We start from the raw sequence: 111723 nt of genomic DNA on the forward strand, positions 1-111723 counted from the left end.
CGCTGGCCGTCGCGGACGCCGGATACGGCGACGCCGCCGCGTTCCGGCACGGACTGCAGGAGCGCGGCCTGAATTACGTGGTGGGAATCTCCACCACGCTCTCCGCCCAGAGCGCCGACGCGGTGCCGGTGGCCGAGCCGTACTCCGGGATGGGACGCCCGCCGGTGGCGAAGTATCCCGACCAGCCGCGATCGGTGAAGGAGCTGGTCATCGCGGCCGGGCGGAAGGCTGCCCGGCCGGTGCAGTGGCGGGAGGGCTCCCGGCCCGGCACCGGCCGCTCGGGCCGCAAACGGATGTACTCCCGCTTCGTGGCCCTGCGGATCCGGCCCGCCGGACGCGAGATCCGCCAGCACGCCGACGGCCCGGAACTGCCCGTGTGCTGGCTGCTGGCCGAATGGCCCGCCGACGCGAGCGAACCGGTGCAGTACTGGCTGTCCGACCTGCCCTCCGGCATGCCCCTGACCACACTGGTCCGCCTCGCCAAACTCCGCTGGCGCATCGAGCACGACTACCGCGAGATGAAACAGGCCCTGGGACTTGCCCACTTCGAGGGCCGCACCTGGAACGGCTGGCACCACCACGTCACCCTCGTCTCCGCCGCACACGCCTTTTGCACCCTGCAACGACTGGCCCGGGCCCCAAAAGACGCGGCGCCGGCCTGAGCCTCTACCAAGTCGTCCGCGAGCTGCAGACACTCCTCGCCCTCTGGACCGGCGCCTGCCCCACCTGCCACCGCGACATACCCACACCCATATCGACCTGACCAAGCCCTACTAGGCCCTGTCGTCGCGGGGCGGGCGGGAAGGCGGCGACAGGACCTAGCACAATGGCGGCCATGAGCACGCGTGACTGCCCCTGCGGGCTGCCCGGGACCTATGCGGAGTGCTGCGGCCGGTATCACGCCGGGGCCGTCGCCGCGCCGACCGCCGAGGCGTTGATGCGGTCGCGGTACAGCGCCTTCGTGCGGGGCGACGCGGGGTACCTGCTGCGGACCTGGCATCCGCGGACCCGGCCGGGGCGGCTGGACCTCGATCCGGGGATGCGGTGGACGGGGCTGGAGATCCTCGACACGGTCGACGGGACCGCGTTCCACGCCACGGGGGTCGTGGAGTTCCGGGCCTCCTACCGGGGCGGCGCGCTGCGGGAGCGGAGCCGCTTCGAGCGGGTGGCGGGGGCCTGGGTGTACGTGGACGGGGAGTTCCCGGAGCGGTAGGGCCCGCCACCCGGAGCGCCGGGGCGCTACGGCGCCAGGATGTCGAGTTCCTGGAGCGCGCCGACCGTGATCTCGCGCGTCAGCTTCTCCGCGCGGTCCGCGTCGCGCTCGCGGACCGCCTCCGCGACCCGTACGTGCAGGGTGACGGCGGCCGGGTCGGGGTCCTCGAACATGATCTCGTGGTGGGTGCGGCCCGAGAGGACCTCCGCGACGACGTCCCCGAGGCGGGCGAACATCTCGTTGCCGGAGGCCGTGAGGATCACGCGGTGGAAGGCCACGTCGTGGAAGAGGTAGCCCTTCAGCTGGTGGCCGCGTGAGGTGGCCACCATGCCGAGCGCGCACTCGGTCAGTTCGGCGCACTGCTCCGCCGTGGCGTTGCGCGCCGCCAGGCCCGCCGCGACCGGTTCGATCGCCGACCGCAGGACGGTGAGCGAGCGCAGCTGGTGGGGGCGGTCGGCGCCGGCCAGCCGCCAGCGGATGACCTGCGGGTCGTAGACGTTCCACTCGGCCTTGGGGCGTACGGTCACGCCCACCCGGCGGCGGGACTCGACCAGGTGCATCGATTCCAGGACGCGGACCGCCTCGCGCATCACGGAGCGTGAGACGTCGAAACGCTGGGCCAGCTCGTCGGTGCGCAGGACGCTGCCCGGAGGGTACTCACCCGCGGTGATGGCGGGACCGAGGGTGTCGAGTACATGGCCGTGCAGACCCCGGCCCGGAGTGGTCATGCACTCAGCGTACGTGCCGCGTCACGGACTCAAAAAGTCAGACTTATTTATCACAGGCTCTTGAATTCGTCGTACCTAATGAGTTTCAGTGTCGTCGACATCAGGTGTCGAGGAAGACAGCGAGGCAGAGATGCTTACCCCCCCACGTCGTCGTGGTGATGGGCGTCGCCGGCACGGGCAAGACCACCATCGGTCCCCTGCTCGCCGCCCGGCTGGGCGTTCCCTACGCCGAGGGCGACGACTTCCACCCGCAGGCCAACATCGCCAAGATGTCGGCCGGCACCCCGCTCGACGACGACGACAGGTGGCCGTGGCTCGACGCCATCGGTGACTGGGCGCACGGGCGGGCCGGGCTGGGCGGGGTCGTCAGCTGCTCGGCGCTGAAGCGGTCGTACCGCGACCGGCTCAGGGCCGCCGCCCCCGGGATCGTGTTCGTGCACCTCGCGGGTGACCGGGTGCTGATCGCGGACCGGATGGCGCACCGGCAGGGTCACTTCATGCCGACCGCGCTGCTGGACTCCCAGTTCGCCACGCTCCAGCCGCTCGCAGCGGACGAGACGGGGGTCGCGGTCGATGTGACCGGGACGCCCGAGGAGATCACCGAACGCGCCGCGCGGGCTCTCGACGGGCTTCCCGGCCCCCGGCGGTAGCCGCCCCGCCCTGCCGGGCGGCGCCGCAGCAACACCCGTAGTACCCCCCTCTCCCCCATCCCCCCGTAATGCGTAAGGGACCCCCGTGACCAGACTCAGCGTCGAGATGCTGGCGGCGGACAGTGTCGAGCCGATCACCTCGGCCGGCCATGCCCAGCTGGGCATCGCCGTGCTGGCGGGTATCGCCGTCATCGTCCTGCTCATCACCCAGTTCAAACTGCACGCCTTCCTGGCGCTGACCATCGGCTCGCTCGCGCTCGGCGCGTTCGCCGGGGCGCCGCTCGACAAGGCGATCGCCAGTTTCACCACCGGCCTCGGCGCCACGGTCGCCGGTGTGGGCGTGCTCATCGCGCTCGGCGCGATCCTCGGCAGGCTGCTCGCCGACTCCGGCGGCGCCGACCAGATCGTCGACACGATCCTCGCCAGGGCGGGCGGCCGGTCGATGCCGTGGGCGATGGTGCTGATCGCCTCGGTGATCGGTCTGCCCCTGTTCTTCGAGGTCGGCGTCGTCCTGCTGATCCCCGTCGTGCTGATGGTCGCCAAGCGCGGCAACTACTCGCTGATGCGCATCGGCATCCCGGCGCTGGCCGGTCTGTCCGTGATGCACGGCCTGGTCCCGCCGCACCCCGGTCCGCTGGTCGCGATCGACGCCGTGGACGCCAACCTGGGCGTGACGCTCGCGCTGGGCGTGCTGGTCGCCGTCCCGACCGTTATCATCGCCGGTCCGGTGTTCTCCCGGTTCGCCGCCCGCTGGGTGGACGTCCCGGCCCCGGACCGGATGATCCCGCAGCGGCCCTCGGAGGACCTGGAGAGGCGTCCGGGCTTCGGGATCACCCTGGTGACGATCCTGCTGCCCGTGGTGATGATGCTGGCCAAGGCGCTCGTCGACATCGTCGTGGACGACCCCGAGGACACCGTGCAGCGCGTGTTCGACGTGGTCGGCTCCCCGCTGATCGCCCTGCTCACCGCCGTCGTCGTCGGCATGTTCACCCTCGGCCGGGCGGCCGGCTTCACCAAGGACCGCCTCTCCTCCACGGTCGAGAAGTCCCTCGCCCCCATCGCCGGCATCCTGCTGATCGTCGGCGCGGGCGGCGGCTTCAAGCAGACGCTGATCGACTCCGGGGTGGGCCGGATGATCCTGGAGATATCCGAGGACTGGTCGATCCCGGCCCTGCTGCTGGCCTGGCTGATCGCGGTGGCGATCCGGCTGGCGACCGGCTCGGCGACCGTGGCGACGATCTCGGCGGCCGGCCTGGTCGCCCCGCTCGCCGCCGACATGTCGACCACCCACACCGCCCTGCTGGTCCTGGCGATCGGCGCCGGCTCCCTGTTCTTCAGCCATGTCAACGACGCCGGCTTCTGGCTGGTGAAGGAGTACTTCGGCCTGAGCGTCGGCCAGAACATCAAGACCTGGTCGGTCATGGAGACCATCATCTCGGTGGTCGCCGGCGGCCTGGTCCTGCTGCTCTCCCTGGTCCTGTAGGCCCACGGAGGTCGTACAGGGCCACAGGGGTCGTACCGGCCCACGGGCCCGGTTCACCCGCTGTTCGGCATCAGCGGCCGTGGTTCGCCGGCGGTCAGCGGTGCCACAGCGGGTGCTCCCGCTCCGCCCAGTCCGGGCTCACCGACCCGGTGCGCATGCCGCGGCGGGCCTCCGGGTCGCCGAGGGCCATGCCGATGTGGCCGGCCAGGACGATGCCGACGGCCAGGGCCAGCCAGTCGTGCACGAAGGTCGCGCTGGTCCGCCACATGATCGGTGTCAGGCGGGTGAACCACATGAGCAGCCCGGTGCCGAGCATCACCACCGTGGCCCCGGCGATCCACGCGGCGTAGACCTTCTGGCCCGCGTTGAACTTGCCCGCCGGCCTGGACTCCCGTCGCCGGTCGCGGCGCAGGGCCGCGCGCAGCCAGCGGCGGTCGTGCGGGCCGAAGCGGTTGAGGCGGCCGAGGTCGGCGCGGAACGCGCGGGAGACGAGTCCGGCCAGGACGGGGACGGGCAGGAGCAGGCCGGACCACTCGTGGACGCGCACGACCAGTTCGCGGCGGCCGACGAGCTGCGCGAGCTGGGGGACGTAGAGGAAGGCCGCCGTCAGCACGCACACGCCCATGAGCAGGGCGGTCGCGCGGTGCACGAGGCGTTCGGCCGGGCTGAAGCGGCGGATGCGGGTGGGGGCGGGCGGCGCGTCAGCTCGTGGGCTCATCGTCCCGCCCGTTCGAACGGCCCACCCAGGCGTCGACGTCGTAGCCGCGCCTCTCCCAGTAGCCGGTCTCCACCTTCTCGGTGACGGTGATCCCCGAGAGCCACTTGGCGGACTTGTAGAAGTACATGGGTGCCACGTACAGGCGGACCGGGCCGCCGTGCTCGTGGCCGAGGTCCTCGTCCTGCATCCGCAGGGCGACCAGGACGTCGGGACGGCGGGCCTGGGCGAGGGTGAGGCTCTCGGTGTAGGTGCCGTCGAAGCAGGTGAAGCGGACGGCGCCGGCGCGTGCGCGCACTCCGGCCGCGTCGAGCAGGACGGACAGCCGTACGCCTTCGAAGGGCGTCCCGGGCACCCGCCAGCCGGTGACGCACTGGACGTCCTTGACCATGCGGGTCTGCGGCAGTGCCCTCAGGTCGGCCAGGGTGTGGGCGGCGGGGCGGTCGACCAGGCCGTCGACGGTCAGGCGGTAGGTCCCGGCGTCCTTGTGCGGTACGGAGGAGGCCACCGAGTAGTAGCGGAAGCCGCCCCCGTTGGGGAGCAGGCCGGTGAGGCCGGTGGGGTCCTTGTCGGCGGCGCGGCCCAGGAAGTCCTCCAGGCCGCGCTGGAGGACGGGGGCGGCGACGACGCCGAGGGCGCCCAGGCCGAGCGTGCCGAGGAAGACGCGGCGGCCGACGGGGGTGCCGCGTTCCTCGGGCGTTTCGGAGGTCACGCCTCCATTCGAGCACCCGGGGCCCGGGCGGGGCCAGGGAGGCGGGGCGGCCGTCAGAATTCCGTCATTCCTTCCCGGCTTCCGCCGGCCGGCACCGCGGGCGGCCTCCCCTCTCCTCGCCCCAGGTCACCTCCCCGGCCGCTCCTGACCCAGCGCCGCCGTCCGGGCCGCGCGGAAGGCGGCGTACGGATCGCGGTCGGGGTAGGACCAGGGGGCCGGGGTGACGTGGTCGCCGATGCGGCGGAAGAGGGCGGCGGCCTCGGCGGGCAGGCCCTCGCAGAACTTGGCGTGGGCGAGGAAGTTCAGGTCGACCAGGCGGCGGGGGTGATCGTCGTGCTCCCACTCCAGCCACCAGTCGAAGGCCGCCTTCATCACGTCGGCGGCCCGGTCGTCGCGCCAGTGCAGGGCGGTCGTCGGGTCGGCGGGGGCGTGGCCGCGGAGGGCCAGGGCACGGTAGCGCTCGGCGTGCGCGACGATCGGGAGGATGGCCAGCGGGGAGTCGGCGGGCGCCTGCTCGGCCGCCCAGACGGCGAACTCGTACACCTCGTGCAGCGGGTCCGGGCCGGCGTCGGCGCGGCGCTCGGCGAGCAGGGCGACCATCCGGTGGTGGGCGTGGTGGTGGTCGCGGTGGCGGGCCCTGATCTCCTCGAAGATCCGGACGGCGTCGGCGGTGCCCTCGCGCTCCAGCATCAGCAGGCCGAGCCAGGGGGTGGGGTCGGCGGGTGCCGCCGCGGCGGCGGCCCGGCAGGCCGTGCGGGCGGTGGCCGGGGTCTCCCTGCCGCGCAGGGCGCGCCTGACCTGGGCCAGGGCGAGCAGGACCGCGGCGTCGGCGGAGTCGGGCTCGGCGACCAGCCACGCCTGGGCCCAGGCGGCGGCGTACGGTTCGAGGGCGAGGACGGTGATCCGGTGTCCGCGCCGGTCCCAGTCGTCGCCGGTGCGGGCGAGCAGCGAACGGGCCGCCTGCCGACGGCCCTGGGCCAGCGCGGCGCGGGCGGAGGACAGCTCGGTGTCGTCGAGCGCCGCGCGAGCGAACGCGGCGGGATCGGACGCGGCGTCGTCGAGCGCCGCGTCGGCGGTCGCGGCGGGACGCTCCTGGCGCCGGGCCGGGAACAACGGGGGTCGGGGCACCGCGGGACTTCCTCATCCTCCTCGGTGACGGGCCGGGCAGGCGGCCGCGCACGTCCGGGGCGGCGGGCCCGTCATCGGCCCGCAATCGACCGATCACCCACAGCAAACCCCCAGCCGACGCCCAGCGTCAAGCGCCGGGGTCACATGACAAGCGTCAACTCCTACCGACGGAAAGGCACTTGACCGGTCCCGCGGCTGGTCGCGGCGGGGCCGCGGCGGCGAATGTGGCGTACGCCATGGCGCGGCGCGCTCCGGTCCCGCAGCATGGCGGTACGGTCGCTCCGCGCCGCCCCCGGTGCCGCGACCGCGTGGGCCCCGTGAGCGGGCACTCGCCGAGGTACACATTTCCCGGGCACTCCGGGGCGCCGAGCGCGCCAGGAGGCTACCGTCGGCCACTACCCACCCCGTGGCCCGACCCGATGATCGAGGTACGCAGCGTGTCGGTTCTGGTTCTGGTTCTCGCCGTGAGCGCCGCCTGCTGCCTGGGTCTCGGATTCGTCCTCCAGCAGAACGCGGCCCAGAAGGCGCCCCTCGGCGACTTCCTCTCGCCCCGGCTGCTGATCGACCTGATGCGCGTGCCGCGCTGGCTCGGCGGCATCGGGCTGATGGTGGCCGGCATGGCGCTCGGCGCCGTCGCCCTGAGCCAGGGCGAGCTGTCCCTGGTCGAGCCGCTCCTCGCGACGAACCTGCTGTTCGCCCTGGCCCTCTCCCGCCGCCAGACCAGACAGCCGCTGGGCCGGCAGGGCTGGGCGGGCCTGCTGCTGCTCGCGGGCGGGGTGAGCGCGTTCATCGTGGCGGGCGAACCGCGCGGCGGCACGGCGCTCTCCGATCCGCTGCGGCAGTGGCTGATCATCGGCGTGATGGTCGGACTGGCCCTGCTGCTCACCGCCTACGCCAGACGTTCCCGGCTGTCCGCGGCCCCGGTGCTGCTGGCCCTCGCGGCCGGGCTGCTCTACGGCGTCCAGGACGCCCTGACCCGGACCAGCGGGGAACGCTTCTCCGAGGGCGGTCTCGTCGAACTGCTCACCGGCTGGCAGCCGTACGCCGTGCTGGCGCTCGGGGTGACCGGTCTGGTGCTGGTGCAGAGCGCGTTCGAGACGGCGCCGCTGCGGATGTCGCTGCCCGCGCTGACCGCCGCCCAGCCGCTGGCCGGGATCATCTGCGGGGTGGGCTTCCTCGGGGACCGGCTGCGCACCGACACGGGCGCGCTGGCCTGGGAGGCGGCGGGGCTCGCGGCGGTCGTCGGCGGCATCATGCTGCTCGGGATGCATCCGGCGATGCCGCAGGGCGGGGCCCGGCGCGAACGGGTGCCCGACCTCCAGCCGCTCTGACCCCCCGGCAGCTCCGCCTCCCCGGCAGCTCCGCCTCCCCGGCCGCCGGGCCTTCCGGCCCTGCTTTGATGGGCGCATGAGCGCTGCTGACGAGATCCTCGACGTCGTCGACGAACACGACCGGGTGGTGGGCCGCCTGCCGCGCGGGCAGGTGTACGCCCAGGGCCTGCGCCACCGCTGCGTCTTCGTCCGGGCCAGGGATGCCGAGGGCCGCCTCTTCGTCCACCGCCGCACCTCCACCAAGCTGGTCTTCCCCTCGCTCCACGACATGTTCGTCGGCGGGGTGGTCGGCGCGGGCGAGAGCTACGACGACGCGGCCCTGCGCGAGGCCGAGGAGGAACTCGGCGTGCGCGGCCTGCCGCGTCCGGAGTTCCTCCTCAAGTTCCTCTACGACGGCGGCGCCCGCGGGAGCTGGTGGTCGGCCGTGTACGAGGTGCGCTGCGAGCTGCCGGTGAGCCCCCAGGTGGAGGAGGTCGCCTGGCACGCCTTCCTCACCGAGGAGGAGGTCGAGAACCGCCTGCGCGACTGGGAGTGGGTGCCGGACGGCCTCGCGGCGTACGAACGGCTCAGGGCGCTGCGGGCTGCGGACTGAGGCGCGGCGGGCACGCGGACGGGCGCCGGGTGCGGGCGGCGGACCGAGCGGGGCACGCGGACGGGCGCCGGGTAGTGTCCGACACGTGAGCGAGTTCGTGCGGAACGTCCGGCTGTGGTTCGCGCCCGAAGGGGTCCGGCGGGAAGGGGTGACGCCCGACTACCGGTTCTCGCTGGCCAACGAGCGCACCTTCCTGGCCTGGCTGCGGACCGCGCTGGCGCTGATCGGCGGTGGGTTCGCGGTGGACCAGTTCCTGCCGGACCTGCGCTGGGGCTGGCGGGTGGGGCTGGCACTCGCGCTGCTGGCGGCGGGCGTGCTGTGCGCCCTGCGGGCGGTGAACCACTGGGTGCTCTGCGAGCGGGCCATGCGGCGGGGGGAGGACCTGCCGGTGTCACGCTTCCCCGCGCTGCTGGGCGTCGTCGTCGCCGTGGTGGCCGTCGCGATGGTCGCCGCCGTGCTGCTCGGGTGGGAGGGGTGAGCGGCGACCGCGATCCGGGGCTCCAGCCGGAGCGGACCCGGCTCGCCTGGCGGCGCACGACGCTGTCGGGCACCGTGGCCGCCGTGCTCGGGGCGAAGGCGGCACTGCAGGACGGCGCGTCGGCGTCCGCGGTCACCGCGTGCGTGGCGTGCTGCCTGCTCTGGCTGGCTCTCCTCTTCCTGGCGCACCACCGGATCCGCGTGCTCGCGTCGACGACGACGCCCCCGGCCCTGCAGCCCCGTCGCGCCACCGCGGCGGTCCTGTGCACGGTGGCGCTGGCGGTGTGCGCGGCGGCATTGGTGGTGTGAGGGGCGGCGCCGTCGGTGCGCGCGGCGGCCCCGGCAGCGGGTGCGGCGGCGTCGGTGGTGTGAGGGGCGGCGCCGGACGTGGTCGCGCAGCAGAGGTGCGCGCCCGGGGGCTCAGTCCTCCGTCTCGTCCGGCCAGTCCACCGTCACCACGATCTTTCCGCGGGTGCGGCCCTCCTCGTTGCGGCGGTAGGCGTCCGCCGCCCGTTCCAGGGGGAACGTCTCCGACACGTGGACCGACACCACGCCTTGTTCGGCCAGTTCCGCCAGGCGGGTGAGGTCCTCGGCGTCGGGACGCACGAAGGAGTAGCGGCCGCCGTAGTCGACGACGTCGCCGTCGGCGATCGACACCAGGCGGCCCTCGGGGGCCAGCAGGTTCGCGGAGGTCTTCAGGGTCTCCCCGCCGACCGTGTCGAAGGCCGCGTCCACGCCCTCCGGGGCGAGCCCCCGCACCCGTTCCGCCAGGCCTTCGCCGTAGGTCACGGGCTCGCCGCCCAGGGACCGTACGAAGTCGTGGTTCGCCTCGCTCGCCGTGCCGATCGCGCGGGCGCCCAGATGGCGGGCGAGCTGTACGGCGATGGAGCCGACGCCGCCGGCGGCCGCGTGGATCAGGACGGTCTCGCCGCGCCTGACCCGGAGGGCCTTGTACAGGACCTGGTAGGCGGTGAGGCCGGTCAGCGGCAGGCCGGCGGCCTCCTCCCAGGTGAGGTTGCGCGGCTTGCGGGCGAGGGTGCGCACCGGGGCGGCGACGTACTCGGCGAAGGTGCCGCGGGAGAGGAAGTCCTCGCGGACGTAGCCGATCACCTCGTCGCCGACCGAGAACTCGGTGACCGCCGCGCCCGGGCGGACGACGACGCCGGAGACGTCCCATCCGGGGATCACGGGGAAGACGGCGTCGAGGACCCCGTCGAGGTGGCCCGCCCGGCACTTCCAGTCGACGGGGTTGACGGCGGCCGCCCGTACCTTGACCAGCACGGCGTCGGGGCCGACCTTGGGGTCGCGGAGCTCGCCGTACTCGAGAACCTCGGGACCGCCGTACCGGCTGTAGCTGATGCCCTTCATGTCACCGACCCTCCGGGGTACTCGCACGCCGCGCAAGCCGGATGCCCGGACCTGCGCCGTTCGCGCGGCGGCCGGTCCGGCGGACCCGGTACGCCGCGCACGAGGGCCACCGGGACGACCACCGGGGCGGCCCCGCGCCCGTCCGGAAGACCCGCTTCGAGCGTTCCGCGACGGCTCCCCGGCTCCTGGGCGGGGAGCCGTCGTCCTATCGTGGCCCCGATCACTTTGGGTACCCCCTCTGGACGTACATACCGACCGGTCGGCATCATGGGGCGGGTTCCCGTCCACCTGTCCGTAGGAGCGATGTATGACCCCCGACCACCCGCCCGGACTCGACCTCGGCCGGCTGCGCGCCCTGCTCGACCGCGAGCGCCCCGGTCTGGTCGACGGACCCCTCACCGGCCGGCTGATCGAGGGCGGACGGTCGAACCTGACCTACGCGGTCACCGACGGCGGTTCCCGGTGGGTCGTCCGGCGGCCCCCGCTCGGCCACGTCCTGGCCACCGCGCACGACATGCGGCGCGAGCACCGGGTGATCGCGGCCCTGCACCCGACCAGCGTGCCGGTGCCGCGTCCGGTGCTGCTGTGCGAGGACGAGGAGGTGCTGGGAGCGCCCTTCTACGTCATGGAGTTCGTCGAGGGCACCCCGTACCGCACGGCCGACCAGCTCCTCCCGCTCGGCCCGGAGCGCACCCGCGGCGCGGTGCTGTCGCTCGTGGACACCCTGGTGGAACTGCACGCGGTGGACCCGGCCGAGGTGGGCCTCGCCGACTTCGGCCGCCCCGAGGGCTTCCTCGACCGGCAGCTGCGCCGCTGGGGCAAGCAGCTGGACGCCTCCCGCAGCCGCGACCTGGCCGGCATCGACGAGCTGCACGCCGCGCTCGGCCGGTCGCTGCCCTCCTCCCCCGCCCCCGCGGTCGTGCACGGCGACTACCGGCTCGACAACGTCCTGATCGGCGAGGACGACACGATCCGGGCGATCCTCGACTGGGAGATGTCGACGCTCGGCGACCCGCTGACCGACCTGGGCCTGCTGGTGATGTACAGCGTGCCGCTGGAGGTCCCGCGGTCCCCCGTCTCCACCACCGCCTCGGCCCCCGGTCACCCGGCCCCGGCCGAGCTGATCGAGCGGTACGCCGCGCGCTCGGGGCGCGACGTGTCGGCCGTCTCCTGGTACACGGCGTTCGCCTGGTTCAAGCTCGCCGTGATCCTGGAGGGCATCCACTACCGCTACATGCTGGGCCAGACGGTGGGCCGCGGCTTCGACCGCATCGGCGAGCTGGTCCCCGTCTTCATCCGCCACGGACTGACCACTCTCCAGGAAGGCTGACGCCATGGACTTCGCGTTCGACGCGCGCACCGAGGAACTGCGCGCCAAACTGCTCGCCTTCATGGACGAGTACGTGTACCCGGCCGAGGCGGTCGCCGAGGAGCAGCGGGCCCGGCTCGCCTCGCCGTGGGACACCCCGGCCGTGGTGGAGGAGCTGAAGGCCGAGGCCCGCCGCCAGGGGCTGTGGAACCTCTTCCTGCCCGACGCCGAGTACGGCGCCGGCCTCACGAACCTCCAGTACGCGCCGCTGGCCGAGATCACCGGCCGCTCCCCGCAGCTGGCGCCGACCGCGCTGAACTGCGCCGCGCCGGACACCGGCAACATGGAGGTGCTCTCGCAGTTCGGCGACGAGCGGCAGCGCAAGCAGTGGCTGGAGCCGCTGCTGGCGGGTGAGATCCGCTCGGCGTTCGCGATGACCGAGCCGGAGGTGGCCTCCTCCGACGCCACGAACATCACCACGCTCATCGAGCGGGACGGCGACGAATACGTCCTCACCGGCCGCAAGTGGTACATCTCCGGGGCGATGAACCCGGACTGCGCGATCTTCATCGTGATGGGCAAGACGGACCCCGACGGTCCCGACATCCGCCGTCAGCAGTCCATGGTGCTGGTGCCCCGCGACACCCCGGGGGTGACCGTCGAGCGGGCGATGAAGGTCTTCGGCTACGAGGACCACTACCACGGCGGCCACGCCGAGGTGGTCTTCGACCACGCGCGCGTGCCGGTCACCCACCTGATCGGCGAGGAAGGCGGCGGTTTCGCCATCGCCCAGGCCCGGCTCGGTCCGGGTCGGATCCACCACTGCATGCGGCTGATCGGCATGGCCGAGCGGGCGATCGAGCTGATGTGCCGCCGGGCCGTCTCGCGCGAGGCGTTCGGCAAGGCGCTGGGGCAGCAGGGTGTGGTGCACAACTGGATCGCCGACGCGCGCGTGACGGTCGAGCAGTTGCGGCTGCTGGTCCTCAAGACGGCCTGGCTGATGGACACGGTGGGCAACCGGGGGGCGCACACGGAGATCCAGTCGATCAAGATCGCGACGCCGCGGGCGGTCGTGGACATCATCGACCGGGCGATCCAGCTGCACGGCGCGGGCGGCGTCAGCCAGGACTTCCCGCTGGCCGAGCTGTACGCCGGGGCGCGGACCCTGATGATCGCCGACGGCCCGGACGAGGTGCACCAGCGTTCGCTGGCACGGCGGGAGCTGAAGAAGTACCTGTGAGGCGACGGGTGAGGGGCGGCCGCCTGAGCAGCCGCCCCTCACCCGTGCGCGCCGCGGCCGGCCCTCGCCCGCGCTACGGGCGCAGCGCCCGCAGCAGCAGGTCGGCCAGGTGGTCGGCGACCTCCTGGGGGCTCAGGGGACCGTCCGGCCGGTACCAGGTCGACAGGTGGTGCACGGACCCGAAGTGGTAGTCCACGATCAGGTCGGCCGGGGTAGCCCGCGAGAAGACACCGCTCTGCTGGCCCTCCTCGATGAGGGCGCGGAACCGCTCGTGGTAGCGGCGGCGCTCGGCACGGACCTGCTTGTTCTTCTCGGGGCTGAGGTGGTGCATCGAGCGGAAGAAGATCGACGCGTCGTCGAGGTTCTCGATCGTCGTGACGACCACGTCGGCCGCGGCGCCTCTGAGCCGCTTCTCGATCGGCTCGTCGGCGTTCGCGAAGGCGTCCAGGCGCTCCTGCTGGACGCGCAGCACGCGCGCGTACACCTCGTGCAGGAGGTCGTCCTTGGAGCCGAAGTAGTGGTACAGCGCTCCCTTGGTGACGCCCGCCGCCTCGACGATCTCCTGGACCGAGGTGCGGTCGTAGCCCCGCTCCGCGAAGAGCCGGGTGGCGGCGGCGAGGAGCCGCTGCGGAACAGGAGCCTCTGCACCGTCCGTCGTCCTGGGCACTGCCGCCACCTGCCTTCCGTTCGCCTTACCGACTGCTCTGCGTGCGGGAACGCAGTTCCCGCCGGAGGATCTTCCCACTCGCCGTCTTCGGCAGGTCGGGCAGGATCTCCACCTGCCGCGGATACTTGTAGGCGGCCAGTCTCTCCTTGCAGTACGCGGCGAGTTCGCCGGGGTCCGTGCCGGCGCCGGGGCGCAGGCTGATGTACGCCTTCACGGTCTCCCCGCGGTACCCGTCGGGCACCCCGACGACGGCCGCCTCGCGCACCGCCGGATGGGTGTACAGCACGTCCTCGACCTCGCGCGGCCAGACCTTGAAGCCGGACGCGTTGATCATGTCCTTCTTGCGGTCGACGACGTACAGCCAGCCCTGTTCGTCCATGAAGCCGATGTCGCCGGTGCGCAGCTCGCCGCCGGGGAAGGTCTCGGCGGTGGCGTCGGGGCGGCGCCAGTAGCCGGGGACCACCTGGGGACCGCGTACGACGATCTCGCCCTGCTCGCCGAAGGGCACCTCCTCGCCCCGGTCGTCGACGATCCGGACGACCGTGTCGGGGCCCGGCACGCCGACCGCGAGGGTCCCGGAGGCCGGGTCGACGGGCGCCTCCCGGTGGGGCGGGACGGAGGCGCAGGGGGCGGTGCACTCGGTGAGACCGTAGCCGTTGCGGATGTACGGCCCGAAGCCCGCCCGGAACTTCTCCACCAGGGCCGGCGGCAGCGGGGCGCCGCCGGAGGAGATGTTCACGAAGGAGGAGAAGTGCTCGCGCGTGACGGCCGGGTGGGCGGCCAGCGCCATGAAGGCGGTGGACGGGCCGACCGTGTAGTGCGGGCGGTGCTCGGCGAACGCCTCCAGGACGACGCCCGCCTCGAACCGGTACGTCAGGACGAGCGTGCCGGCGCTGTCGAGGCAGGCGCCGAGCTGGCAGACCATGCCGGTGATGTGGAACAGCGGCGCGAGCGCGTAGTAGACGGGCGCCTCGGGCAGGTGCAGGCCGGTGCGCTGCCGTTCGGCGTTGTACATGATGTTGGCGTGCGTGTTGGTGGCGCCCTTCGGTGTGCCGCTGGTGCCCGAGGTGTAGCTGATCAGGGCGGTGTCGGCGGCGGCCGGGTCGCGGTCGGCGGGCGCCGGGTGCCCGGCGCGGGCGACGGCGGTGAGGTCGTCGGCGTCCCGGGCCTGCGGCAGCCGTTCGAAGCCGAGCACGCGCGTGTCGCCGCGGGTCTGGAAGTCCAGCTCGCACGCCGTCAGCACGATCCGCACCGGCGAGTCGGCAGCGGTCCCGCGCAGGTACGACTCCCAGGCGCGGTCGGCGCAGATCAGCGCGGCCACCTCGCCGTCCCGCAGGACGTGGGCGACCTCGCCCGACTTGTACATGGGGTTGACGGGGACGACGGTCGCGCCCGCCTTCCACGCGCCCAGCACGGCGAGCACGAAGTGCGGGGAGTTCTGGAGCAGGACGGCGACCCGGTCGCCCCGCTGCAGGCCACGGGCCGCCAGGTGCCCGGCGACGGAGTCGCTCAGCTCGTCCGCCTCGCGGTAGGTGAGGCGGCCGTCGAAGTAGGCGAGGAAGGCGCGGTCCGGGGCCTCGGCGGCGGACCGGCGCAGGGCGTGCACCAGGGAGTCGGCCGGGTCGACTGGGCCGCGCTGGGCCGCGTCGAGGAGATCCAGCCAGGGCTTGGCGGCGTAGCGGGAGGCGGTCACCCGGCGGCCTCCCACTTCTGCTGGATGTGGTTCATGGTGGTCAGCCAGCGGTCGGGGTCACCGGCCCGCGCCCGGTAGTACCCGGCGACCTCGGGGTGCGGCAGGATCAGGAAGCGGTCCTCGGCCATCCCCGCGAAGAGGGCGTCCGCCACGTCCCGCGGCTCGATCGCGGTGGGCTTGAGCACGAGGTCGCCCGCGCTGCCGGTGGCGTCGAGCATGTCGGTGCGCACGCCCTGGGGGCAGATGGCGTGGACCTTGATGCCGCGGTGGCGGTAGGTCAGCGACAGCCACTCGGCGAAGGCGTACGCGCCGTGCTTGGTCACGCTGTAGGGCGCGGCGCCGATCATGGTGAGCAGTCCGGCGGCGGAGACGGTGGAGACGAACCGGCCCGAGCCGCGCTCCAGCCAGTCGGGGATCAGGGCGTGCGCCGCGCGGACATGGGCCATCACGTTGACGTCCCAGGCCAGCGCCCACACCGACTCGTCGGCCGCTTCGGAGCCGCCCGAGCCGACCCCGGCGTTGGCGCAGTAGACGTCGACGGTGCCGCCGAGTGCCTCGCGGGCGTCCGTGATGATCGCGGAGGCGTCGCCCGGCACGGCGGTCCCGCCGATCTCCTCGGCGACGGCCTTCGCCCGGTCCGCGTCGAGGTCGTTGACGACGACCCGCGCTCCCTCGGCGGCGAAACGGCGGGCGAGCGCGGCCCCGATACCGCCTCCCGCCCCGGTGACGACGACTCCAGCACCTCGAACGGCTTCCACCATCGATCTCCTTCGACCCGGCTCCGGCCTGACTTCCGGCCGTCAGACTAACCGGTCGGTATGTTTCGGGAAAGGGTCGGCGCAGCATGGTTGAGGGGCGTGGAGCCGTTTCACCGACCGGCTCCGCCGCGGGGCGCCGGCCGCCCCGCCCCTCGCGCCCGACCCTGCCCGCGGGAGCCCGCATGCATCCGTCCAGACGAACCCTGCTCGCGGCGGCGACGACGACGGCCGCCGCCCTTCCGGCGACGGCGTCCCCCGCCCGGGCGGCCCGCCGCACGCAGACCGGCTTCGAGCGCCTCCGGGCCGCCGGCTACGACCGGCTCGACGGCCGGCGGGTCGGCATCGTCACCAACCCGACCGGGGTCACCCGCGACGTACGCCACGTCGTCGACGTCATGCACGCGGACGACCGGGTGGACCTGGTCGCCGTCTTCGGCCCCGAGCACGGCTTCCGGGGCACCGCGCAGGCGGGCGGCTCCGAGGGCCGTCACGACGACCCGGCGACCGGTCTGCCCGTCCACGACACCTACCTCAAGAGCGGGCAGCCGCTCGCGGACGTGTTCACCGCCTCCGGCGTCGACACGGTCGTCTTCGACGTCCAGGACGTCGGCGCCCGCTTCTACACCTATATCTGGACGCTGTACGACTGCATGGAGGCGGCGCGGCTGGCCGGGAAACGGTTCCTCGTGCTGGACCGGCCCAACCCGGTGACCGGGCGGGCGGCCCTGGGGCCCGTGCTGCACCCGGAGTTCGCCGGCTTCGTGGGACGCGAGCCGATCGCCCAGGCGCACGGGATGACGGTCGCGGAGCTGGCCCGGCTGTTCAACGGGGAGTTCCTGGCGTCCCCGGTGGAGCTGGACACCGTCCCGATGACCGGATGGCGGCGGTCGGACTGGTACGACGACTGCGGGCTGCCGTGGGTGCCGGCCAGCCCGAACATGCCGACGCCGGAGACGGCCCTGGTGTACGCGGGGACGTGCCTGTTCGAGGGGACGAACCTGTCGGAGGGCCGGGGCACGACCCGGCCGTTCGAACTCCTCGGCGCCGAGGGCGTGGACGGGAGCTGGGCGGCGGCCGTGAACGGACTCGGGCTGCCCGGCGCGCACTTCCGGGAGGCCTACTTCGCGCCCGCCTTCTCCAAGTTCCAGGGCAGGACGGTCGGCGGGGTGCAGGTCCACGTGCACGACCGGGACGCCTTCGACCCGGTCCGCACCGGCATCGCCCTCCTCGTGACCGCGAGGAGGGTCTGGAGCGGCTTCGCCTGGCGTGCCGACGGCTGGATCGACAAGCTCACCGGCTCGGCGTGGGTGCGTACGGCGATCGACGCGGGTGCCGGGGTCGACGAGGTGGTGGCGGGCTGGCAGGAGGAGCTGGCCGCCTTCCGGCGGGTGCGCCGGGAGTACCTGCTGTACCGGTGAGCGGGGCGCACGGCGACGCCGTGCGCCCCGGACCGGCACAGGTGGTCACCGGTGGGAGGTGAACTCCACGACCTGCTGGTAGGTGGGCCGGTTCTGCCAGCTGATGTTGCCGTGCTTGATGCCGCCGAGGGTGCGCTGGACGATCGAGTCGGCGCACCACTGGTTGCCCGCCGCGCACAGCGTGTCGCCGGGGTAGACCTGGGCCGCGGTGCGGCCGGCCGCCTGCTTCAGGGTGGACAGAAGGACGTCGCGGCAGGCGCCGAGGTCGCCGCCGCCGCAGTACGTGCGGCTCAGCGCGCCCCGCACCGGCTCACCGAGCACCGCCCGGATGTCCTTGTCGACATAGCTCCACCAGCCGTACTGGAAGGCGCTGCCGGCGTGCGCGCCGGTCGGGCCGTGTGCGGCCGAAGGGGTCTCGTCGACGGGCAGGTTGTTCGTCATGGCGGTGTAGAGCGCGGTGCCGAGACCGGGTTCGAACTCCGCCTTCACCAGCAGCGGCCACCAGGCGTCGAGGATGCGGACGGCATCCGCGTCGGCGTACGTCTTCGAGCCGGCCGCGGTCTCCGTGCGCCGGCCGCCCGCCGCCAGCCAGGTACGGAGCTTGGCGACCGCGGCCGAGGCCGTGGTGTCGGTGACCGGGGAACTGTCGATCACCTTCAGCAGGTCGGGCAGTACGTCCTGGGCGCGCAGATCGGCGAGTGCCGCGTCCGCCATCGCCTTCGTCAGCGAGGCCCGCGTGACGCCACCGGCCCGGACCAGCTTCTTCACCCGGTCCTCCAGCAGGTTGCCGCGGTGCACCGAGCCGTTGCCCCAGGGCGCGGTCGCGTAGTCCTCGGCCTGCTTGTTGTTCCAGGAGATGTAGTAGTCCTGGTCGACGGAGTTGGGGTGCGCCGAGGCGGGGGTGTACGCCGCGGTGTTGGTCGTCGGCTCCCAGTCGCGCCACTCGTACGCCGGCCGCGCCCAGACCGGGAACTCGGCGTCGACGCCGCTCGCCCGGACCGGGTTGTCGCCGCTGTTGTAGTAGGCGGTGTGCTCGGAGTCGGCGTAGAACCAGTTGAAGGTGAAGTTGATGTGCTGCACCGCGCTCTGGAAGGACTGCGGTCCGGTGACGTAGGACGGGTCGTTCAGCATCTGGAAGCCGATGATGGAGTCGGCCTCGTGCAGGAACGACGAGCGCAGGGTGGTGTAGGCGACCTTCTTGCCGCCGACGGTCGCGCGGTACTCGACGGGCCCGTACGCGGTGCGCCAGACGCGCATCGTGTACGAACCGGCCGCGGTGCCGTCGGCGGTGGTCGGCTTCCAGGCGTTCTTCTGCTCGATCTTCTCCATCGCCGTGCAGGTGCCGCGGTACAGGTAGTGGTGGTCGTCCTGGCACAGCTCGACGGCGTAGGTGTCGATGATGTCCTGGCCGGAGGTGGTGGCGCTCCACGCGTAGTCCTGGCCGCGGCCCAGCTCGACGTACATGCTGAGGCCCGCGAAGGAGGCGCCGCGGGCGCTGATGCCCGGGCCCTGGATCTCCTGGAGCAGCAGGAGTTGCGGGGCGAAGTAGCCGGTCTGCGGGCCGAAGACGGCGACCGGGTGGCCGCTCGCCGTGTGATCGCCGCTGACCACGAGGGCGTTGGACATGCCGCGCCGGGCGGAGGTGGTGGCGGCCGCGGCCGCCGTGCCGGAGGCTTCCGCGGCGGCGGCGCCGGCCGCGCTGCCCGTCCGGTCGTGGACCAGCGGTTCCTCGACCACCGAGCCGGGGTCGGGCAGGGCCTCGCCCTGCGGGTCCTCGGGCCGGACGGCGTAGGGGAAGCTCTTGCCGTCGTGGAGGGTCATGACGGCCTCGGGGTCGTTGCGCTCGCGGAAGGACTCCCAGACCGCGGTGCCCTGTTCGACGCCGTACTTCTCCTGGGCGGCGAGCAGCGATATCGCGTTGTTCACCTCGCCGCCGCCCCCGGACCCGAAGAGGGAGCCGATGACCGAGGCGAGCGCCACCAGATCGGTGATCTTGAAGTGGTCGATGGTGCCGGCGTTGGTGATTGAGTCCTTGTGGCCCGTCAGGACGTATTCACCGGGGAAGTAACGGCCGCTGTCGGAGGCGTCGATGTAGGCGTTGATGCCGGCGAGGTAGGCGTCGGCGTCCTCCAGGGCCTGCCGGCCGCGGGCGCCGTTGGTGGCGACCGCGTTGTCGATCTGGGCCTGGAGGTCCGCTTCGGAATAGGGGGCATGCCGCCAGAACTGCTGTTCCAGGCCCTGGTTGGAGGGATCGCCGCCCGCGAAGGAGGTGAGCTGGCCCCGGCCGACGTGCCGGAAGACGTCCATGAGCCACAGCCGGTCCTCGGCGGCCGCGTAGCCGGCGCCGAACTCGGTGCCGTATCTGGTGGTACCGGTGATGTGCGGTACGCCCGTCTTCTTGTCGCGGACGATCGTCACGTCGCCGCGGCCCGCGGGCTTGACGGTGGAGGCGACTTGATCGGCGGGGACCCCGAAGGACGCGTCGTTGAAGAACGTGTTGATCGTGGAGTTGGTGAGCGTCGCGTGGCCCTTGGCCAGGTTGGCGTAGGGGCCGAGCTGGTCCTCGGCGTGCGCGGGCTGGGTGCCGAAGGCCTGGTTGAGCAGGATCTGGGCCAGCGTGGCGTTGCCGTTCTGGCCGGGCGGCAGGATGTCGGAACACTGGTTGCCGCAGTGGTCGTTCGCCGCCGCGACCTCGGCCGCTTCCGCCGTCCGGGAAAGAGGCGACAAAAGTCCGGCGATCAGGGCGCATACGGATGCGGTCTTCAGGAACCCGGGGATTCTGCCGGGAGTTCTCAGTCTGTCGGGTGCGGTGCGGGAAGTTCGCCGTGACATCGGCAACTCCTAGCGACGGGGGTGGCGGAGAAGTTACCGCCGGTATCCCCGGAGTTGAAGATGAACATGCGTCACTTTTCGAAGTCGCCTCATCCGGCTTGTGGAGGGCATCGGGAAAAGGATGGACAGGAAGGGAGCCGAATCGCGTGTCGATACGTCTATTCGGCGACGTCCGTACGACGACGCCGAAGTGACCGAAGTGCAGGTGCGAATGTGACGGAGGTGCAAGGCGATGGCCGGTTTCCGGAGTCTGGCGAGACAGGTGCGCGACCCGCGGTGCGATCTGGCACTGCGGCGCTACTCGCTCCGCAAGTGCCTTGAGCGGTTCGCCCCCTACGGGCACAGGGCGACCTGGGACCATCTGTGCTCGCGTGCCGGGTTCGGTCCCGAGGACCGCTCCCCCGATCCGGCGCGGCTCGTGGCCGCACTGGACGAGCTGGAGGAGGCACGTGCGGTGTGGCTGGCCTACGAGGTCGAGTTCGCCGAACGCCGCAGGAAGGAGAAGCACGACGGGCTGCGCCGGCCGGGCAGCGTGGACGACTGGCACCGGATGACCTGGGGCGGCTTCGGTGTGGCCTGGTGCGACGACCCGCGGGTCCACCCCCGTGAACCGCTGGCGGAGGTGCTGCGCCGGCTGATCGCCGCGCTGGAGCGCGAGCCGGGCTCCGACTGCCCGGTGTGCGGCGGCGAACGGCTCGTGTGGAGGTACGACCTGGACCACGAACCGTCGTCCGGCCCCGTCTGCACGGACTGCGGGATACTCGTCCCGCGCCCCGTGCTCACGCCCGAGGCCCTGGCGTACGCCAGACGCGGACGGCGGCTGCTCATGTCGGCCTGATCCCGCTCGGGGACGGGAGATCCCGAGTGGACGGCGGGGGTGCGCCGGGGATGCCGCACCCCCTGTTTCCCGCCCGCTTTTCCGCTGCCGTGGAACAGGGCCATGTCAGGGGCGGGTGACACCATCGAGGCATGGTGCAGGTCTGTCTGAACGGAGCGCGGGGTGCCGCCGACGGCGCGGCGGTGCCGCTGTCCCCCGAGGCGCTGGCCTGGGCCGCCGCGGAAGCGGTCGCGGCCGGGGCCACGGAGATCCATGTGCATCCGAAGACGCCGTGCGGGCGGGACAGCCTGTCCCCGCGGGTGGTGGCGGCGACGCTCGACGCGATACGGCGACGGGTTACCGTGCCGGTCGGGGTGACGACGGGCGCCTGGGCGGAACCCGACCCGGCGGCGAGACTCGCCCGGGTGCGCGACTGGACGGTGCGCCCCGACCACGCCTCGGTCAACTGGCACGAGCCCGGGGCGGAGGAGCTGGCCGCCCGGCTGATGGCGCTGGGCATCGGGGTGGAGGCCGGGGTCTGGTCCGGGACCGACGGGGCGGCGCGATTCGCCGAATCGCCGCTCGGGCCCAAGGTGCTGCGGGTGCTCGCGGAGGTGACGGACTCCGAGCCGGACACCGCCGAGGCCGAGGCGCGTCGGCTGCTGTCCGGCCTCGGTTCCGCGCACGGCCGTCCCGTACTGCTGCACGGCCAGGACGGCGGGGCGTGGCCCGTACTGCGGCTGGCGGGTCGGCTGGGGCTCGCCACCCGGATCGGCCTCGAGGACACCCTGACCCTGCCGGACGGACGACGGGCCCTGTCCAACGCCCAGTTGGTGGCCGAGGGGCTGGACCGGTACGGGCGCGCCCGGCGGGAACGGTCGGACACGCCCTGGGGAAGCGCGGGGAGCGCGGCGGCGGACACCGCGTCGACGCCGGGCGGGGAGGGTGACGGTACCAGCGGCTAATCGGGTCGCTCCACCTCTTTGCCGTGGGGAGAGTTGGGGGCGATGAGACACCCCTGAGATGCCGAAGGAGCCCCGCATGTCGACGCTGCGCGTCACCGCCGAAGTCCTGACCGTCCACGAGCACCCGAACGCCGACGCCCTCGAACTGGCCCAGGTCGGCCTGTACCGGGCCGTCGTCGCCAAGGGCGCCTACCGGACGGGGGACGCGGCCGTGTACATCCCCGAGCAGTCGGTGCTGCCGGCCGACCTGATCGAGGAGCTGGGGCTGACCGGGCGGCTGGCGGGCAGCAAGACGGACCGGGTCAGGGCGGTACGGCTGCGGGGCGAGCTGTCCCAGGGGATCGTGTGCCGACCGAGCGCGCTGGCGGACGTCGACCTCGCGCGGGCGGCCGAGGAGGGCACCGACTTCGCGGAACGGCTCGGCATCGTCAAGTGGGTGCCGCCGATCCCTCCCACGATGGACGGGGAGGTGGAGCCGGCGCCGGATCTGCTGCCCTGGGTCGACATCGAGAACGTCCAGCGGTATCCGGACATCTTCACGGCCGGCGAGCAGGTGGTCCTCACCGAGAAGCTGCACGGGTCGGCGTGCCTGCTGACGTACGTCGCCGACGAGGAGCGGGTGTACGTCTCCTCGAAGGGCTTCGGCGCGAAGTCGCTGGCGCTGCGGGAGGATCCGCGGAACCTGTACTGGCGGGCCGTCCGCGGCCACGGTGTCGCCGAGGCCGCGGCCCGGCTCGCCGGGCGGCTGGGCGCGCGCCGGGTCGGCATCTTCGGCGAGGTGTACGGCGCGGGCGTGCAGGACCTGACGTACGGCGCCGACGGGCGGCGGGACACGCTCGGGTACGCGGTGTTCGACGTGTCCGCGGAGATCGGCGGCACGGTGCGGTGGCTGGACGCGGCGGCCCTCCTGGAGGGTGAACTGCCCTTGGTCCCGAGGCTGTTCGAGGGGCCCTACGACAGTGCGCGGGTGCTGGAGCTGGCCGACGGGCGGGAGACGGTGTCGGGGCGGGAACTGCACCTGCGGGAGGGGGTGGTGATACGGCCGGCCGTGGAGCGGTACAGCCCGGTGACCGGGGGGCGGGCCGTCGCCAAGGCGGTGGGCGCGGCGTATCTGACGCGGAAGGGAGGGACGGAGTACGAGTGAGCGGCCGATGACCGCGGGCCCGCACGCGGCGGCCGGCCGGCGGTGGAAGGTCGCGGGCCGGACGGCCCGGTGCGGGCCCGCACGCGGTGGCGGACCGGCGGCCGGTGGGCCGTCAGGCGCAGCAGTCCTCGCCCCGGGGCGGGGCGGCCTCCGGGCCGCCGGGAGCGGGGGCCTTGCGTTCGGGGAGGAGGCGCGAGCCCGCGCTGCGGTCGCCGAAGGCGTCGTCGGGGTTGGACAGGACGCAGGAGTCGAGCGAGAGGCAGCCGCAGCCGATGCAGTCGGTGAGGTGGTCGCGCAGGCGGTTGAGCTGCCTGATGCGCTCGTCGAGTTCGGCCCGCCAGGCCTGCGAGAGGCGGGCCCAGTCCTCGCGGGTCGGGGTGCGTTCCTCGGGGAGTTCGGCGAGTGCGTCCCGGATCGTGGCGAGCGGGATGCCGACGCGCTGCGCGGCGCGGACGAAGGCGACCCGGCGGAGCGTGTCACGGGTGTAGCGGCGCTGGTTGCCCGGGGTACGCCGGCTGCTGATCAGGCCCTTGGACTCGTAGAAGTGCAGGGCGGAGACGGCGGCACCGCTGCGGGCGGCGACCTGGCCGACCGTGAGTTCGTGGATCGTCTCTGGAATCTTCGGCACCCCTCGGAGCCTACCCATCCCGCCGGGCGCCCGGTCCGTTGACATGACCCCCCGCGGCCACCATGCTAAGCAGTTGCTTAGACATTCCGTGAGTGCGAGAGAGGCCGCAGACATGGCAGAGCCGAGGATCTTCACGTCCCCCGAGGAGCTGAGGGCGGCGGTGGGCGAGCAGCTGGGGTACACCGACTGGCTGGAGGTCGATCAGAAGCGGATCGACCTGTTCGCGGAGGCCACCGGCGACCACCAGTGGATCCATGTCGACCCCGAGCGTGCGGCCTCGGGCCCGTTCGGGACCACCATCGCGCACGGCTATCTGACCCTGTCCCTGCTGCCGCTGTTCGGTCCCCAGCTGATCGCGGTCGAGGGCGTGAAGATGGGTGTCAACTACGGGACGAACAAGGTCCGCTTCCCCGCACCCGTCCCGGTCGGCTCGCGGCTGCGCGCCACCGCGGCCATCTCCGCCGTCGACGACGTCGCCGGCGGCGTCCAGGTCACCGTCGCCTTCACGGTGGAGCGCGAGGGCGGCGACAAGCCGGTGTGCGTGGCCGAGTCGGTCTCCCGCTACTACCTCTGACCCGCCGTCGCGTGAGCGGCGGGCCGCGCGCCCCCGAGCGGCAGGCCGCCGCGCGGCACTCCCGCCCCCACGGCTACTTCGCCGCCCCCACCATCCGCAGCACGAGGTCGGCGTACAGCGCGCCGACCTCGTCGGGGGTGCGCGGGCCGTCCACGTTGAACCAGCGGGCCACGTCGATGCACAGGGACAGCACCGCGAGGGTCGTCCCGTGCACGTCGATGACGTCGAACTCGCCGCTCGCCACGCCCTCCTCGATGATCCCGCGCACCTCGCCGTCGACCTGCCGGCGCAGCGCGAGGATCTCGGCGCGGGCGTCGGGGCCGAGGGCGTCCAGTTCGTACTGGACGACCCGTGCGGTGGTGCGCCGGCCCGCGTGCCAGCGGACGAAGGAGCTGACGGCCTCCGCGAGCCGGTCCGTCGCACTGCCCCCGCCGCGTGCGGCCGTGCGCAGGATGCCCAGCGCGCGGTCGTGGCCGATCCGGCTGATGCGGTGGAGCAGCTCTTCCTTGGTCTTGTAGTGGATGTAGAGCGCCGCCGGGCTCATCCCCGCGCGGCCCGCGATGTCGCGGGTCGTCGTCGCGTGGTAGCCGCGCTCGGCGAAGGCCTCCACGGCGGCGACGAGCAGTCGCCGGGCCGCGTCAGGGGTGACCTCTTCCCACGGCTCGACCTCGCCGCCGGCCGTCTCCTCCGCCGTACTCATCGCTCGTTCGCCCCTCTCGGTACCGGAGCTCCACCATACCGCCGAAGGTGAGCGCCCGCTTAGCGTGGCTGCCGGCGGCCACCGGTGCGGGTGGCGGGCTCAGATCTTCTCGAAGGGGTCGTGCTCGGCGAGCAGCTTCTCCAGACGGGCCTGGTCGACCCGGCTGACGATCTGCCCGGCCTCCTGGCGGTCCCGGATCACCTTGGCGAGCGTGAAGGCGGACGTGACCAGGTAGAGGACGGCGATGCCGAGGAAACCGCGGACCCAGGCGTCGGCGTTCAGCCGGAGGATGCCGATGGCGGTGGCCGCCATGGCGACCGCGAACGACGCCACGGCCTGGCCGTAGAAGGCGGCCGTGCTCTGCTGTTTGACGGGTGTGTCACTCATGGGACGAGCATCGGCGGACGCGGCCCGCACCGCATCGGTCGGGATACTCAGACGGGTACTCAGAACGCCGAAACTCCCGTCAGCGCCCGCCCGATGACCAGCTTCTGGATCTGGCTCGTGCCCTCGTAGAGGGTCATCACGCGGGCGTCGCGCAGCAGCTTGCCCGCCGGGTACTCGTCTATGTAGCCGTAGCCGCCGTAGACCTGGAGGGCGTTGTTGGCGGCGCGGACGGCCGCCTCCGAGGCGAAGAGCTTGGCCTTGGAGGACTCCACGGCGAAGGGCAGCCCGCGGTCGACGAGGTCCGCGACCCGCCAGGTCAGCAGGCGGGCGGCGTCCACGTCGACCGCGATGTCGCTGATCAGTTCCTGGACGAGCTGGTGGTGGGCGATGGTCTTCCCGAACTGCTCGCGCTCCCCCGCGTACCGCACGGCGGCGTCCAGCGCGGCCTGGGCGATGCCGACGCAGCCCGCCGCGACCGACATCCGGCCCTTGGCCAGGGCCGACATCGCGACGGAGAAGCCCTTGCCCTCCGCGCCGAGCAGCGCCGACGCGGGCACCCGCACGTTCTGAAGGACCAGTTCGGCGGTGGCCTGGCCGCGCAGGCCGAGTTTGCCGTGGAGGGTGCGGCGGGCCAGCCCCGGGGTGTCCGTGGGGACCAGGAAGGCGGAGACGCCCTTGTGGCCGGGGGCGTCCGTGGAGCGGGCGAAGAGCAGCACGACGTCGGCCCAGGTGCCGTTGGTGATGAACATCTTGGTGCCGCTGATGACGTAGTCCTCGCCGTCGCGGACCGCGCGGGTGGTGAGGTTCCCGGCGTCGGAGCCGGTGCCGGGCTCGGTGAGGCCGAAGCAGCCGACGTACGCGCCGGAGGTCAGCCCCGGCAGCCAGCGCCGCTTCTGCTCCTCGTCCCCCCAGGCCGCGACGGTCTTGGCGACCAGGCCGAGGGAGACGGAGACGATGCCGCGCACGGAGGAGTCGCCGCGGCCCAGCTCCTCCGTGACCAGGCAGTACGCGAGGTGGTCGCCGCCGGAGCCGCCGTACTCCTCGTCGATCGTCAGGCCCAGGAAGCCGACCTCGCCGAGCTTCTTCACGAGGGACCGGTCGATTTCCTCGGCGCGGTCCCAGGCCACGGCGTGCGGGGTGATCTCACGGTCCACGAAGTCCCGGGCGAGCCGCCGTACGGCCTCCTGCTCCTCGCTGAGCCCCAGATGCATGACGCGTCACCCCACAGAGAACCGACGGACGGTGGAACGGGCGATCCGAGGACCCGTCCCCGGACCCCGCCCTGCCCGATCATTAAATTAGCACTGCTAGTTTCCAGGTCGCAGCCCTACTATGTGCGCCATGGCCCGACCGCGCAAGCCCTTGCTGAGCACCGACCGCATCGTCGAGACGGCCCGCGCGCTCGTGGACGCGGAGGGCCTCGCGGCGCTCTCGACCCGCCGGCTCGCCGCCGAGCTCGGGGTGAGCGGGCCCTCGCTCTACAACCACTTCCGGACGAAGGACGAGATCCTCGAAGCGGTCGCCGACTCGGTGAGCGCCCAGGTCGACCTGTCGATGTTCGAGGACGGCCGGCAGTGGCGGACCGCGCTGCACGACTGGGCGGTCTCCTACCGGACCGCCCTGCGCGACCATCCGAACATCGTCCCGGTCCTCGCCCGCGGCCCCGGCCGCCGGCCGGCCGGACTGCGGCTCGCGGACGCCGTCTACGGCGCGATGGTCGAGGCGGGCTGGCCGCCCGCGCAGGCCACCTCGATCGGCGCGCTGATGCGGTACTTCATCATGGGTTCCGCGCTCGGCTCCTTCGCCGGCGGCTTCGTGGACGACGCCAGCGCCTACGACCCGGCCGACTACCCGCACCTCGGACAGGCCCACCTGCTGGCCGAGCAGCAGGAGAAGGTCGACGAGCGGGCCTTCGAGACGGGCCTCGCGGCCCTGCTGGACGGGCTGGCGCAGCAGTACGAGCAGCTGCGGCGCACGGCGTGATCCCGGGCGCCGGCACTTCGGCGCCCGCCGAACCGTCCGTGTCCCATCCTGGAGCCATGACCACCAGGGATCCCCGCGCGCCGCTGCTGGCCGGGCTGGCCCGCCTGATCGCCGACGAGACGCGTGCCGCGTGTCTGCTGGCGCTGCTCGACGGCCGGGCGTGGACCGCGGGCGAGCTGGCCCGGCACGCGGGCGTCGCCGCCTCGACCCTGAGCGAGCACCTCGGCAAGCTCGTCGCCGGCGGGATGCTCACCGAGGAACGGCAGGGCCGCCACCGGTACGTGCGGCTCGCCGACGCGCGCGTCGCCCAGCTCGTGGAGGACCTGGCCGCCCAGGTCGCCCCCGCCGACGCCGCGGGGCCCCGGACCCTGCGCGAGTCGAGCGCCGGTGCGGCCATGGCACGCGGCCGGACCTGCTACGACCATCTCGCCGGGCGGCTCGGCATCGCCGTCACCGACGCCCTGACCGCGCGCGGGCTCCTCGTCCAGGACACCGGCTTCGCGCTGACGGACGCCGGGCTCGGGTGGTTCGCGGACACCGGCATCGCCCTGGACCGCGGGAGCCGCCGTCCGCTGGCCCGCGCCTGCCTCGACTGGACCGAACGCCGGCCGCACCTCGCCGGGGTCGCGGGCGCGGCCCTGTGCCGACACGCCCTCGGCACGGGCTGGTGCGAGCGCGTCGGCTCCGGGCGGGCGGTGCGCGTGACCGCCGCCGGCCGGCGGGCGCTGGGCGAGCTGCTCGGCATCGACGGGGCGGCGCTGCGGTGACCGGGGCCCCGGCGAGACGCGGCCGGCGTCCGGTTCCCGCGAGCCCGTCCACCCCCCGACCCCCTATTTTCAGGAGCATGATGAACACCGCCGGCCGCCCGGAACGTCGTACCCGACTGCTCGCCGCCGGTGCGGCCTCGGTCACCGTCGTGCTGTGGGCCTCCGCCTTCGTGTCGATCCGCAGCGCCGGCGCCGCGTACTCCCCCGGCGCGCTGGCCCTCGGCCGCCTGCTGGCCGGTGCCCTGACCCTGGGCGCGATCTGTCTCGTACGGCGGGAGGGGCTGCCGCCGCGCTCCGCCTGGCGCGGGATCGCGGTGTCGGGGGTGCTGTGGTTCGGCTTCTACATGGTGGCGCTGAACTGGGGCGAGCAGGAGGTCGACGCGGGGACGGCGGCGCTGGTCGTGAACATCGGCCCGCTGCTCATCGCCCTGCTCGGCGCGCGGTTCCTCGGCGACCGGCTGCCGCCGCGGCTGCTGGCCGGGATGGCGGTGTCGTTCGCGGGCGCGGTGACGGTCGGGCTGTCGATGTCGGGCGGGGGCGGTTCCTCGCTGTTCGGGGTGGTGCTGTGCCTGCTGGCCGCCGTCGCGTACGCGGGTGGGGTCGTGGCGCAGAAGCCGGCGCTGGGGCGGGCCGGCGCCCTGCAGGTGACGACGTTCGGGTGCCTGGTGGGTGCGGTGACCTGCCTGCCCTTCGCCGGGCAGCTGGTCGGCGACGCCGCCGCCGCGCCGCTGTCCGCCACCCTCAACATGGTCTACCTGGGCGTGTTCCCGACCGCGCTCGCCTTCACCACCTGGGCGTACGCGCTGGCCAGGACCACGGCCGGACGGATGGGCGCGACGACGTACGCCGTGCCCTCGCTGGTGGTGCTGATGTCGTGGCTGGCCCTGGGCGAGGTGCCGGGGGTCCTCACCCTGGCGGGCGGGGCGCTGTGCCTGGCGGGGGTGGCGGTGTCCCGGTCGGGGGGAGCGGCCGGACGGCCCGCGGCACCCCGGCCCCGGCCCGAACCGCAGCCCCGGGCCCAGGCCCAGCAGCAGGCGCAGGCGCGGTCCGACGAGGCCGAGGCGCCGAACTGACGGCGCAGGGCCCGGGAGGCCGGCGCCGGGGTCCGAGCTGACGGCGCAGGGCCCGGCGAGGCCCGTGTGCGCCCCGCCGCCGGTGACGGTGCCGTCGGGGTGCCGTCCGGGTCCCAGGGTTCCGGGAGCCCGTGCCGGGTGTCAGAAGACGATCAGGGCCCTGCCCCCCTTGCCCGCGAGCATGTTCTCGAAGGCCGCCGGGATGCCCTCCAGGGCGATGCGTTCGGTGATGAGGGAGCCCAGGTCCAGGCGGCCGGCGCGGACGTGTCCGGCCAGGATCGGGAGGTCGCGGGCCGGGTCGGAGTTGCCGTAGACGCAGCCGGTGAGGGTGCGGCCCCAGTGGAAGAGTTCCAGGGCGTTGAAGGTGACCTGCTGGTCCTTGCCGCCGATGCCGACGACCGCGGTGCGGCCGCCGCGCCGGGTGGACTCCCAGGCCGTGCGGATGGTGACCGCGCGGCCGACGCACTCCACGGCGACGTCGACGCCCTGCTTCCCGGTGAGGGCGCGGATCTCCCGGGCGGTGTCGTCGGAGGCCACGAGGTACTCGGTGGCGCCCGCCGCGCGGGCCAGTTCCCCCTTCTCCGGGGAGACGTCGACGGCGACGATCGTCGAGGCGCCCGCGATCCGGGCCGCCTGGAGGGCCGCGAGGCCGACCCCGCCGACGCCGAACACGGCCACCGTCTCGCCGGGGCGGACCTGGGCGCAGTGGTGGACGGCGCCGTAGCCGGTGAGGACCGCGCAGCCGAGGAGGGCGGCGTCGGTGAGCGGGATGCTGTCGGGCAGGGGCAGGGTGCAGGAGACGGGGACGACGGTCTCCTCGGCGAACGCGGCGACGTTCAGGCCGGGGTGGAGGTCGGTGCCGCCGGCGGTCGTGGCGTACACGTCGGCGGAGCCGCGGAGCGCGTTGGCGCACAGCCAGACCTCGCCGAGCGAACAGGCGTGACAGTTTCCGCAGGACGGGGCCCAGTTGAGGACCACGCCGTCGCCGGGGGCGAGGCCGGTGACGCCCTCGCCGACGGAGACGACCGTGCCCGCGCCCTCGTGGCCGAGTACGGCCGGGACCGGCACCCGCATGGTGCCGTCGGACAGGGACAGGTCGGAGTGGCAGACGCCGGCGGCGGCGAGCCGGACTCGGACCTGCCCCGGTCCGGGCTCGGGCAGCTCGATCTCGGTGATCTCCAGCGGGGCGCCCACGGCGGGAAGGACGGCGGCACGAACCACGGGGAACTCCTCAGAACTGGAGGGACTTGGTCTGGAGGTACTCGGTGAGACCGTGCGCGCCGAGTTCCCGGCCGACGCCCGACTGCTTGTAGCCGCCGAAGGGGGCGAGCGGGTTGAAGCGGCCGCCGTTGATGTCGACCTGCCCGGTGTCCATCCGGCGGGCGAAGGCGACCGCCTCCGCCTCCTCGCCGGCCCAGACGGCGCCGGCCAGGCCGTAGACCGTGCCGTTGGCGATGCGCAGGGCGTCCGCCTCGTCCTCGTAGCGCAGGATCGACAGGACGGGGCCGAAGATCTCCTCCTGGGCGATCGTCATCTCGGGGGTGACGTCGGCGAACACGGTGGGGCTGACGAACCAGCCCCGCTCGTGGGGGGTCTCGGTGCCTCCCGCGACCAGGCGCGCGCCCTCGGCGACGCCCTTGTCGATGTACCCGCGCACCCGTGCCTGCTGCGCGGCGTTGACGAGGGGGCCGATGCGGTCGCCGTACTTCGCGGCGGCGGTGGCGGCCAGCTCGACGGCCTCGTCGTAGCGGTCGCGGTGGACCAGCATCCGGGTCCAGGCGCTGCACGTCTGACCGGAGTTGGACATCACGTTGGCGACGCCGACGTTGACGGCGCGGGCGAGGTCGGCGCTCGGCAGGATGACGTTGGCGGACTTGCCGCCGAGTTCGAGGGCCACCTTCTTGATCGCGGCACCGGCCGTCGCGGCGATCCGCTTGCCCACCGCGGTGGAACCGGTGAAGGAGACGAGGTCGACGCCGGGGTGTTCGGCGAGGGCCCGCCCGGCGACCGGGCCGAGGCCGGTGACGAGGTTGAGGACACCGGCCGGGACGCCGGCCTCGTGGACCGCCTCGGCGAAGAGCTGCGCGACGAGCGGCGTGTCCTCGGCGGGCTTCAGGACGACCGTGCAGCCGGCGGCGAGGGCCGGGGCGGCCTTGGCGACGATCTGGTGGAGCGGGTAGTTCCAGGGCGTGATGGCGCCGACGACGCCGACCGGCTCCTGGTACACGGTCGAGTTGCCGACCTTCTCCTCGAAGGAGTGGGTGGCGGCCAGTTCGGCGTAGGAGCCGGCGACCGCGATCGGGACGGCCGCGTGGACCGCCTGGGAGAAGGGCAGCGGGGAGCCGAGTTCGGCGGTGACCGTCTCGGCGATCTCGTCCTTGCGGGCCGCCAGCACGTCCCGGAGGGTGCTCAGGCGCGCGGCCCGCTCGGCGGGTGCCGTCGCCGCCCAGGCGGGCAGGGCGGTACGGGCCGCCCGTACGGCCGCGTCGACGTCCTCGGGCCCGGCGGCCGGGACCCGGCCGATGACCTGCTCGTCCGCCGGGTTGACGACCTCGATCACGTCCTGTCCGGCGGCGGGGCGCCAGGCGCCGTCGAGGTAGATGCCGTCGTGTGCCTTCATCGCGTTCCCTCCGGGCGGTCGTCGTCGTCCGCGCCCTAAACTAGCGCCGATAGTTTTCCGGCACCAGGGGCGTTCGCCGTGCGGCGTCCCACACGGGCGCGGCGGCCGCCGCGGGCGTCACTCGTCGAGGTCCGGCAGCCGGTCCGGGGCCGGGCAGATCCGCTCGCCGTGCTGGTCGAAGACGAACAGGTGGGCGAGGTCGACGAGGAGCGGGACCTGCATGCCGTACCGCAGGTCGAAGTCGGGCGTGGTCCGCACGACCAGGTCGCCGGGCCGGCGGCCGTCCGGGGAGGCCACCGCGAGAGGCTGCTCCGCCGGCTCGTCCAGCACCACGACCGGCCCGGCCCGCCGGCCGCCGGCCCGCCCCCGCAGCCGGTCCAGCACCCTGGTCTCCCGCCGTCGCCGCCGGGACGGCCGGGCCTGCGGGCGCGGCGCCTCCAGGTCGGGTACGACGGCGGGGCGCGAGCCGGTGTCGAAGTGCACGAGCACCTCGTGGCCCTGGAACTCCACGTGCTCCACCAGGCCGGTGATGTGCGTCTCGCCGGGACGCGCCTCGGCGAGGCGGCCGATGCGGACGGCCTCCGAGCGCAGACCGACGATCACCTCGCGGCCCTGCTGCACCCGCAGCAACTTGTGGTCCAGGGACAGCGGTTCGGGCAGCCGCAGGGCCTGCTTGCCGAGGCTGACCGTCATCGCCCCGTCGAGCGGGGCCCGGACCACGCCGCGCAGGAGGTTGATGCGCGGGGTGCCGATGAAGGCGGCCACGAAGACGTTGCGGGGCAGGGCGTAGACCGAGCGGGGGGTGTCGACCTGCTGGAGGACACCGCCGCGCAGGACCGCCACCCGGTCGCCGAGGGACATGGCCTCGGCCTGGTCGTGCGTGACGTACACCGTCGTCACGCCCAGCTCGCGCGTCAGGGAGGCTATCTCGGCCCGCAACCGGTTGCGGAGCTTGGCGTCCAGGTTGGACAGCGGTTCGTCCATCAGGAAGGCGGACGGGTGGCGGGCGATGGCCCGGCCCATGGCGACCCGCTGGCGTTCCCCTCCGGAGAGCTGGCCGGGGTGGCGGTCGAGGAGGTCCTCGATGCCGAGCATCCGTGCGGTGGCGTCGACGCGGGGGCCCGGATCGGCGCCCGGGGCCTCGATGCGCAGCGGGAAACCGATGTTGTCGCGGCCGGTCATGGTCGGGTAGAGGGCGAAGTTCTGGAACACCATCGCGATGTCCCGGCCGGACGGCGGCAGGTCGTTCGCGTACGCGCCGTCGAGCAGCAACCGCCCTTCCGTGATCTGCTCCAGTCCGGCGATCATCCGCAGCACCGTGGACTTCCCGCAGCCGGAGGGCCCGAGCAGCACGAGGAACTCGCCGGGCGCGATGTCCAGCGACAGCCGGTCCACCACGCGGGAACCTTCGGCGCGGTAGACCTTGCTCACGTCGTGCAGCGAGATGGCGCGTGTCATGACAGGAGTCCCCGGGGCTCACGGACCCGCCGGCGCCCGCCCCGTCCGGATCGGGGACGGGGCGGGCGCCGGGCGGGCCCTGGGCGCGTGTGCTCGACAGCCTCCGAAGGGCCGAACGAGGCTGTGAGTCACGGAAGTTAACGGACTGTGCGCGCCCGGGGAAGAGAACCGGCCAGATCCGTGGCCGCGAAGTGCCGGCAACCCGCTCGCCGGAGCAGCCGCCCGGCTCAGCCCGCCGGGCCGGCCCGGTCCCGGACCTGGGTCAGGTGGGCGAAGACCACGAGGTTGCCGGAGTAGCCGGACCTGCGGTCGAAGGTGCCGCCGCAGGTGATGAGCCGCAGTTCGGGGCGGCCCCGGTCGCCGTACACCTCCCGGTCGGGGAAGTGGGCCTTCTCGTAGTTCTCGATCCGGTCGACGCGGTAGACGGCGGTGCGCCCGTCGGCCCGGCGGACCTCGATGCGGCGGCCGCGCGAGAGTTCGGACAGGCCCGCGAAGACGGCCGGCCCGCTGTCGGTGTCGAGGTGTCCGACGGCGACGGCGGTGCCCGGTCCGCCCGGGGAGGGACCGTCCGCGTACCAGCCCACCAGCTCGGGGTCGTCCTCCGGGGGCGCGGGCAGCCTGCGCCTGCTGTCCAGGCGGAGGTCCATGACCGGCGCGTCGAGGCTGAGGTACGGGATCGCCAGCCGGGTCGCGCGGGAGCGCGGGAGGACGTGGGGCGTCTTGGGGGCGGTCCGGGGGCGTGGTGTCGCCGCCCGGGGGACGCCCGCTGTGCCGGGGCGCGGCGCGGCGGGGCGCGTGGTCCCCGTGCGGACGGTCCCCGGCGCGGGCGCGGTTCCCGTCGTCGACGGCGGCCGCCGGGGACCCGGCGGCGACGACACCGGGCGGGGCGGCCGCGGCCGCGAGGACGCCGCCCGCTGCGCGGAGCGCCGGGCGGCCCCTGCCGACGGTGCTCCCGGCGGGGACTGCCGGGCCCGTGCCGACGCCGCCCCCGCCCCGTGGGTCGCCGGGGGCGGCGCGCCCTCCGGGGGCCGCGCCGGGCCCGACAACCCCGTCCCGTGCCGGGCGTGCTCCGGACGTGCGCCCGACGTGCCCCCGCCGGCGTCCCGCGAGGGCGCGGGTCCGGACCGCGGACGCGTCTGCCGGTCGGGGCCCCGCACGTCCCCGGCCACGACGGCGGATCCGGCGGGGCCGACCGCCGAGACCGCCGTGTCGGCGGGTTCCCCGGCGTGGGCCCACCAGACGGCGCCCGTCACCAGCGTGACGGCCAGGGCGGCCGTCCTCGTCAGGCGGTAGGCGCGCGTCCGGTGCCAGGGCCTGCGGATCCGCCTACGCGGCGCCATGCGAGCGGCGGCGCAGCCGGAACCACGCCGCTCCACCGACCGCGGCCAGACCGACCGCCGCCGCACCGGCGACCGGGGTGAACGCGGCGTCGCGGGCCAGGCCGCCGCCGCCCGCAGGCGGGCCGCCGTTGGGGCCGCCGGGGTGGTGCGGCCGGTTCGGGCAGTCGAGCCTGAAGGCCTTCGGGCTGGCGGTGCTGACGCCGCCGCCGACGACGGTCCAGGCCAGTCGGTACGGCCCGGCGGGCAGCACCAGGTTCTCGGTGACCCCGGCGCCGTTGGCGAGGGTGACGGCACCGGAGAGGGTGGCGCCGGTGCCGGCCTGCGGCGTGATGGTCCAGTTGATGCCCGGTGCGGTGTCGAAGTTGAAGGCGTCGAGGTAGAACTTGCAGATCTTGGGCTGGTTGCCCTGGGCGCGGACGGCGGTGCCCACCGTGTGCACCTTGACGTCTCCGTTCTCCCCGACGGCCGCGGCGTTCGGCGCTCCGAGGAGAAGGGCTCCACCGGCGGCGAGGGCCGTCAGCGTGGCGGCCCTGCGTGGACGGGACGAGGTCGGCATCAGAGAACCTCCGAGTCAGATGATTTTCATACAAGTTGGCTTGCATCTGACTAGATGTCACATACCGGTCGGCCGATCACGGAAGCACCGCGCGCCGCGCCTCAGATATCGCTCTTACGGCCCAACGAGGAACCGGTGCGCCGCACTCCGCCCCGGCCCCCGGCACCGGCTTCACCTCCAGCCCCGCCTCCGCCTCCGGCTTCACCTCCAGCCCCGCCTCCGCCTCCGGCACCGGCAATGTCCTCACCGTCCGCCGCCCGCGCCCCGCCCCGCTCCTGCGAGCGCAGCGCCACCCCCGACGAGAGCAGCAACAGCCCGCCCAGCATCACGAACGGCGCCGCCGCACCCGCCACCCCGGCGATCAGACCCGCGGCGGCCGGCGCGGCGACCTGGCCGAGGCGGTTGCCGGTCAACCGGAGCGCGAGGGCGGTGGAGCGGGCGCCGTCGGGCGCGGCCTGGACGACGGTCGTCATGGACAGGGGCTGCCCGACCCCGAGGCAGAAGCCGAGCGCCGCGAGCATCACGGCCAGCGCCCACACCGGCACCGGCAGCGCGACCCCGGCGCACAGCAGGGCCGCCAGCAGGCAGGTCACCGTGAGCAGCACGGTCCGCCCGAGCAGTCGCAACAGGGGCGTGAGGACCAGGCGGCAGGCGATGGTGGCGGCGGCCCGCAGGCTGAGCAGCAGGCCGATCACCGACGGTGCGATGCCCCGGTGCTCGCCGACCACCGGCAGGTAGGCGGTGAGGATGTCGGTCGCGGACAGCACCGAGAGGCTGACGAGGATGCCCGCGGGCACGCCGCGGGTGCGCAGGATGCGGACCACGGGGACGCGGTCGCCCTTCGGCGTACGCGACGTGTCGGAGGTGCCCGGGTGCTCGATGCGCCACAGCGAGGTGAACGCGACCGCGGCACCGGCTCCGGCGACGAGGAGGGCCAGCGCGCTGGTGCCGGCCATGTCGGAGCCGCCGATCAGGGCGCCCGCGGCGATCGGGCCGACCAGCTGGCCGAGCGAGGCGCCGATCGTGAAGTGGCCGAAGTTGCGGTCCTGTTCGTGCGGTGCCGACTGGCGGGCGACGAGCGACTGGGCGCCGATGACGAAGCAGAGGTGGCCGAGTCCCATGACGCCGCTCCACAGGGCCATCGCCCACAGGGAGCCGGCGATGCCGCTCAGCGCGCAGCCGCCGGCTGTCAGGACCACGCCGAGGGGCAGCAGGGGCGCACACCGGCCGTGGTCGGTACGGCGCCCCAGCGGGACGGCGGCGAAGAGCGGAAGGAGGGCATACACACCGGCGATGACGCCGACCGCCCGTTCGTCCGCGCCCAGCGCGAGGGCCCGGTAGGAGACGGCGGGCCGGGCCATCGACACCGCCCCCTGCGCGAAGCCGAAGGCGATGACGAGGCGGAGCAGCCAGCCGCGGTTCCCACCGGGCCCCATGAGTGTTTCCTCCCTGGCGGTCGGGGTCGGAGTCGGAGTCGGAATCGGAACGAGCGTGAGACGGATCGGGTCGGTGGGGCCCGAAGGGATCACCTCAGGTCGGTGGGACCTGAGGTGATCGGATCGGGCCGTACGGGCCGGGAGCGCGGGTCAGATGATCCCGAACAGCATTCCCGCCGCGAGGATCACCAGGCTGGTCAGGGCCGCCCACTTCACGACGAACCGCGTGTGGTCGCCGAACTCGACCTTGGCCATGCCGACGAGGACGTAGACGGCCGGGACGAGCGGGCTCGACATGTGCAGGGGCTGGCCCACCAGGGAGGCGCGGGCGATCTCCAGCGAGGAGACCCCGTGGGCCTGGCCGGCCTCGGCGAGGACGGGCAGGACGCCGAAGTAGAAGCCGTCGTTCGACATGAAGTAGGTGAGCGGGATGCTCAGGACGCCGGTGACGAAGGCCATGTGCGGGCCCATGCCGTCGGGGATGTTGTCCACCAGCCAGGTGGCCATGTGGTCGACCATGCCGGTGCCGGTGAGGACGCCGGTGAAGACGGCGGCGGCGAAGACCATGCCGGCGACGTTGAGGACGTTCTCGGCGTGCGCGCCGAGGCGGGCCTTCTGGTCGGGCATGTGCGGGAAGTTGACGGTGAGCGCGAGCGCGGCGCCGAGCAGGAACAGCACCGGGATCGGCAGCCACTCCATGATCATGGCGGTGAGCAGCGTGACCGTGAGGAGCGCGTTGAACCAGTACAGCTTGGGACGCAGGGTGGCGCGGTTCGGGTCGAGTCCGGCGAGGCGTTCGTCCTCCTCGGGCTCGTCGGCGTCGGCACCCGCGTCGGCGTCGGTGTCGGTGCCGGAACCCGAACCGCCCACGGGGGCGGCCTTCCGGCCGGTACCGGTACCGGCGCCCACGAGCACCGTCTCGGTCTCCGTCTCGGTCTCCTCCACCAGGACCTCGTCCAGCGTCAGCACGCCGAGCCGCTTGCGCTCGCGGCGGCCGAGGACGTAGGAGAGGGCGAAGACGCCCAGGAGACCGACGGCCAGGGCCGGGATCATCGGGACGAAGATGTCGCCGGCGTCGAGCTTCAGGGCGGTGGCGGCGCGGGCGGTCGGGCCGCCCCAGGGCAGCGTGTTCATCACGCCGTTGGCCATCGCGGCGACACCGGTCATCACGACCAGGCTCATCTTCAGGCGCTTGTACAGCGGGTACATCGCCGAGACGGTGATCATGAAGGTGGTGGAGCCGTCGCCGTCGAGCGAGACGATCGCGGCGAGGAGCGCCGTGCCGACGACGATGCGCAGCGGGTCGGCCTTGCAGAACTTCAGGATGGCCCGCACGATCGGGTCGAACAGACCGACGTCGATCATCACACCGAAGTAGACGATCGCGAACATGAGCATCGCCGCGGTGGGGGCGAGGCTGGAGACGCCGTCGAGGACGTAGTCCCCGAGCTTGGCGCCCTTCCCGACGAAGACACAGAACAGTGCCGGGATCAGGACGAGCGCCGCGATCGGCGACATCTTCTTCAGCATGATCAGGACCAGGAAGGTCGCGATCATGGCGAAGCCGAGGATGGTCAGCATGAATGGATACCTAACGTTCGCCCTTGAACATCCCACCTGGGGGTCGGCGGTGCGTTGACGTTAGGACCGTTCAAACGGTGTTAACAAGACGTTGACGTGCGAGCAATAAGCGCAAAACTCCAGGTCAGCCGGTGGGGGTGAGTTCGACGGGCACGCCGTTGAGGACGGCGTTGCCGGACAGCGGGTCGAGCAGGCTGCCGTCGAGGAGCTGGTTGACGTTGACTCCGGGGTCGGCGGAGGCGTGGCCGAGCCGGGTGCCCGGGCGGTCGTGGCCCCAGCCGTGCGGGATGCTGACGACGCCCCGGCGCACCCCGTCGGTCACCTCGGCGGGCACGGTCACCTCTCCCCCGGCGCCCTTGACCCGCACCGGCTCCCCGTCGCGCAGCCCGAGCCGCTCGGCGTCCTCGGGGTGGACCTGGACGGTGCAGCGGTTGCTGCCGCCGGTGAGGGCGGGGACGTTGTGCATCCAGCTGTTGTTGGACCTCAGGTGCCGGCGTCCGACGAGGACGAGCCCGGCGGGGGGCTCGTCCGCCGCCCGCCGCAGCCGCGGGAGATCGTCGGCGATCGGCCGGGGCAGCAGCTCGATCTTCCCGCTGCGGGTCTTCAGCGGCTGCGGCAGGCGCGGCCGCAGCGGCCCGAGGTCGATGCCGTGCGGACGGTCGAGGAGCCGCTCCAGGCACAGCCCGTCGGGCCGGGCGCCGAAGCCGTCGCCGTAGGGGCCGAGGCGCAGCATCATGTCGAGCCGGCGTTCGGGGCCGCTGTCGCCGGCGAGCCGTGCCGCGAGGTCCTCGGGGTCGCGGCCGTGCACGGGTGAGTGCGGGTCCTCGACCGCCTTGCCGAGGGTCTGGCCGATGACCAGGTCGTCGACGGCGCGGGGGTCGGCGCCGTGCATCCCGGTGACGGCCAGGGTCAGCCGGGCCAGGATCTCGGTCTCGGCCATCCGGCCCGGCTCCAGCGGGACGGCGGGGCGGGTGTAGCGGACCTGGTTGCGGACGGCGAGGGTGTTGAAGGCGAAGTCGTGGTGGGGGCTCTGGGACGGCGGGGGCGGCGGCAGGACGACGTCGGCGTGGCGCGAGGTCTCGTTGAGGTACGGGTCCACGCTGACCATGAAGTCGAGCGAGTCGAGCGCCTTGTCCAGCCGGTCGCCGTCGGGTGCGGAGAGCACCGGGTTGGCGGCCACGGCGATCAGCGCCCGGACCGGGGCGCCCTCGTCCGTCGCGGTGTCGATCTCCTCGGCGAGCGCGGAGAGCGGCAGTTCGCCCTTGGCCTCGGGGTGCCGGCTCACGCGGGAGTGCCAGCGCCCGAGCGCGAAGCCCCGGCCGGGACCGGCGGGCCGGGGCGTCCGGTCCGTGGCGGCCTGCGGGAAGAGGGCACCGCCGGGCCGGTCGAGGTTGCCGGTGAGGATGTTGAGGACGTCGACGAGCCAGCTCGCGAGGGTGCCGTACGGGACGGTGCAGCTGCCGATGCGGCCGTAGACGGCGGCGGTGGGGGCGGCGGCGAGTTCCCGGGCGAGGGTGCGCACGAGCGCGGCGTCCACGTCGCAGGCGGCCGCGACCGCCTCCGGGGTGAAGTCGCCGACGGCGTCGCGGAGTTCGTCGAGTCCCTGCACCTGGGCGCTCAACTCGCCGAGCCGCACGAGCCCTTCCTCGAACAGCACGTGCGCCATCGCCGCGAGCAGCAGGGCGTCGGCGCCGGGCCGGATCGCGACGTGCCGGTCGGCGAGCCGCGCGGTGCGGGTGCGGCGGGGGTCGATGACGGTGAGGGTGCCGCCGCGGGCCCTGAGCGCCTTGAGCCTGCCGGGGAAGTCGGGGGCGGTGCACAGACTCCCGTTGGACTCCAGAGGGTTGGCCCCGATCAGGAGCAGGTGGTCGGTGTGGTCCAGGTCGGGCACCGGGATGGCGTTGGCGTCGCCGAAGAGGAGTCCGCTGGAGACGTGCTTGGGCATCTGGTCGACCGTGGAGGCGGTGAAGAGGCTGCGGGTGCCGAGCCCGGCGAGCAGCACCGGGGGGTAGAGCGCGCCGGCCACGGTGTGCACGTTGGGGTTGCCGAGGACGACGGCGACCGCGTGCGGGCCGTGGCGCTCGACGAGCGGGCGGATCCCGGCGGCGACGGTGTCGAAGGCCTCCGCCCAGGTGGCCTCGCGCAGCTCGCCGTCCCGGCGGACGAGGGGGGTGCGCAGCCGGTCGGGGTCGCCGTCGACGGCGCCGAAGGAGGCGCCCTTGGGGCAGATGAACCCGTTGCTGAAGACGTCTTCGCGGTCGCCGCGGGCACCGGTGACCCGGGTTCCCTCGATGGTCAGGGTCAGCCCGCAGGTGGCCTCGCACAGGGGACAGATTCGCAGGGCGGTGCGGGACACGGGTCCTCCTGGGAAGGCGGCGGCTGTGGCGCTCTCGTCCGTCGAGCATACCGACCGGTATGCATGCTGGGGAGGCCCTGGCCCGCGGGATCCGGCGGACGCGTCAGTCCAGCACGCGCCCCAGGTACGCCCGCAGCAGCTCCCGCGTCTCCTCGATGACCTTCGGGTCGCCTTCGGGCGCCACCCGGAAGGCCAGGTGGACGAGGGTGTCGGCGGTCTCCACGGCGACCAGGAAGGTGCGGCGCAGATCTTCGTCGGAGGTGCGGCCGAGGTGGTCGGAGAGCAGGTCGGTGAGGCGGTCGGCGACGCGGTGGTTGGGTTCGGCGCGCGAGCCGACCGGGATCTGGTTGCCGAAGTCCACGAGCGAGAAGCCGGGCGCGGTGCGCTTCATGGCCAGGTACTCGTCGAGGACGGCGTCCATCGCGGCCCGCCAGTCCCCCTGCCGGGCGCCCCGCAGCCGCTCGGTGACACGCTCGGCGTACCGCTCCAGGTTGCGCTGGGCCAGCGCGTCGGCCATCTGCTTCTTGTTGCCGAAGAAGCGGTAGACCGACCCGATGGGGACGCCGGCCCGCTGGGCGACGGCGCGGGTGCTCAGCGCGTCGTAGCCGACCTCGTCCAGGAGGTCGGCGCAGGCGTCGAGGATTCTGGTCAGCCGTTCGGCGCTGCGCCGCTGCACGGGCGCGCGACGGAGCGATGTCGCGTGGGGCACGGGCTTCATGATGCCTTTCCGCCGCGGTCCGGTGAACCTCGCCCCTCGCTAGGGAGAAAGGTGCCCGGTGCACTCGACGCGGCGGGGGACGACGTGCCCGCGTCGTCCGCGGCACCCGGTCCGGAGTCGGTGTCCGGCTCAGGCTCCGTGTCCGCGTCCGCGTCCGTTTCCGGCTCCGACTCCGAGGCCGTGATGTCCGCCGTGCTCTCCACCGGCTTCCCGTCGACCGCCCACACCGTGCCGTCGTCGGCGTACAGCCGTGCGGTGACCTGGTGGGTGCCGTGCGCGAGGTAGCCCTCGGGGATGCGGTAGGAGGGGTCGCGCAGGTCGGCGAAGGGCGAGCCGTCCACGAAGAGCCGGGCGATGCCGCGACCGCCGACCGCCGCCTTCGCGCCGGACGGCGACAGGCGGAAGTCGCGCAGCTTCAGGCGCACGTCCCAGCCACCTTCCGCGTCGGGTTCCACCTCGAGACCGACCTGCGGCGCGCCCTTCCCGCCGATCTCCCGGTAGTGCCGCCCGTCGTCGTCCGTGTCGTCGAGCACCTTGCCGACGGGCGAGGGCGAGAGCGTGCTCTCCCGCCCGGCCGGCGCGGGCGCGCCACTGGTGCCGCAGCCCGCGGATCCGGTCACCAACAGGACACAGACCGCGAGCGCGGGCAGGATTCCACGCGTCCACGACATGCCCGGGAGCGTAGAACACGGGTACGACACAGGGATCCCCCCGGGGTCTGGTTCTCGCCACCTGTGATCGTCCTCCGGGAGGAGGACCCGCGCACCCCTTGCGTCCGGGAAACCGCAATCCTACGGTGATACAGAGGAATCGGCGGTCGAGGGAGCACGCATGAACAGCGGGGACGCACGCAAGACGGCAGAGGGGCTGACGTACCTCACGGGATTCGGCAACGAGCACGCCTCCGAGGCCGTGCCCGGCGCCCTGCCCGAGGGCCGCAACTCCCCGCAGCGCGCGCCCCTGGGGCTGTACGCGGAGCAGCTCAGCGGCTCCGCCTTCACCGAGCCGCGCGCCGACAACCGCCGCTCGTGGCTGTACCGGATCCGCCCCTCGGCGGCGCATCCGGCGTTCACTCGCGCGGACAACGGCGATCTGCGCACCGCCCCCTTCACGGACACGGTCCCGGACCCGAACCGGCTGCGCTGGAACCCCCTCCCCGACCCCGCGCCGGGGACGGACTTCCTCGGGGGCCTGTGGACCCTGGGCGGCAACGGCGACGCCGCCCAGCGCGCCGGCATGGCCGTGCACCTCTACCACGCCGACGCCCCCATGGACCGGGTGTTCAGCGACGCCGACGGCGAGCTGCTGATCGTGCCGGAGCGCGGCGGCCTGCTGCTGCGCACCGAGTTCGGTCTGCTGCACGCCGAGCCGGGGCACATCGCGCTGATCCCGCGCGGGGTCCGCTTCCGGGTGGAACCGCTCGACGGCACGGCCCGCGGTTACGTGTGCGAGAACTACGGCGCCCCGTTCCGCCTCCCCGACCTCGGCCCCATCGGCGCCAACGGCCTGGCCAACCCGCGCGACTTCCGCGCACCCGTCGCCGCGTACGAGGACGTCGAGGGTCCGGTGGAGGTGGTCAACAAGTACTGCGGCAACCTCTGGACGGCCACCTACGACCACTCGCCCCTCGACGTCGTCGCCTGGCACGGCAACCACGTCCCGTACGTCTACGACCTGCGCCGCTTCAACGTCATCGGCACGATCTCGTACGACCACCCGGATCCGTCGATCTTCACGGTGCTGACGTCCCCGTCCGACACCCCCGGCCTGGCGGGCGTGGACTTCGTGGTCTTCGCGCCGCGCTGGCTGGTGGGCGAGGACACCTTCCGGCCGCCGTACTTCCACCGGAACGTGATGAGCGAGTACATGGGCCTGATCGAGGGGGCCTACGACGCCAAGGCGGAAGGCTTCGTGCCGGGCGGCGGCTCGCTGCACAACATGATGTCGGCGCACGGCCCGGACCGGGAGACGTTCGACCGGGCCAGCGCGGCCGACCTGGTGCCGCACAGGGTCGACGACGGGCTGGCGTTCATGTTCGAGACGCGGTGGCCGCTCGCCCTCACCCCGCAGGCGGCCGGCGCGGACCATCTGCAACAGGGCTACGACGACGTGTGGTCGGGCCTCGAACGCCACTTCCGCCCCTTGCACTGAGGATTCCCGCCAGGTACGGATGGCCCCGTGACCTCCTTCGCGCCGGACTCGATCGTCCTGAACCGCAAGCTGCCGCTCTGGTACCAGGTGTCGCAGTCGCTGCGCGCCTCGATACTCGGCCGCTCGGCCGCGGACCCCCTGCGGCTGCCCACCGAGGAGCAGTTGGCGGGGCACTACGGGGTGAGCGTGCTGACCATGCGGCAGGCGCTCAAGGAGCTGGAGGACGAAGGGCTGATCACCCGGCACCGCCGCCGCGGCACGTTCATCGAGCCGACGGCCCAGCGGGGCGCCCCGGTGCGGCTGCTGGGCTCGGTCGACGCGATCGTGGCCCAGCAGTCGGGCATGGTGACGGAGCTGCTCTCGCACGGCGGGACGCCGGTCCCGGCGGACGTCGCCGAGTACTTCCCGGACCTGGCGGAGGTGGCGGCGTACCACCGGCTGCGCGGCGACGAGAAGACGGGCGAGCCGACCAACCACGCCCGCAACTACGTCCGTCCGGAACTCGCCGCGGTGATCGACCCGGAGGACCTGGTGCGGTGGCCGATGACCAAGGTGCTGCGGGACGTGGTGGGCGCGGACATCAGCCGGATCACCGACACGGTCGAGGCCCGCCTGGCGGACCCGGAGACCGCCCGGCTGCTGCGGGTACCGCTGCTCAGCCCGATCCTGCACTACACGGGCGTCACCTACGACAGCGGCGGCCGCCCGCTGGACGTGGCCGTCATCCACTACCGCGGCGACCGCTTCTCCTTCACGGTCACCCTCGACGCGCACTGAGCACGTCGTACGATGCCACGCGTGACGCGCGCCGAAGCTCCGCCGCTGGCGGACCTCATGCCGTGGTCGGTCGCACCGCCGCGGCTCGGCCGGGGGTGGCCGACGGCCCCCGATCCGGCTTCCCTGCGGGCCCGTTGGGACCGCCTCCTGACGGCGGAGGGAGCGCACCGCGAGGCCCTCTTCCAGCCGACCCGCTCGCGCACCGCGCACACCGCGGTCGCCCAGCTGCCCGGCGGGCCCGCCGGCACCGGCAGACTGATCCGCGCCACCGGTCCCTGCCCCGAGCCGGTCCGGGTCCTGGCCGCCCCCTTCGACGAGCAGTGGCTCATCCCCGACCACCGGCTGATCGACGCGGCCCGCCCCGAGCTGTGGCGGGTGGCGGACGCCCACCAGGTCTTCGTGGTGGAGTCGGCCGGGGCCCCGCACCTCCTGGCGACCTCCCGCTTCCCGATGCTCCGCGCCGGCCGGATCCGCCCGCTGTACCGCCGCCCCGGCGGCGGGGAACCCAACCTCGCGCCGGGCCTGCTGGACCACCTCGGCCACTCCCTCGACCCGCTGGACTTCCTCGCCTGGACCCTCGCCACCGTCCGTCCCGACCTCACGGTCCCGCTCACCCGGGACCCCGGACCCTGGTCCCGTGGCGTCGCGCTGGGCCACCGCCTGCTGCGGCTCCTGCGCCGCGACGGCGAGCGCCCCAAGCTGCCCGGCGGCCGCCGCCCCTACGTCCGCGCCCCGCTCCCCGCCCTGCCCCTGACCGTCCGCTACGACCCCGGCGAGGAGGCCCTCCACCTCGACGAGGGGCGCATCTCCCCGGTCCCCCCGCAGGCCTGGGACTTCGAGGCGGGCGGCGTCCGGGTCCTGGAGCAGTGGTTCGCGGTCCGCACGGCACCCGGCGAGGCCGGCACCCTCTCCGCTCTCCGCCCGCGCACCTGGCCCCAGTCCTGGACCTCGGAACTCCTGGAACTCATCACGGTGCTGACCCTGCTGGCGGAACTCCTCCCCCAGCGGGCGGAGTTGCAGGTGGCGGACGACGTCACGGCGTCGGACCTGCGCGCGGCGGGCGTGCTGCCGGTACCGCACCGGGCCCGCCGCCCCGCCTCGGTCCTGACCCTGGACGAGGAGGGCCCGGAGGGCCAGTTGGCGCTCCTCTAGGGCGTGTTCACGGCCTGGGCGCGAAGGCGTCCAGCACCCGCTCCACCGCGAACCCGAACACGGCCTCCAGGTCGATCGGCCCGGGATCCTCGGAGAAGGCCGCGGCCATCCGCGGGTAGGCCCCGGTGGCGACCTGGCTCCCCAGGTAGCCGATCCGCGCCGCGTTCTCCTGCTCCTCCGACCACGGCAGCGACCGCGTCCGCTCGGCGGTGGCCAGCTCGTTGGAGACGTACATCGTCACGACCCCGTTGAGCATGCCGACGAGCTGCATCTTCATGCCGTACGTCATGTCCAGCGGGTCCAGGCAGGCCAGGCAGTGCTCCAGGTACCGCAGCGCGTTCGGGCTGAACCCGTAGACCGGCGACATCAGCCGGGGCAGCCACGGATGCCGGTGCATCAGCTCGCGGGTCTGCCTCGCCACCCTCAGCATGTCGGCCCGCCAGTCCCCGCCCGGCTCCCACAGCTCGTGCTCGCCGCCGACCGCGTCGACCATCAGCTCGTACAGGTCCTCCTTGCGGGGGACGTAGTTGTACAGCGACATGGTGCCGCAGCCCAGCTCGGCGGCGACGTGCCGCATGGACACCGCGTCGAGCCCCTCCGCGTCGGCGATCCGCACGGCCGCCGCCGCGATGTCGGCACGCGTGTACGCGGGCTTCGGCCCCCGGCCCGTCCGCTCGGGACGGGCCCAGATCACTTCGGGTACGGCCGCTCGGCCCGCCATCGGTCATCACCTCGGCCACCATCGTAGTTACGTACACCGTACGTAGTGCGCTATGGTCACCCCATGACTACTACGTACGGTGTACTTAGTGAGAGTCTGGAGAAGCGTTTCGGGGCGGTGCGTGCCCTGCGGGGCCTGGACCTCGCCGTCCCGCAGGGCACGGTCTGCGGGATCCTCGGGCCCAACGGGGCGGGCAAGACGACCGCCGTACGCCTGCTGACGACGCTGCTGCGACCGGACGGCGGGTCGGCCCGGATCGCGGGGCACGACCTCGTCCGCGAGGCGGCGGCCGTCCGGCGCGTCATCGGCGTCACCGGACAGGACACGACGGTCGACGGCGACCTCACCGGCCGGCAGAACCTGCGGCTGTTCGCCCGGCTGCACCGGGTGCGCGGGCCCGCCGGGCGCGTCGACGCGCTGCTGGAGCGCTTCGGCCTGACGGAGGCCGCCGACCGTGCCGCGTCGGGTTACTCGGGCGGGATGCGGCGGCGCCTGGACCTCGCGGCGAGCCTGGTCCGCCGGCCGCGGGTGCTGTTCCTCGACGAGCCGACCACCGGCCTCGACCCGGCCGGCCGGGACGAGGTGTGGACCGCCGTCCGCGAGCTGCGCGACGAGGGCACGGCGGTCGTGCTGACCACCCAGTACCTGGAGGAGGCCGACCGGCTCGCCGACGACATCGCGCTGCTCGACCGGGGTCGCGTCGCGCAGACCGGCTCGCCGCAACGCCTCAAGGCGCTGATCGGCTCGTACGCGGAGGCCGTCGTCGCGGACCCGGCCGTCCTGCCGAGGGCGGCGGGCGTCCTGGACCGCCTCACGGGCGGCGAGCCGTCGTTCGACCACGCGCGGGCCGCCGTCGGCGCGGTCACCCGCGACAGCACGCTCACCCTGCCCCGGCTGGTCCGCGAACTCGACGCGGCGGGCGTGCCGTTGCTCGACGTCACGCTCCGGCCGCCCACCCTCGACGAGGTGTTCCTGCGACTCACGGACGGCCGGCTCACGACCTCCGGGCGCACGAACGGCCGACCCGCGGACGGCCGCGCCGGTGGCGAACGGCTCACGGAGGACCCCGCCGGTGGCGAACGCCCGATCGTCGACCGTCGGTCCGGCGACCGCCCCGCCGGAGCCGACGGCGAGGAGACCGCCGCATGAGCGCCCTCGTCCTCGACGGCACGGCCATGCTGGGCCGCCAGCTGCTGCGCGTCCGCAACAACCCGGCGCTGGTGATCCTCACCCAGACCATGCCGATCACCATGCTGCTCTTCTTCGGCTACGTCTTCGGCAGCGCGCTGGCGATGCCGGGTGCCGAGTACCGCTCCTTCCTCGTGCCGGGCCTGCTGGTGGCGACCGCCGCCAACGGGATCATGACCGGCATGTTCCAGGCGGCTCAGGACGTCCACCGGGGCGTGACGGACCGACTGCGCACGCTTCCGGTGAGCCGGGCCGCGGTGCCGCTGGGGCAGGCGGTGGCCGATCTCGTCGTCACGGCGGCGGGGACCGTGCCGTTCCTGCTGGTCGGGCTCGCCGTGGGCTGGCGCGTCGAGGGTTCGGCGCTCGCCGCGACCGGCGCGGTGGCGCTGCTCCTGCTGTTCCGGTTCGCCTGCGCCTGGGCGGGCGTCTTCCTCGGGCTGCTGTCCCGCAGCGAGGAGGCGGCCGGTCAGCTCGGCAGCGCGACCTTCGTGCTGCCCCTGCTGTCCAACGCCTACATCCCGACCGGCGACCTGCCGGGCTGGCTGCGCGCGCTCGCCGAGTGGAACCCGATCAGCGCGGTGACGACGGCGCTGCGGGACCTGTTCGGGAACGCGCCGGTCCCCGAGGGTTCCGCCTGGCCGGTGGCGCATCCGGTCGCCGGGTCACTGGCCTGGTGCGGGCTGCTGATCGCGGTGTTCGCGCCGCTCGCCGTGCGGCGGTACGCGCGGCCATGACAGACCGGGGCCGCCCGGGACATGATCCACCTCATGGACCAGCAGCCTCTGCCTCTGCCCCTGGAGGGCCTCACCGTCGTCGCCGTCGAGCAGGCCGTCGCGGCCCCGTTCGCCACCCGGCAGCTCGCCGACCTCGGCGCCCGGGTGATCAAGGTCGAGCGGATCGACGGCGGCGACTTCGCGCGCGGCTACGACACCGCCGCCCGCGGCCTCGCCTCGCACTTCGTGTGGTGCAACCGCGGCAAGGAGTCCATCGCGCTGGACCTGAAGGACCCGCGCGGCCTGGACGTCGTACGCCGGCTGGTCGCGGGCGCGGACGTGTTCGTGCAGAACCTCGCGCAGGGCGCGGCGGCCCGGCTCGGCCTGGACGCCGCCACCCTGTGCGCCGCGCACCCGCGCCTGGTCGCGGTCGACATCTCCGGGTACGGCGCGTCGGGGCCGTACGCGAACAAAAGGGCGTACGACATGCTCGTGCAGTGCGAGGCGGGGCTGGTGTCGGTGACGGGGACGCCCGCGCAGCCGGTGAAGGCGGGCATCCCGGCGGCGGACATCGCGGCGGCCATGTACGCCTTCTCGGGCGTGCTGGCGGCGCTGGTGCGGCGCGGGACGACCGGGCGGGGCGGGCCGGTGGAGGTGTCGATGCTGGAGGCGCTCGCCGAGTGGATGGGACATCCGCTGCACCACGCGATGCACGGCGGCACGGCCCCCGCGCGCACCGGCCTCGCGCACGCCGTGATCGCGCCCTATGACGCCTATCCGACGGCCGACGGCGGGCGGGTGCTGCTGTCGGTGCAGAACGACCGGGAGTGGCGCCGACTGGCGGAGCTGGTGCTGGAGCGACCGGAGTTGGGGAGTGACCCGGCGTACGCGACGAACGCGGCGCGGGTCGCGCACCGGGAGCGCACCGACGCGCTGGTGGCGGGGGCGCTGGGCGCGCTGGACGCCGACGAGGCGCTGGCGCGCCTGGAGGCCGCGGGCATCGCGTGCGCGCGGCTGCGGGATCTGCACGAGGTGGCCGGGCATCCGCAGCTGGCGGCCCGGGGGCGGTGGCGGGAGGTGGACTCGCCGGTCGGGCCGTTGCGGGCGCTGCTGCCTCCGATCACACTGCCGGGTGGAGTGGAGGCGCGGATGGGGCCTGTGCCCGCGCTCGGGGAGCACACCGAAGCCGTGCTGCGTGCCGTGGGGATGACGGACGAGGAGATCGCAGCGCTGCGCCGGGACGGTGTGGCCTCCTGAGCGCGGGCCTCAGTGCTTGTTGTTGCTGCCGAACAGCGAACGGCGCAGTCGGCGCAGCGGCGCGAACAGCGAGACCCCGCTGATCCGGGCGCCCCTCGGACTGCGGTGGGCGGGCGCGCGCGACGTCAGTTCCCGCATGAGGGAGGTCGCCTCGACCGTCTCCCGCTGCGGTATGGCGGGGCCCGCCAGCACCGAGAGATGGCGGTCGAGACGCGAACTGGTCGCGTTGCTCCCGCAGGTGATCGCAGGGACCCTCGCCCTGCTGCGCATCGTTATCTGTTCCATGTCACTCCCCACCCGTACGAGTCCACCCGGCCCGGGCAGGGTAACCCTATCGTCCCGGCGAGGCACACGTGTATCGCGGCCCCAGGAATCACCTTCCCCGTAAGGGGGTTGACGACCCCTCCGCCATTACTCTCCGAATCCGACCGATTTCAGGGTGAGTTGGACAACCGGCTGCGTAGTGGGCCGTGGTGATCCCCCGTCGGGCTCGACGGTCACGGCGAGTGACGTCGACGAGGGCTCGAGCCCGGTGGCGACCAGAGGCGTGTCACCCTCGAAGAGGCCGAGGGAGCGCGGTTGCGCACCGGGGCGCATGACCCAGAGCTGGTGCACCCGCCCGCCGGGCAGCCCGTCGCGTCCGCTCAACGTGACGACCGCCTCGCCCGCCGAAGCGGAGGCGATCACTCCGATCGTGCCGCCCCGCGCGTCCTCGCCGGTGCTCGCACGGGCGTCCGGAGCGGCGAGAACGTGGGCGATCTCACGTGCCCGGGCCCGCTCGGCGTCGAGCTGGTCCTGGGTGCGACCGGCCTGGACCGCGAAGAGGGAGGCGACGACGAGCGCGGCGGCGGCCGTCGCGGTGGCGAACGGCACGAACAGCGGGCGGCGCGCCCGGGGCGCACGGGAGCGTCCGGGCGGCGGCCGCATGCCCCAGACGTGCGGCGGCAGTTGGGGCGCGCGCTCCCGCGACGGCTCACGCGCGGGCTCCTGCGGCGTCGTCCGTACGGCGGCCAGGACCCGGTCCCGCATCGCGGCCGGGGGCTGCGCGGCCGTCGACCAGGCCAGCCGGACGGCGTCCTCGGACAGGGCGCGCACCTCGGCGGCGCAGCGGTCGCAGCCGCTCAGGTGTTTCTCGAAGCGGCGCCGCTCGCCGGATTCGAGGGCGTCGAGGGCGTAGGGCGCCGCCAGCGAGTGCAGGTCCTCGCGGCGGAGGAAGTCGAGGACGCTCATGCGGCACCTCCCAGGCAGTGGCGCAGCCGCGTGAGTCCGTCGCGCATCCGGGTCTTGACCGTGCCCAGCGGCAGCGAGAGCCGCTCGGCGACTTCGCGGTAGGTGTAGCCGTCGTAGTAGGCGAGGGTGACGGACTGGCGCTGCAGGGCCGTCAGCCGGTCGAGGCAGCGGCGTACCCACTCCCGCTCCAGACCGGCCTCCACCTCCTCGGTGACCTGGTCGAAGGCGGGGTGGTGGGCGCGCTGCGCCTCGCGCTGCTCGCGCTCGCCGGCCGCGCGGGCGCTGCGCACCCGGTCGACGGCGCGGCGGTGGGCGAGAGTGAGGATCCACGACAGCGCACTGCCGCGCCGGGGGTCGAACCTGGCGGCGGAGCGCCAGAGTTCGAGCAGCACCTCCTGGGAGACCTCCTCCGACTGCGCCGGGTCCCGCACGACGCGCCGCACGAGTCCGAACACCGGCCCGGACACGATGGCGTAGAGCCGTTCGAATGCGTTCTGGTCGCCTCCCGCGACGAGCACCAGCAGCTCGTCCGCCTCCATCCGGTCCCCCTCCCCGCGGCCGCATCCCGGCCGTCCCGTCATACCAGGCACTCGCAACGCACACACCTCCGGCAGGGGTACGGATTCCAGGAGCGAAAACGCGGGTGAGCAGGAAAGAAAAAGTTTTTGGATTCCGACCAATCCAGCCGGCGTCCCCATTCCGTATCACTGTCCGTCAGGCAAGTTGGCACTGAGGACGGACGGCATGACAGCTATCTCCAGGAGCGGATCCGGACGCAGGGGCGTCGCGACCCTCATATGCGGGGCACTGGCCGCCGGGGGTCTCGCGGCCGCCGGCGTCGCCACGCTGGCACCCGGGGAGGCGGCCGCCTCCAGCCACCGGGAGGCCCCGCTCATCTCGGGCACCCCGCAGTACGACAACACCGACGTGTACGCCTTCGTGAGCCCGGACAAACCGGACACCACGACGATCGTCGCGAACTGGATCCCGTTCGAGGAGCCGGCCGGCGGCCCGAACTTCTTCCCGTTCGCGGAGGACGCCCAGTACGACCTCCACATCGACAACAACGGTGACGCACAGGGCGAGTTGCTCTTCCGCTACACCTTCAAGACGCACGTGAAGAACAAGAAGACGTTCCTGTACAACACCGGGGCGGTCGAGAGTCTGGACGACCCCGACCTGAACGTGACTCAGACGTACGACCTCGAACTGGTCAAGCTGAAGAAGGGGAAGGAGGTCCACACGACGAAGCTCGCGGACGACGTGCCGGTGGCGCCGTCGGACGTCGGCAAGGCCTCGATGCCGGACTACGCCAAGCTGCGCAAGCAGGCGGTCCACAAGCTCCCCAACGGCGCGCAGACCTTCGCCGGCCAGGCCGACGACCCGTTCTTCCTCGACCTGCGCGTCTTCGACCTGCTGTACGGCGGGAACCTCTCCGAGGTCGGCAACGACACGCTCAAGGGCTACAACGTCAACTCGATCGCCCTCCAGGTGCCGACGGACCTGATCGCCGAGTCCGAGCACCAGCCGGTCGTGGGCATCTGGTCGACCACCCAGCGCCGCAACGCGCAGGGCTACTGGTCCCAGGTGTCCCGGCTGGGCAACCCGCTGGTCAACGAGGTCGTCAACCCCATCAAGGACAAGGACAGGTTCAACGCGTCCGAGCCGAAGGACGACGCGCAGTTCCTGAAGAACGTCACCCACCCGGAGCTGCCGAAGCTCATCGAGGCGATCTACAAGATCAAGGCACCCGCCGAGCCGCGCAACGACCTGGTGGACGTGTTCCTCAAGGGTGTGAAGGGACTCAACCAACCTCCGCACGTGACGCCTTCGGAGGAGCTGCGCCTCAACACCTCCATCAAGCCGACGGCCTCCCCCAAGCGGCTCGGCGTGCTGGACGGCGACAACGCGGGCTTCCCCAACGGGCGCCGGCTCACCGACGACGTGATCGACGCCTCGCTCCAGGTCGTCGAGGGCGAACTGCTGGGCGCCAAGAACGACCTGGGTGACGCGGTCGACAAGAACGACAAGCACTTCGAGAAGGCCTTCCCCTACGTCGCGCTGCCGACCGAGGGGTCACGCGGCCCGCTCGCCAAGGGCGTCAGCACGGGCAACGACGTCCGCAACCAGCTCGGCGACGCGCTCCGGCCCGCGGGCACCACGTCCGGGACGGACACCACCGTGATCGCCGCCTCGGCGGGCGCCGGCGCGGCCGGAATCCTGCTCATCGGCGGCGGGCTGATGTGGTGGCGCCGGACGAGCGGCGGCCACGGCCGACGGGCGTACCGGGGCTAGGGTCTTTCGTTCGGATCAGGCCGGACCCTGCGAGCCCGGCATGATCCCCACGTGAGGCCCTGTGCACCCCGGCCCCCCTTAGTCCGGGCGGGCGGGGGAGAATCCTGCACTCCCCCGCCCGCCCCACCGACGGGCGCGGCCCGCGTACTCGTCCCCCACGGCGCGGGCCGCGCCACCCCCACGCACCAGCGCAGGACGATTCACCCCAGGCGACCGAGGAGAGGGCATGCCCCCGCGTACGAACGACGGCGGACCGGAGCGCGAGCGGCCGGCCTCCGGGCCCGGTGCCACCGCCCCGGCCGAGGAAACGGCGTCCGGGGAAGCGGCGGGCCCGCCGACGGCACGGCCGGAGGCGACAAAGACCGCCGACGCCGTCGAGCCGACCGGCGAACCCCGGGTGGCCGTGGCCACCGGGACCGCCCCGGCCACCGGGACCCCCGAAGCAGCCGCCCCCGCCGACGAGCGGGTCGCCGCCGTTCGGCGGGTCGCCGCCGCGGGGCGCCGTTGGCGGTCCGTGCAGCTCGGGGCCTGTGCCGCCATGCTGGCCGTCGGTCTCACCGCGGGGGCGATCGCGTTCGGCGCGGTGCGGGACGGCGGGGACGCGCCGGTGGTGACGGCCGCCGCGGTCTCCCCCGGTCTGCTCGCGGCCGCCGACCTCGGCACCGGCATCGCCTCGCTCCAGGCCCACCTCCGCGACCAGCCGAAGGACTTCGGCGGCTGGGCCACCCTCGGCCTCGCCTACGTCGAGCAGGCCCGCACCCAGGGCGACCCCTCCCGCTACCCGCAGGCCGAGCAGGCGCTGAAGCGCTCCCTCGCCCTGCGCCCGGACAACGACCAGGCCCTGTCCGGCCGTGCCGCGCTCGCCGCGGCCCGCCACGAGTTCGCCGACGCGCTCGCCCACGCCGACCGGGCCCTGGAGCTGAACCCCTACAACGAACGCGCCCTGTGCTCCCGCATCGACGCGCTCGTCGAGCTGGGCCGGTACGAGGAGGCGGCGCGGGCGGCCCGCACGGCCGACGAACGGCGTCCCGGCGTACCGGTGTTCACCCGCTACGCATACGTCCAGGAGCTGCGCGGCGACGTCCCCGCCGCCCGCCGGGTCCTGGACCGGGCGCTCGCGGCCTCGACCACGCCGGGCGACATCGCCTACGTGGCCACCCAGCTCGGCCAGCTCGCCTGGAACCAGGGCGACGACGACACCGCCCTCACCCACTACGCCCGCGCCCTCGCCGCCGACGAGGACTACCTCCCGGCGCTGGAGGGCCGCGCCCGCGCCCTGGCGGCGAGCGGCCGGCAGGCGGAGGCGATCGAGGGGCTGGAGAACGTGGTGGCCCGCTTCCCGCTCCCCGGCCCGCTGGTCGAGTTGGGCGAGTTGTACGAGGTGCGCGGCGGCGAGGGCGACGCGGCGAGGGCGCGGGCCCGGTACCGGCTCGTCGACGCCTGGACGGCGCTCGCCCGCGCCAACGGCGTCAACGCCGACCTGGACACCGCGCTCGCCGCCGCCGACCACGGCGACAGGGCGGCGGCACTGCGCGCGGCCCGCGCCGAATGGGACCGCCGCCGGACGGTGCACACCGCGGACGCCCTCGCCTGGGCCCTGCACGTCAACGGCGAGGACGACGAGGCGCTCGACTACGCCCGGCGGGCCACGGCCACCGGTTACGGCAACGCCGCCTTCCTCTATCACCGGGGCGTGATCGAACGGGCCACGGGCCACCCGGACGACGCCCGCACCCACCTCACCGCGGCCCTGGAGCTGAACCCGGGCTTCTCGTCCCTCGGGGCCCGCGAGGCCCGTGCCGCCCTGAAGACGCTGGAGGCGGCCGAGTGACGCTCCGTCGCGTGTTCGCCTCCTGCGCGGCCGCCCTGACGGCCGGGTGCGCGCTCGCCCTGTTCCCTTCCGCCAGTGCGAGCGCGCACCCCTTGGGCAACTTCACCGTCAACCGTTACGACGGCCTCGTGGCCGCCCCCGGTCAGCTGCGCGTCGATCACGTGGAGGACCTCGCGGAGATCCCGGCGACCCAGGCGAAGCCGGACGTCGAGCGGCTCGGTCCGGCCGGGTGGGCCCGACAGCGGTGTGCCACGGCCGCCGCGGGCAGCCGCCTCACCGTCGACGGCCGTACGGTCGCCCTCACGGCCGGCGCCGCGGAGGCCGACCTGCGGCCGGGACAGGCCGGGCTCGACACCCTGCGCGTACGGTGCCGGCTGACCGCTCCGCTGCCCGAGGCCGCGTCGGTGTCGCTCACCTTCCGGAGCGCGGGCGCCTCCTCCGGACCCGGCTGGCGCGAGATCACCGCGCGCGGCGACCGGATGGCGCTCACCGACGCGGACGTACCGCGGAAGTCGGTGTCGGACGAACTGACGCGCTATCCGGCCGAGTTGCTGTCCTCACCCGCCGACACCGCGACCGCTTCCCTGCGGGTGCGGCCCGGCGGCGCGGCGCTCGCCGAGGAGGAGGACGACGCGCCCGCCGCGTCCGTGCTGCCCCGGGGCGCGGACCGCTGGACGCGGGCCCTGGACGGCCTGGTCGCCCGGCAGCACCTCACCCTCGGTTTCGCCGCGCTGGCGTTGGTCCTCGCCGTCGGCCTCGGTGCGATGCACGCCCTCGCGCCGGGGCACGGCAAGACCCTCATGGCCGCGACGGCGGCCGCCCGCGGCGACCGGGCCCGCTTCAAGGACGTCCTGCCCCTGGCCGCGTCCGTCACCGTCACCCACACCCTCGGCGTGGTCGCCCTCGGCCTCCTGGTCACCGCCGGCTCGGCCGCCGCGCCGTCGGTGGTCGCCTGGCTGGGCCTGGCCAGCGGCGCCCTCGTCCTGTTCGCGGGCACGACCCTCGTACGACGGGCCTGGCACCACCGGGGACACGGCACCGGGCACCGGCATCCCCGTCCGCACCCGCGTCCGCACCGGCCGGCGAAGCCGCCCGCCCGTCGGCCGGCCCTCGTCGGCGCGCCCGCGGAACACCCCGGCCGGGCCACCGCCCACGAGCACCCGCGCGATCTCGAACACGGCCACGACCACACCCACCACGACCACGACCACGACCATCATCACCGCCACGACGGCGAGCACCGGCACGACGGCGAGCACCGGCACGATCACGGGCACCACCACACGGACACGGACACCCACACGCACACCCACGGCGGTGTGACCCACAGCCACCCCACCGCCCCGACCCTGCGCGGCACGATCCTGCTCGGCTTCGCCGGAGGGCTGGTCCCCAGTCCCTCCGCCGTCGTCGTGCTGGTCGGTGCCGCGGCCCTCGGCCACGCCTGGTTCGGACTGCTGCTCGTCGTCGCGTACGGGATCGGGCTGGCCCTGACCCTGACGGCCGCCGGGTTCGCCGTCGTCCGGCTGGGCGCGGGTGCGGCCCGGCTGCTGGACCGGAGCCCGCGCCGGACCGGCCACCCGGCGGTGGCGCTGGTGCGCCGGAACCTGCCCCTGTGGTCGGCGCTGGTGGTCGTGGCCCTCGGTGCCGGGCTGGTGCTCAAGGGGGTCGCATCCGTGCTGGTCTGAGCTACGTTGGGGAGGTATTCACCAGGATGCGAAGGGGGAATGGGGTGCGCGGTGACCGAAGAGCCCGGCAGTGAGCGTCTGATCGCGGGCCGCTACCGTCTGCTGTCCCCGCTCGGCGAGGGCGGCATGGGCACGGTGTGGCGGGCCCGGGACGAGGTGCTGCACCGCGAGGTCGCCGTCAAGGAGGTCCGCGCCCCGGCCGGACTGCCTGCCTCGGACGTCGAGCGGCTGTACGCCCGGCTGGAGCGAGAGGCCTGGGCCGCCGCCCGGGTGGCGAACCGCAATGTGGTGACGGTGTACGACGTGGCCGTGCAGGACGGCCGGCCGTGGATCGTCATGGAGCTGGTACGGGGCATCTCCCTCGCCGAACTGCTCGACGCGGAAGGCCCGTTGGAGCCCGCGCGGGCCGCGCACATCGGGGCCGAGGTGCTGGCCGCGCTGCGGTCGGCGCACGGGGCGGGCGTGCTGCACCGGGACGTGAAACCGGCCAACGTGCTGATGTCCAACGACGGCCGGGTGGTGCTCACCGACTTCGGCATCGCCTCCGTCGAGGGCACCTCGGCGCTCACCATGACCGGCGAGGTCATCGGTTCGCCCGAGTTCCTCGCGCCGGAGCGGGCGCTGGGCCGCACGCCGGGCCCCGAGTCGGACCTGTGGTCGCTGGGCGTGCTGCTGTACGCGGCGGTGGAGGGCAACTCCCCCTTCCGGCACGACACGCCGTTGAGCACCCTGCGCGCGATCGTCGACGAGGAGCTGCCGCGGCCGCGCCGGGCGGGCGCGCTGGCCCCCGTCATCGAAGGGCTGCTGCGCAAGGACCCGGCCGAACGGGTGCCGGCCGAGGTGGCCGAGGCCGATCTGCGGGTCGTCGCCGCGGGCGGCACCGCCCGGCCCGGCACGTTCCGGGCGGCGACGCCGTATCCGCCGACGGCCGCCGGGCCCCCGGCGACGTCACGCACCGAGCCGCTGCCGACGCCGTCGCCGGCTCCGCCCTGGCCCGGTCCGCAGGGGGACACCACCCGGACCGGGCCCGGCCGTGACCGGCGCACCGCGGGGGTGCTGATCGCCGGAGTGGCGGCGCTGGCACTGGCGGTCGGCGGGCTGACGTACGCGCTGCTGAGCCGGGGGGACGGGGGCGACGGCAGTGGCAGTGGTGGCGGGGACGTCGTCAACAGCCGTTCGCAGGGCGTGAGTCCGTCCGCGACGCCGCGGGAGAGCGAGACCTCGGACAGCGGGGAGCCCTCGCCGGACGCGAGTCCGAGCGAGAGCGGGAGTCCCACGAGCGAGGCTCCGCCGCAGTCCGTGGCGGTCACGGTCACCGGCTCGCACACGGACTACTCGGGGTCCTGCCCGCCGCCGGACGCGCAGGCGCCCACGTTCACGGTGACCGTCACGGTGGACCGGCTGCCCGCGCAGGTGTCCTACCGGTGGGTGTCGGAGAAGGGCGAACTCGTGGACGCGGGCTGGCGGACTCTGGACCTTCCGGCGGGCGGCGGGAAGTCGGGGCAGGACAGAGTGGTCGTGACCACGCACGCCGAGAGCGGGACGTACCGCAACGCGATCGGTGTCGAGGTGCGCGAGCCGAGTCGCGTGACGTCGAACTCGGTGCCGTTCTCGGTCACGTGCGAGACGGAGGCCCCGTCGGGCGGGGCCTCCCCCTCCGCGTCGCCCTCGCAGTGACGGCTCAGGCGGCGCTGTCGAGGACCGGCAGGTAGCCACCCGACTGACCGGACGCGGTCGGGTGGTAGGACTCGCCGATGTTGAGCCAGTTGACGCTGTGCAGCCAGGAGCTGCCGGAGCAGATCTCGTGGCCGGTGAAGGTGGTGCGGACGTCCCCGAAGACGAAGCCGTGGGCGGCGGCGCGCTGGGCGGTGACGCTGTTGAGGAGGTCGGAGGCGTTGTTGATGGCGGTGCGCTTGGTCTCGGACAGTCCCAGGCAGGTCGTGCCGAGCTGGTAGAAGCGGGGGTAGCCGATGACGACGACGCGGGCGGCGGGCGCCTTGGAGCGGATCGCCGAGTAGACGCTGTCGAGCTGGCCGGGCAGCGTGGAGCTGACGTAGGAGCGCGCGGTGTTGATGCGGCTGAGGCAGGTGCTGTCGGAGCTGGTGACGCAGGTGGTCATGACGTCGGCGAAGCCGGCGTCGTTGCCTCCGACGCTGATGGAGACCAGGCCGGTGGAGGAGTTGAGCGGGCCGAGCTGTCCGGCGAGAACATCACCCGTTCGAGCGCCCGAGCAAGCGGTGAACGAGAACGAGGCGGGGGCGTGTGCGGCGTTCCAGAGGTACGGGAAGGCCTTCGTGCTGCGCTTGCAGTCGCCGCTGGAGCTGATGTAGCTGCCGGATCCGACACCTGAGGAGTAGGAGTCGCCGAGGGCCACATAGCCCCCGGTCGCGGCGAGTTGGGCTCCCTGGGCCGAGGCCGCCCCGGTGAGGGCAGCGCCGAGGGCGAGGAGGAGTGAACTGACGAGTACGGCAATGCGGGAACGTCTCATGGAACCTCCCTTAGCAGGATCTCTGCGGCAACCTTGTTACCAACTACGCGCGTTGACGGGAAGTGTTCATGCCAAGTTTGTCGAGGTTCCCGGCGATCGATCACCTCCTGTTTGTTACGTGGGCACGTCAAATTCGTTGACTGTCTTTCAACACCCTTGTTCTACGGCGGTAGATGACGGAGTCTTTACCCCGGCCGAGAGCGGTACGCCGCGACGCTCGACGCCGTGTGCGCGAACACCCCGCGCACCCCCCACAGACGCGCGCCCCACCCCGGCGCGCGCCGCCTAGAGGAGGACTCCCTCGTAATGGCACACCTTCGCAGCAACAAGGTCCGCGTCTCCGCCGCCGCCACCGTGGCGGCCGCCGCCCTCGTCGGCGGACTGACCGCGCTCCCCGCCCAGGCCGCCCCGGCCGAGGGCAGGGTCCTCGCGGCCGGTTCCCCCACCGCCGTCAAGGACAGCTACATCGTCACCCTCAAGCAGGACGCCGGCTTCAAGGCGTCCTCGGCGACCGGCAAGGACCTCATCAAGGGCTACGGCGGCTCGGTGAAGAAGACGTTCGGCGCCGCGCTGAACGGCTACACCGCGACCCTCTCCGCCGCCGAGGCGAGGAGACTGGCCGCCGACCCCGCGGTCGCCGCCGTGGAGCAGGACCAGACCGTGCACGTGGACGCCACGCAGTCCAGCGCCCCCTGGGGCCTGGACCGCATCGACCAGACCTCGCTCCCGCTGTCCGGCACCTACACCTACCCGGACTCCGCCGGCAGCGGTGTGACGGCCTACGTCATCGACACCGGCGTACGCATCACGCACTCCCAGATCAGCGGCCGGGCCGTCAACGGCTACGACGCCGTCGACGGCGACAACGTCGCCCAGGACGGCAACGGCCACGGCACCCACGTCGCCACCACGATCGCGGGCACCACCTACGGCGTCGCCAAGAAGGCGAAGATCGTGGCCGTCCGGGTGCTGAACAACTCCGGCTCCGGCACCACGGCCGGGGTGATCGCGGGCATCGACTGGGTGACCGCGAACCACTCCGGGCCCTCGGTCGCCAACATGTCGCTCGGCGGCGGCGTCTCCACCACCCTGGACGCGGCCGTGCGCCGCTCCATAGCCAGCGGCGTCACCTACGCCGTCGCGGCGGGCAACAGCAGCACCACCGCCTCCTCGTCGTCCCCGGCCCGGGTCACCGAGGCCATCACGGTCGGCGCCACCACCAGCACCGACGCCAGGGCCAGCTACTCCAACTACGGCTCGGTCCTGGACATCTTCGCCCCCGGCTCCTCCATCACGGCGGGCTGGTACACCAGCGACACCGCCACCAACACCATCTCCGGTACGTCGATGGCGACTCCGCACGTCGCGGGCGCGGCCGCGATCTACCTGTCGGGCCACGCCTCGGCCACCCCGGCCCAGGTCGCCACGGCGCTGGTCGACGGCGCGACCACCGGCAAGGTCACCGGCGCGGGCACCGGCTCGCCGAACCGCCTGCTGAAGATCGTCCCGTGACCCGACGCCGCTGAGGCGGCGACCGGTCACACCCCCGTTCCCCGGAGGCCCACCCGGCCTCCGGGGAGCGTTTGTGTCAGGTTCCTGATCATCGAGGTCCGTCCCGGCACGGGACGACCCGTTGTGTAACGGTCAAACGAACAAAAAGGTGAGGCCTCGTTCCAGGTCTTGCCATACGGGCGCATTCGTCAATACCGTCAGACATCTCACCCGCATCGGACCGTCGGTAAGCGGCTCTAGGGGAGGGCTCAAGGACCGCGACGGCTTCCGGCGCGGGGCGCGGTAGGGGGGTGCCGTGCCCGGTGACCGAACCTGGTGACCGGGTCGTGCCGCGCAGTCGGCTGCCGTCTTTCCGGTGGCCGGCCAGCTTTGCCAGCTCACCCGGGGTGCGCGGAGAGGTCTTCCGCCATGCCGGGTCGCAGGGCCGACGGAGAGGTCTTCCGTCATGCCGTGCGGCCGTGGGTGACGCAACAACCCCCCTTTCGAACCGGACTTACATCCGGGCCGCCCGGGGGTGGGCGGTCCACCGGACGAGAGGGACCAGACTCATGAGTTCCGTTCTGCATCCGGCGACACCGGGCCAGGATCGTCAGGCCCCGTCGACCGCCGGGAAGTACCGGCCCATCTCCTCTCACCTGGCCATCACGCCACCGGTGAGCGTCGTCATCCCGGCGATGAACGAGGCCGAGAACCTTCCGTACGTCTTCAAGACCCTGCCGGACTGGATCCACGAAGTGGTGCTGGTCGACGGCAACTCCACCGACGCCACCGTCGAGGTCGCGCGGGAACTGTGGCCCGGCGTCAAGGTCGTGGGGCAGCAGGGCCGGGGCAAGGGCGACGCCCTCATCACCGGCTTCGAGGCGTGCAGCGGCGACATCATCGTGATGGTCGACGCGGACGGCTCCGCCGACGGCAACGAGATCGTGTCGTACGTCTCCGCCCTCGTCTCGGGCGCGGACTTCGCCAAGGGCTCCCGCTTCGCCAACGGCGGCGGCACCGACGACATGACCTTCGTCCGCCGGCTCGGCAACCGCGTCCTGTGCGCCGTCGTCAACCGCAAGTTCGGCGCCCGCTACACCGACCTGTGCTACGGCTACAACGCCTTCTGGCGGCACTGCCTGGACAAGATCGACCTGGACTGCACCGGCTTCGAGGTCGAGACCCTGATGAACATCCGGGTCGTCAAGGCCGGACTGAGAGTGCAGGAGATCCCGAGCCACGAGTACCTGCGCATCCACGGCGTCAGCAACCTGCGCGCCGTGCGCGACGGGCTGCGGGTGCTGCGGGTGATCATCGGTGAACGGTCCAACCGCCGGGCGCTGCGCCGCGGCGGCCGCCGCGCACGGATGCTCGACGGGGGCCGGGGAGAGGTGTCTTGAGCGCGAACGACGCCCCGGCCGGTCCGCCCGTCCGCGTCTCCGTCGTCGTCTGCGTGTACACCGAGGACCGCTGGGAGGACATCCTCGCGGCGGTCTCCTCGGTGCGCGCACAGAGCCGGCCGGCCCTGGAGACCCTGCTGGTCGTCGACCACAACCCGGTGCTCCTGGACCGGCTGACCCGGGAGTACGAGGAGGTCACCGGGGTGCGGGTGCTGCCCAACGCGGGCCCGCGCGGACTGTCGGCCGGCCGCAACACCGGCATCGCGGCCTCCCGCGGCGAGGTCGTCGCCTTCCTCGACGACGACGCCGTCGCCGAACGCGACTGGCTGAGCCGCTTCGCCGCCGCCTACGACGACCCGCGGGTGATGGCCGTCGGCGGCCGGACCGAGCCGGTGTGGGCATCCGGACGGCGGCCCGACTGGTTCCCCGACGAGTTCGACTGGGTGGTGGGCTGCTCCTACCGGGGCCTGCCGCCCGGCCTGGTCCGGGTCCGCAACGTCCTCGGCGGCAACGCCTCCTTCCGGCGGACCGCGTTCGACCTCGCGGGCGGCTTCGCCACCGGCATCGGCCGCGACGGCGACGAGCGGCCGCTGGGCGGCGAGGAGACCGAGCTGTGCATCCGGATCGGCCGCGCCAGACCCGACGCCGTCCTGCTCGTCGACGACCGCGCGGTCATCCACCACAGGGTGCCCGAGGCGCGCGAGCACTTCGCGTACTTCCGCACCCGCACCTACGCCGAGGGCCTGTCCAAGGCGCTCGTCGCCCGCAGTGTCGGCGTCGGCAAGGGCCTGGAGTCCGAACGCCGGTACGCCACGCGCGTGTTGCCGGCCGGGGTGGCCCGGGGGCTGCGCGACCAGGCGCTGGCCCGCCCCGGAGGGGCCCGGCGCGCGGGCGCGATCGTCGCCGGGGTGCTCACCGCCGCCGCCGGCTACGTGGTGGGCAGCGTACGGGCGCGGCGCAACGGGACGACGTTCTCGCAGGTACGCGTCGACGCGCCCGCCGAGGCGGACCCGGAGGCCGCCGCATGACACAGGCGCGGATCCCGATCCTCATGTACCACGCGGTCGCGTCCGACCCGAACGACGCCACCCGGTCCCTCTCGGTCTCCCCGGCGGCGTTCGCCGGGCAGATGGCGCTGATCGCCGAGCGGGGCCTGACCCCGCTCACCACCGCGGACCTCGCGGCCCGCTGGCGCTCCGGCCGCCCGCTGCCCACCCTGCCCGTCCTGATCACCTTCGACGACGGCTACGAGGGCGTGCACCGCCACGCCCTGCCCGCCCTGGCCGAACACGGCTTCCCGGCCACCCTGTTCGTGTCCACCGGCTGGCTCCGCGGCGCGTACGACACCGGCGGCGGCCCGGACGCCATGCTGGACTGGCGGCAGGTGCGCGAACTGGCCCACGCGGGCGTCGAGATCGGCGGCCACAGCCACAGCCACCCGCAGCTCGACCAGCTCGACGACACCGCACTGCACGCCGAGCTGGCCCGCTGCCGGGACATCGTCGCCGGCGAACTGGGCGCCCTGCCGGTCTCGTTCGCCTACCCGTACGGCTACTCCAGCAGACGGGTGCGCACGGCCGTGCGGGAGCACGGTTTCGCCCAGGCGCTCGCCGTCGGCAACGCGCTGGCCCGGCGCGCGCAGGGGCCGTACGCCCTGCGGCGGGTGACCGTGCGGCGCGGCACCGGCGTCGAGGAGTTCGAGCGGCTCCTCGACGGACGCGCCGTCGCCCGCACCTTCGCCCGGGACCGCGCCCTCACCAAGGGATACGCGGTGGTCCGCGGAGTCCGGCGGATCCACCGCAGGACGGCCGGCGCCCCGGTCTGACGGTCCGAGACGGACGGCGCGGCCGGGGGAGCAGGCCCCGGCCGCGCCGTCCGGCACACCGTGCGTACCGGACGGATCCGACACACCGGCGCGCAGTACGGAAACCGGGTGCACACGGACCGCCGGTGCCGGATCATGGCGGGCATGTCCGCGCACCCACACGACGCCCTGCCGATGCGGCTCAACCTCGACGACTCCGACTCCCCGTCCGACGTCGTCGACGCGCTGTTCCTCGGCCGCTTCGCGACGGGCGAGCAGCCGTACTCCCACGCGGTGAACATCGACCGCGTCCGCCCCGGCGCCGACCTGGTCCCGCCCCGCGCGCGCGTGCTGCGCGTCGCCCGCGACGACGACCGCAGCGCCACGCTCGCCGAGGGCGACGGCTGGACGCTGCTGGTGTCCCGCTGGAACCGCGGCGCGGACGTCACCGTCACCGCGACCAGCGCCGAACTCGCCGCGAAGGTGCTCGACGAGGCGACCGACGGCGCGGCGGACGAGCCCGAGCCCCAGCCGGAGAACGTCACCATGGGCTTCTGGTACGTCTCCCCGCGGCGCGGTCCGCACCGCACCACCCGCCAGATCGCCGCGGGCACCTGGGACGAGATCCGCCCCAACTACACGGCCCCCGTCGCCGAGGCGATGGACCGCCTGATGGGGACGACCCCCGACGACATCGCCGGCCGGCTGCTCCTGCTGCACGGCCCGCCCGGCACCGGCAAGACCTCCGCGCTGCGCACCCTCGCCCGCTCCTGGCGGGACTGGTGCCAGGTCGACTGCGTCCTGGACCCCGAGCGCCTGTTCTCCGACGTCGGCTATCTGATGGACATCGCGATCGGCGAGGAGGACGGCCCCGGCAAGAGCCGCTGGCGGCTGCTCCTGCTGGAGGACTGCGACGAGCTGATCCGCGGCGAGGCCAAGCACACCGCGGGCCAGGCCCTCTCCCGGCTGCTCAACCTCACCGACGGCCTGCTCGGCCAGGGGCGCAACGTCCTGGTCGGGGTGACCACCAACGAGGACCTGGAACGGCTGCATCCGGCGGTCGTGCGGCCGGGCCGCTGCCTGGCCCGCATCGAGGTCGGGTCGCTGACCCGCGGGGAGGCGGTGGACTGGCTCGGCACCGAGGAGGGCGTCGGCCGCGAGGGCGCCACCCTCGCCGAGTTGTACGCACTGCGCCGGGGCACCTCCCCCACGTCGCTGCCGGAGCCCCGCGGCGGGGCCGACGCCGGGCTGTACCTGTAGTGCTTTGATGGATGCGTGACCCTGTTCGTCGGCACGTCGGGCTGGCAGTACCAGGACTGGAAGGGCGTCCTGTACCCGGCCGACGTGCCCGTGCGGCGGTGGCTGGAGGAGTACGCGGCGCACTTCACCACCGTCGAGGTCAACAACGCGTTCTACCGGCTGCCCTCGCGGGAGACCTTCGCGTCCTGGGCCGAACGGGTCCCGCCGGACTTCGTCGTCGCGGTCAAGGCCAGCCGCTACCTCACCCACGTCAAGCGGCTGCGGGACCCCGAGGAGCCCGTGCGGCGCCTGACGACCCACGCGGCCGGACTCGGCGACCGGCTGGGTCCGGTCCTGCTCCAGCTGCCGCCGACCCTGCGCGCCGACCCCGACCTGCTGGACACCTGCCTGGCCCGCTTCCCGTCCGGCACCCGGGTCGCCGTCGAACCCCGCCACGATTCCTGGTGGACTCCCCGGGTCCGCGCGGTCCTGGAGCGCCGGGGCGCGGCCCTGTGCTGGGCCGACGCCCGGTCCCGCCCGGTGACCCCGCTGTGGCGGACCACCGACTGGGGTTACGTCCGCTTCCACCAGGGCCGCGCCCACCCGTGGCCGCACTACGGCCGGCGCGCGCTGGAGACCTGGGTCGACCGCATCGCCACCACCTGGCAGGCCGACACCGACGTGTACGCCTACTTCAACAACGATCCCGGCGGCGCGGCGGTGGAGAACGCGCTGCTGTTCGGGCGACTCGCGGAGCGGGCGGGACTGCGCCCGACGCGGACCCTCGCGGTGACGGCGGGCCGAGCGGCCGGCCCTCCCGGAACGACGCGCGCGAGCACCCTGCCGGCCGGCCGATAAGGGGTCCGCCCCCGGCGCACCTCTCAGCCGCCGGCCGCCCGCAGGGCGTCCCGGACCGCCGCCAGGGCCTCCTGCTCGCCCAGGCCCAGCCGGCGGGCCCGCTCCGCGTAGGTCTGCGCGGCGGCGGCGATCTCCCGCTCCGCCGCCGAGCCCGCGGCGGCGACGAACGTGCCGTTGCGCCCGCGGGTCTCGATCACGCCGTCCGTCTCCAGCGCCCGGTAGGCCTTGGCGACCGTGTTCGCCGCCAGGCCCAGCGACTCGGCCAGGCCCCGCACGGTGGGCAGCCGGTGGCCCACGGGCAGCGCCCCCGACCGGGCCTGCTCGGCGATCTGCGCCCTCACCTGTTCGTACGGCGCGACGCCCTCAACGATGTCGATCTTCAAGGTCACGGCCCGATTGTCCCGCACCCGCCGGAAAATGGGAGGCATCCCGGCAGGCCGGACGCATAGCGTGCGGCGCATGACCGTCATCGTGCGCGATCTGCGCCCCGGGGTGCCGGCGGACGTGGAGGGCTTCGTCCGGGTGCGGCGGGCCGCCCTGCCGTTCATGGTGTCCACCCCGGCTTCCGTGGTCCACGACCTCACCCGCACCCGTCCCGACGCCCGTTTCCGCCTGCTCGTCGCCGAGGCCGACGGCGAGATCGTCGGCACGGCCCAGGCGGGCCTCGCCCACGACAGCCCGGAACCCGGGCGGGGCTTCCTCAACGTGTACGTGCACCCCGCGCACCGGGGCCGCGGGGCGGGGTCGAGGCTGACTCGAGCGGGCGAGGAGCACCTGGCGGCGCACGGGGCGACGCGGTCGTTCGCCTGGGTCCTGGACGAGCCGGACGACCGCGGCTTCGCCGAGCGGCGCGGCTACCGGGCGAGCCGCTCCGCGCACTTCCTCCGCCTGGACCTGGCGAACGGCGCGCTGCCCCCGCTCCAGGCCCCTCCGGCCGGTGTCGAACTGCGCACCGCCGCCGACTTCGCGGACGACCCCCGTCCGTTGTTCGAGCTGGACGCCGAGGTGACCGCGGACGAACCGGGCGACATCGACGCCGGGTTCACCGACTACGAGGCCTGGCTGGAGGAGACCTGGCGGCATCCGCTGCTCGACCTCGGCCTGACCGCGGTCGCCGTCGTCGAGGGCCGTCCCGCCGCTTTCACCGCGGCCCGTACGGACGGCGCGACCCGCTACTCCACGGGCATGACCGGCACGGCCCGCGCCCACCGCGGCCGGGGCCTGGCCAAGCTCGTCAAGAACGCCTCGCTGCACCGTGCCCGCGCCGCGGGACACCGGGAGGCGTTCACCGGCAACGACACCGGCAACGGCCCGATGCTCGCCGTCAACGAGTGGTTCGGCTACGAGATCTGCGCGACAGAGGTGCGCCATGCCCGTGAACTCGACTGACCCCGTCCGGCTCGTGGACGTCGTCCTCGTCAAGGGCGGCCGGACGAAGATCCGTTACCCCGCCGAGCTGCTCTCCGACGACGGCACCAGGATCGCCGTCCGGGCGCCCTGGGCGGGCGAGGGCGTACGGGACTTCGGCTTCGTGCGGTTCGAGCCGGGTGACGTCTTCACGGAGTACTACTGGCGGGACCGCTGGTACTCCGTGAAGGAGGTCCGCGGCGCATCCGGCGCGTTGAAGGGCTGGTACTGCGACGTCACCCGCCCGGCGACCCTCACCGGCACCGAGCTGGTCGTGGAGGATCTCGACCTGGACCTGTGGCGCTCCGCCGGCGGCGACGACGTACGACGGCTGGACGAGGACGAGTTCGCGCAGAGCGGGCTGGCCGAGCGGGACCCGGAGGCGGCGGCCGCCGCGGTGAGGGCGCTCGACGAGCTGGAGGCGCTGGCCCGCGGTGACCGCTTCGGGGAACTGAGTGCCTGTTTCTGAACCCGGCCTCAGCAGGTCAAGGGCCGCCAGACCGAAATGGGAGCTTTACGTATGCGTTCGGGGAACGGTCACGGTGACCATTCCCCGAACGGAAATTGCTGCGGCTGGTCGGCAGAAGTGAAAGAAGCGGCGGACATCGTGGCGTTGGTCCGCACCGCCGCCGCCCCGGAGCCCTTTGAGGAGCCCGGCAGTGTCGGTTGGGCCACGGCGGTGAGCGACGTTCGCCGGCGCTGGCCTACGCGCGGTGGAGTTTCCAGTCGCCGACGTTCTGTGCCCGGTTGTAGTAGGCGTTGGTGCACACGTCGTACTTGCCGCCGGCGGGTCCGTGTCCGTTCGTCTCCAGGAAGCCGCCGTTGTCGCCGTAGGTGTTCCACAAGTGGATCACGTCGCCGGGCCGGACATGCTGGTCACCGGGGCTGGATGCCTGGGCGAAGAGGCGCCAGCGGCCGGTGCCGGGGGCGCGGTCCTTGTCTTTGGACGTCAGGACGTTGAACTTGCCGCCACTGTTCTTCTGGTCGGCGGTCGCGTGCCCGTTGGTGTCGAGGTAGCCGCCGTCACCACCATAGAGGTTCCGCAGGTAGACCAGGTCTCCGCTGACCACGTTGGCACCAACGGCTTTGCCAGCGGCGGAGAGGATCTGCCAGGTTCCGGTGCCCTCTCCACGCGTGGGCGAGTCCGCCGTCGACACCCCGTACTTCGCCCCGCTGTCGCTGCTGTGGCCGTTGGTATCCAGGTAACCACCCGTCCAGCTGTTGTAGCTGTTCTGCAGGTGCACCTGGTCGCCGTACTTCAACTCGTTCGCCATGCTTCTCCCTCTCGGTCGACGGAAAGGCATGCGGACGGCTCCCGCCCCGATGGTCAGGTCATTCCCCCCGCAGCTGTCCAAGTGTCACTGTCCTGCGGCAGCCCTTGCCCTGCCCGGATGCCAAACCACCCGTGAGGGGGGCACTGGAAGCGCGACCGTGGTTCACAACCACCAGCGCACGGAACTCCGGCATCGTCTGTCCCGGGGCGCTCCCGGTCAATCTCGCGGCAGCCGCCTGAAGATCCCTCCGCTGCCGTTCGTCTGCCCGTCCATCGGCGCCCAACCGAACGGCAAACTGAATCGTTACAGCACTTGATGGCTTAATCCTGCGCAAAGAGGATGTGAAACAGCTTCTGACCGGCTAGGAGGGCCCGGTCGCCACCACCGCGTACCGCTCGTCCTCCACCGCCCTCCCCCACAGCCGCGGGTCGTCCGAGAGCCGCTCCACGCGCGCGCGGCCGGTGAGCGGGGCCAGCAGGGCGGTGAGCCGGTCCGCCGGTATGCCGACGGGGCTGACGGTGCCCCACACGCCCTCGACCAGCACGAGCCGGCCTCCGGGGCGCAGCAGGTCGCACCAGCGCCGCAGGGCGTGGCCGGGGTCGGGCAGGGTCCACAGCACGTGCCGTACGAGGACGGTGTCGAAGCGCTCCTCCCCCACCGGGGGCGCCGCCGCGTCACCGACCAGGAACACCGCGTCACGCCCGGCGAGTTTGGCGCGGGCCCGGTCGATCATGGCCGGGGAGAGGTCGACGCCGGTGACGCGGTGTCCGCGCTCGGCGGCCAGGAGCGACAGGCTGCCGGTGCCGCAGCCGAGGTCGAGGAGGTCGCCGGGGCGGTCCGGGAGCCAGCCGCGCAGCCGGTCCGCCCACGCGGCGCGCACTTCGGGGTCGCGCAGCCCGTGGTCCGGTTCCTCGTCGAAGGCGGCGGCCTGCGCGTCCCAGTCGACACGCGCCGAAGTCGTCCCGTCACTCTGGTTTGCCATGGGCTCAAGAGTGACACCCGCCACTGACATTCGAATCGTGACAGCCGCCACTGACAGAACGGGCAGCGATGAGGAACTCTCCCGGAACGGGTCTGCCTCCGTGAGAACGCGGAACTCGGTGGCCCCCGAAGGAGGCAGCCATGCGCCGTACGACCGTGCAGAAGCCCCTGAAGAAGACGGAATCCCGCAGGGTCCGCGAGGAGACCGACGAGCGTCCCGCCGGGCGCCCCGAGGTGCGCAAGGACATCGCGCGCACCTGGTGGCCGGAGGGGTGAGGCGCGCCCGCGGTCCGCGTCAGTCCAGCCGCTTGCGGTAGTGGACGCGGTCGTAGGGCCCGTCGACCCGGCGCTCCACGGCCTGGTAGCCGTACCTGGGGTAGATCCGCTGGTTCTCCCACATGAGCGCGTTCGTGAAGAGCCTGACCTCGTGCAGGCCCAGCGCACGCGCGTGTGCGTCGACGAAGTGCAGCAGCCGCCGCCCCACGCCCGTTCCCCGGGCGCCGGGGTGGACGGCGACGCTCTCGAGGAGCAGGTGGCCCGACGGCCCCTCCCCGGACTCCTCGACCACCACCAGGCCGATGACGGGGTCCCCGGTGACGAACACCTTTCCGGCCGCCACGTCCGCCGCGTGGTCGGCCTCCATGGGTCGCGGCACGACGCCGATGCGCTCGACGTAGGGGCGGTACGCGGCATCGGTCACGGCCGTGACGGCCGGTACGTCGGCCTGTGTCGCGGGCCGGATCTCGTCGCTGGTCATGCCGTGCACGCTACCTACCTGATCCCTGCCTCAGCAGGTCCTTAAGGGGATCCTAAAGATCGCCGACGGAGCTCCCCGCCGGGTGATTTCGGGGTTTCTTGGTTCCGGCACACATCAGCACCGGTTCCGAGGAGATCCCCCATGCCCGCACGCCGCAAGGCCGCCGCCGTCGCCGCCCTGGGCCTGACCCCGCCGGCCCTGACCGCGCTGTCCGTGCTGGTCGCGAGTCCCGCGGCCGCGCACGGCTCGATGGGCGACCCGGTCAGCCGCGTCGCGCAGTGTTACGCGGAGGGCCCCGAGAGTCCGCGGTCGGACGCCTGCAGGGCGGCGGTCGCGGCGGGCGGGACACAGGCGCTGTACGACTGGAACGGCATCCGCATCGGCGACGCCGCCGGCCGGCACCGGGAGCTGATCCCGGACGGCAGGCTGTGCAGCGCGAACAACGCCGCGTTCAAGGGCCTCGACCTGGCCCGCGCGGACTGGCCGGCGACGAGCGTGCGCGGCGGGGCCTCCACCTTCAAGTACCGGGTGACCGCCCCGCACAAGGGCACCTTCACGGTGTACGTCACCAAGCCGGGTTACGACCCGGCGCAGCCGCTGGCCTGGGCCGACCTGGATCTGGAGCATCCGGTGGCGACGGCCACCGACCCGGTCGCGGCAGGCGGTTTCTACACGTTCTCCGGCACGCTGCCCGAGCGTTCGGGGCGGCATGTGCTGTACGCGGTGTGGCAGCGCTCGGACAGCCCGGAGGCGTTCTACTCCTGCTCGGACGTCACCTTCGGCGGGGCGGAGAGCGGTTCCGGGAGCGGCTCGCAGGGCGGTTCCGCCGGCGCCGCCCCGGCGGGTTCCGCGAGTGGTTCCACCGGCGGCTCGACCGGCGGCTCCGCCCCGGCGCCGGCCGCGTCCGCACCGTCCGAGGAGCAGATCGAGGAGGGGGCCGACAAGTCGACGGTCGAGCACGGCGGTCACGGCGACGACGACCCCGCCACCACGACGGACCCGACGTCGGTGTCCCCCGCCCCCGAGGCGAACGAGCCGAAGGCGGCCGGGACCGGCGGCGGTCTCGCCGAGACCGGCGGCGACGGCAGCACGCCGTACCTCGCGGTCGGCGGGGCGGCCGTCCTGGCACTGGGGGCGGGCGTGCTGTTCGCGTCGGTGCGGCGGCGTGCGGTGGGCGGTGGCCGGAGCGGCCGCTGACCCGACGGACTCCGGGGCCTGACCGGCGGCTCAGGCCGGACAGGCCCCGGCGGAACCACCTCCGTCAGCCGAGGACGGACGCGCAGGTGGTGGGGGCGGCGTGGGCCGGGTCGAGCGCGTTGGCCACCTCGTGGAAGGCGATCCGGTCGGTCAGTCCGAGCAGCGCGTGCTCGGACAGGTCGAGCGGGCAGAGGTCCTGGACGAGGACGTTCCTGACGTTCGGCCCGCTCAGGAACTGCGTCCGGTGCGGCGTCACCACCTCGTCGTACCGGGTCGCGATGACGGTGTAGCGGACGCCGGGGACGGTGTCGCCGCCCTCGTTCAGCTTCGTCATGAAGTCGGAGCCGACGATCTGCTGGGCGAGGGCCGGGGTGGCGGCGGTGAGGAGGTCCTCGGCGCCGGGGAAGAAGGGCAGCAGGTTGGTCAGCCCGGCGAGGGTGGTGCCGTGGCTGCTGGGGGCGATGCCGACGAGGGCGTTCACCTTGGCGGCTCCGCCGAGGAACTTGAGGTAGTAGCGGGGCATCATGCCGCCCTGCGAGTGGCCGACCAGGTCGGTCTCGGTGGCGCCGGTCGCGGCGAGGACCCTGTCGACGTAGGCGGACAGCTGTTCCGCCGACCTGTCGACGGGGCCGAGGCCGTGGAGGAGGGGGACGCCGGGCAACTGGCCGTAGTCGAGGGAGAAGACGCAGTACCCGCGGTGCTTCAGGTACGGCGCGAGGCCGAGCCAGTTGTCGACGGAGTTGCCGAAGGTGCCGTGGACGAGGACGACGGGGCGGGGGTGGGCGGCGGAGGGCTCGCAGTCGTAGTCGTTCCAGCCTCCTCGGCTCAAGGCGGTGGCGGCGTGGGCGGTGGCCGCGGCCGTGGCGGCGGGGACGGCGGTGGCCGCGATCGCCAGCAGCAGGGCGGTGAGCGGTCTGAGCAGGCGTTTCCAGGGCAGCATCGCGTGATCTCCTCGCGGCTCAAGGGAGGTTCGACGGCCTTACGCCTGGTGATCCGGATCACAAGGATGCTGTTCACCCGTCAAGTTACGGGCGAGTAGGTGAAGTGTGAAGTTACGCGTCGGTAAAACTTCCGGCGGCGCCCGACGGCGGCGGAGGCGCCTGACGCCGGGTCACCAGGTGGGCCTGAGCGGGCCGCAGGGGGCGATTCGCGCCAAACGGTCGCACAGCACGCGCACCTCACCCTCCCCGAGGACCTCGGTCCAGGCCCGTACGGCGTCGGCGGCGGCCTCCTCCGCGGCGCGGGTGCAGTCCCGGCCCCGTTCGGTGAGGACGACCAGCCGGGCGCGCGCGTCCACGGGATGCGGCCGCCGCTCGGCGTACCCCTTGCGGACCAGCTCGTCGACGAGCTGACTGGCGGCCTGCTTGGTCACCCCGAGGTGCGCGGCCAGCTCGGTGACGGTCGCCCCGTCCGGAGCGAGCCGCGCGAAGGCGAAGCCGTAGGCGGGCCGCCCCTCGAAACCGCGCGCCTCCACGCCGTCGTCGATGCGCCGCGTGAGATCGCCGGCCGCGGCGAGCAGGGCGGCGGCCAGGGCGAGGGCTTCGGATTTCTGCACGCCCGCATTCAAACACCCTTGACGTTCCGGTCAAGCGGCTTGACTATGAACACAGCCCATTTAGTCAAGCAGCTTGACCATATTTCGAGGAGACACCCATGCCGTTCGTCCGTTCCTCCGACGCCGTGACGCACGAGATCCACGGCGCCCGCTTCGTCTCGTACGCGACTCCCGGCACCGGCAGCAAGGAGCTGGCCGCCTGGCGGGGCGAGATCCCGCCGGGGACGAAGGCTCCCGCGCACACCGTCAGCCGGGAGGAGATCCTCCACGTCCTCGTCGGCGAGCTGACCCTCACGCTCGACGGCCGCACCGAGCGGGTGGGTGCGGGCGACACCGTGATCGTCAACGCCGGGTCGACCCTGAGCGTGGAGAACCCCACCGATCACACCGCGCTCACCTGGGTCACCACCTCCGTCGGCCTGACGGCGGAACTGGCCGACGGAACCCTGCTCACTCCCCCGTGGGCGAACTGACCCCGGCGGCGAACGCCTCGGAGCGGACCAGCTCCAGCAGGCGGCCCACCCAGTTGCGGCCCGCGTCGTCATGGGCGGTCCTCCGGTACGGCGACTCGTCGTACCCGCTGCAGCTGATCCGCGCGTCCCCGGTGCCGAGCAGGATCACGGCCGGTTCCGGGCGCTGCTTGCCCACGGCAGCGGACACGACACCGCGGCCTGGACGGACGTGGCGTCCCGTCCGAACCGAGCTGCGGCATCGGCCGGGAACGTCGATCGATCCCCGCCCCTCGAGGAGTTGGTGCGCACCGTTCTGATGCCCCGTCCACCAGGGAGATCTCCGTGGCGGACAAGGAGGCTGGGCCCTACGGTGTCGCGACCGGACCGGACGGCGGGCTGTGGCTCACGTTCACGCACAGTGGGCGCATCGCGCGTCTCACCCTCGACGGTGAACTCACCGAACACCCCCTGGACTCGCCTGCGTGCCGTCCTGCCGTCATCGCCCCTGGGCCCGACGGGGCACTGTGGTTCACCCGGTCTCAGGACCCCCGGATCGGCCGTGTCACCGTCGACGGTGACACGGAATCCTGTCCCGTACCGACGCCCGGCGGCGGGCCCTTCGGTATCTCTGCCGGTCCGGACGAGGCGATGTGGTTCACGGAGATGAACACCGGCCGGATCGGCCGCATCACCGACGGCGGCGAGATCGCCGAGCACGGCCTGCCGTCACCGTCGTCCGAGCCGCACGGCATCACCCTGGGGCCCGACGGCGCTCTCCGGGCGGCCCTGGAGACGGGAGGTGTCGCGCGGGTGGAACCGTAGACCTCGGGACGGACGACTGCCGACGAACAGACCCGAACCTGCGTACGCCATCCGTTCGGCCGCCTCCCCCCTGCGCGAACGTCCTCGGAGCCGGACGGTTGGGACATGTCACAGGCCGTCGGCGCCCCCCGTCCCGATCGTCCCTTCCTCGCCGAGGTGGAGGACGCGGTCACCCCGCGCGCCACCCTGCTGGTCATCGGCGTGCTCGCCCTGCACCTGCTCTTCATCGCCTCCTACGTGGGCGCACTGCACGACCCGCGCCCCAGGGACGTGCCCTTCGGAGTCGTCGCGCCCCAGGCCGTGGCCGAGCGGACGGTGACCCGGCTGGCGGGGCTCCCGGGCGGGCCGCTGGACCCGCGAGCGGTGGCCGACCGGGCGACGGCCAGGAAGCAGATCCTGGACCGGAAGATCGACGGCGCACTGATCGTCGGCCCGGCCGGCACCGCCGACACCCTCCTGGTCGCCACCGGCGGCGGCCGGGTGCTGGCCACCACCCTGGAGACGCTCACCGTTCGCGTGGAGAAGTCCGAGGGCCGCACGGTACGGACCGTCGACGTGGCCCCGGCCGGCACGAGCGATGCCAACGGACTGTCGTCCTTCTACGTGACCGTGGGCTGGTGCGTGGGCGGCTACCTCTGCGCGTCGATCATGACGATCAGTGCGGGCGCCGCCCGTTCCACGCCGCGACGGGCGACGATCCGGCTCGCCGCCATGGTTCTCGTCGCACTCCTCGGCGGACTCGGCGGCGCCCTGATCGCCGGGCCGGTCCTGGGCGCGCTGCCCGGCAGCTTCCCGGCCCTCTGGGGACTCGGCACCCTGATCGTCTTCGCGGTCGGCGCGGCCACCCTCGCCTGCCAGGCCCTCTTCGGGCTCGCCGGCATCGGCCTGGCCATCCTGATCGTGGTGATCCTGGGCAACCCGAGCGCGGGCGGCGCCCTCCCGCCCCCGCTGCTGCCGCCCTTCTGGAAGGCGATCGGCCCGGCCCTGCCGCCGGGCGCGGGCACCTGGGCCGCGCGGTCGATCGCGTACTTCGATGGCAACGCCATGACGTCCGCCCTGCTGGTCCTGTCGGCGTGGGCGGTCGCCGGAACCGCGATCACCCTGCTGGCGACGGCCCTGCGCACCCGGCGAGCCGGTCCCTGAGGCGTGGGCACGACGCGGAAGTCCCGCCCCCCTGTTCGTCGCACGGGGCGGGACTCCTCCCGGCCGGGGCCCGGGCCGGGGGCCGCCGCGAAGCCGCCCACCTGGTCGAACAGGGCCTGTGAGGCCCAGCCGGGACCGGAGACCGAAGGCGTCAGCCGATCCGGGTGCCCGTCGCCGACAGCGCCTCCGTGACCGGCTGGAAGAACGTCTCCCCGCCCGAGGTGCAGTCGCCGCTGCCGCCGGAGGTGAGGCCGATCGCGCTGGCGCCCGCGAAGAGGGAGCCGCCGCTGTCGCCCGGCTCGGCGCAGACGTCGGTCTGGACGAGGCCGTTGACGATGTCCCCGTTGCCGTAGTTCACGGTGGCGTCCAGACCGGTGACCGTGCCGTCGTGCACCTGGGTCGTCGAGCCGCTGCGGGTGACCTTCATGCCGACGGTGGCCTCGGCGGCGCCGGTGATCGCCCGGGCCGAGCCGTTGTAGAGGTTCACCTCGCTCGGGTGGTCGACCCCGGCCGTGTACTTGACCAGGCCGTAGTCGTCGCCGGGGAAGCTGGAGGTCTCGTTGGTGCCGATCTCGGCACCGGAGGAGTCCGCCCAGGTCGAGATGGACTCGGTGCAGTGACCGGCGGTCAGGAAGTAGGGCTCGCCGCCCTTGACCACGTTGAAGCCGAGCGAGCAGCGCCCGCCGCCTCCGGTGATCGCGTCGCCACCGGCCACGAAGAGTTTGAACTCACCCTTGGTGCGGCGGAGTTCGGCCTTCTCACCGAGGCCCTCGACGACCTCGGTGAGCTGGGCCCACTCGGCGGCGGAGACCGTGCGGTCGGCGGTGACGACCACCTTGTTGGTGGTCGGGTCCGTCACCCAGGCGGTGCCCGGGACGGTCGCGTCCTCCTTGAGCGTCGTGCGGGCGCTCGTCAGTTCGGCGAGGGAGTTCTGGACGAGTCTGGCCTTGGCGCCGGCCGTCTCGACGGTCTTCACGGCGGCCTCGTCGAGCACGTTCACCACGAGGTTCTTGCTCCGCGCGTCGTAGTAGAGGCCGGCCGCGTCGGCGCCGAGGTCGGCGCGGAGCGTCGAGCCGAGCTTTCCGGCCGCGAGGGCGGAGAGCAGCCGGGGCTCGGGGGTGCTTCGGGTTTCGCTGGCGTTCGCAGTCTGGAAGGTGACACCCGCGGCGACGAGAGCGGCGATGCCCGCTCCGGTCATGACGGCCCGTCGCCCAGGTATGCGCCGGTGCTTCAACTCGGTTCCTCCTGTGGGGGGACGGGGCGGACGGCGGTGGGGGCCGCCCGGCCCGGAAGGCTGGGTTGACGGGCGCCCACTCTTCCGAACCGCACAGGGAGCACACAAGGTCGAACCGTGGACGCGCACAGGGTGAACACCGCGCGCCCTTCCCGCCTTCACCACCCCGGGGGCCCGACCGGCGGCCGACTCGGGCCGCGGCGAGAGTGGTTCGAATTGCAAATACCGTCGCTCCCCGCAGCCCCCCGCGGACGCGCGGGAGCCCCCGCACGCCGAGCGCGTGCGGGGGCTCCTCTGCTGTCGGCCGAAGGCCGTGCGTCCGGGCTAGAAGACGCTGACGCCGTACGCGTTCAGCGCCTCCACCACGGGCTGGAAGAACGTCGTGCCGCCGGAGGTGCAGTTGCCGCTGCCGCCGGAGGTCAGGCCGTAGGCCACGCCGTTGCTGCCGTAGAGCGAGCCGCCGGAGTCGCCGCCCTCGGCGCAGACGTTGGTCTGGATCATGCCGTAGACGACGTCGCCGCCACCGTAGTTGACGGTCGCGTTGAGCGCGGTGACCCGTCCGCTGTGGGTGCCGGTGGTCGAGCCGTCACGGTAGACGGTGGTGCCCACGGACGGGGTGCCCGCGCTGGTGATGTCCACCCCGCCGGCGGTGCCCGCCTTGGCGACCGAGGTGTTGGTGTACCGGACGATGCCGTAGTCGTTCGTCGGGAAGCTCGAGCCCGCCGTGGTGCCGAGCGTCGTGGTGTGCGACGAGTTGGACCACCACGTGCCGGCGCCGTCGGTGCAGTGACCGGCCGTCAGGAAGTAGTAGTTGCCCGCGCTGTCGCGGACGTTGAAGCCGAGGGAGCAGCGCCAGCTACTCGCATAGATGGCGTCGCCGCCCTGGATGTACTTCTGGAACTTGCCCTCGGTCCGCTTGATCGTCAGGGCGTCGGCGTTGCCGCCCGCCTGCTCCTTGATCTTCGCGATCTCGGCCTGGGACACCGTGCTGTCGACGGTGACGACGAGCCGGTTGGTCTTGCTGTCGACCGCCCAGGCGGTGCCCGGGACGTCGGCCTTGAGCACCGCGCTGCCGGCGCTCTTGAGTTCGGCGGTGCTGAAGGGGGTGCTGTCCGCGGCGTTCGCGTGGGGGATGGCGACGGCGGCGGCGGCCACGAGACCGGTGGTGACGGCGATCAGCCGGGTGCGTCTCGTGATGCCGTTGGTGGGGGTGGTGCGCTTGATCCTCACGTTTCGTTCCCTCCCAGGGGAAATCGGGGGCCCGCGTGGGGTCGGGGCCCGTGAGGCGCAGTCGAGGGCCATCGGGTGTCCGGATTCCGAACAGGCCATGCCCCTGACAAGCGCTGAGGGGGAGTATTCGGCCGAACGGCCGGTCGGCGCAAGGGCGCCTTTCGGCCGTCGATCCTTGAACCACCCGTGCGCGCCGGGCCCCGGCCGCCCGCCCGGAGTGCTTCCCGCCGCCCGGCACGAAGCGCCTTGGTACAGAGCAACTCGGTTCGTGCACAAGGGCGTCGGCGCCCCGGCGCCGACGCCGCGGACACCGCTCCCGCCCCTTCGGCCACCCGCGCCACCGGATGTCCGGAAGCAACCCCTCCGGACATCCCGCCGGCCCTCCCGCGTACGGACCGGCCGGCCGGGCCCGCGTCCGGCTCGTGCCCCGCGCCGGTACGGCATCGGCGTACCGGGCGAGGGGCGGCGGGCGGGACCGTCGCCGGCGTCGGCCACGCCGGGGGCCGCCGGCAAGCCGATCACCGACGGCACCTGCGCCAGGCGCGGTTCAGCAGTCGCAGCCGCAGCCGTCGCAGCAGCAGCCGTCACCGCACTTCCCGCAGCAGTCACAGCAGTCGCAGCAGTCCGAGCAGTTGTCGCAGTCGCAGCGCTGGCACAGCCCTTCCTTGGGCTCCCGGGTCCACGGGTCCTCGTACGTGCCGCAGCACATCTGGCACGTGCAGGCGAGGCCCGCCCACACCAGGCACCCGGCGAGCAGTCCGCGCCGGTCCCGGTGCGGCGGCCGCGAGGGCGGCGGACCGCCGGGGCCGGACGGGGCGTAGGGGTTGCCCGGCGGCGGCCCGTACTGCTCCGGCGCGGGCGCGTGTCCGCACGAGGCGGTGCCGAAGGCCCGGTCCACAGAGGTGCGCAACTCGTGCACGAGCAGCACGTGGGCGAGCCTGGCGTCCGTGAACTCGGCGTCGCGCAGCGCCAGCCGGATCCCGTGCACGGCGTCGTCCGCGAGCCGCCGCGCCTCCGCGAGGGAGGTCCCGGTGGCCGTGAGCGGGTTCCAGGCGCCGGACGCGGCGTCGGTCTCCCGGTCCTCCACGGCGTCCAGCAGGTGCGCGAGCCGGCCGAAGAGACGACCGGCCTCGGCGAGCGGCCCGGCGTTGCCGGGCCGACCCGCCAGGACCGCGGTGTGGGCGAAGGCCTCGGCGGTGGCCGTCTCGGTCGGCTCGGTGACGGTCAGCAACGGTGTGCCGGGCCCGGCGAGTGCCTCGATGCCGACCTGCCGGTCCACGGCGTCCACCAGGACGGCCGTGTCGAAGCCGACGGCTGAGCCGCCGCGCGCGCCCGCCCGCCCCCAGCCCGTGGCCACCCGGCGCGCGGCCAGGGCGACCGGGCGGCGTGCCAGCAGCCCGTCCCCGTCGGCGACGTGGTCGCGCACCTTGGCGGCGGCCAGCACCAGCGAGACCGCCGCCGCGAGCCGGGCCCCCTCACCCTGTGCGACGGACGCGGAGCGCATACCGCGCAACGGACAGGGCCCGGCCGTACGCCGCGCGCCCTCGGTCCGTTCGGCCTGAGCCTCCGTCAGGACGGAGACGAGCAGGCCGTCGTAGTTGGTGACGATCCGCGCGAACTGTCCGTGATCGCGCCGCAGGGCGAGGCAGAGCCCGCACAGATGCGCCATCCACTGGGTCCTGAGCCCCTCACCGAGCCGGTGCCGGCACGGCCTGACGATCCCGAACATGTCGATCCCCCGTGATGTGTGTCGATCCCTGCGACGTCGAGCGGCCATGGAGACCGCCGTCGGCCGCCGCATCGTATCGACCGCTCACCCCGCGGGAACGGCGCGCCCGGTTCACCCGTCCGCTCCGCTTCTCACCCGTCCGCTCCGCCACTCACCCGTACGCCGTGAAGAATCATATTTCACTCACAGTCAGCAGCCGTATGAGTCGCGACCCTTGGGGCACTTGGACTCTCGACGGATCGACTGTGCACCAGTAGCGTCACAAACCCCCCGCGCGGCGTCTATCCACTTGGCGCGACATCCGCATCATGGACGACCATGGGGAATGCGGAAAGCAAGAATGACCGCTGTGAGAGGAGGCGTCCATGGGATCGGTACGCAAGGCGAGTGCCTGGCTTGGCCTCGTCGACGACAACGATGACGAGCGTTACTACGACGACGACTATTCCGAGGGGACCGACCCCGGAGACGCCTGGGTCACCGACCCGCGGGTGAAGGTCGCCACCGACACGGCCCAGGAGAGGGGCCGCCGGATCGGCACCGTGACCCCGGACAGCTTCCGGGACGCGCGGGCGATCGGCGAGCTGTTCCGCGATGGTGTCCCGGTCATCATGAACCTCACGGCCATGGAGGCCGCCGACGCCAAGCGCGTGGTCGACTTCGCGGCCGGGCTGATCTTCGGGCTGCGTGGCTCGATCGAGCGGGTGTCGACCCGGGTGTTCCTGCTCAGCCCCGCCAACACCGAGATCGTCAACGGCGACCCGGCCGCGCGCCGCGCGGACGGCTTCTTCAACCAGAGCTGAGGCAGGGCCGCTCGCCGGCCCTGCCTCCTCCCGGGGTCAGCGGAAGGCGTCCAGTCCGGTGAGCGCCTTGCCCAGCACGAGCTGGTGCATCTCGACGGTGCCCTCGTAGGTCAGCACCGACTCGAGATTGGTCGCGTGCCGCATGACGGGGTACTCCAGGGAGATCCCGTTGGCCCCGAGGATCGTCCGCGCCGTGCGGCAGATCTCGATCGCCTCCCGCACGTTGTTGAGCTTGCCGAAGCTGACCTGTTCGGGACGCAGTCGGCCGGCGTCCATGCGCCGCCCCAGGTGGTGGGCGAGCAGGATCCCCTTGTGCAGTTCGACCGCCATGTCGGCGAGTTTGGCCTGGGTGAGCTGGAACCCACCGATCGGCCGCCCGAACTGCTCCCGCGACTTCGCGTAGTCGACGGCGGTCTCGAAACAGGCCCGTGCCGCCCCCATGGCGCCCCAGACGATCCCGTACCGGGCGTGGGACAGACAGCTGAGCGGGCCCTTGAGCCCGACGACCTCCGGCAGTACGGCGTCGGCGGGCAGCCGTACGTCGTCCAGCACGAGTTCGCTGGTGACGCTGGCCCGCAGGGACCACTTGTGCTTGATCTCGGGCGCGGAGAACCTGGGGGTGTCGGCGGGCACGACGAAGCCCCGGATGCCGTCCTCGGTCTGCGCCCAGACCACGGCGACGCCCGCGACCGACCCGTTGGTGATCCACATCTTGCGCCCGTTCAGGACCCAGTCGGAGCCGTCCTTCTTGGCATGGGTCCGCATGCCGGCGGGGTCCGACCCGTGGTCGGGCTCGGTCAGCCCGAAGCAGCCGATGACCTCACCGGCGGCCATGCGCGGCAGCCAGGCCCGCTTCTGCTCCTCGCTGCCGAACCGGTGGACGGCGTACATGGCGAGGGAGCCCTGGACGGAGACGAGCGAGCGGATCCCGGAGTCGGCGGCCTCCAGCTCCAGGCAGGCCAGCCCGTACTGCACGTTCGTGGCACCGGCGCACCCGTAGCCCGTGAGGGACATGCCGAGGGCGCCGATCCCGCCCAGCTCCCTCGCCAGTTCCCGGATCCGGGGCAGCTCGCCCTTCTCGTACCACTCGGCGACGTACGGCAGCACCCGGTCCCCGGCCCAGGAGCGCACGGTGTCCCGCACGGCGAGGTCCTCGTCGTCCAGGAGATCGTCGATCCCGAGGGGGTCGGACGGGTCGAAAGGAGGCGGCACGGACCCCACGGGCCCCGAGGACGACGACATGATTCCCTCCGAAACCTGAAAACTAGCACCGCTAGTCACGCAACTCCCCCGACGTTACGACGCCCTGCGGACCCCGTCCAGCCCCCGCCCCCACGACGCGCGTGGCGGACGCGGGGCCGCCGACGGCACCGCACCCGCGGGGGCCGCCCCGGGCGGTGCGCGGGTGGGAGACGGGCCGGCCGTCAGGCCGAGACCCGCGGCTGCCCGACCTCCCGGGGCGAGGGCAGCCGCACCGCGGGGGCCTCGCACTGCATCACCCGCGGCAGCCGCAGCGCCATCACCGCGCCCAGCAGCAACAGCCCCGCGCTCACCATCAGCGTCACGTGCAGTCCGTGCACGAAACAGTCCCGCGCCGTCTGCCGCAGGACCTCCCCGGCGGGCCCGCCGAGCCGCCCGGCGACCTCGTACGCCTCGCCCAGCGAGTTCCCCGCCGCGGCCGACGCCGCGGCCGGCACCCCCGGCACCGACGACAGCCCCGGCGCGTAGGCCGCGTTCATCACGCTGCCCAGCAGCGCGATCCCGATCCCGGCCCCCAGCTGGTACGACGTCTCGCCGATCGCCGCCGCCCCGCCCGCCTGCTCCGGCGGCGCCTCGCTCAGCATCGACTCGTACGCCCCGAACAGCGTCGTCTCCAGCCCGAACCCGAGCAGCAGGAAGCCGACCAGCAGCAGCGCCGGGTTGTCCGCCCCGCCCATCGCGGTCAGGGTGACGACCGCCGCGGCGGTGAGGCAGAACCCGGCGCACACCATCCGCCGCGGCCCGAATCGCCGCAGCAGCCGCGCCCCGGCGAGTCCCGCGGCCATCGCCGCGAAGGTCAGCGGCAGCAGTCGCAGCCCCGTCTCCAGCGGGGACAGGTCCAGCACCAACTGGAGGTACTGCGCCGCGATCAGTTCCAGACCCACCAGCGCCAGCATCGCCAGCACGATGCACCCCACCGCCGTACTGAACGCGGGCCGCGCGAACATGCGCAGGTCCACCAGTGGATGCGCGCGCCGTCGCTGCCGCCGTACGAACAGCACGATCAGCAGCGCGCCCACGGCCAGCGGCACCAGGGTGAGCGGACCCAGTTCGCCGCTGCCCAGCCGCTTCACGCCCAGGACGGCGCCGAACAGTCCGGCGGCGGCCGTCAGCGCGCCCACGACGTCCCACGGCCCCTCCCCGGCGCCCTTGGACTCGGGCAGCAGCAGCCGGCCCACCGGCAGGCTGACCAGCATCAGGGGGATGTTGACGAGGAAGACCGAGCCCCACCAGAAGTGCTCCAGCAGGAAGCCGCCGAGCAGCGGCCCGACCGCCGCGCCGACCGCGGCCACGGCGCTCCAGATGCCGATGGCCAGCGCCCGCTCCCGCCGGTCGGGGAAGACCTGGCGCAGGATGGACAGCGTCGCGGGCATGATCATCGCGCCGCCGACACCCAGCAGGGCCCGCGCGAGGACGAGCACCTCCGCGCTTCCGGCGAACGCCGCGAGCGCGGAGGCCACGCCGAACAGCGCGTAACCGAGCAGCAGCACCCTTCTGCGGCCGACCCTGTCGCCGAGCGTGCCGAACAGGATCAGCAGCGAGGCGCAGACCAGGGGATAGGTGTCGACGATCCAGAGCAGTTCGATCGCGCCGGGCCGGAGGTCCTCGGTGACGGCGGGCACCGCCACGTGCAGCACGGTCGCATCGACGGCGACCAGGAGCAGACTGACGCACAGCACCACCAGCACGACCCAGCGGTTGGCACCGGCCCCGGCCGCCCGACGGCGCCACCGAACGGCGGCCGTGGTCGTCCCGGACATGAACGTACCTCCCAGAGTTTCCTCGGTCCGGCGGGCTCGCGGGGTGGGGACTCCCCGGGGCTCGGCCGGAGAGGAGCGGTGGTCTCCGGCCCGCGCAACGAACGACGAGTGACACGCAGCGTACGCGAGTTCGCGCGTCGGCCACGTGGCGGACCTCTCACAGTTCCCCGCCGAACATGTGGCGTACGCCACTCCCCTCACGGGCCGTCGCACCCCGGCGCACCCTCCGTTTCCGGGTGCCGCCGATAATCGCCCCGTGACCGATCTCGAGACCCGGGTGGCGCCGCCCGGCCCCCCGTCCCTGCGCCGGGCGGCCCCCGCTCTCCTGGGGTACGCGGCCGTGCGCGCGCTGGGGCTGCTCGCCCTGGCGGTGTGGAGCGCCGCGCGGGACAAGAACGCGTACACCTTGCTGACGGCCCGCTGGGACTCCTTGTGGTACACCCGGGTCGCCGAACTGGGGTACGGCTACGAGGTGCGCCTGCCGAACGGCGACGTCCACTCCAACCTCGCCTTCTTCCCGCTGCTGCCGTGGCTGGAGCGGCTGGTCGCGGAGCTGACACCGCTGTCGTACGCCGACGCCGGTTTCGCCGTCTCCCTGACCGCCTCGCTCGCCGCGGCCTGGGGGATCTTCGCGGTCGCCGACCGTCTGTACGGGCGCCGGGCCGGGGGGTGCGCGGTGCTGCTGTGGGCGGTGCTGCCGGTCGGGATCGTGCAGTCGATGGCGTACAGCGAGTCGTTGTTCACCGCGCTGGCCGCCTGGTCGCTGTACGCGGTCCTCACCGGCCGCTGGGTGACCGCGGGCCTGCTGGCGTCGCTCGCCGGGCTGACCCGTCCGGTGGGGATCGCCGTGGTGGCGGCGGTGTGGGCGGCGGGCGTGGTCTCGTTCGTGCGAGAGCGGAGTGCGGCGGACGCGCCGGGCGCACGCATCGCCCCGCGCGCCCTGGGTCTTCTCCTCGCCCCCCTGGGCGCCGCCGGCTACGTCCTCTGGGTCGGCCACCGCACCGGGCGGGGTCCGCTCGGCTATCTCGACGTCCAGGCGGGCTGGCGCAACGGCTTCGACGGCGGTCACGCCTTCGCCCGATTCATCATCGCCAAGTTCACGTCGGTTCCCTCGGCCTTCGCCGGTCTCGCCCTGGTCGTCGGTGTCGCCCTGCTGATCCGGCTCCACGTCGCCTGCGTACGCGGACGCCAGCCCCTCCCCCTGCTGATCCACACGGGGATCGTCCTCGCGCTCGCGCTGTGCGCCTCCAGCTACTTCGGCTCGAAGCCGCGTCTGCTGCTGCCCGCCTTCCCGTTGCTGTTCCCCCTCGCCACGGCCCTCGCGCGGCTGCGGCTCCGGCGATCGGCCCTGGTCGTCGGCGGTGTCGCGGCGGCGTCGGCCGTGTACGGCGCGTGGTGGCTGAACGGCTCCGGTCCGCCCTGAGCCGTCCCGCCGGGCGGATGAGCGAACGGAGAATGGCGGCGGTGCATTCGGTGAACACATTCATAAGTAAGCCAAAACCATCCCCCAGAATGATCAAAAGAATTACGGGGAACGCAGTGCAGGGATTGCGGATTCCAGCGGAATAGTCGCCCTCCTGAGAGCAATCCCACATCACATCGTCATCACAAAGCCGTGGATTCGGCAGGTAACTGCGCTCACTCGCTGTAACGTCGATTGGGTGCGTACCGAACGAAACCTCACCCGTCTGGACCGGGTGTTCGCAAGGCTCGACCGTGAGCCGGAACGACCGGCCCACCTCGATGTGCCGCAGATGAGCAGGCACCGGGTCGCGCTGTTCTCGGCGACCCTGACCTTCTACCTGGCCATCGTGTGGCTCGTGGTGACCACCTCGTGGCTCGTCCGCCTCGACTGGCAGGTCATGTTCTTCCGGCCGTACCAGCAGTGGTCGGAGATCCACTGGTTCGTGGACTACTACGTGGTCCTCGGCCAGCGCGGACCCACCGCCGTCATGGTCTGCGCCTGGCTCGGCTGGAGATCCTGGCGCCAGCACACCCTGCGGCCCCTGCTCACGCTCGGCACGTCGCTGCTGCTGCTGAACATCACCGTCGGTGCCGCCAAGATCGGCATGGGCCGTCTCGGGCCGCACTACGCCACCGCCATCGGCTCGAACGAGATGGGTCTGGGCGGCGACATATTTCCCAGCGGCCACACCGCCAACGCGGTCGTGACCTGGGGAATCCTGGCCTATCTGGCCTCCACCCCACAAGCCCGCCGGTGGCTGTCCGCGCTCTCCGCGGTGACCTCGCTCGGCGTCGGCCTGGCCACGGTCTACCTCGGCACGCACTGGCTGAGCGACGTGGTCCTCGGCTGGGCTGCCGGCCTGCTGATCCTGCTGGCGCTGCCCGCGTTCGAGCCGCTGATCGCCCGCACCGAGGCCTGGATCTTCACTCTGCGTGACCGCCTGCGCGACCGCCGCGCGGGGACGACTCCCGTCCCGACGCCGGTACCGGTGGCCGTGCCGCTCACGCAGCGCGCCACGGCCGGCCGGCCGGACGAGACGACCACGGGCCGCGAGGCGGCGGCCCGTCCGCCCAGGGCACCGGTCTACCTCGCCCCCGGCCCGCACACGACCCGCGCGGAGCGCGCCCCGGTCACCCCGGCAGGCAGCCGCCGTCCGCCGCACGCGGACCGGCTTCCGCACGGTTCGGCCAACCCGGCCGCCCGCCCCTGACCTCATCGCGCGGGGCCCCTCGGTGCGCACACACCGGGCCCCGCGCGTCTCACCCCTTCCAGGCCCGCGTCACCCGGCCTTCGCTCACCTCGAAATTCAGCCGGCCCGCGCGGTACTCCATGGTGATGATCGTTCCGGGTGCCAGCGAACGCACCGTCGACCACCCTCGCTCACGGGCGAGCCGCTCGGCCCGGCCGCTCTCGAGGCCGACGTATCCGTCCGGACTGTCCTGGGGCTCCGCTGGCGGAGTGGGAATCGGTGCCATACCCGCAACGCTAGGCCGGGGCCGCAGTTCCGGGAACCCCGAACGGGAGATGTGGATCACTACGGTCACACTTCTGTCACAGGATCACGACACGGGTTTCCGTACGAATCCCTCACCCGAACGGGCGGTTCCATAAGCCTTACGCACCTATTCGACCGCCATTTCCGCGTGTCGCACCGGCTCCTTCCCGCACCCGGCGGAAAGTTCCCGGAGAACCGTTCCCGGATCCCGCTTTCTTTCGATTCCGCGGGGCTCCGCGGGGGTCGGGCCCTCATAGGAAATACACGGCTCCCCCACACATCCTCCGTACGCCCTCCGTCGGGCGCGTGGCGGCGCGAGCATCATGACGGCGGCTCGCGGGCACCCGTGCGGCGCGAGCGGGGCGGGACCCGGGACGCGACGAGCGAAGGGGCGAGCGAACAATGGGGACGGAGACCGCGCCGGCGACGGCGCGCACCGCGGGCGGGAGGCGGGGCCGGGTGGTCGTCGACTGGCTGACCACCACCGACCACAAGAAGATCGGGCACCTCTACCTGATCACGTCGTTCGCGTTCTTCCTGATCGGCGGGGTCATGGCGCTGATCATGCGGGCCGAACTGGCTCGCCCGGGTCTGCAGATCGTGGACAACCAGCAGTTCAACCAGTTGTTCACCCTGCACGGCACGATCATGCTGCTGCTGTTCGCGACCCCGTCCTTCGCGGGTTTCGCCAACGAGCTGATGCCACTCCAGATCGGCGCCCCCGACGTCGCCTTCCCCCGGCTGAACATGCTGTCGTACTGGCTGTTCCTGTTCGGCGGGGTGATCGTGCTCGGCTCGCTGCTGGTACCGGAGGGCCCCGCCGCCTTCGGCTGGTTCGCCTACGCGCCGCTCAACAACGCCGCGCACTCCCCCGGCCTCGGCCCCGACCTGTGGATCATGGGGCTGGCGCTGGCCGGCTTCGGCACGATCCTCGGCGCGGTCAACTTCATCACCACCATCATCGGGATGCGCGCGCCCGGCATGACCATGTTCCGGATGCCGATCTTCACCTGGAACACGCTGTTCACGTCGATCCTGATCCTGCTGGCGTTCCCGGTGCTGGCGGCGGCCCTGCTGGTGCTCGAGGCGGACCGGCGGTTCGGGTCTCAGGTCTTCGAGGCGGCCAACGGCGGGGCACTGCTGTGGCAGCACCTCTTCTGGTTCTTCGGGCATCCCGAGGTGTACATCATCGCGCTGCCGTTCTTCGGGATCATCACCGAGATCATCCCGGTCTTCAGTCGCAAGCCGATCTTCGGCTACCTGACCCTGGTCGGCGCGACGATGGCGATCACCGGGCTGTCGGTGGTCGTCTGGGCCCACCACATGTTCGCCACCGGCGCGGTGCTGCTGCCGTTCTTCTCGTTGCTGTCGTTCCTGATCGCGGTGCCGACGGGCGTGAAGTTCTTCAACTGGACCGGAACCATGCTGAAGGGCTCGCTCTCCTTCGAGACGCCCATGCTGTGGGCGACCGGCTTCCTGGTGACGTTCCTGTTCGGCGGTCTGACCGGGGTGATCCTGGCTTCGCCGCCGCTGGACTTCCACGTCACCGACTCGTACTTCGTGGTGGCGCACTTCCACTACGTCGTCTTCGGCACGGTGGTCTTCGCGGTCTTCGCCGGATTCTTCTTCTGGTGGCCGAAGTTCACCGGCAAGCTGCTCGACGAGCGGCTCGGCAAGATCCAGTTCTGGACGCTGTTCGTCGGCTTCCACACCACGTTCCTGGTCCAGCACTGGCTGGGCGCCGAGGGCATGCCGCGCCGCTACCCGGACTACCTGGCCGCGGACGGTTTCACCGCCCTCAACACGGTCTCCACGATCGGCGCGTTCCTGCTCGGCCTGTCGACGCTGCCGTTCCTCCTCAACGTCTGGAAGACCGCCAGGTACGGCGAGAAGGTCGGGGTCGACGACCCCTGGGGCTTCGGCCGCTCCCTGGAGTGGGCGACCTCCTGCCCGCCGCCCCGGCACAACTTCACCACGCTGCCCCGGATCCGCTCGGAGTCCCCGGCGTTCGACCTGCGCCACCCCGAGTACGCGGCGCAGATCCCGCAGCCGGAGCCGAAGAAGCACCAGGCGGGCTCGTGAGCGAGGCCCCGTGGGCCCGTCCGGTGTGCACACCGGACGGGCCCACGGGGCCGGACGCCGTCAGAAGTCCAGCCGCAGACCGGGCACGATCAGGTCGGGATTCCCGCCGATGGCCGTCTTGTTCGCGGCGTAGACCTGTTGCCAGGTGGTTCCTCGGCGCGCGGCGATCGTGCTGAGCGTGTCGCCTGCGCGGACGGTGTAGTCGCCGTCGCCGCGGGAGGACGTACCGCGGGAGCCGTGGCCGGGAGAACGCCCGGCGGCGTCGGCCGCCTTCGAGGAGCCTCCCGTGGACGAACCGTTCTTCGACGACCCGTCGGCGGACGAGCCGCCCTGCGCGGAGCCGCCCTCGGCCGGGCCGCTCGCGGCCGTGGGCGCGCCGCCGGAGGCCCCGGCGCGCGTGGAGCAGGTCGGCCACGCGCCCCATCCCTGGGAGCCCTGGACCTTGGTGGCGACGGCGATCTGCTGCTCCCTGGTGGCCTGGTCGGCGGTCGGCGCGTAGGCCGTGCCGCCGTAGGCGCGCCAGGTGGAGGCGGAGAACTGGAGTCCTCCGTAGTAGCCGTTGCCGGTGTTGATGTGCCAGTTGCCGCCGCTCTCGCACCGGGCGATGCGGTCCCACACTCCGGCGTCCGCCGCGGCGGCGTTGCCGCCTGCGGCCAGCAGTCCCAGGGGGGCGAGAAGCGCCGCCCCGGCGAGGACCGCCGTCGTACGCGCCTTGGCGGCGCGAGCGTCGACGCGGGTGTCATCGGCACATTCGGACATGAGGATCCCTCTCTACGAACCCGGGTCTCCCCCCGAGCGGAGCGCGCCGTCCGCGCGGGAACGCGGTCGTCGTGCTCCGCCCCGTCCGCCGGCGGTGGTGCTGCGCGGTGTCTGGCTCTGCGCGGCCGGCGGACGTACCCGGGCGGTGCTCGCTGCACACGGCCGAGCAATCTAGGGAATCCGACGGCCCGTCATCAATCAACGCGCCTTCATCGCAGGCCAGTTGGGCGTTACCGTCGGTATCGGCGAAATCAGGACACCTACTTCATTGCCTGATTTCCGGATTTGTCGACCGGTGCCGCACCTTGCCTGTGTCCCACCTCACGCGTTCAACTTCCGTGATGCTCTCGTCACTTGACGATGAGTGGCCGATTCCGCACGAATCGTGACCGTGCGCACAGGCCGGTTCGATTCCCTTCGCCCCGCAGCGTGACCCCCGCCACAACTCGCCCGTTGTCTCTGCATGAGCCGGGGAGCCACCCGGCCCGCCCACGCACCGCATCCGAGGGAGTCACCCGTGCCGCGCATGCTCGACGTCAGCGACGAGGTACGTGCCGAGATCGGCGCCGAAGAAGCCGACCGGCTGATCGCCGGAGAGAACGCCCCGGGCAGTTACGACTGCACGTCCTGCCGCACCCCGGGCGACTCCGAGCACGAGCGCACCAGCACCGTCCTGTTCATCGGGGACGAGACCGCCGTTCTCGCCTTCGCCCACGCCACCTGCCTGCCCTCGCAGATCGTCCAGGTCACCGAGGAGCAGCTCCAGGGCGCCGTCCGCTCCATCAGCGGCGACACCGCCGACCTGGACCCCGGCAAGGTCGTGCCCGAGCAGGCCGTGCTCGGCGTGACCAGCGGACTCGTCCTGATCGCCGGGGAGTTGCACCCGGCCCTGGTCGTCGAGCCGACCGCGCCCGTCGTGCGGCCCGGCGCCACCGACATCGGCGACGACTTCCTGCCGCTCCTCATCGAGCAGGGCTTCATGCCGCTGTCCGAGCTGTCCGAGGCGCCGCCCGTGCGGCACGGCTGGTCCGTGCTGCTGGCGATGGGGCAGCTGCACGCGGTGCTCCAGCCCTCGGTCAACGGCGGGCAGCAGGTGGCCTGGTGGCAGGCCCACCAGCCGTTGCAGGTGACGGAAGGCTGGCGGGCCGCCGCCAACAAGCACCAGCAGGTGCTGATGTTCGCGGCACCGGTGGGGTCGATCGGCCGCCAGCCCCGGGAGGACCTGCTGCGGGACGCGCTGGACAAGGCCGCGGCGAACGGCCAGCTGGTCGGGGCGGCGCTGCCCCTCGCCGGAACCTGAGCCCGCAGGGCGGGGACGCGGGCCGCGCCCCGCGCCCCCGAAGGCCGGTCACCGGCCGCATCCCCCGACCTCACACGTCGTTTGGACATACGTGCACACCTACGACGTTCCCCGCCGCCAGCCCTACCCGATCCCGTCCGCGCGACCGGCCCAGGACTCCCAGGACTCCCAGAGCGGCCCCTCGGCCACGCCGATCTACGACGCGCTCTACGCCGAGTACGTCAAGTCGTTCCGCTCGCTGCCCGGTGACCGCAGCGGTGAGGACGAACTGGGGTTCACCGCCTTCGGGAACATGCCGCACGGCACGGGGTCGTACGCGGTGCCGCGGCCGGGGTCGTTCAGCAGCTCGTACAGCGCCTACAGTGCGGGCGCGCAGAGCGCACGGCTCGGGCAGCCGTCGCAGCCACCGGCACCGCCCCCGTCGCAGGAGCAGGTGCAGGGGCAGAGGCAGGAACGGCGGCAGGAGCAGGAGCAGGAGCAGTCCCAGGCGCCGCAGTGGCAGCGGATCGGCCCGCTCGGGCAGACCGGCCGGCCGCACACGCCGACCGGGACGCACCGCGTCCCGGCGGCGCTGCCCCCGGCACCCCGGCGGAGCGTCTGAGGCCCGCAGCGGGCGCGGCACGGCCGGAGGGCGGCACCCACCACGGGTGCCGCCCTCCGGCCGTGCCGTCAGGTCACTTCTTCTTGCCGCGCTTCTCGCGCACCCGCACCGAGATGTGGATCGGCGTGCCCTCGAAGCCGAACTCCTCGCGCAGCCGGCGCTCGATGAAGCGCCGGTAGCCCGCCTCGATGAAGCCGGAGGCGAACAGCACGAACCGCGGCGGCTTGGTGCCCGCCTGGGTGCCGAAGAGGATGCGCGGCTGCTTGCCGCCCCGGATCGGGTGCGGGTGGGCGGCGACCAGCTCGCCGAGGAAGGCGTTCAGCCGGCCGGTCGGGACGCGCGTCTCCCAGCCCGCGAGGGCGGTCTCGATCGCCGGGACCAGCTTCTCCATGTGCCGTCCGGTGCGCGCCGAGACGTTCACCCGCGGCGCCCACGCCACCTGGGCCAGCTCGGTCTCGATCTCCCGCTCCAGGTAGTAGCGGCGCTCCTCGTCGAGGGTGTCCCACTTGTTGTAGGCGAGGACGATCGCGCGGCCCGCCTCCACCGCCGTGGTGACGATCCGCTGGTCCTGCACGGAGATCGACTCGGAGACGTCGATCAGGATGACCGCCACCTCGGCCTTCTCCACCGCGGCCGCCGTGCGCAGCGAGGCGTAGTAGTCGGCGCCCTGCTGGAGGTGGACCCGCTTGCGGATACCGGCCGTGTCGACGAACTTCCAGGTGACACCGCCCAGCTCGATCAGCTCGTCGACCGGGTCACGGGTGGTGCCGGCCAGCTCGTTGACGACGACGCGCTCCTCGCCTGCCACCTTGTTCAGCAGCGAGGACTTGCCGACGTTCGGGCGGCCGATGAGGGCGATGCGGCGCGGGCCGCCGACCGCCGTGCCGAAGGTCTGCGCGGGCGCCTCCGGCAGCGCCTCCAGGACCGCGTCCAGCATGTCGCCGGTGCCGCGGCCGTGCAGCGCGGAGACGGGGTGCGGCTCGCCGAGGCCCAGGGACCACAGAGAGGCGGCGTCCGCCTCACCGCTCTGGCCGTCCACCTTGTTGGCGGCGAGCACGACGGGCTTGCCGGCCTTGCGCAGCAGTCGTACGACCGCCTCGTCGGTGTCCGTGGCACCGACCTTGGCGTCGACGACGAACACGACGGCGTCGGCGGCCTCGATCGCGTACTCGGCCTGCGCGGCCACGGAGGCGTCGATGCCGAGGACGTCCTGCTCCCAGCCGCCGGTGTCGACGACCTTGAAGCGGCGGCCCGCCCACTCGGCCTCGTAGGTGACCCGGTCGCGGGTGACGCCCGGCTTGTCCTCGACGACCGCCTCGCGCCGTCCGATGATCCGGTTGACGAGGGTCGACTTGCCGACGTTCGGGCGGCCGACGACCGCGAGGACGGGCAGCGGCCCGTGCCCGGCGGCCTCGATCGCGCCCTCGACGTCCTCGACGTCGAAGCCCTCGATCGCGGCGAGCTCCATGAACTCCGCGTACTCGGCGTCACCGAGCGCCCCGTGATCGTGCTCGAAGGAGTCCGAGCCGTCGGGCTGGATGTGGTCGTTCATGAAGTCCGTACCTCTGCGTTCATTCGTGGTGATCGGTGGAGCACCCGTTTTCGGCGGTTTGATCCACTACTCAGTGTCGCCCAGCGCCCGCTCGGACGCCCGGCGTTTTCGTACCGTCTTCGTACCGTCGCGCCGCTATGCGTCGCGCCGCCGTCCGTCGTCCGCCGGGCGGCCGGTGAGCCGTCTGGCGTGTTCCAGGTGGGCGGCCAGTTGCTTCTGGATGCGCTCGGTGGCCTCGTCCAGCGCCTTGCGGGTACGCCGCCCGCTGCCGTCGCCCGCCTCGAACGGGTCGCCGAAGACGACGTCGACGCGGGAACGCAGCGGGGGCAGCGCCTTGAACAACCGTCCGCGCCGCTCGGTGCTTCCCAGGACGGCCACGGGGACGATCGCCGCCCCGCTGCGCACCGCGAAGTAGGCGAGCCCCGCACGCAGGGAGGCGAAGTCGCCCTCGCCCCGCGTGCCCTCCGGGAAGATCCCGAGGACGCCGCCGGCCTCCAGCACGCCCAGCGCGCGGGTGATGGCCTTGCGGTCGGTGGTGTCCCGGTCCACCTTGAGCTGACCGATGCCGGTCAGGAACGGGTCGAGGAGGCCGACGAACGCTTCCTTCTTGATCAGGAAGTGCGTCGGCCGGGGGGCCACGCCCATGACCATCGGCCCGTCGATGTTGTGGGAGTGGTTGACGGCGAAGATCACCGGGCCGGTCGCCGGAACCTTCCAGGCGCCCAGCACCCGCGGCTTCCACAACCCGAACATCAGGCCGACGCCGATGCGCCGCCCGACCTCCGCCCCTCTCTCCGAGGGCAGCTCGCTCACTTCGCCGCCCGCTTCTCCCCGACGAGGGTGACCACGCACTCGATGACCTGGGCCAGCGTCAGCTCCGTGGTGTCCACCTCGACGGCGTCGTCCGCCTTGGCGAGCGGGGAGGTCTTGCGGGAGGAGTCGGCCGCGTCCCGCTTGATCAGCGCCTCGCGGGTGCTGTGCACGTCCGCGCCCTTCAGCTCGCCGCTGCGGCGGGCGGCGCGGGCCTCCGGCGAGGCGGTGAGGAAGATCTTCAGGTCGGCGTCGGGCAGCACGGTCGTCCCGATGTCCCGTCCCTCGACGACGATGCCCCGCTCGGCGGAGGCCGCCAGCGACCGCTGCAGCTCGGTGATCCGCGACCGCACCTCGGGGACGGCGCTCACCGCGCTGACCTTGGAGGTGACCTCCTGGGTGCGGATCGGACCGGCCACGTCGACGCCGTCGACCGTGATCGTCGGGTCGGCCGGGTCGGTGCCGGAGACGATCTCGGGCTTGCCGGCGACGGCGGCGATCGCCGTGGGGTCCTCGATGTCGATCCCGTTGCTGACCATCCACCACGTGATCGCCCGGTACTGGGCGCCGGTGTCCAGGTAGCTCAGCCCGAGCTGGGCGGCCACGGCCTTGGACGTGCTCGACTTGCCCGTGCCGGAGGGACCGTCGATGGCGACGATCACGGGCTGGGCGGCGCCGTTTTCCACGGGAGGACACCTTCCTGGTGCGAGGCGGTGGGCTGCGGGACGACAACGTGCCCCGCACAAGGTTACTGGCTGCGGGTCACTCGTCCGGCCGACGGCCGCGGTGGGGGCCGGTCCGACACGGTTTCCCGGCGCGGGCCGGGCCCCCGGACGCCGGGTGCCTACTGCCGCAGCGCCCAGCCCCGCTCCCGCAAAGCGGCGCTCAGCACGGCCACCGCCTTCGGCTCCACCATCAACTGCACCAGGCCGGCCTGCCGGCCCGTCGCGTGCTCGATGCGTACGTCCTCGATGTTGACCCCGGCCCGGTCGGCGTCGGCGAAGATGCGGGCCAGCTGCCCCGGCTGGTCGTCGATGAGCACCGCCACGACCTCGTACACCCGCGGAGCGGACCCGTGCTTGCCGGGGACCCGGACCTGGCCGGCGTTGCCGCGCCGCAGGACGTCCTCGACGCCGCCGGCGCCGGCGCGCCGCTCGTCCTCGTCGGAGGACTGCAGGGCGCGCAGCGCCCGGACCGTCTCGTCGAGGTCGGCGGCGACGTCGCCGAGCAGGTCGGCGACCGGCCCGGGGTTCGCGGAGAGGATGTCGATCCACATCCGGGGGTCGGAGGCGGCGATCCGGGTCACGTCCCGAATGCCCTGCCCGCACAGCCGTACGGCGGCCTCCTCGGCGTTCTGCAGGCGGGCGGCGACCATGCTGGAGACCAGGTGGGGCATGTGGGAGACGAGCGCCACGGCCCGGTCGTGGGCGTCGGCGTCCATCACCACGGGGACGGCCCGGCAGTGCGAGACCAGCTCCAGGGCGAGGTTCAGCACCTCGGTGTCGGTCTCGCGGGTCGGCGTCAGCACCCAGGGGCGGCCCTCGAAGAGGTCGGCGGTCGCGGCCAGCGGGCCGGACTTCTCGCGGCCGGACATGGGGTGGGTGCCGAGGTAGGCCGACAGGTCGAGGCCGAGCGCCTCCAGTTCCCGGCGCGGCCCGCCCTTGACGCTGGCGACGTCGAGGTAGCCGCGGGCCGCGCCCCGGCGCATGGCGTCGGCGAGCACGGCGGCCACGTGGGCGGGCGGGGCGGCGACGATGGCGACGTCGACCGGGCCCTGGGGGGCGTCGTCGGTGCCGGCGCCGAGCGCCGCCGCCGTACGGGCCTGCTCGGGGTCGTGGTCCTCCAGGTGGACGACGACGCCGCGCTGGGCGAGGGCGAGGGCCGCGGAGGTGCCGATGAGTCCGGTTCCGATGACGAGCGCGGTCCTCACTGGGCGATGTCCTTGCGCAGGGCGGCCGCGGCACCGAGGTAGACGTGGTTGATCCCGGAGCGGGGCCGGTCCGACTCGATGTGTGCGAGGACGCGGACGACCCTCGGCATGGCGCCCCGGATGTCGAGTTCCTGGGCGCAGATCAGCGGTACGTCGACGATGCCCAGCTTGCGCGCGGCCGCGGCCGGGAAGTCGCTGTGCAGGTCGGGGGTGGCCGTGAACCAGATGCTGATCAGGTCGTCGGCGGCGAGGGCGTTCCGCTCCATGACGGCGGTGAGCAGGGCCCCGACCCGCTCGTCCATGTGTCCGGCCTCGTCCCTGTCCAGCTGGACGGCCCCCCGGACCGCTCGTACCGCCACGGCGCTGCTCCTCGCTCACGTAGGTCACGGCTCTTCGTCGTCCAGCGTAGTCAGCGCGGACCGGCCCGGAGCACGGCGCCCGCCCGCTGAGACGCGCCCCGTGCGAACAGCCGGCCCCGCGGGCCCGGAGACGGCCGTCGCCGACGGCACCGTCGGCCGGCCTGCCGCAGGAGCGGTTTCCCCACCGGCGACGGCGCGATGACGAGTGGCCGGTGGCCGGCGCTCAGTGGTCCCACAGCGCCCCGAGGGTCACCAGCTCGCTCCGGTGCTCGATCCGGTCCGCCCACTCCGTCGGCCAGGCGTCGGCCCCGGCGTACGCGCCCGCGAAGGCACCGGCCAGGCAGGCGATGGAGTCGGAGTCGCCGGCGGAGCAGGCGGCCCGGCGCAGTGCGGTGACCGGCGCGTCGGGGAAGAGCAGGAAGCACAGCAGCCCGGTCGCCAGTGCCTCCTCGGCGATCCAGCCCTCCCCGGTGGCCAGGCACGGGTCGGTCTCCGGCGAGGGGCTGCGCAGGGCGTCCTGGAGCCGCTCCAGGACGCCCAGGCAGTCGTCCCAGCCGCGCGCGATGAAGTGCTCCGGGGTCGGGTCCTGGGAGCGGGTCCACAGGTCGCCGAGCCAGCGGTGGTGGTAGCGGGTGCGGTTGTCGAGGGCGTACGAGCGCAGCAGTCCGACGAGGCCCGTCGGTTCGGCGCCGTCCGCGAGCAGCCGTACGGCGTGGGCGGTGAGGTCGGAGGCGGCGAGCGCGGTGGGGTGGCCGTGGGTGAGGCCGGACTGGAGCTGGGCGGCGCCGGCCCGCTGCTCGTCGCTGAGGCCGGGGGCGAGGCCGAGGGGCGCGACGCGCATGTTGGCGCCGCAGCCCTTGGAGCCGATCCGGGCGGCGTCCTGCCACGGGCGCCCGTCGTCCTCCAGCAGACCGCAGGCGGTCAGGCAGGTCCGGCCGGGAGCGCGGTTGTTCTCGGGCGAGCGGTACCAGTCCACGAACTCCTCGCGCAGCGGCCGTTCCAGCCGGGCCGGCACGAGCAGTCCGCGGTCCACGGCCGTGCGCAGGGCCCGGCCGACGGCCAGCGTCATCTGCGTGTCGTCGGAGACGAAGGCTCGCCCCGGCAGTTCCATCTCCCGCCACGGCCCGCATGTGGCGAGGATCGAGGGGACGTCGTCGAACTCGGTCGGGAACCCGAGCGCGTCCCCCAGCGCGAGGCCCAGCAGGGCCCCCGTCGCGGCGCGCTTCCTGACGGTCGTGGTGGTCATGCGGAACGTCCTTCCCGGGGCGGTCGCAGCAGGGGCGGGTGGAGGGCGGTGGCGGTGCCCGCGCGGTAGAGGGCGGCCGGTTTGCCGCGGCCGCCGGTCAGCCGTGCGGGGCCGCCGGGAACGGGTTCGACGAAGCCGGGGGTGGCGAGCACCTTGCGGCGGAAGTTGGGCCGGTCCAGGCCGGTGCCCCAGACCGTCTCGTAGACCTGCTGGAGCTCGCCGAGGGTGAACTCGGTCGGACAGAAGGCGGTCGCGAGACAGGTGTACTCGAGCTTGGCGCCGACCCGTTCGTGGGCGTCGGCCAGGATCCGGTCGTGGTCGAAGGCGAGCGGTGCGGCGTCGTCGTACGGCCGCCAGCGGGCCTGGGCCGCGTCGCCGCCGCCGCGCGGTTCGGGGGCGTCGGGCAGCAGGGCGGCGAAGGCGACGGAGACGACCCGCATGCGGGGGTCGCGGTCGGGCTCGCTGTAGGTGCGCAGCTGTTCCAGGTGGAGGCCGGAGACGTCGGCGAGGCCGGTCTCCTCGGCGAGTTCGCGCCGGGCGGCGGCCTCGGCGGACTCGTCCGGCAGCACGAACCCGCCGGGCAGCGCCCAGCGGCCGAGGTACGGCTCCTGCCCCCGCTCGACGAGCAGCACGTGCAGGGCGCCCGCGCGCAGGGTGAGGACGGCGAGGTCCACGGTGACGGCGAAGGGCTCGAAGGCGTACTTGTCGTAGCCCCGCATCCACCCACCCCCTTTTAATAGTCATACCGACCATAAACCTGGCCGGTGTCCGGACGCAAGGAAGCGGCCGGTCCCGGAAATCCGGAACCGGCCGCTCCAACGAGCCGCCCTACAGGTCGACTTCCTTCATCAGCATGCCGACCTCGGTGTTGGACAGCCGGCGCAGCCAGCCCGACTTCTGGTCGCCCAGGGTGATCGGGCCGAAGGCCGTGCGGACCAGCTTGTCGACCGGGAACCCGGCCTCCGCGAGCATCCGGCGCACGATGTGCTTGCGGCCCTCGTGGAGGGTGACCTCGACGAGGTAGTTCTTGCCGGTCTGCTCGACGACCCGGAAGTGGTCCGCCTTCGCGTACCCGTCCTCCAGCTGGATGCCGTCCTTGAGCCGCTTGCCCAGGTCGCGCGGGATCGGGCCCACGATGTGTGCGAGGTAGACCTTCTTCACGCCGTACTTCGGGTGCGTCAGGCGGTGCGCCAGCTCACCGTGGTTGGTGAGCAGGATGACGCCCTCGGTCTCGGTGTCGAGCCGCCCGACGTGGAACAGGCGGGTCTCACGGTTGGTGACGTAGTCGCCGAGGCACTGCCGGCCCTCGTTGTCCTCCATCGTCGAGACCACGCCGGCGGGCTTGTTCAGCGAGAAGAACTGGTACGACTGCGTCGCCACGGTCAGTCCGTCGACCTTGACCTCGTCCTTCTCCGGGTCGACCCGCTTGCCCTGCTCCAGGACGATCTCGCCGTTGACCTCGACCCGCGCCTGCTCGATCAGCTCCTCGCAGGCCCGCCGGGAGCCGTAGCCCGCGCGCGCGAGGATCTTCTGGAGCCGCTCGCCCTCCTGCTCGGCGCCCGGGAAGGTCTTGGGCAGCTTGATGTCCTTCTTGGCCGCGTACCGTTCGCGGTTGCGCTCCTCGGCCCGCGTCTCGTACTCGCGCGAGGTCGCCGGAGCCGACGGCCCGCGCTGCTGGGGCTTCTTCGGACCGCCCTTGGCGCCGCCGCGGGCCGCGCCCCCGCGCCCCGCCTTCGGGCCCTCGTGAGACGCGCCGGGGCCCACGTCGTAGCGGCGCTCCTCGGGGCGGGGCTTGCTGGGACGGCCCTGGGCCTGGCCCTGCCCCTGCCCCCGGCCCTGGGCCTGTCCCCGGCCCTGGCCCTGGCCCTGCTTCTGGCCCCTGTTGTTGCCGGCGCCGCGGGGGTTACCGCGCCCACCGCTCCTGCCGCTACCGCTGCCGCTGCTTCGCATCAGATTTCCGTCGTCGTCGTGTCCGTCGTGGGACCGTCGTCCGCATCCGGGGCGTCCGGATCGAACGACGGTACGGCTTCCTGGGTCTCGGCCTCGATCGCCTCCGCCTCCGGGAGGAAGGGCGCGAGCTCCGGGAGCTCGTCCAGACCGCGCAGGCCCATCCGCTCCAGGAAGTAGTTCGTCGTCCTGTACAGGATCGCACCTGTTTCGGGTTCCGTGCCCGCCTCCTCGACCAGACCGCGCTGGAGCAGGGTGCGCATCACGCCGTCGCAGTTCACTCCGCGCACCGCGGAGACCCTGCTGCGGCTGACCGGCTGGCGGTACGCGACCACCGCGAGGGTCTCCAGCGCCGCCTGGGTCAGCCGGGCCTGCTGGCCGTCCAGGACGTACCGTTCGACGGCCGGGGCGTAGTCGGCCCGGGTGGAGAACCGCCAGCCGCCCGCGACGAACCGCAGCTCGAAGCCGCGCCCCTGCGCGGTGTACTCGTCGGCCAGCTCCCGCAGCGCGTCCGCGACCTGGCGGCGCGGGCGCTCCACGATCCTCGCCAGGTGCTCCTCGGTGGCGGGCTCGTCCACGACCATCAGCACGGCCTCCAGGGCGGGCTTGAGGTCGAGGCCGGCGACGGTACGCGGTCCGGCCGGGGCCGCCTGGGCCCCCACGGTCTCCTCGCTCACGGTGTGCGCTCCTCCTCGGTCTTCTCCGGCGGCCGGTCGAACTCGTCGCTCACCCTGGGCCGGTCGTCCCCGTCCCCGCCGGTCCAGCGCACCAGCAGCTCCCCGAGCGCGGCCTCCTGGTCGAGGGCGACGGCCTTCTCCCGGTACAGCTCCAGCAGGGCCAGGAACCTCGCCACGACGGTGAGGGTGTCGTCGGTGTCCTCGACGAGCGTGCGGAAGCTGGCCTCACCGAGCCGCCGCAGCCGCGCGACCACGATCTGGGCCTGCTCCTGCACGCTGACCAGCGGTGCGTGGATGTGCTCGACGTACACCTGCGGCTCGGGCCTGGGCTGCATCGCCTTGACGGCGAGCTTCGCGAAGCCCTGCGCGCCGATGCCGATGACGACCTCGGGCAGCAGTTCGGCGTGGTGCGGTTCGAGGCCGACGGTCCGCGGACGACGGCGGGCCTCCGCGTCCAGCCGTTCCCGGAAGATGTCGGCGATCCGTTTGTACGCGCGGTACTGCAGCAGCCGGGCGAACAGCAGGTCGCGGGCCTCGAAGAGGGCCAGGTCCGCCTCGTCCTCGACCTCGGCGGCGGGCAGCAGGCGGGCCGTCTTCAGATCGAGCAGCGTCGCGGCGACGACGAGGAACTCAGTCGTCCGGTCCAGGTCCCAGTCGGGGCCCATCGTCCGGATGTGCGCCATGAACTCGTCGGTGACCTTCGACAGCGCGACCTCGGTGACGTCCAGCTGGTGCCGGGAGATCAACTGGAGCAGCAGGTCGAAGGGGCCCTCGAAGTTGGCGAGGCGCACCTTGAAGACACCGTCGGGGGCCTCCCGGGCGTCGTCCCGGACGCCGTCCTGGGGACCGCCGACGGGCCCGGCAGCGGGTTCCGGCGCGGGCACCGGTTCCGGCTCCCGTACGGGTTCCGGCGCGGGCCCCGGGGCCGGGACAAGCGTCGGCGTCGGTTCCGGTTCCGCAGGCGGCGCCCCCGGTCCCCGCCCCAGCGCACGCCGACGGCCGGCGGGTGCGCCGGGGCCGGGATCGTTCGAGGTCATGGCCCCGCAGGCTACCGCTACCGCCCGCGAAGTCGTCGTACGAGGATGCTGGCGTCTCCGCGGCTCTCCAGGTCGGCGAGGACGACGGCGACCGCCTCGCGGACGATGCGTCCGCGGTCGACCGCGAGCCCGTGTTCGCCGCGGAGCACCAGACGGGCGTGCTCGAGGTCCATCAGTTCCTCGGCGGACACGTACACGGTGATCTTCTCGTCGTGCCGTTCGCGGCCGCTGGGCCGGCGGGCGGAGGCCCGTCCGCGCTTGCGCGACGAGGCGTCGTCCTGGGTGGCAGAACCTTCCTGCGCGCCCGGTCGGGGACCGGAACGCTCCCCGGTGCCGCGGGTGCCGCCCTGCTCGGCGCCGGCCGCCGCGTGTTCGGTTCCCCCGCCGTCCCCGCCCTGTGCGGGTACGGCGTTCGGCGCATCGTCGGCGGGACCGGCCGCCGCCCCGTCGCGCTCCCCCGTCGGAGCGGGCACCCGGGCCTCGCCGCCCGCGGGGCGCCGGGGGGCGGACGGCTGGAGCGCCGTTCCCCCTGTCGTGCGGAAGAGTTCGTCGGCCCCCGGCAGACTCACTCGGCGTGACACCGGGCGAGCACCTCCCTGGCGAGCTGGCGGTAGGCGGCGGCGCCGACGGAGTTGGAGGCGTAGGTGGTGATCGGCTCACCGGCGACCGTGGTCTCCGGGAAGCGGACCGTGCGCCCGATGACCGTGTGGTAGACGTGGTCGTCGAAGGCCTCGACGACCCGCGCCAGCACCTCGCGGCTGTGCACCGTGCGCGAGTCGTACATGGTCGCCAGGATCCCGTCGAGCTCCAGCTCCGGGTTGAGCCGTTCCTGGACCTTCTCGATGGTCTCCGTCAGCAGGGCGACACCGCGCAGCGCGAAGAACTCGCACTCCAGCGGGACGATCACCTTGTGGGCGGCGGTGAGCGCGTTGACGGTGAGCAGGCCGAGCGAGGGCTGGCAGTCGATCACGATGTAGTCGTAGTCGTCCATCAGCGGCTTCAGCGCCCGCTGGAGCGTCGACTCGCGCGCGACCTCGGAGACCAGCTGGACCTCGGCGGCGGACAGGTCGATGTTGCTGGGCAGCAGGTCCATGTTGGGGACCGCCGTCTTCAGGAGCACCTCGTCGGCCGACATGCCCCGCTCCATGAGCAGGTTGTAGACCGTGAGGTCGAGCTCCATGGGGTTGACACCCAGACCGACCGACAGCGCGCCCTGCGGGTCGAAGTCCACGAGCAGCACCCGGCGGCCGTACTCCGCGAGCGCGGCACCCAGGTTGATGGTCGACGTGGTCTTGCCGACGCCGCCCTTCTGGTTGCACATCGCGATGATCGTCGCGGGACCGTGGTTGGTCAGCGGTCCCGGGATCGGGAAGTACGGCAGCGGACGACCGGTCGGGCCGATGCGCTCGCGGCGCTGGCGGGCAGCGTCGGGCGCGAGGGTGGCCGCGTACTCGGGGTCGGGCTCGTACTCGGCGTCGGGGTCGTAGAAGTGCCCTTCGGGCAGTTCGTCGTAGTCGGCGAAGTGGTTGCGGGGCGCGCCACTTCCGTCGCCGGCCATGGCGTTCACGTGATGGCCATCCATGCTCTGGGGTGCTGACAGAGCCGTGTGGGGGCTTGACTGGCTCTGGTGGGCTGCGAAGGTTCGGACAGCGACGGAGCCGACAGCCTCGAGCCCCGTGGAGCCCTGACTCCGCGTAGGCATTCCTGGTTGACCACCCCCGGGAGAAAATGTCGACTCATTCACAAGTCGTCTTACCTCCTTGGTGACCAGGAAACTTCTAGACAAGGTCAGCGTGGCACCATGCCGACGGTTGGCGACTCTATGGCGTGTCGGGTGTTCGCAGCAACACAATCCGCCGGACCCGACTCGATGTGTCGACAATGAAACATCCCGCTGTCAAGGGCGTACGGCCGTCGCACAGCAGGTTTCACCGGTGTACGAATCGGTCGAAGGGTCACGTTCGAGGCGAGTTGACCGAGAGCCGCAAAGTGACCATACACACATCCGGCCGGACCTTGTCGGGCAAGGTCCGGCCGGATGTGCGCGATTGGCTCGTCCTGTTGACGTATCGCCTTTACGGAAAGGTGACTTGCCCGGGCGTGTCAGCCGAGGAGCGTGTCGAGCTCCACGTGTGCCAGGCCGTGCGCCTCGGCGACCTCGCGGTAAACGACCTGGCCGTCGTGGGTGTTGAGACCCTTGGCCAGCGCGGGGTCGCGGCGCAGCGCCTCGACCCAGCCGTTGTTGGCGAGCGAGACGATGTACGGCAGCGTGGCGTTGGTGAGGGCGTTGGTGGAGGTGTTGGGCACCGCGCCCGGCATGTTCGCGACGCAGTAGAAGACCGAGTCGTGCACCGGGAAGGTCGGCTCGGCGTGGGTGGTGGGACGGGAGTCCTCGAAGCAGCCGCCCTGGTCGATCGCGATGTCGACAAGAACACTGCCGGGCTTCATCCGGGACACCAGCTCGTTGGTGACCAGCTTCGGGGCCTTGGCGCCCGGGATCAGCACGGCGCCGATGACGAGGTCGGCGTCGAGGACGGCCTTCTCCAGCTCGAAGGAGTTGGACATGACGGCCTTGACCCTGGTGCCGAAGATCTTGTCGGCCTCGCGCAGCTTGTTGATGTCGCGGTCCAGCAGGGTCACGTCGAAGCCCATGCCGACGGCGATCTGGGTGGCGTTCCAGCCCGACACCCCGCCGCCGATGACGACGGCCTTGGCCGGGGTGACGCCGGGGACGCCGCCGGGCAGGACGCCGCGGCCGCCGTTGGCCCGCATCAGGTGGTAGGCGCCGACCTGCGGGGCCAGCCGGCCCGCGACCTCGGACATCGGGGCGAGCAGCGGCAGCGCGCGGTTCGGCAGCTCGACGGTCTCGTAGGCGATCGCGGTGGTGCCGGACGCGACGAGGGCGTCGGTGCACTCCTTGGAGGCGGCCAGGTGCAGGTAGGTGAAGAGGGTCTGGTCCTTGCGGAGACGGTGGTACTCCTCGGCGACGGGCTCCTTGACCTTGAGCAGCAGGTCGGCCGTGGCCCACACCTCGTCGGCGGTGTCCAGGATCCGCGCGCCGGCGGCGACGTACTCGTCGTCCGTGATCGACGATCCGACGCCGGCGTTGCGCTCGATGACGACCTGGTGGCCGTTGCGCACCAGCTCGTGCACGCCGGCGGGGGTGATGGCCACCCGGAACTCGTTGTTCTTGACCTCGCGGGGGATGCCGACCTTCACGTCGATCACGGTCCTTGGCTCAGAGGGTGTGGGGAAACAGCAACACATACCCGGAGGTAGCGGACGCACCGGGATGCACCGCAGGAGAACGTGCGGCAGAGCCAGTCTAATGAAGGTGTTCCCGCTGTCTAGCCTTCCATTGCATCAATCTTCAGTGGATGTACTGCGGATTTCGCAGGCGTTATCGCCGTGTTCCGGCTCCGGATCACGGTCTCCGGGCTCATCTCCCAGGATGCGCTCGGCCGCGGCGCGGTGCAGGAGGGCGGCCGCGGGGTCGCCGAGGTGCTCCAGGGTGTCGGCCAGCCGGAGCTGGAGGGCGGCCTGCAGCCGGGTGTCGTCGGCGCGCCGGGCCCACTCGGCGGCCTCCTGGCAGGTGCGCAGCGACTCCTCCGGCCGGCCCGCGTACTCCTGGACCCGGGCCAGCTCGCTCAACGCCCGTGCGGACGCGGCCACATCGCCGGCCTTGCGGTGCCCGGCGGCCGCGGCCCGCCAGCCCCGCTGCGCCTCGCCGTACCGTCCGGCGTAGGTGTGGGCGGTGGCGATACGGCCGTACAGCCGGGCGGCGTCCGCGCGCTCGTCGCGGGCCAGCCGCTGGGCGAGGGCCCGGCCGAACCAGTCGGCGGCCCGGTCGTAGTCCCCCAGCTCCAGGTGCGCGCCGCCTACGGATTCCATCGCGCGGCCGGTCGCGTACGGGTCGTTCGCCTCCCGTCCGGCGTCCAGCGCGGCCCGGTAGCGCACCAGGGCCTCCGCCGTGCGCCCGGTGCGGGCGTCCACGTCGGCCAGGTTCAGCAGGGCGGCGGCCTTCTCGCGGGGCAGGTCGCGGCGCTCGGCCACGTCCAGGACGAGCTGGTGGACGCCGTACAGGTCGGGCGCGGCCCCCCGGGTGCCGAGGTGCGCGACCATCGCCCTGACCAGCTGGGACATCAGACGTCTGGCCAGGGTGTCCAGCTCGCCGTCGGCGACCGCGAGCCGCGCGGAGGCGAGCAGTGCCGGCCGGCGGGCGCGCAGCCAGTCGGCGGCCGCGCGCGGGGTGGCGAAACGCAGGGCGCGGGGCATGCCCTGGAGCTTCTCCCGGGCCTGCGGGTTGTCCGTCTCGGTGACCGCCCGGCAGGACTGGAGCAGCCGTACCGTCCGCTCCAGCATGCGGGCGCGGGCCAGCTGGAGCTCGGCCGGACGCTCGTGGGTCTCGGCGGCCGCCAGCAGCAGGGGCTGGAGGCAGCCGGGGACCTCGTACTGCGGCACCGGCGACGGCAGGGCACGCAGCAGGCCCAGGGCGACGAGGTCGTCCAGGGTGGTGCGCGCGACGCCGATCGAGCAGCCGGCGAGCGCGGAGGCGGTGTGCGGGTCGGCCAGGCCGGCCGGGGCGAGGCAGAGCAGTCGCAGTATCCGGGCGGCGGCCGGGGGCAGGGTGGCGTGCACGAGCCGGAAGATCCGGCTGAGGGGGGTCCCGTCGTCGCCCGCGGCGTGCAGTTGCTTGGCGAGGTCGGCGATCGCCGACTTGGGGCGCGCGGCGAGCCAGCCGCCCGCCAGGATCAGCGCCGCGGGGTGCCCCTGGCAGGCCTCGACGAGTCCCTCGGCGGCGCGCGGGTCGACGGTGACGCGGACCGAGCCGGTGCGGCGGGTGAGCAGTTCGAGGGCGGACTTGGTGTCGAGGCCGCCCAGGGTGCAGGGCCGCACGTCGGAGATCCCGGTGAGCGGGCCCGCCGAGACGGCCACGACCAGGCACTCGGGGGTGTCCGGAAGGAGGGCGTCGACCTGGTCGGCGCCGGCCGCGTCGTCGAGCAGGAGGAGCGCGCGCCGCTCGGCGAGGGCCTCGCGCAGGGTGGCCGAAAGGTCGTCCTCGCCGGCGCCCGGCGGGACCGGCCGGCCGAGCGCGGTGAGCAGGTCGCGGGCGGCCCGCTCGACGGGCACGGGGGTGCCGTCGGGTTCGCCGAGCCGGACGCGCAGCACGCCGTCCCGGTAGCGTCCGGCGACCTGCCGGACGAACTCCTCGGCCAGCGCGGTACGGCCGGAGCCGGGCCCTCCGGCGATGAGGAGCACGCGCGCGCGGGGGACCTTCTTCCCGGAGAGGGTGTCCAGCCCCGCGCGTTCGATGTCGGCGCGCAGTTCCTTCAACTCCCGGGTACGGCCCAGGAAATGGCCCTCCGTCGCAGCGTGTCCGGACAGCTGCACGCCGCCTGTGTCCACTGCCTGATCCGTCACGGGCCACACTCCCGTCCCACCGCACGCGCGAGCCCGCCGGAACTCCGGATCGGGCGATTCCCGAGCCTAGTTCACGCTCTGCGACGTTCCGTGAGGAGCGCGGCGGTGACGTCCCCCGATCGGATCAGCAGATCGTCACACCGCAGGGGGCCGGCGGGAGGGCGCGGGACGGGGTCACGCCTCGAAGGGGCGGGCCGGCCACGGCGCCTGCGCCGGGCGCAGCGCGTCGAGCCCCTCGCCGCCGCGCGCGGCGACCAGCGACAGGACACCCACGACGAGGCAGTTGTTGTGCAGCTCGCCGGCGAGCACCCCCCGCACGAGTTCGTCGACCGGCACCCGCGCGTGCTCCATGTCGGCCTCCTCGTCCTCGACCACGAAGCGCTCCCCGTCGGCCTCGGACAGACCGCGGGCCAGGAAGATGCGCACCGCCTCGTCGCAGCCGCCGGGAGTGGTGTAGACGTCGGTCAGCACCCGCCAGTCCTCGGCCTTGACGTGGGCCTCCTCGTACAGCTCCCGCTGGGCGGCGTGCAGCGGGTTCTCGCCGGGCACGTCGAGCAGGCCTGCCGGGATCTCCCACAGCTTCTGCCGCACGGGGTGGCGGTACTGCTTGATCAGCAGGACGCGGTCCTCGTCGTCGAGGGCGAGGACGGCCACGGAGCCGGGGTGGACCTGGTAGTCACGGTGGACGGCGGAGCCGTCGGGCATGACCACCTCGTCCGTGCGGACGGAGGTCTTCTTGCCCACGAAGGGGGTCTCCGTCGCGCGGATCTCCCACGCCTGCGCGGTGTCCTTGATCGTCATGCCCTGTCCTTCCACACGTACAAAAGGAATCCGGCCACCGGAGAACCGGCCGTAGCGAACCGGGAAACCGGAAAAAGCGGCCGGGGTGCTCACCTTTGAAGGGATGCACCCCGGCCACCGTACAACTGGTGTGTTACTTCGAGGTCTTCCGCTCGACCGCGGCCTTCACCAGCCCGGCGAACAGCGGGTGCGGACGGGTCGGCCGCGAGCGCAGCTCCGGGTGGGCCTGCGTGGCGACCAGGTACGGGTGGACGTCGCGGGGGTACTCCACGTACTCGACGAGCTTGCCGTCCGGCGAGGTGCCGGAGAAGAGGATGCCCGCCTTCTTCTCCAGCTCCGCGCGGTAGGCGTTGTTGACCTCGTAGCGGTGCCGGTGCCGCTCCTCGACGTACTCCTTGCCGTCGTAGACCTCGCGCACGATCGAGCCCTCGGCCAGCTTCGCCGGGTACATGCCCAGTCGCATGGTGCCGCCCATGTCGCCCTCACCGGCGACGATGTCGAGCTGCTCGGCCATCGTGGAGATGACCGGGTGGGCGGTGGCCGGGTCGAACTCGGTGGAGTTGGCGTCGGAGATGTCGAGCAGGTTGCGCGCCGCCTCGATCACGATGCACTGCAGGCCCAGGCACAGGCCGAGCAGCGGGATCCTGTTCTCGCGGGCGTAGCGGATCGCGCCGACCTTGCCGAGCACGCCGCGGTCGCCGAAGCCGCCGGGGATGCAGATGCCGTCCACGTCGGCGAGCTGCGCCTTGGCACCCGCCGGGGTCTTGCAGTCGTCCGAGGTGACCCACTTGATCTTCACGCGGGCCTTGTTGGCGAAGCCGCCGGCGCGCAGCGCCTCGGTGACCGAGAGGTAGGCGTCGGGCAGGTCGATGTACTTGCCGACCAGGGCGAGGGTGATCTCGTGGTCGGGGTGGTGGACGCGGTCGAGCAGGTCGTCCCAGGTCGTCCAGTCCACGTCCCGGAACGGCAGGTCCAGCTTGCGGACGACGTAGGCGTCCAGGCCCTCGCCGTGCACGGTCTTGGGGATGTCGTAGATCGACTTGGCGTCGGGGCAGGCGACCACGGCGGCCTCGTCGACGTCGCACATCAGCGAGATCTTCCGCTTGATCGCGGTGGGGACCTCGCGGTCGCAGCGCAGCACGATCGCGTCCGGCTGGATACCGATGTTGCGCAGGGCGGCCACGGAGTGCTGGGTGGGCTTGGTCTTCAGCTCGCCCGAGGGACCGATGTAGGGCAGGAGCGAGATGTGCACGACGAAGACGTTGTCCCGGCCGACCTCGTGGCGGACCTGGCGGACGGTCTCCAGGAACGGCAGCGACTCGATGTCGCCGACCGTGCCGCCGACCTCCGTGATCACCACGTCCACCTCGTCCGTCGCCATCCGGCGGATGCGGTGCTTGATCTCGTTGGTGATGTGCGGGATGACCTGCACGGTGTCGCCCAGGTACTCGCCGCGGCGCTCCTTGGCGATCACGGTCGAGTAGACCTGGCCGGTGGTGACGTTGGCGGAGCCGTCGAGGTCGCGGTCGAGGAAGCGCTCGTAGTGGCCGATGTCCAGGTCGGTCTCGGCGCCGTCGTTGGTGACGAACACCTCACCGTGCTGGAAGGGGTTCATCGTGCCGGGGTCGACGTTGAGATACGGGTCGAGCTTCTGCATCACGACGCGCAGGCCCCGCGCCTTGAGCAGCATGCCGAGGCTGGAGGCGGTCAGCCCCTTTCCGAGGGAGGAGGCGACACCCCCGGTGACGAAGATGTGCTTGGTCGTCGTGGCGGAGCTGTTTCGGAAAGCAGCGGGCGGCATGGCCAAGAGGGGGCTCCCGTGGTCGCGATCTGGGGGTGCGGTGCGGCTCCCGGAGGCTTTCGCCGGCGGTTCGTGCCGGAGATCTCCGGGGGTGCCGTCGCTGCGGTTCGGGGGTTTCGTGCCCACCGGTCCACGGGCTACCAGGGTATCAGCGCCTCGAGGGGATGGCTTCCGGCCACGCTCCGCACACGGTCCGGCACCCCGGGGTACCGGCGCACCGGGTCCTCACCCACTGCTCACCCGTTCGGCCCACCCGCGTTGTCCGGAGCGGCACACAGATCATCTACGTGCGTCGTATCCTGCTCGGACACTCGCTGCCGAGCCCGGCCGGCAAGACGGCACACCCCAGCCCGTACCCACCGGAACAATGAGAGCTCGTCAGTTCGTTGAGCAAGAATTGGCCTTTTGCCAACACGGCGGAGCGACTGCTTTGCTTCACCGCTCAACGACGCATGACAAATTTTCCCTTGACCGCACCAAGCGACTGCCCCCGCCTGATGGGGGCTACGTGGCCGTTCGACTGGAGTTGCACGTGGCCGGGCGCATCGAAGACTACGCACTCATCGGAGACATGCAGACCGCCGCACTGGTCTGCCGCGACGGGACGGTGGACTGGCTCTGCCTGCCCCGCTTCGACTCCCACGCGATCTTCGCCGGGCTGCTGGGCACCGAGGAGCACGGCTTCTGGCGGCTCGGCCCGGCGCACGCCTCCGACGCCGAACCGCCGCGAGCGGCCCGGCGCGGTTACCGGGGCGACTCGCTGATCCTGGAGTCCGAGTGGGACACCCCGCGCGGCACGGTCCGGGTGACCGATTTCATGCCCCCGCGCGACGGCGCCCCGCAGCTCATCCGGATCGTCGAGGGCGTCTCGGGCCGCGTCCCCATGCGCTCGACCCTGCGGATGCGCTTCTCCTACGGCCGCGTCGTGCCGTGGGTGCACAAGCACGAGGGCCGCACGGTCGCCGTCGCCGGTCCCGACTCGGTGTGGTTCGACACGGAGGCCGAGACCTACGGCAAGTCGCTGACGACGTACTCCGACTTCACGGTCGCCCCCGGTGACCGGATCGCGTTCACCATCTCGTGGGAGCCCTCTCACAAGGAGCCGCCCGCGCTGCCGGAGCCGGAGCAGTCGCTCCAGGCCACGGAGGACTTCTGGCGCGAGTGGGTCGAGCACTGTACGTACCACGGGCCCTACCGCGAGGCGGTGATCCGTTCACTGATCACGCTGAAGGCGCTGACGTACGCCCCCACCGGCGGCATCGTGGCGGCCCCCACCACCTCCCTGCCCGAGGACATCGGCGGAGTCCGCAACTGGGACTACCGCTACACCTGGCTGCGCGACGCGGCCATCACCCTGTCCTCGCTGCTGCGCACCGGCTACCGCGAGGAGGCCCGCGCCTGGCGCGAATGGCTGCTGCGCGCGGTCGCGGGCGACCCGGAGAACCTCCAGATCATGTACGGCATCGCCGGCGAGCGCGAGCTGGGCGAGGCGGAGCTGGACTGGCTGCCCGGCTACGAGGGCTCCGCCCCGGTCCGGGTCGGCAACGGCGCGGCGCACCAGCTCCAGCTGGACGTGTACGGCGAGGTCACCGAGGCGCTGCATCTCGGCCACATGACCGGGCTGGCCCGCAACGACTACGCCTCGCTGCTCCAGCTGAAGCTGATCCGCTACCTGGAGAAGCACTGGCAGGAACCGGACGAGGGCATCTGGGAGGTGCGCGGCCCGCGCCGCCACTTCGTGCACTCCAAGGTGATGGCCTGGGTGGCCGTGGACCGCACGATCAAGCTGATCGAGTCCGGTGACGCGGACGGCCCGCTGGAGCGCTGGCGCGAGCTGCGCGACGACATCCACCGGGACGTGTGCGAGAAGGGTTACGACAAGGAGCGCAACACCTTCACGCAGTCCTACGGCTCGAAGGAGCTGGACGCGTCGCTGCTGCTGATCCCGCAGATGGGCTTCCTGCCCCCGGACGACAAGCGCGTGATCGGCACCATCGAGGCGATCCAGCGCGAGCTGTCCACGGAGGACGGCTTCATCCTGCGCTACCCGACCGAGGGCGAGAGCGAGGGCGTCGACGGCCTCCCCGGCGACGAGGGCGCCTTCCTCGCCTGCTCGTTCTGGATGGCGGACGACCTGGCGATGATCGGCCGCGTGGACGAGGCCCGCAAGCTGTTCGAGAAGCTCCTGTCCCTGCGCAACGACCTGGGACTGCTCGCCGAGGAGTGGGACCCGCGCCTGCAGCGCCAGGTGGGCAACTTCCCCCAGGCCTTCAGCCACGTCCCCCTGATCGACACGGCCCTGCGCCTGACGGCCTCGGGGGCGTACGGCGGCTGAGCCCGCGTGTCCCGCCCGGCCGCGGAGCGTTCCGGTGACCGGGCGGGAGATGTGGCCGGACGGGGTCCGCGGGTAGCGTCCGCTCCATGGACAGCCACGCGGACCACCGATTCGACAGCCGGGGCGCCGGCATCACCGTGCAGCGGGCGCTGGAGCTGCCCGGTCTGCGCAGCGGGCTGCCCGAGATCCTGGCGGGCGCGGAGCGGCTGGGCCGCACGGTGCGCTGGGTGCACGCCGGGGAGGTCCCGAACATCGCCTCCCTGCTCAAGGGCGGCGAGCTGCTGCTCACCACCGGTTACGGCCTCGGCACCCGCCCGGCGGAGCAGCGGGCGTTCGTGCGCACCCTGGCCGAGCGGGGCATCGCGGCCCTGGTGGTCGAGCTGGGCCCACGGTTCGCCCGGCTGCCCGCGGCGCTGGTGGAGACGGCCCGCACGACCGGCCTGCCACTGGTGCAGCTGCACCGCGAGGTGCCGTTCGTCGCGGTCACCGAGGAGATCCACACCGAGATCGTCAACGGTCACTACGCGCTGCTCCAGCAGGCCGAGGAGGTGCACCGCCGCTGCACCCAGGCGCTGCTGGGCGGCGGGGGGATCCCCCAAGTGCTCGGCATCCTGGCCGACTTCAGCGGCAACCCGGTGTTCCTTGAGACCACCGACGGACAGCTGCTGTACGCCGCCGGGGCCGGTCCTGAGGGGGCGGATCCGCTCCAGGTGTGGGAGGGGCTGCGCGGCCCCCACAAGGACGCGCCCGCCGGTTCGGTGCTGGTGGACGTCCCCGGCGGCGGGCCGGGGGCGGATGCGG

At 73.0% G+C, this 111723-nt stretch carries 106 protein-coding genes and 1 pseudogene (1 of these 107 only partly in view); 49 read left to right on the forward strand and 58 right to left on the reverse strand.

What is annotated here, in order from left to right:
- Together AB0N31_RS16945 and AB0N31_RS16950 are read left to right on the forward strand one after the other, a co-directional pair.
- A partial coding sequence (locus AB0N31_RS16945; RefSeq protein WP_366059147.1) for a transposase occupies positions 1 to 662 on the forward strand: 662 nt, incomplete at its 5' end.
- Positions 663 to 835: 173 nt separating this feature from the next.
- Positions 836 to 1213: a YchJ family metal-binding protein gene (locus tag AB0N31_RS16950; protein WP_366059148.1), complete on the forward strand. Its 378-nt coding sequence runs from the start codon at positions 836 to 838 to the stop codon at positions 1211 to 1213.
- Between the two features lie 26 nt (positions 1214 to 1239).
- Here the strand turns inward: AB0N31_RS16950 and AB0N31_RS16955 are convergent, their stop codons facing one another.
- Positions 1240 to 1941 carry a FadR/GntR family transcriptional regulator gene (locus tag AB0N31_RS16955; protein WP_366059149.1) on the reverse strand — a complete coding sequence of 234 codons (702 nt, stop codon included), beginning with the start codon at positions 1939 to 1941 and terminating at the stop codon, positions 1240 to 1242.
- Between the two features lie 158 nt (positions 1942 to 2099).
- Between AB0N31_RS16955 and AB0N31_RS16960 the strand changes: the two genes are divergently transcribed.
- Together AB0N31_RS16960 and AB0N31_RS16965 are read left to right on the forward strand one after the other, a co-directional pair.
- Positions 2100 to 2591: a gluconokinase gene (locus tag AB0N31_RS16960; RefSeq protein ID WP_366059150.1), complete on the forward strand. Its 492-nt coding sequence runs from the start codon at positions 2100 to 2102 to the stop codon at positions 2589 to 2591.
- A gap of 85 nt (positions 2592 to 2676) precedes the next feature.
- Positions 2677 to 4074: a gluconate:H+ symporter gene (locus AB0N31_RS16965; protein WP_366059151.1), complete on the forward strand. Its 1398-nt coding sequence runs from the start codon at positions 2677 to 2679 to the stop codon at positions 4072 to 4074.
- A gap of 94 nt (positions 4075 to 4168) precedes the next feature.
- Here AB0N31_RS16965 and AB0N31_RS16970 read toward each other — a convergent pair whose 3' ends face one another.
- The 3 genes from AB0N31_RS16970 to AB0N31_RS16980 form a co-directional block, all read right to left on the reverse strand.
- Entirely contained in the window at positions 4169 to 4792 is a 624-nt protein-coding gene (locus AB0N31_RS16970) for a cytochrome b/b6 domain-containing protein (RefSeq protein WP_366059152.1), read from the reverse strand.
- Positions 4776 to 5501: a molybdopterin-dependent oxidoreductase gene (locus AB0N31_RS16975; RefSeq protein WP_366059153.1), complete on the reverse strand. Its 726-nt coding sequence runs from the start codon at positions 5499 to 5501 to the stop codon at positions 4776 to 4778. The genes AB0N31_RS16970 and AB0N31_RS16975 overlap by 17 nt, the downstream gene beginning before the upstream one ends.
- A gap of 126 nt (positions 5502 to 5627) precedes the next feature.
- Entirely contained in the window at positions 5628 to 6629 is a 1002-nt protein-coding gene (locus AB0N31_RS16980; protein WP_366059155.1) for a hypothetical protein, read from the reverse strand.
- A 437-nt stretch (positions 6630 to 7066) separates the two neighbouring features.
- On the opposite strand from AB0N31_RS16980, the gene AB0N31_RS16985 reads away from it, so the two are divergent.
- From AB0N31_RS16985 to AB0N31_RS17000, 4 genes are all read left to right on the forward strand, one after another.
- The gene (locus AB0N31_RS16985; protein WP_366059156.1) at positions 7067 to 7960 is read left to right on the forward strand and encodes a DMT family transporter; all 894 of its coding nucleotides are present in this window, start codon (positions 7067 to 7069) and stop codon (positions 7958 to 7960) included.
- A 76-nt stretch (positions 7961 to 8036) separates the two neighbouring features.
- Positions 8037 to 8552 carry an NUDIX domain-containing protein gene (locus tag AB0N31_RS16990; RefSeq protein WP_366059157.1) on the forward strand — a complete coding sequence of 172 codons (516 nt, stop codon included), beginning with the start codon at positions 8037 to 8039 and terminating at the stop codon, positions 8550 to 8552.
- A gap of 85 nt (positions 8553 to 8637) precedes the next feature.
- A complete protein-coding gene (locus AB0N31_RS16995; protein WP_366059158.1) occupies positions 8638 to 9030 on the forward strand; it encodes a DUF202 domain-containing protein in 393 nt (130 codons plus the stop codon).
- Complete coding sequence (locus tag AB0N31_RS17000) at positions 9027 to 9338, forward strand: DUF202 domain-containing protein (RefSeq protein ID WP_366059159.1); 312 nt, start codon at positions 9027 to 9029, stop codon at positions 9336 to 9338. The genes AB0N31_RS16995 and AB0N31_RS17000 overlap by 4 nt, the downstream gene beginning before the upstream one ends.
- A gap of 111 nt (positions 9339 to 9449) precedes the next feature.
- On the opposite strand, the gene AB0N31_RS17005 is transcribed toward AB0N31_RS17000, so the two are convergent.
- On the reverse strand, positions 9450 to 10397 hold the full coding sequence (locus tag AB0N31_RS17005) for an NADP-dependent oxidoreductase (RefSeq protein ID WP_366059160.1): 948 nt from the start codon (positions 10395 to 10397) through the stop codon (positions 9450 to 9452).
- Positions 10398 to 10704: 307 nt separating this feature from the next.
- Here AB0N31_RS17005 and AB0N31_RS17010 point away from each other — a divergent pair, with 307 nt between their 5' ends.
- Together AB0N31_RS17010 and AB0N31_RS17015 are read left to right on the forward strand one after the other, a co-directional pair.
- The gene (locus AB0N31_RS17010; protein ID WP_366059161.1) at positions 10705 to 11727 is read left to right on the forward strand and encodes a phosphotransferase family protein; all 1023 of its coding nucleotides are present in this window, start codon (positions 10705 to 10707) and stop codon (positions 11725 to 11727) included.
- A 4-nt stretch (positions 11728 to 11731) separates the two neighbouring features.
- Positions 11732 to 12946 (forward strand): acyl-CoA dehydrogenase family protein, encoded by a 1215-nt coding sequence (locus tag AB0N31_RS17015; RefSeq protein ID WP_366059162.1) that lies wholly within the window; start codon positions 11732 to 11734, stop codon positions 12944 to 12946.
- A gap of 73 nt (positions 12947 to 13019) precedes the next feature.
- Here the strand turns inward: AB0N31_RS17015 and AB0N31_RS17020 are convergent, their stop codons facing one another.
- Genes AB0N31_RS17020 through AB0N31_RS17030 form a run of 3 tightly spaced genes read right to left on the reverse strand, consistent with a single transcriptional unit; the run spans position 13020 to position 16067 of the window.
- Positions 13020 to 13613: a TetR/AcrR family transcriptional regulator gene (locus tag AB0N31_RS17020; protein ID WP_366059163.1), complete on the reverse strand. Its 594-nt coding sequence runs from the start codon at positions 13611 to 13613 to the stop codon at positions 13020 to 13022.
- Positions 13614 to 13638: 25 nt separating this feature from the next.
- On the reverse strand, positions 13639 to 15306 hold the full coding sequence (locus AB0N31_RS17025) for an AMP-binding protein (protein WP_366059164.1): 1668 nt from the start codon (positions 15304 to 15306) through the stop codon (positions 13639 to 13641).
- The gene (locus AB0N31_RS17030) at positions 15303 to 16067 is read right to left on the reverse strand and encodes an SDR family oxidoreductase (protein ID WP_366059165.1); all 765 of its coding nucleotides are present in this window, start codon (positions 16065 to 16067) and stop codon (positions 15303 to 15305) included. Before AB0N31_RS17030 ends, AB0N31_RS17025 begins: the two co-directional genes overlap by 4 nt.
- 179 nt (positions 16068 to 16246) lie before the next feature.
- Between AB0N31_RS17030 and AB0N31_RS17035 the strand changes: the two genes are divergently transcribed.
- Positions 16247 to 17482, forward strand: a complete 1236-nt coding sequence (locus AB0N31_RS17035; protein ID WP_366059166.1) for a DUF1343 domain-containing protein — start codon at positions 16247 to 16249, stop codon at positions 17480 to 17482.
- Positions 17483 to 17527: 45 nt separating this feature from the next.
- On the opposite strand, the gene AB0N31_RS17040 is transcribed toward AB0N31_RS17035, so the two are convergent.
- Positions 17528 to 20314, reverse strand: coding sequence for a penicillin acylase family protein (locus AB0N31_RS17040; RefSeq protein WP_366059167.1), 2787 nt, complete (start codon positions 20312 to 20314; stop codon positions 17528 to 17530).
- A gap of 232 nt (positions 20315 to 20546) precedes the next feature.
- Here AB0N31_RS17040 and AB0N31_RS17045 point away from each other — a divergent pair, with 232 nt between their 5' ends.
- From AB0N31_RS17045 to AB0N31_RS17055, 3 genes are all read left to right on the forward strand, one after another.
- Entirely contained in the window at positions 20547 to 21152 is a 606-nt protein-coding gene (locus AB0N31_RS17045; RefSeq protein ID WP_366059168.1) for a hypothetical protein, read from the forward strand.
- Positions 21153 to 21283: 131 nt separating this feature from the next.
- Positions 21284 to 22096, forward strand: a complete 813-nt coding sequence (locus AB0N31_RS17050) for a 3-keto-5-aminohexanoate cleavage protein (protein WP_366059169.1) — start codon at positions 21284 to 21286, stop codon at positions 22094 to 22096.
- 76 nt (positions 22097 to 22172) lie between these two features.
- Positions 22173 to 23240: an RNA ligase (ATP) gene (locus AB0N31_RS17055; RefSeq protein WP_366059170.1), complete on the forward strand. Its 1068-nt coding sequence runs from the start codon at positions 22173 to 22175 to the stop codon at positions 23238 to 23240.
- A gap of 112 nt (positions 23241 to 23352) precedes the next feature.
- Here AB0N31_RS17055 and soxR read toward each other — a convergent pair whose 3' ends face one another.
- A complete protein-coding gene (soxR, locus tag AB0N31_RS17060; protein ID WP_366059171.1) occupies positions 23353 to 23868 on the reverse strand; it encodes a redox-sensitive transcriptional activator SoxR in 516 nt (171 codons plus the stop codon).
- Between the two features lie 112 nt (positions 23869 to 23980).
- Here soxR and AB0N31_RS17065 point away from each other — a divergent pair, with 112 nt between their 5' ends.
- Positions 23981 to 24442: a MaoC family dehydratase gene (locus AB0N31_RS17065; protein ID WP_366059172.1), complete on the forward strand. Its 462-nt coding sequence runs from the start codon at positions 23981 to 23983 to the stop codon at positions 24440 to 24442.
- Between the two features lie 73 nt (positions 24443 to 24515).
- Here the strand turns inward: AB0N31_RS17065 and AB0N31_RS17070 are convergent, their stop codons facing one another.
- From AB0N31_RS17070 to AB0N31_RS17080, 3 genes are all read right to left on the reverse strand, one after another.
- Complete coding sequence (locus AB0N31_RS17070) at positions 24516 to 25142, reverse strand: TetR/AcrR family transcriptional regulator (protein WP_366059173.1); 627 nt, start codon at positions 25140 to 25142, stop codon at positions 24516 to 24518.
- A gap of 99 nt (positions 25143 to 25241) precedes the next feature.
- Positions 25242 to 25529, reverse strand: coding sequence for a YiaA/YiaB family inner membrane protein (locus AB0N31_RS17075; protein WP_366059174.1), 288 nt, complete (start codon positions 25527 to 25529; stop codon positions 25242 to 25244).
- 59 nt (positions 25530 to 25588) lie between these two features.
- Positions 25589 to 26740 carry an acyl-CoA dehydrogenase family protein gene (locus AB0N31_RS17080; protein ID WP_366059175.1) on the reverse strand — a complete coding sequence of 384 codons (1152 nt, stop codon included), beginning with the start codon at positions 26738 to 26740 and terminating at the stop codon, positions 25589 to 25591.
- Between the two features lie 130 nt (positions 26741 to 26870).
- Between AB0N31_RS17080 and AB0N31_RS17085 the strand changes: the two genes are divergently transcribed.
- From AB0N31_RS17085 to AB0N31_RS17095, 3 genes are all read left to right on the forward strand, one after another.
- Complete coding sequence (locus AB0N31_RS17085; RefSeq protein WP_366059176.1) at positions 26871 to 27512, forward strand: TetR/AcrR family transcriptional regulator; 642 nt, start codon at positions 26871 to 26873, stop codon at positions 27510 to 27512.
- Between the two features lie 56 nt (positions 27513 to 27568).
- Positions 27569 to 28279 carry a winged helix-turn-helix domain-containing protein gene (locus AB0N31_RS17090; RefSeq protein WP_366059177.1) on the forward strand — a complete coding sequence of 237 codons (711 nt, stop codon included), beginning with the start codon at positions 27569 to 27571 and terminating at the stop codon, positions 28277 to 28279.
- An 80-nt stretch (positions 28280 to 28359) separates the two neighbouring features.
- The gene (locus tag AB0N31_RS17095; RefSeq protein ID WP_366059257.1) at positions 28360 to 29352 is read left to right on the forward strand and encodes a DMT family transporter; all 993 of its coding nucleotides are present in this window, start codon (positions 28360 to 28362) and stop codon (positions 29350 to 29352) included.
- 141 nt (positions 29353 to 29493) lie between these two features.
- Here the strand turns inward: AB0N31_RS17095 and AB0N31_RS17100 are convergent, their stop codons facing one another.
- The 10 genes from AB0N31_RS17100 to AB0N31_RS17145 form a co-directional block, all read right to left on the reverse strand.
- A complete protein-coding gene (locus AB0N31_RS17100; protein WP_366059178.1) occupies positions 29494 to 30573 on the reverse strand; it encodes a Zn-dependent alcohol dehydrogenase in 1080 nt (359 codons plus the stop codon).
- Positions 30574 to 30583: 10 nt separating this feature from the next.
- Positions 30584 to 31972 (reverse strand): aldehyde dehydrogenase family protein, encoded by a 1389-nt coding sequence (locus AB0N31_RS17105; protein ID WP_366059179.1) that lies wholly within the window; start codon positions 31970 to 31972, stop codon positions 30584 to 30586.
- Positions 31973 to 32089: 117 nt separating this feature from the next.
- Positions 32090 to 33430 carry an ABC transporter ATP-binding protein gene (locus AB0N31_RS17110; protein ID WP_366059180.1) on the reverse strand — a complete coding sequence of 447 codons (1341 nt, stop codon included), beginning with the start codon at positions 33428 to 33430 and terminating at the stop codon, positions 32090 to 32092.
- Positions 33431 to 33657: 227 nt separating this feature from the next.
- Positions 33658 to 34476: a class F sortase gene (locus AB0N31_RS17115; protein ID WP_366059258.1), complete on the reverse strand. Its 819-nt coding sequence runs from the start codon at positions 34474 to 34476 to the stop codon at positions 33658 to 33660.
- A gap of 280 nt (positions 34477 to 34756) precedes the next feature.
- Positions 34757 to 35326, reverse strand: coding sequence for a hypothetical protein (locus tag AB0N31_RS17120; RefSeq protein ID WP_366059181.1), 570 nt, complete (start codon positions 35324 to 35326; stop codon positions 34757 to 34759).
- Between the two features lie 101 nt (positions 35327 to 35427).
- The gene (locus tag AB0N31_RS17125; RefSeq protein WP_366059182.1) at positions 35428 to 36762 is read right to left on the reverse strand and encodes an MFS transporter; all 1335 of its coding nucleotides are present in this window, start codon (positions 36760 to 36762) and stop codon (positions 35428 to 35430) included.
- 150 nt (positions 36763 to 36912) lie between these two features.
- Entirely contained in the window at positions 36913 to 38343 is a 1431-nt protein-coding gene (locus tag AB0N31_RS17130; protein ID WP_366059183.1) for a citrate:proton symporter, read from the reverse strand.
- A gap of 124 nt (positions 38344 to 38467) precedes the next feature.
- Positions 38468 to 40699 carry a molybdopterin oxidoreductase family protein gene (locus tag AB0N31_RS17135; RefSeq protein ID WP_366059184.1) on the reverse strand — a complete coding sequence of 744 codons (2232 nt, stop codon included), beginning with the start codon at positions 40697 to 40699 and terminating at the stop codon, positions 38468 to 38470.
- 103 nt (positions 40700 to 40802) lie between these two features.
- Positions 40803 to 41417 (reverse strand): TetR/AcrR family transcriptional regulator, encoded by a 615-nt coding sequence (locus tag AB0N31_RS17140; protein WP_366059185.1) that lies wholly within the window; start codon positions 41415 to 41417, stop codon positions 40803 to 40805.
- Positions 41414 to 42088, reverse strand: coding sequence for a hypothetical protein (locus AB0N31_RS17145; RefSeq protein ID WP_366059186.1), 675 nt, complete (start codon positions 42086 to 42088; stop codon positions 41414 to 41416). The genes AB0N31_RS17140 and AB0N31_RS17145 overlap by 4 nt, the downstream gene beginning before the upstream one ends.
- A 160-nt stretch (positions 42089 to 42248) precedes the next feature.
- Here AB0N31_RS17145 and hmgA point away from each other — a divergent pair, with 160 nt between their 5' ends.
- The 3 genes from hmgA to AB0N31_RS17160 are packed head-to-tail and all read left to right on the forward strand — an operon-like array spanning position 42249 to position 45497.
- Positions 42249 to 43568: a homogentisate 1,2-dioxygenase gene (hmgA, locus tag AB0N31_RS17150; protein ID WP_366059187.1), complete on the forward strand. Its 1320-nt coding sequence runs from the start codon at positions 42249 to 42251 to the stop codon at positions 43566 to 43568.
- Between the two features lie 27 nt (positions 43569 to 43595).
- Entirely contained in the window at positions 43596 to 44345 is a 750-nt protein-coding gene (locus AB0N31_RS17155; protein ID WP_366059188.1) for a GntR family transcriptional regulator, read from the forward strand.
- A gap of 12 nt (positions 44346 to 44357) precedes the next feature.
- Positions 44358 to 45497, forward strand: a complete 1140-nt coding sequence (locus tag AB0N31_RS17160; protein WP_366059189.1) for a type ISP restriction/modification enzyme — start codon at positions 44358 to 44360, stop codon at positions 45495 to 45497.
- 7 nt (positions 45498 to 45504) lie between these two features.
- Here AB0N31_RS17160 and AB0N31_RS17165 read toward each other — a convergent pair whose 3' ends face one another.
- Entirely contained in the window at positions 45505 to 46218 is a 714-nt protein-coding gene (locus AB0N31_RS17165) for a TetR/AcrR family transcriptional regulator (protein ID WP_366059190.1), read from the reverse strand.
- Between the two features lie 63 nt (positions 46219 to 46281).
- Between AB0N31_RS17165 and AB0N31_RS17170 the strand changes: the two genes are divergently transcribed.
- From AB0N31_RS17170 to AB0N31_RS17180, 3 genes are read left to right on the forward strand one after another with little or no spacing between them, the layout of a single operon-like run.
- Entirely contained in the window at positions 46282 to 47367 is a 1086-nt protein-coding gene (locus AB0N31_RS17170) for an ATP-binding cassette domain-containing protein (protein ID WP_366059191.1), read from the forward strand.
- Positions 47364 to 48140 (forward strand): ABC transporter permease, encoded by a 777-nt coding sequence (locus AB0N31_RS17175; protein ID WP_366059192.1) that lies wholly within the window; start codon positions 47364 to 47366, stop codon positions 48138 to 48140. The genes AB0N31_RS17170 and AB0N31_RS17175 overlap by 4 nt, the downstream gene beginning before the upstream one ends.
- 33 nt (positions 48141 to 48173) lie before the next feature.
- On the forward strand, positions 48174 to 49376 hold the full coding sequence (locus AB0N31_RS17180) for a CaiB/BaiF CoA-transferase family protein (RefSeq protein WP_366059193.1): 1203 nt from the start codon (positions 48174 to 48176) through the stop codon (positions 49374 to 49376).
- Positions 49377 to 49385: 9 nt separating this feature from the next.
- On the opposite strand, the gene AB0N31_RS17185 is transcribed toward AB0N31_RS17180, so the two are convergent.
- The 3 genes from AB0N31_RS17185 to AB0N31_RS17195 all read right to left on the reverse strand — a co-directional run bounded on the left by AB0N31_RS17185 (position 49386) and on the right by AB0N31_RS17195 (position 51145).
- Positions 49386 to 49661: a hypothetical protein gene (locus AB0N31_RS17185; RefSeq protein WP_363089307.1), complete on the reverse strand. Its 276-nt coding sequence runs from the start codon at positions 49659 to 49661 to the stop codon at positions 49386 to 49388.
- A 126-nt stretch (positions 49662 to 49787) separates the two neighbouring features.
- Positions 49788 to 50606: an anti-sigma factor gene (locus AB0N31_RS17190; protein ID WP_366059194.1), complete on the reverse strand. Its 819-nt coding sequence runs from the start codon at positions 50604 to 50606 to the stop codon at positions 49788 to 49790.
- Positions 50603 to 51145 (reverse strand): sigma-70 family RNA polymerase sigma factor, encoded by a 543-nt coding sequence (locus AB0N31_RS17195; protein WP_363089309.1) that lies wholly within the window; start codon positions 51143 to 51145, stop codon positions 50603 to 50605. Before AB0N31_RS17195 ends, AB0N31_RS17190 begins: the two co-directional genes overlap by 4 nt.
- A gap of 205 nt (positions 51146 to 51350) precedes the next feature.
- Here AB0N31_RS17195 and AB0N31_RS17200 point away from each other — a divergent pair, with 205 nt between their 5' ends.
- The 4 genes from AB0N31_RS17200 to AB0N31_RS17215 all read left to right on the forward strand — a co-directional run bounded on the left by AB0N31_RS17200 (position 51351) and on the right by AB0N31_RS17215 (position 58097).
- Positions 51351 to 52901, forward strand: coding sequence for a DUF4331 domain-containing protein (locus AB0N31_RS17200; RefSeq protein WP_366059195.1), 1551 nt, complete (start codon positions 51351 to 51353; stop codon positions 52899 to 52901).
- A gap of 226 nt (positions 52902 to 53127) precedes the next feature.
- Positions 53128 to 54732: a tetratricopeptide repeat protein gene (locus tag AB0N31_RS17205; RefSeq protein ID WP_366059196.1), complete on the forward strand. Its 1605-nt coding sequence runs from the start codon at positions 53128 to 53130 to the stop codon at positions 54730 to 54732.
- Positions 54729 to 56420 (forward strand): nickel transporter, encoded by a 1692-nt coding sequence (locus AB0N31_RS17210; RefSeq protein ID WP_366059197.1) that lies wholly within the window; start codon positions 54729 to 54731, stop codon positions 56418 to 56420. The genes AB0N31_RS17205 and AB0N31_RS17210 overlap by 4 nt, the downstream gene beginning before the upstream one ends.
- Before the next feature lie 39 nt (positions 56421 to 56459).
- Entirely contained in the window at positions 56460 to 58097 is a 1638-nt protein-coding gene (locus AB0N31_RS17215; RefSeq protein WP_366059198.1) for a serine/threonine-protein kinase, read from the forward strand.
- Between the two features lie 4 nt (positions 58098 to 58101).
- Here AB0N31_RS17215 and AB0N31_RS17220 read toward each other — a convergent pair whose 3' ends face one another.
- Positions 58102 to 58908 (reverse strand): SGNH/GDSL hydrolase family protein, encoded by an 807-nt coding sequence (locus tag AB0N31_RS17220; RefSeq protein ID WP_366059199.1) that lies wholly within the window; start codon positions 58906 to 58908, stop codon positions 58102 to 58104.
- Positions 58909 to 59214: 306 nt separating this feature from the next.
- On the opposite strand from AB0N31_RS17220, the gene AB0N31_RS17225 reads away from it, so the two are divergent.
- From AB0N31_RS17225 to AB0N31_RS17250, 6 genes are all read left to right on the forward strand, one after another.
- A complete protein-coding gene (locus AB0N31_RS17225) occupies positions 59215 to 60420 on the forward strand; it encodes a S8 family peptidase (protein WP_366059200.1) in 1206 nt (401 codons plus the stop codon).
- Positions 60421 to 60968: 548 nt separating this feature from the next.
- A complete protein-coding gene (locus AB0N31_RS17230) occupies positions 60969 to 61799 on the forward strand; it encodes a glycosyltransferase family 2 protein (RefSeq protein WP_366059201.1) in 831 nt (276 codons plus the stop codon).
- Positions 61796 to 62827 (forward strand): glycosyltransferase family 2 protein, encoded by a 1032-nt coding sequence (locus AB0N31_RS17235; protein WP_366059202.1) that lies wholly within the window; start codon positions 61796 to 61798, stop codon positions 62825 to 62827. Before AB0N31_RS17230 ends, AB0N31_RS17235 begins: the two co-directional genes overlap by 4 nt.
- Entirely contained in the window at positions 62824 to 63624 is an 801-nt protein-coding gene (locus AB0N31_RS17240; protein ID WP_366059203.1) for a polysaccharide deacetylase family protein, read from the forward strand. Before AB0N31_RS17235 ends, AB0N31_RS17240 begins: the two co-directional genes overlap by 4 nt.
- Before the next feature lie 144 nt (positions 63625 to 63768).
- Positions 63769 to 64863, forward strand: coding sequence for a DUF5925 domain-containing protein (locus AB0N31_RS17245; RefSeq protein WP_366059204.1), 1095 nt, complete (start codon positions 63769 to 63771; stop codon positions 64861 to 64863).
- Between the two features lie 15 nt (positions 64864 to 64878).
- Positions 64879 to 65700, forward strand: a complete 822-nt coding sequence (locus AB0N31_RS17250) for a DUF72 domain-containing protein (protein WP_366059205.1) — start codon at positions 64879 to 64881, stop codon at positions 65698 to 65700.
- 23 nt (positions 65701 to 65723) lie between these two features.
- Here the strand turns inward: AB0N31_RS17250 and AB0N31_RS17255 are convergent, their stop codons facing one another.
- Entirely contained in the window at positions 65724 to 66089 is a 366-nt protein-coding gene (locus AB0N31_RS17255) for a GntR family transcriptional regulator (RefSeq protein ID WP_366059206.1), read from the reverse strand.
- 70 nt (positions 66090 to 66159) lie between these two features.
- Between AB0N31_RS17255 and AB0N31_RS17260 the strand changes: the two genes are divergently transcribed.
- Positions 66160 to 67089 (forward strand): GNAT family N-acetyltransferase, encoded by a 930-nt coding sequence (locus AB0N31_RS17260; protein ID WP_366059207.1) that lies wholly within the window; start codon positions 66160 to 66162, stop codon positions 67087 to 67089.
- Complete coding sequence (locus tag AB0N31_RS17265; protein ID WP_366059208.1) at positions 67070 to 67576, forward strand: DUF402 domain-containing protein; 507 nt, start codon at positions 67070 to 67072, stop codon at positions 67574 to 67576. The genes AB0N31_RS17260 and AB0N31_RS17265 overlap by 20 nt, the downstream gene beginning before the upstream one ends.
- 235 nt (positions 67577 to 67811) lie before the next feature.
- Here the strand turns inward: AB0N31_RS17265 and AB0N31_RS17270 are convergent, their stop codons facing one another.
- Together AB0N31_RS17270 and AB0N31_RS17275 are read right to left on the reverse strand one after the other, a co-directional pair.
- A complete protein-coding gene (locus tag AB0N31_RS17270; protein ID WP_366059209.1) occupies positions 67812 to 68381 on the reverse strand; it encodes a hypothetical protein in 570 nt (189 codons plus the stop codon).
- A 361-nt stretch (positions 68382 to 68742) separates the two neighbouring features.
- On the reverse strand, positions 68743 to 69363 hold the full coding sequence (locus AB0N31_RS17275; RefSeq protein ID WP_366059210.1) for a class I SAM-dependent methyltransferase: 621 nt from the start codon (positions 69361 to 69363) through the stop codon (positions 68743 to 68745).
- Between the two features lie 140 nt (positions 69364 to 69503).
- On the opposite strand from AB0N31_RS17275, the gene AB0N31_RS17280 reads away from it, so the two are divergent.
- Positions 69504 to 69638 carry a hypothetical protein gene (locus tag AB0N31_RS17280; RefSeq protein ID WP_094103320.1) on the forward strand — a complete coding sequence of 45 codons (135 nt, stop codon included), beginning with the start codon at positions 69504 to 69506 and terminating at the stop codon, positions 69636 to 69638.
- Between the two features lie 19 nt (positions 69639 to 69657).
- On the opposite strand, the gene AB0N31_RS17285 is transcribed toward AB0N31_RS17280, so the two are convergent.
- The gene (locus tag AB0N31_RS17285; protein WP_366059211.1) at positions 69658 to 70119 is read right to left on the reverse strand and encodes a GNAT family N-acetyltransferase; all 462 of its coding nucleotides are present in this window, start codon (positions 70117 to 70119) and stop codon (positions 69658 to 69660) included.
- Between the two features lie 141 nt (positions 70120 to 70260).
- Here AB0N31_RS17285 and AB0N31_RS17290 point away from each other — a divergent pair, with 141 nt between their 5' ends.
- Positions 70261 to 71316 (forward strand): lytic polysaccharide monooxygenase, encoded by a 1056-nt coding sequence (locus tag AB0N31_RS17290; protein ID WP_366059212.1) that lies wholly within the window; start codon positions 70261 to 70263, stop codon positions 71314 to 71316.
- 64 nt (positions 71317 to 71380) lie between these two features.
- On the opposite strand, the gene AB0N31_RS17295 is transcribed toward AB0N31_RS17290, so the two are convergent.
- Together AB0N31_RS17295 and AB0N31_RS17300 are read right to left on the reverse strand one after the other, a co-directional pair.
- Positions 71381 to 72256 (reverse strand): alpha/beta fold hydrolase, encoded by an 876-nt coding sequence (locus AB0N31_RS17295; RefSeq protein ID WP_366059213.1) that lies wholly within the window; start codon positions 72254 to 72256, stop codon positions 71381 to 71383.
- 171 nt (positions 72257 to 72427) lie between these two features.
- Complete coding sequence (locus AB0N31_RS17300; protein ID WP_366059214.1) at positions 72428 to 72871, reverse strand: MarR family winged helix-turn-helix transcriptional regulator; 444 nt, start codon at positions 72869 to 72871, stop codon at positions 72428 to 72430.
- A gap of 98 nt (positions 72872 to 72969) precedes the next feature.
- Here AB0N31_RS17300 and AB0N31_RS17305 point away from each other — a divergent pair, with 98 nt between their 5' ends.
- Positions 72970 to 73344, forward strand: a complete 375-nt coding sequence (locus tag AB0N31_RS17305) for a cupin domain-containing protein (protein WP_366059215.1) — start codon at positions 72970 to 72972, stop codon at positions 73342 to 73344.
- On the opposite strand, the gene AB0N31_RS17310 is transcribed toward AB0N31_RS17305, so the two are convergent.
- Positions 73322 to 73531, reverse strand: a complete 210-nt coding sequence (locus AB0N31_RS17310) for a hypothetical protein (RefSeq protein ID WP_366059216.1) — start codon at positions 73529 to 73531, stop codon at positions 73322 to 73324. The genes AB0N31_RS17305 and AB0N31_RS17310 overlap by 23 nt on opposite strands.
- 71 nt (positions 73532 to 73602) lie before the next feature.
- On the opposite strand from AB0N31_RS17310, the pseudogene AB0N31_RS17315 reads away from it, so the two are divergent.
- Both AB0N31_RS17315 and AB0N31_RS17320 read left to right on the forward strand, forming a co-directional pair.
- Positions 73603 to 74100, forward strand: a pseudogene (locus AB0N31_RS17315) (virginiamycin B lyase); the annotation flags it as partial.
- A 150-nt stretch (positions 74101 to 74250) separates the two neighbouring features.
- Positions 74251 to 75288: a DUF3533 domain-containing protein gene (locus AB0N31_RS17320; RefSeq protein ID WP_366059217.1), complete on the forward strand. Its 1038-nt coding sequence runs from the start codon at positions 74251 to 74253 to the stop codon at positions 75286 to 75288.
- 151 nt (positions 75289 to 75439) lie between these two features.
- Here the strand turns inward: AB0N31_RS17320 and AB0N31_RS17325 are convergent, their stop codons facing one another.
- The 3 genes from AB0N31_RS17325 to AB0N31_RS17335 form a co-directional block, all read right to left on the reverse strand.
- The gene (locus AB0N31_RS17325; RefSeq protein ID WP_366059218.1) at positions 75440 to 76522 is read right to left on the reverse strand and encodes a S1 family peptidase; all 1083 of its coding nucleotides are present in this window, start codon (positions 76520 to 76522) and stop codon (positions 75440 to 75442) included.
- A 324-nt stretch (positions 76523 to 76846) separates the two neighbouring features.
- The gene (locus tag AB0N31_RS17330; protein WP_366059219.1) at positions 76847 to 77752 is read right to left on the reverse strand and encodes a S1 family peptidase; all 906 of its coding nucleotides are present in this window, start codon (positions 77750 to 77752) and stop codon (positions 76847 to 76849) included.
- Between the two features lie 547 nt (positions 77753 to 78299).
- Positions 78300 to 79481 carry a DUF5685 family protein gene (locus AB0N31_RS17335; RefSeq protein ID WP_366059220.1) on the reverse strand — a complete coding sequence of 394 codons (1182 nt, stop codon included), beginning with the start codon at positions 79479 to 79481 and terminating at the stop codon, positions 78300 to 78302.
- 365 nt (positions 79482 to 79846) lie between these two features.
- Here AB0N31_RS17335 and AB0N31_RS17340 point away from each other — a divergent pair, with 365 nt between their 5' ends.
- Positions 79847 to 80284, forward strand: coding sequence for a cell division protein SepF (locus tag AB0N31_RS17340; protein WP_363092731.1), 438 nt, complete (start codon positions 79847 to 79849; stop codon positions 80282 to 80284).
- 36 nt (positions 80285 to 80320) lie between these two features.
- Here the strand turns inward: AB0N31_RS17340 and AB0N31_RS17345 are convergent, their stop codons facing one another.
- Positions 80321 to 81526, reverse strand: coding sequence for an acyl-CoA dehydrogenase family protein (locus AB0N31_RS17345; protein ID WP_366059221.1), 1206 nt, complete (start codon positions 81524 to 81526; stop codon positions 80321 to 80323).
- Positions 81527 to 81708: 182 nt separating this feature from the next.
- Positions 81709 to 83304: an MFS transporter gene (locus AB0N31_RS17350; RefSeq protein WP_366059222.1), complete on the reverse strand. Its 1596-nt coding sequence runs from the start codon at positions 83302 to 83304 to the stop codon at positions 81709 to 81711.
- A gap of 256 nt (positions 83305 to 83560) precedes the next feature.
- Between AB0N31_RS17350 and AB0N31_RS17355 the strand changes: the two genes are divergently transcribed.
- Positions 83561 to 84727 (forward strand): mannosyltransferase family protein, encoded by a 1167-nt coding sequence (locus AB0N31_RS17355; RefSeq protein WP_366059223.1) that lies wholly within the window; start codon positions 83561 to 83563, stop codon positions 84725 to 84727.
- A 238-nt stretch (positions 84728 to 84965) separates the two neighbouring features.
- Entirely contained in the window at positions 84966 to 85979 is a 1014-nt protein-coding gene (locus AB0N31_RS17360) for a phosphatase PAP2 family protein (RefSeq protein WP_366059224.1), read from the forward strand.
- A gap of 49 nt (positions 85980 to 86028) precedes the next feature.
- On the opposite strand, the gene AB0N31_RS17365 is transcribed toward AB0N31_RS17360, so the two are convergent.
- Complete coding sequence (locus AB0N31_RS17365; protein ID WP_366059225.1) at positions 86029 to 86244, reverse strand: I78 family peptidase inhibitor; 216 nt, start codon at positions 86242 to 86244, stop codon at positions 86029 to 86031.
- Between the two features lie 422 nt (positions 86245 to 86666).
- Between AB0N31_RS17365 and ctaD the strand changes: the two genes are divergently transcribed.
- Entirely contained in the window at positions 86667 to 88346 is a 1680-nt protein-coding gene (gene ctaD / locus AB0N31_RS17370) for a cytochrome c oxidase subunit I (protein WP_366059226.1), read from the forward strand.
- 60 nt (positions 88347 to 88406) lie between these two features.
- On the opposite strand, the gene AB0N31_RS17375 is transcribed toward ctaD, so the two are convergent.
- Positions 88407 to 89105, reverse strand: coding sequence for a transglycosylase family protein (locus AB0N31_RS17375; RefSeq protein WP_366059227.1), 699 nt, complete (start codon positions 89103 to 89105; stop codon positions 88407 to 88409).
- A 517-nt stretch (positions 89106 to 89622) separates the two neighbouring features.
- Here AB0N31_RS17375 and AB0N31_RS17380 point away from each other — a divergent pair.
- Positions 89623 to 90405 carry a hypothetical protein gene (locus AB0N31_RS17380; RefSeq protein WP_366059228.1) on the forward strand — a complete coding sequence of 261 codons (783 nt, stop codon included), beginning with the start codon at positions 89623 to 89625 and terminating at the stop codon, positions 90403 to 90405.
- 91 nt (positions 90406 to 90496) lie between these two features.
- Positions 90497 to 91006 carry a hypothetical protein gene (locus AB0N31_RS17385; protein WP_366059229.1) on the forward strand — a complete coding sequence of 170 codons (510 nt, stop codon included), beginning with the start codon at positions 90497 to 90499 and terminating at the stop codon, positions 91004 to 91006.
- Positions 91007 to 91079: 73 nt separating this feature from the next.
- Here the strand turns inward: AB0N31_RS17385 and der are convergent, their stop codons facing one another.
- The 16 genes from der to AB0N31_RS17465 form a co-directional block, all read right to left on the reverse strand.
- Positions 91080 to 92558: a ribosome biogenesis GTPase Der gene (gene der / locus AB0N31_RS17390; RefSeq protein ID WP_366059230.1), complete on the reverse strand. Its 1479-nt coding sequence runs from the start codon at positions 92556 to 92558 to the stop codon at positions 91080 to 91082.
- Positions 92559 to 92693: 135 nt separating this feature from the next.
- Positions 92694 to 93371 (reverse strand): lysophospholipid acyltransferase family protein, encoded by a 678-nt coding sequence (locus tag AB0N31_RS17395; protein WP_366059231.1) that lies wholly within the window; start codon positions 93369 to 93371, stop codon positions 92694 to 92696.
- On the reverse strand, positions 93368 to 94054 hold the full coding sequence (gene cmk / locus AB0N31_RS17400) for a (d)CMP kinase (protein WP_366059232.1): 687 nt from the start codon (positions 94052 to 94054) through the stop codon (positions 93368 to 93370). The genes AB0N31_RS17395 and cmk overlap by 4 nt, the downstream gene beginning before the upstream one ends.
- Positions 94055 to 94212: 158 nt before the next feature.
- The gene (locus AB0N31_RS17405) at positions 94213 to 95298 is read right to left on the reverse strand and encodes a prephenate dehydrogenase (RefSeq protein WP_366059233.1); all 1086 of its coding nucleotides are present in this window, start codon (positions 95296 to 95298) and stop codon (positions 94213 to 94215) included.
- Positions 95295 to 95657, reverse strand: a complete 363-nt coding sequence (gene aroH, locus AB0N31_RS17410; protein WP_366059234.1) for a chorismate mutase — start codon at positions 95655 to 95657, stop codon at positions 95295 to 95297. The genes AB0N31_RS17405 and aroH overlap by 4 nt, the downstream gene beginning before the upstream one ends.
- A gap of 223 nt (positions 95658 to 95880) precedes the next feature.
- The gene (locus AB0N31_RS17415) at positions 95881 to 96903 is read right to left on the reverse strand and encodes an ADP-ribosylglycohydrolase family protein (protein ID WP_366059235.1); all 1023 of its coding nucleotides are present in this window, start codon (positions 96901 to 96903) and stop codon (positions 95881 to 95883) included.
- Positions 96900 to 97622, reverse strand: coding sequence for an NUDIX domain-containing protein (locus AB0N31_RS17420; protein ID WP_366059236.1), 723 nt, complete (start codon positions 97620 to 97622; stop codon positions 96900 to 96902). The genes AB0N31_RS17415 and AB0N31_RS17420 overlap by 4 nt, the downstream gene beginning before the upstream one ends.
- Before the next feature lie 109 nt (positions 97623 to 97731).
- Positions 97732 to 98853 (reverse strand): pseudouridine synthase, encoded by a 1122-nt coding sequence (locus AB0N31_RS17425; protein WP_366059237.1) that lies wholly within the window; start codon positions 98851 to 98853, stop codon positions 97732 to 97734.
- Entirely contained in the window at positions 98853 to 99527 is a 675-nt protein-coding gene (gene scpB / locus AB0N31_RS17430; protein ID WP_366059238.1) for an SMC-Scp complex subunit ScpB, read from the reverse strand. Before scpB ends, AB0N31_RS17425 begins: the two co-directional genes overlap by 1 nt.
- Complete coding sequence (locus AB0N31_RS17435) at positions 99524 to 100564, reverse strand: segregation/condensation protein A (RefSeq protein WP_366059239.1); 1041 nt, start codon at positions 100562 to 100564, stop codon at positions 99524 to 99526. The genes scpB and AB0N31_RS17435 overlap by 4 nt, the downstream gene beginning before the upstream one ends.
- Positions 100565 to 100581: 17 nt before the next feature.
- On the reverse strand, positions 100582 to 101145 hold the full coding sequence (locus AB0N31_RS17440) for a hypothetical protein (RefSeq protein ID WP_366059240.1): 564 nt from the start codon (positions 101143 to 101145) through the stop codon (positions 100582 to 100584).
- Positions 101130 to 102266, reverse strand: a complete 1137-nt coding sequence (locus tag AB0N31_RS17445; RefSeq protein ID WP_366059241.1) for a ParA family protein — start codon at positions 102264 to 102266, stop codon at positions 101130 to 101132. The genes AB0N31_RS17440 and AB0N31_RS17445 overlap by 16 nt, the downstream gene beginning before the upstream one ends.
- Positions 102267 to 102667: 401 nt before the next feature.
- Positions 102668 to 103792, reverse strand: a complete 1125-nt coding sequence (ald, locus tag AB0N31_RS17450) for an alanine dehydrogenase (RefSeq protein WP_366059242.1) — start codon at positions 103790 to 103792, stop codon at positions 102668 to 102670.
- A gap of 135 nt (positions 103793 to 103927) precedes the next feature.
- Positions 103928 to 105985, reverse strand: coding sequence for a tetratricopeptide repeat protein (locus AB0N31_RS17455; RefSeq protein ID WP_366059243.1), 2058 nt, complete (start codon positions 105983 to 105985; stop codon positions 103928 to 103930).
- Between the two features lie 174 nt (positions 105986 to 106159).
- The gene (locus AB0N31_RS17460; RefSeq protein WP_366059244.1) at positions 106160 to 106786 is read right to left on the reverse strand and encodes an NUDIX hydrolase; all 627 of its coding nucleotides are present in this window, start codon (positions 106784 to 106786) and stop codon (positions 106160 to 106162) included.
- 133 nt (positions 106787 to 106919) lie between these two features.
- Positions 106920 to 108587 (reverse strand): CTP synthase, encoded by a 1668-nt coding sequence (locus AB0N31_RS17465; protein ID WP_366059245.1) that lies wholly within the window; start codon positions 108585 to 108587, stop codon positions 106920 to 106922.
- A 532-nt stretch (positions 108588 to 109119) separates the two neighbouring features.
- Here AB0N31_RS17465 and AB0N31_RS17470 point away from each other — a divergent pair.
- Positions 109120 to 110922: a glycoside hydrolase family 15 protein gene (locus tag AB0N31_RS17470; protein ID WP_366059259.1), complete on the forward strand. Its 1803-nt coding sequence runs from the start codon at positions 109120 to 109122 to the stop codon at positions 110920 to 110922.
- 86 nt (positions 110923 to 111008) lie between these two features.
- Positions 111009 to 111723, forward strand: partial view of a PucR family transcriptional regulator gene (locus tag AB0N31_RS17475; RefSeq protein ID WP_366059246.1) — the 5' end (the start) only. 923 nt of this gene lie beyond the right edge of the window; the window shows 715 of its 1638 coding nt (coding positions 1-715); it begins with the start codon at positions 111009 to 111011; its stop codon lies beyond the right edge, outside the window.

The sequence above is a fragment of the Streptomyces sp. NPDC051051 genome (genome assembly GCF_040682975.1).
GTDB lineage: Bacteria > Actinomycetota > Actinomycetes > Streptomycetales > Streptomycetaceae > Streptomyces.

What these genes read in the sequence shown, in the direction of transcription:
- AB0N31_RS16950 (WP_366059148.1), top strand. Translation starts at nt 836, where the DNA reads ATGAGCACGCGTGACTGCCCCTGCGGGCTGCCCGGGACCTATGCGGAG.
- AB0N31_RS16955 (WP_366059149.1), bottom strand. Translation starts at nt 1,941, where the DNA reads ATGACCACTCCGGGCCGGGGTCTGCACGGCCATGTACTCGACACCCTC.
- AB0N31_RS16960 (WP_366059150.1), top strand. Translation starts at nt 2,100, where the DNA reads ATGGGCGTCGCCGGCACGGGCAAGACCACCATCGGTCCCCTGCTCGCC.
- AB0N31_RS16970 (WP_366059152.1), bottom strand. Translation starts at nt 4,792, where the DNA reads ATGAGCCCACGAGCTGACGCGCCGCCCGCCCCCACCCGCATCCGCCGC.
- AB0N31_RS16990 (WP_366059157.1), top strand. Translation starts at nt 8,037, where the DNA reads ATGAGCGCTGCTGACGAGATCCTCGACGTCGTCGACGAACACGACCGG.
- AB0N31_RS17005 (WP_366059160.1), bottom strand. Translation starts at nt 10,397, where the DNA reads ATGAAGGGCATCAGCTACAGCCGGTACGGCGGTCCCGAGGTTCTCGAG.
- AB0N31_RS17010 (WP_366059161.1), top strand. Translation starts at nt 10,705, where the DNA reads ATGACCCCCGACCACCCGCCCGGACTCGACCTCGGCCGGCTGCGCGCC.
- AB0N31_RS17015 (WP_366059162.1), top strand. Translation starts at nt 11,732, where the DNA reads ATGGACTTCGCGTTCGACGCGCGCACCGAGGAACTGCGCGCCAAACTG.
- AB0N31_RS17030 (WP_366059165.1), bottom strand. Translation starts at nt 16,067, where the DNA reads ATGGTGGAAGCCGTTCGAGGTGCTGGAGTCGTCGTCACCGGGGCGGGA.
- AB0N31_RS17035 (WP_366059166.1), top strand. Translation starts at nt 16,247, where the DNA reads ATGCATCCGTCCAGACGAACCCTGCTCGCGGCGGCGACGACGACGGCC.
- AB0N31_RS17040 (WP_366059167.1), bottom strand. Translation starts at nt 20,314, where the DNA reads ATGTCACGGCGAACTTCCCGCACCGCACCCGACAGACTGAGAACTCCC.
- AB0N31_RS17045 (WP_366059168.1), top strand. Translation starts at nt 20,547, where the DNA reads ATGGCCGGTTTCCGGAGTCTGGCGAGACAGGTGCGCGACCCGCGGTGC.
- AB0N31_RS17050 (WP_366059169.1), top strand. Translation starts at nt 21,284, where the DNA reads ATGGTGCAGGTCTGTCTGAACGGAGCGCGGGGTGCCGCCGACGGCGCG.
- AB0N31_RS17055 (WP_366059170.1), top strand. Translation starts at nt 22,173, where the DNA reads ATGTCGACGCTGCGCGTCACCGCCGAAGTCCTGACCGTCCACGAGCAC.
- AB0N31_RS17065 (WP_366059172.1), top strand. Translation starts at nt 23,981, where the DNA reads ATGGCAGAGCCGAGGATCTTCACGTCCCCCGAGGAGCTGAGGGCGGCG.
- AB0N31_RS17070 (WP_366059173.1), bottom strand. Translation starts at nt 25,142, where the DNA reads ATGAGTACGGCGGAGGAGACGGCCGGCGGCGAGGTCGAGCCGTGGGAA.
- AB0N31_RS17075 (WP_366059174.1), bottom strand. Translation starts at nt 25,529, where the DNA reads ATGAGTGACACACCCGTCAAACAGCAGAGCACGGCCGCCTTCTACGGC.
- AB0N31_RS17080 (WP_366059175.1), bottom strand. Translation starts at nt 26,740, where the DNA reads ATGCATCTGGGGCTCAGCGAGGAGCAGGAGGCCGTACGGCGGCTCGCC.
- AB0N31_RS17085 (WP_366059176.1), top strand. Translation starts at nt 26,871, where the DNA reads ATGGCCCGACCGCGCAAGCCCTTGCTGAGCACCGACCGCATCGTCGAG.
- AB0N31_RS17090 (WP_366059177.1), top strand. Translation starts at nt 27,569, where the DNA reads ATGACCACCAGGGATCCCCGCGCGCCGCTGCTGGCCGGGCTGGCCCGC.
- AB0N31_RS17095 (WP_366059257.1), top strand. Translation starts at nt 28,360, where the DNA reads ATGAACACCGCCGGCCGCCCGGAACGTCGTACCCGACTGCTCGCCGCC.
- AB0N31_RS17105 (WP_366059179.1), bottom strand. Translation starts at nt 31,972, where the DNA reads ATGAAGGCACACGACGGCATCTACCTCGACGGCGCCTGGCGCCCCGCC.
- AB0N31_RS17110 (WP_366059180.1), bottom strand. Translation starts at nt 33,430, where the DNA reads ATGACACGCGCCATCTCGCTGCACGACGTGAGCAAGGTCTACCGCGCC.
- AB0N31_RS17120 (WP_366059181.1), bottom strand. Translation starts at nt 35,326, where the DNA reads ATGCCGACCTCGTCCCGTCCACGCAGGGCCGCCACGCTGACGGCCCTC.
- AB0N31_RS17125 (WP_366059182.1), bottom strand. Translation starts at nt 36,762, where the DNA reads ATGGGGCCCGGTGGGAACCGCGGCTGGCTGCTCCGCCTCGTCATCGCC.
- AB0N31_RS17130 (WP_366059183.1), bottom strand. Translation starts at nt 38,343, where the DNA reads ATGCTGACCATCCTCGGCTTCGCCATGATCGCGACCTTCCTGGTCCTG.
- AB0N31_RS17140 (WP_366059185.1), bottom strand. Translation starts at nt 41,417, where the DNA reads ATGAAGCCCGTGCCCCACGCGACATCGCTCCGTCGCGCGCCCGTGCAG.
- AB0N31_RS17145 (WP_366059186.1), bottom strand. Translation starts at nt 42,088, where the DNA reads ATGTCGTGGACGCGTGGAATCCTGCCCGCGCTCGCGGTCTGTGTCCTG.
- hmgA (WP_366059187.1), top strand. Translation starts at nt 42,249, where the DNA reads ATGAACAGCGGGGACGCACGCAAGACGGCAGAGGGGCTGACGTACCTC.
- AB0N31_RS17160 (WP_366059189.1), top strand. Translation starts at nt 44,358, where the DNA reads ATGCCACGCGTGACGCGCGCCGAAGCTCCGCCGCTGGCGGACCTCATG.
- AB0N31_RS17165 (WP_366059190.1), bottom strand. Translation starts at nt 46,218, where the DNA reads ATGGCGGGCCGAGCGGCCGTACCCGAAGTGATCTGGGCCCGTCCCGAG.
- AB0N31_RS17170 (WP_366059191.1), top strand. Translation starts at nt 46,282, where the DNA reads ATGACTACTACGTACGGTGTACTTAGTGAGAGTCTGGAGAAGCGTTTC.
- AB0N31_RS17175 (WP_366059192.1), top strand. Translation starts at nt 47,364, where the DNA reads ATGAGCGCCCTCGTCCTCGACGGCACGGCCATGCTGGGCCGCCAGCTG.
- AB0N31_RS17180 (WP_366059193.1), top strand. Translation starts at nt 48,174, where the DNA reads ATGGACCAGCAGCCTCTGCCTCTGCCCCTGGAGGGCCTCACCGTCGTC.
- AB0N31_RS17185 (WP_363089307.1), bottom strand. Translation starts at nt 49,661, where the DNA reads ATGGAACAGATAACGATGCGCAGCAGGGCGAGGGTCCCTGCGATCACC.
- AB0N31_RS17190 (WP_366059194.1), bottom strand. Translation starts at nt 50,606, where the DNA reads ATGAGCGTCCTCGACTTCCTCCGCCGCGAGGACCTGCACTCGCTGGCG.
- AB0N31_RS17195 (WP_363089309.1), bottom strand. Translation starts at nt 51,145, where the DNA reads ATGGAGGCGGACGAGCTGCTGGTGCTCGTCGCGGGAGGCGACCAGAAC.
- AB0N31_RS17200 (WP_366059195.1), top strand. Translation starts at nt 51,351, where the DNA reads ATGACAGCTATCTCCAGGAGCGGATCCGGACGCAGGGGCGTCGCGACC.
- AB0N31_RS17205 (WP_366059196.1), top strand. Translation starts at nt 53,128, where the DNA reads ATGCCCCCGCGTACGAACGACGGCGGACCGGAGCGCGAGCGGCCGGCC.
- AB0N31_RS17215 (WP_366059198.1), top strand. Translation starts at nt 56,460, where the DNA reads ATGGGGTGCGCGGTGACCGAAGAGCCCGGCAGTGAGCGTCTGATCGCG.
- AB0N31_RS17220 (WP_366059199.1), bottom strand. Translation starts at nt 58,908, where the DNA reads ATGAGACGTTCCCGCATTGCCGTACTCGTCAGTTCACTCCTCCTCGCC.
- AB0N31_RS17225 (WP_366059200.1), top strand. Translation starts at nt 59,215, where the DNA reads ATGGCACACCTTCGCAGCAACAAGGTCCGCGTCTCCGCCGCCGCCACC.
- AB0N31_RS17230 (WP_366059201.1), top strand. Translation starts at nt 60,969, where the DNA reads ATGAGTTCCGTTCTGCATCCGGCGACACCGGGCCAGGATCGTCAGGCC.
- AB0N31_RS17240 (WP_366059203.1), top strand. Translation starts at nt 62,824, where the DNA reads ATGACACAGGCGCGGATCCCGATCCTCATGTACCACGCGGTCGCGTCC.
- AB0N31_RS17245 (WP_366059204.1), top strand. Translation starts at nt 63,769, where the DNA reads ATGTCCGCGCACCCACACGACGCCCTGCCGATGCGGCTCAACCTCGAC.
- AB0N31_RS17260 (WP_366059207.1), top strand. Translation starts at nt 66,160, where the DNA reads ATGACCGTCATCGTGCGCGATCTGCGCCCCGGGGTGCCGGCGGACGTG.
- AB0N31_RS17265 (WP_366059208.1), top strand. Translation starts at nt 67,070, where the DNA reads ATGCCCGTGAACTCGACTGACCCCGTCCGGCTCGTGGACGTCGTCCTC.
- AB0N31_RS17270 (WP_366059209.1), bottom strand. Translation starts at nt 68,381, where the DNA reads ATGGCGAACGAGTTGAAGTACGGCGACCAGGTGCACCTGCAGAACAGC.
- AB0N31_RS17275 (WP_366059210.1), bottom strand. Translation starts at nt 69,363, where the DNA reads ATGGCAAACCAGAGTGACGGGACGACTTCGGCGCGTGTCGACTGGGAC.
- AB0N31_RS17280 (WP_094103320.1), top strand. Translation starts at nt 69,504, where the DNA reads ATGCGCCGTACGACCGTGCAGAAGCCCCTGAAGAAGACGGAATCCCGC.
- AB0N31_RS17285 (WP_366059211.1), bottom strand. Translation starts at nt 70,119, where the DNA reads ATGACCAGCGACGAGATCCGGCCCGCGACACAGGCCGACGTACCGGCC.
- AB0N31_RS17290 (WP_366059212.1), top strand. Translation starts at nt 70,261, where the DNA reads ATGCCCGCACGCCGCAAGGCCGCCGCCGTCGCCGCCCTGGGCCTGACC.
- AB0N31_RS17295 (WP_366059213.1), bottom strand. Translation starts at nt 72,256, where the DNA reads ATGCTGCCCTGGAAACGCCTGCTCAGACCGCTCACCGCCCTGCTGCTG.
- AB0N31_RS17305 (WP_366059215.1), top strand. Translation starts at nt 72,970, where the DNA reads ATGCCGTTCGTCCGTTCCTCCGACGCCGTGACGCACGAGATCCACGGC.
- AB0N31_RS17320 (WP_366059217.1), top strand. Translation starts at nt 74,251, where the DNA reads ATGTCACAGGCCGTCGGCGCCCCCCGTCCCGATCGTCCCTTCCTCGCC.
- AB0N31_RS17335 (WP_366059220.1), bottom strand. Translation starts at nt 79,481, where the DNA reads ATGTTCGGGATCGTCAGGCCGTGCCGGCACCGGCTCGGTGAGGGGCTC.
- AB0N31_RS17340 (WP_363092731.1), top strand. Translation starts at nt 79,847, where the DNA reads ATGGGATCGGTACGCAAGGCGAGTGCCTGGCTTGGCCTCGTCGACGAC.
- AB0N31_RS17345 (WP_366059221.1), bottom strand. Translation starts at nt 81,526, where the DNA reads ATGTCGTCGTCCTCGGGGCCCGTGGGGTCCGTGCCGCCTCCTTTCGAC.
- AB0N31_RS17350 (WP_366059222.1), bottom strand. Translation starts at nt 83,304, where the DNA reads ATGTCCGGGACGACCACGGCCGCCGTTCGGTGGCGCCGTCGGGCGGCC.
- AB0N31_RS17365 (WP_366059225.1), bottom strand. Translation starts at nt 86,244, where the DNA reads ATGGCACCGATTCCCACTCCGCCAGCGGAGCCCCAGGACAGTCCGGAC.
- ctaD (WP_366059226.1), top strand. Translation starts at nt 86,667, where the DNA reads ATGGGGACGGAGACCGCGCCGGCGACGGCGCGCACCGCGGGCGGGAGG.
- AB0N31_RS17375 (WP_366059227.1), bottom strand. Translation starts at nt 89,105, where the DNA reads ATGTCCGAATGTGCCGATGACACCCGCGTCGACGCTCGCGCCGCCAAG.
- der (WP_366059230.1), bottom strand. Translation starts at nt 92,558, where the DNA reads ATGAACGACCACATCCAGCCCGACGGCTCGGACTCCTTCGAGCACGAT.
- AB0N31_RS17415 (WP_366059235.1), bottom strand. Translation starts at nt 96,903, where the DNA reads ATGACCACCACGACCGTCAGGAAGCGCGCCGCGACGGGGGCCCTGCTG.
- AB0N31_RS17420 (WP_366059236.1), bottom strand. Translation starts at nt 97,622, where the DNA reads ATGCGGGGCTACGACAAGTACGCCTTCGAGCCCTTCGCCGTCACCGTG.
- AB0N31_RS17425 (WP_366059237.1), bottom strand. Translation starts at nt 98,853, where the DNA reads ATGCGAAGCAGCGGCAGCGGTAGCGGCAGGAGCGGTGGGCGCGGTAAC.
- AB0N31_RS17435 (WP_366059239.1), bottom strand. Translation starts at nt 100,564, where the DNA reads ATGACCTCGAACGATCCCGGCCCCGGCGCACCCGCCGGCCGTCGGCGT.
- AB0N31_RS17445 (WP_366059241.1), bottom strand. Translation starts at nt 102,266, where the DNA reads ATGCCTACGCGGAGTCAGGGCTCCACGGGGCTCGAGGCTGTCGGCTCC.
- AB0N31_RS17460 (WP_366059244.1), bottom strand. Translation starts at nt 106,786, where the DNA reads ATGACGATCAAGGACACCGCGCAGGCGTGGGAGATCCGCGCGACGGAG.
- AB0N31_RS17465 (WP_366059245.1), bottom strand. Translation starts at nt 108,587, where the DNA reads ATGCCGCCCGCTGCTTTCCGAAACAGCTCCGCCACGACGACCAAGCAC.